The 115,343-nt window shown below is 42.2% G+C and carries 103 protein-coding genes, 4 tRNA genes, 1 rRNA gene, 1 pseudogene and 1 other annotated feature (1 of these 110 running past the window's edge); of the genes and pseudogenes, 95 read left to right on the top strand and 14 right to left on the bottom strand.

The window, feature by feature from the left end:
- The 7 genes from HMPREF9624_RS05610 to flgB form a co-directional block, all read right to left on the bottom strand.
- Positions 1 to 393 carry the 5' end (the start) of an IS256-like element ISOrsp1 family transposase gene (locus tag HMPREF9624_RS05610; protein ID WP_009536911.1) on the bottom strand. The gene continues 729 nt to the left of window position 1, outside the view, so the window shows 393 of its 1,122 coding nt (coding positions 1-393); it begins with the start codon at positions 391 to 393; the stop codon falls past the left edge of the window.
- A 265-nt stretch (positions 394 to 658) separates the two neighbouring features.
- Entirely contained in the window at positions 659 to 1,915 is a 1,257-nt protein-coding gene (locus HMPREF9624_RS05605) for a C39 family peptidase (RefSeq protein ID WP_009536910.1), read from the bottom strand.
- A gap of 9 nt (positions 1,916 to 1,924) precedes the next feature.
- A complete protein-coding gene (locus HMPREF9624_RS05600; protein ID WP_009536909.1) occupies positions 1,925 to 2,518 on the bottom strand; it encodes a CheB methylesterase domain-containing protein in 594 nt (197 codons plus the stop codon).
- Positions 2,519 to 2,605: 87 nt separating this feature from the next.
- A complete protein-coding gene (locus HMPREF9624_RS05595; RefSeq protein ID WP_009427996.1) occupies positions 2,606 to 3,421 on the bottom strand; it encodes a CheR family methyltransferase in 816 nt (271 codons plus the stop codon).
- A gap of 11 nt (positions 3,422 to 3,432) precedes the next feature.
- Entirely contained in the window at positions 3,433 to 3,930 is a 498-nt protein-coding gene (locus tag HMPREF9624_RS05590; protein ID WP_009429141.1) for a chemotaxis protein CheW, read from the bottom strand.
- Positions 3,931 to 3,940: 10 nt separating this feature from the next.
- Positions 3,941 to 6,019: a chemotaxis protein CheA gene (locus HMPREF9624_RS05585; protein WP_009536908.1), complete on the bottom strand. Its 2,079-nt coding sequence runs from the start codon at positions 6,017 to 6,019 to the stop codon at positions 3,941 to 3,943.
- 368 nt (positions 6,020 to 6,387) lie between these two features.
- Positions 6,388 to 6,777 (bottom strand): flagellar basal body rod protein FlgB, encoded by a 390-nt coding sequence (flgB, locus tag HMPREF9624_RS05580; protein WP_009536907.1) that lies wholly within the window; start codon positions 6,775 to 6,777, stop codon positions 6,388 to 6,390.
- A gap of 314 nt (positions 6,778 to 7,091) precedes the next feature.
- Here flgB and HMPREF9624_RS05575 point away from each other — a divergent pair, with 314 nt between their 5' ends.
- Positions 7,092 to 8,549 (top strand): extracellular solute-binding protein, encoded by a 1,458-nt coding sequence (locus tag HMPREF9624_RS05575; RefSeq protein WP_009536906.1) that lies wholly within the window; start codon positions 7,092 to 7,094, stop codon positions 8,547 to 8,549.
- A 15-nt stretch (positions 8,550 to 8,564) separates the two neighbouring features.
- On the top strand, positions 8,565 to 10,460 hold the full coding sequence (locus tag HMPREF9624_RS05570) for a sensor domain-containing diguanylate cyclase (RefSeq protein WP_009536905.1): 1,896 nt from the start codon (positions 8,565 to 8,567) through the stop codon (positions 10,458 to 10,460).
- 15 nt (positions 10,461 to 10,475) lie between these two features.
- Here HMPREF9624_RS05570 and HMPREF9624_RS05565 read toward each other — a convergent pair whose 3' ends face one another.
- Together HMPREF9624_RS05565 and HMPREF9624_RS05560 are read right to left on the bottom strand one after the other, a co-directional pair.
- Positions 10,476 to 10,808 carry a branched-chain amino acid transporter permease gene (locus tag HMPREF9624_RS05565; RefSeq protein ID WP_009536904.1) on the bottom strand — a complete coding sequence of 111 codons (333 nt, stop codon included), beginning with the start codon at positions 10,806 to 10,808 and terminating at the stop codon, positions 10,476 to 10,478.
- A 28-nt stretch (positions 10,809 to 10,836) separates the two neighbouring features.
- Positions 10,837 to 11,529 carry an AzlC family ABC transporter permease gene (locus tag HMPREF9624_RS05560; protein WP_009536903.1) on the bottom strand — a complete coding sequence of 231 codons (693 nt, stop codon included), beginning with the start codon at positions 11,527 to 11,529 and terminating at the stop codon, positions 10,837 to 10,839.
- Between the two features lie 223 nt (positions 11,530 to 11,752).
- Positions 11,753 to 11,974: a binding site (T-box leader), on the top strand.
- A 421-nt stretch (positions 11,975 to 12,395) separates the two neighbouring features.
- On the opposite strand from HMPREF9624_RS05560, the gene pheS reads away from it, so the two are divergent.
- Positions 12,396 to 13,418 carry a phenylalanine--tRNA ligase subunit alpha gene (gene pheS, locus HMPREF9624_RS05555; protein WP_009536902.1) on the top strand — a complete coding sequence of 341 codons (1,023 nt, stop codon included), beginning with the start codon at positions 12,396 to 12,398 and terminating at the stop codon, positions 13,416 to 13,418.
- An 11-nt stretch (positions 13,419 to 13,429) separates the two neighbouring features.
- Entirely contained in the window at positions 13,430 to 15,853 is a 2,424-nt protein-coding gene (gene pheT, locus HMPREF9624_RS05550; RefSeq protein WP_009536901.1) for a phenylalanine--tRNA ligase subunit beta, read from the top strand.
- Between the two features lie 1,110 nt (positions 15,854 to 16,963).
- Here pheT and smpB read toward each other — a convergent pair.
- From smpB to secG, 3 genes are all read right to left on the bottom strand, one after another.
- A complete protein-coding gene (gene smpB / locus HMPREF9624_RS05540; protein ID WP_009429612.1) occupies positions 16,964 to 17,431 on the bottom strand; it encodes an SsrA-binding protein SmpB in 468 nt (155 codons plus the stop codon).
- A gap of 26 nt (positions 17,432 to 17,457) precedes the next feature.
- A complete protein-coding gene (locus HMPREF9624_RS05535; protein WP_009536899.1) occupies positions 17,458 to 19,806 on the bottom strand; it encodes a ribonuclease R family protein in 2,349 nt (782 codons plus the stop codon).
- 151 nt (positions 19,807 to 19,957) lie between these two features.
- Complete coding sequence (gene secG, locus HMPREF9624_RS05530) at positions 19,958 to 20,194, bottom strand: preprotein translocase subunit SecG (protein ID WP_009428141.1); 237 nt, start codon at positions 20,192 to 20,194, stop codon at positions 19,958 to 19,960.
- A gap of 311 nt (positions 20,195 to 20,505) precedes the next feature.
- Between secG and HMPREF9624_RS05525 the strand changes: the two genes are divergently transcribed.
- The 4 genes from HMPREF9624_RS05525 (at position 20,506) to HMPREF9624_RS05510 (ending at position 25,030) form a co-directional block, all read left to right on the top strand.
- The gene (locus tag HMPREF9624_RS05525; protein ID WP_009536898.1) at positions 20,506 to 20,892 is read left to right on the top strand and encodes a (deoxy)nucleoside triphosphate pyrophosphohydrolase; all 387 of its coding nucleotides are present in this window, start codon (positions 20,506 to 20,508) and stop codon (positions 20,890 to 20,892) included.
- A 334-nt stretch (positions 20,893 to 21,226) separates the two neighbouring features.
- Complete coding sequence (locus tag HMPREF9624_RS05520; RefSeq protein WP_009536897.1) at positions 21,227 to 22,684, top strand: alanine/glycine:cation symporter family protein; 1,458 nt, start codon at positions 21,227 to 21,229, stop codon at positions 22,682 to 22,684.
- 142 nt (positions 22,685 to 22,826) lie between these two features.
- Entirely contained in the window at positions 22,827 to 24,806 is a 1,980-nt protein-coding gene (locus tag HMPREF9624_RS05515; protein WP_009536896.1) for a hypothetical protein, read from the top strand.
- A gap of 151 nt (positions 24,807 to 24,957) precedes the next feature.
- Positions 24,958 to 25,030 (top strand) — tRNA-Pro (locus tag HMPREF9624_RS05510).
- A 32-nt stretch (positions 25,031 to 25,062) separates the two neighbouring features.
- Here HMPREF9624_RS05510 and HMPREF9624_RS05505 read toward each other — a convergent pair.
- Positions 25,063 to 25,995 (bottom strand): endo alpha-1,4 polygalactosaminidase, encoded by a 933-nt coding sequence (locus tag HMPREF9624_RS05505; protein ID WP_009536895.1) that lies wholly within the window; start codon positions 25,993 to 25,995, stop codon positions 25,063 to 25,065.
- 298 nt (positions 25,996 to 26,293) lie between these two features.
- Between HMPREF9624_RS05505 and HMPREF9624_RS05500 the strand changes: the two genes are divergently transcribed.
- The 77 genes and pseudogenes from HMPREF9624_RS05500 to HMPREF9624_RS05130 all read left to right on the top strand — a co-directional run bounded on the left by HMPREF9624_RS05500 (position 26,294) and on the right by HMPREF9624_RS05130 (position 102,375).
- The gene (locus HMPREF9624_RS05500; protein ID WP_009536894.1) at positions 26,294 to 27,631 is read left to right on the top strand and encodes a DUF5722 domain-containing protein; all 1,338 of its coding nucleotides are present in this window, start codon (positions 26,294 to 26,296) and stop codon (positions 27,629 to 27,631) included.
- A gap of 326 nt (positions 27,632 to 27,957) precedes the next feature.
- A complete protein-coding gene (locus HMPREF9624_RS11515) occupies positions 27,958 to 28,152 on the top strand; it encodes a winged helix-turn-helix transcriptional regulator (protein ID WP_081465286.1) in 195 nt (64 codons plus the stop codon).
- Positions 28,153 to 28,206: 54 nt separating this feature from the next.
- Positions 28,207 to 29,370 (top strand): iron-containing alcohol dehydrogenase, encoded by a 1,164-nt coding sequence (locus tag HMPREF9624_RS05495; RefSeq protein ID WP_009536893.1) that lies wholly within the window; start codon positions 28,207 to 28,209, stop codon positions 29,368 to 29,370.
- A 315-nt stretch (positions 29,371 to 29,685) separates the two neighbouring features.
- Positions 29,686 to 31,680: an McrB family protein gene (locus tag HMPREF9624_RS05490; RefSeq protein ID WP_009536892.1), complete on the top strand. Its 1,995-nt coding sequence runs from the start codon at positions 29,686 to 29,688 to the stop codon at positions 31,678 to 31,680.
- Positions 31,661 to 32,965, top strand: a complete 1,305-nt coding sequence (locus HMPREF9624_RS05485) for a 5-methylcytosine restriction system specificity protein McrC (RefSeq protein ID WP_009536891.1) — start codon at positions 31,661 to 31,663, stop codon at positions 32,963 to 32,965. The genes HMPREF9624_RS05490 and HMPREF9624_RS05485 overlap by 20 nt, the downstream gene beginning before the upstream one ends.
- Before the next feature lie 72 nt (positions 32,966 to 33,037).
- The gene (gene tnpA, locus HMPREF9624_RS12370) at positions 33,038 to 33,157 is read left to right on the top strand and encodes an IS66 family insertion sequence element accessory protein TnpA (RefSeq protein WP_408637222.1); all 120 of its coding nucleotides are present in this window, start codon (positions 33,038 to 33,040) and stop codon (positions 33,155 to 33,157) included.
- Between the two features lie 354 nt (positions 33,158 to 33,511).
- Positions 33,512 to 34,129: a flavodoxin family protein gene (locus HMPREF9624_RS05480; protein ID WP_009536890.1), complete on the top strand. Its 618-nt coding sequence runs from the start codon at positions 33,512 to 33,514 to the stop codon at positions 34,127 to 34,129.
- 124 nt (positions 34,130 to 34,253) lie between these two features.
- Complete coding sequence (locus HMPREF9624_RS11750) at positions 34,254 to 34,598, top strand: DUF2262 domain-containing protein (RefSeq protein WP_009536889.1); 345 nt, start codon at positions 34,254 to 34,256, stop codon at positions 34,596 to 34,598.
- 36 nt (positions 34,599 to 34,634) lie between these two features.
- Positions 34,635 to 35,396 carry a class I SAM-dependent methyltransferase gene (locus HMPREF9624_RS05470; protein ID WP_009536888.1) on the top strand — a complete coding sequence of 254 codons (762 nt, stop codon included), beginning with the start codon at positions 34,635 to 34,637 and terminating at the stop codon, positions 35,394 to 35,396.
- A gap of 36 nt (positions 35,397 to 35,432) precedes the next feature.
- Positions 35,433 to 36,497 (top strand): ankyrin repeat domain-containing protein, encoded by a 1,065-nt coding sequence (locus tag HMPREF9624_RS05465; protein WP_009536887.1) that lies wholly within the window; start codon positions 35,433 to 35,435, stop codon positions 36,495 to 36,497.
- A 19-nt stretch (positions 36,498 to 36,516) separates the two neighbouring features.
- Positions 36,517 to 37,593: an ankyrin repeat domain-containing protein gene (locus HMPREF9624_RS05460; RefSeq protein WP_009536886.1), complete on the top strand. Its 1,077-nt coding sequence runs from the start codon at positions 36,517 to 36,519 to the stop codon at positions 37,591 to 37,593.
- 111 nt (positions 37,594 to 37,704) lie between these two features.
- Positions 37,705 to 38,037: an SMI1/KNR4 family protein gene (locus HMPREF9624_RS05455; protein ID WP_009536884.1), complete on the top strand. Its 333-nt coding sequence runs from the start codon at positions 37,705 to 37,707 to the stop codon at positions 38,035 to 38,037.
- A gap of 87 nt (positions 38,038 to 38,124) precedes the next feature.
- Entirely contained in the window at positions 38,125 to 39,543 is a 1,419-nt protein-coding gene (locus tag HMPREF9624_RS05450; protein ID WP_009536883.1) for an ATP-binding protein, read from the top strand.
- A gap of 73 nt (positions 39,544 to 39,616) precedes the next feature.
- Positions 39,617 to 39,802, top strand: coding sequence for a hypothetical protein (locus HMPREF9624_RS05445; protein WP_036594858.1), 186 nt, complete (start codon positions 39,617 to 39,619; stop codon positions 39,800 to 39,802).
- Positions 39,803 to 39,824: 22 nt separating this feature from the next.
- Complete coding sequence (locus tag HMPREF9624_RS05440; RefSeq protein WP_009536882.1) at positions 39,825 to 40,676, top strand: DUF2262 domain-containing protein; 852 nt, start codon at positions 39,825 to 39,827, stop codon at positions 40,674 to 40,676.
- A 117-nt stretch (positions 40,677 to 40,793) separates the two neighbouring features.
- Positions 40,794 to 41,330 carry a hypothetical protein gene (locus HMPREF9624_RS05435; protein WP_009536881.1) on the top strand — a complete coding sequence of 179 codons (537 nt, stop codon included), beginning with the start codon at positions 40,794 to 40,796 and terminating at the stop codon, positions 41,328 to 41,330.
- Between the two features lie 229 nt (positions 41,331 to 41,559).
- Complete coding sequence (gene ychF / locus HMPREF9624_RS05430; RefSeq protein WP_009536880.1) at positions 41,560 to 42,654, top strand: redox-regulated ATPase YchF; 1,095 nt, start codon at positions 41,560 to 41,562, stop codon at positions 42,652 to 42,654.
- Positions 42,655 to 42,950: 296 nt separating this feature from the next.
- Complete coding sequence (gene mraZ / locus HMPREF9624_RS05425) at positions 42,951 to 43,376, top strand: division/cell wall cluster transcriptional repressor MraZ (protein WP_009428787.1); 426 nt, start codon at positions 42,951 to 42,953, stop codon at positions 43,374 to 43,376.
- Complete coding sequence (rsmH, locus tag HMPREF9624_RS05420) at positions 43,376 to 44,314, top strand: 16S rRNA (cytosine(1402)-N(4))-methyltransferase RsmH (protein WP_009536879.1); 939 nt, start codon at positions 43,376 to 43,378, stop codon at positions 44,312 to 44,314. Before mraZ ends, rsmH begins: the two co-directional genes overlap by 1 nt.
- Positions 44,315 to 44,530: 216 nt before the next feature.
- A complete protein-coding gene (locus HMPREF9624_RS05415; protein WP_009536878.1) occupies positions 44,531 to 45,094 on the top strand; it encodes an FtsB family cell division protein in 564 nt (187 codons plus the stop codon).
- On the top strand, positions 45,072 to 47,330 hold the full coding sequence (locus tag HMPREF9624_RS05410) for a peptidoglycan D,D-transpeptidase FtsI family protein (protein ID WP_036594855.1): 2,259 nt from the start codon (positions 45,072 to 45,074) through the stop codon (positions 47,328 to 47,330). Before HMPREF9624_RS05415 ends, HMPREF9624_RS05410 begins: the two co-directional genes overlap by 23 nt.
- Positions 47,331 to 47,345: 15 nt before the next feature.
- A complete protein-coding gene (gene mraY / locus HMPREF9624_RS05405) occupies positions 47,346 to 48,311 on the top strand; it encodes a phospho-N-acetylmuramoyl-pentapeptide-transferase (protein WP_009536876.1) in 966 nt (321 codons plus the stop codon).
- Between the two features lie 185 nt (positions 48,312 to 48,496).
- Positions 48,497 to 49,861, top strand: a complete 1,365-nt coding sequence (murD, locus tag HMPREF9624_RS05400) for a UDP-N-acetylmuramoyl-L-alanine--D-glutamate ligase (RefSeq protein WP_009536875.1) — start codon at positions 48,497 to 48,499, stop codon at positions 49,859 to 49,861.
- Between the two features lie 30 nt (positions 49,862 to 49,891).
- Positions 49,892 to 51,034 (top strand): FtsW/RodA/SpoVE family cell cycle protein, encoded by a 1,143-nt coding sequence (locus HMPREF9624_RS05395; protein WP_009536874.1) that lies wholly within the window; start codon positions 49,892 to 49,894, stop codon positions 51,032 to 51,034.
- A gap of 2 nt (positions 51,035 to 51,036) precedes the next feature.
- Positions 51,037 to 51,780 (top strand): cell division protein FtsQ/DivIB, encoded by a 744-nt coding sequence (locus HMPREF9624_RS05390; protein ID WP_009536873.1) that lies wholly within the window; start codon positions 51,037 to 51,039, stop codon positions 51,778 to 51,780.
- Positions 51,781 to 51,904: 124 nt separating this feature from the next.
- Positions 51,905 to 53,127 (top strand): annotated as a pseudogene (gene ftsZ, locus HMPREF9624_RS12275) (cell division protein FtsZ).
- A 226-nt stretch (positions 53,128 to 53,353) separates the two neighbouring features.
- Entirely contained in the window at positions 53,354 to 54,946 is a 1,593-nt protein-coding gene (locus tag HMPREF9624_RS05380) for a peptide chain release factor 3 (protein WP_009536870.1), read from the top strand.
- Between the two features lie 46 nt (positions 54,947 to 54,992).
- Positions 54,993 to 56,375: a Sapep family Mn(2+)-dependent dipeptidase gene (locus HMPREF9624_RS05375; RefSeq protein WP_009536869.1), complete on the top strand. Its 1,383-nt coding sequence runs from the start codon at positions 54,993 to 54,995 to the stop codon at positions 56,373 to 56,375.
- Between the two features lie 42 nt (positions 56,376 to 56,417).
- Positions 56,418 to 57,458 carry a methionine ABC transporter ATP-binding protein gene (locus tag HMPREF9624_RS05370; RefSeq protein WP_009536868.1) on the top strand — a complete coding sequence of 347 codons (1,041 nt, stop codon included), beginning with the start codon at positions 56,418 to 56,420 and terminating at the stop codon, positions 57,456 to 57,458.
- On the top strand, positions 57,459 to 58,124 hold the full coding sequence (locus HMPREF9624_RS05365) for a methionine ABC transporter permease (protein WP_009536867.1): 666 nt from the start codon (positions 57,459 to 57,461) through the stop codon (positions 58,122 to 58,124).
- Positions 58,125 to 58,240: 116 nt separating this feature from the next.
- Positions 58,241 to 59,158: a MetQ/NlpA family ABC transporter substrate-binding protein gene (locus HMPREF9624_RS05360; RefSeq protein WP_009536866.1), complete on the top strand. Its 918-nt coding sequence runs from the start codon at positions 58,241 to 58,243 to the stop codon at positions 59,156 to 59,158.
- A gap of 125 nt (positions 59,159 to 59,283) precedes the next feature.
- Positions 59,284 to 60,504: a DUF975 family protein gene (locus HMPREF9624_RS05355; RefSeq protein WP_009536865.1), complete on the top strand. Its 1,221-nt coding sequence runs from the start codon at positions 59,284 to 59,286 to the stop codon at positions 60,502 to 60,504.
- Entirely contained in the window at positions 60,501 to 60,977 is a 477-nt protein-coding gene (gene nrdR, locus HMPREF9624_RS05350) for a transcriptional regulator NrdR (protein ID WP_009428680.1), read from the top strand. Before HMPREF9624_RS05355 ends, nrdR begins: the two co-directional genes overlap by 4 nt.
- On the top strand, positions 60,974 to 61,522 hold the full coding sequence (locus HMPREF9624_RS05345; protein ID WP_009536864.1) for a YqeG family HAD IIIA-type phosphatase: 549 nt from the start codon (positions 60,974 to 60,976) through the stop codon (positions 61,520 to 61,522). Before nrdR ends, HMPREF9624_RS05345 begins: the two co-directional genes overlap by 4 nt.
- An 89-nt stretch (positions 61,523 to 61,611) precedes the next feature.
- A complete protein-coding gene (gene aroD / locus HMPREF9624_RS05340) occupies positions 61,612 to 62,847 on the top strand; it encodes a type I 3-dehydroquinate dehydratase (RefSeq protein WP_009536863.1) in 1,236 nt (411 codons plus the stop codon).
- A 135-nt stretch (positions 62,848 to 62,982) separates the two neighbouring features.
- On the top strand, positions 62,983 to 63,624 hold the full coding sequence (locus HMPREF9624_RS05335) for a TlpA family protein disulfide reductase (protein WP_009536862.1): 642 nt from the start codon (positions 62,983 to 62,985) through the stop codon (positions 63,622 to 63,624).
- Between the two features lie 57 nt (positions 63,625 to 63,681).
- The gene (locus tag HMPREF9624_RS05330; protein WP_009536861.1) at positions 63,682 to 64,410 is read left to right on the top strand and encodes a B3/B4 domain-containing protein; all 729 of its coding nucleotides are present in this window, start codon (positions 63,682 to 63,684) and stop codon (positions 64,408 to 64,410) included.
- A 137-nt stretch (positions 64,411 to 64,547) separates the two neighbouring features.
- A tRNA-Val gene (locus HMPREF9624_RS05325) sits at positions 64,548 to 64,620 on the top strand.
- An 83-nt stretch (positions 64,621 to 64,703) separates the two neighbouring features.
- A tRNA-Met gene (locus HMPREF9624_RS05320) sits at positions 64,704 to 64,777 on the top strand.
- 175 nt (positions 64,778 to 64,952) lie between these two features.
- Positions 64,953 to 65,723: a phosphatase PAP2 family protein gene (locus tag HMPREF9624_RS05315; protein ID WP_009536860.1), complete on the top strand. Its 771-nt coding sequence runs from the start codon at positions 64,953 to 64,955 to the stop codon at positions 65,721 to 65,723.
- The gene (locus HMPREF9624_RS05310; RefSeq protein WP_009429613.1) at positions 65,720 to 66,289 is read left to right on the top strand and encodes a DUF5662 family protein; all 570 of its coding nucleotides are present in this window, start codon (positions 65,720 to 65,722) and stop codon (positions 66,287 to 66,289) included. Before HMPREF9624_RS05315 ends, HMPREF9624_RS05310 begins: the two co-directional genes overlap by 4 nt.
- 76 nt (positions 66,290 to 66,365) lie before the next feature.
- Positions 66,366 to 68,120, top strand: coding sequence for a 1-deoxy-D-xylulose-5-phosphate synthase (locus tag HMPREF9624_RS05305; protein WP_009536859.1), 1,755 nt, complete (start codon positions 66,366 to 66,368; stop codon positions 68,118 to 68,120).
- Between the two features lie 85 nt (positions 68,121 to 68,205).
- Positions 68,206 to 69,381 (top strand): acetyl-CoA C-acetyltransferase, encoded by a 1,176-nt coding sequence (locus HMPREF9624_RS05300; protein ID WP_009536858.1) that lies wholly within the window; start codon positions 68,206 to 68,208, stop codon positions 69,379 to 69,381.
- 2 nt (positions 69,382 to 69,383) lie between these two features.
- Complete coding sequence (locus HMPREF9624_RS05295) at positions 69,384 to 70,223, top strand: 3-hydroxyacyl-CoA dehydrogenase family protein (RefSeq protein WP_009536857.1); 840 nt, start codon at positions 69,384 to 69,386, stop codon at positions 70,221 to 70,223.
- A 14-nt stretch (positions 70,224 to 70,237) separates the two neighbouring features.
- Complete coding sequence (locus HMPREF9624_RS05290; RefSeq protein ID WP_009536856.1) at positions 70,238 to 70,873, top strand: acetyltransferase; 636 nt, start codon at positions 70,238 to 70,240, stop codon at positions 70,871 to 70,873.
- 65 nt (positions 70,874 to 70,938) lie between these two features.
- Entirely contained in the window at positions 70,939 to 72,222 is a 1,284-nt protein-coding gene (locus HMPREF9624_RS05285; protein WP_009536855.1) for a DegT/DnrJ/EryC1/StrS family aminotransferase, read from the top strand.
- Positions 72,223 to 72,293: 71 nt separating this feature from the next.
- On the top strand, positions 72,294 to 73,040 hold the full coding sequence (locus HMPREF9624_RS05280) for a sugar transferase (protein WP_009536854.1): 747 nt from the start codon (positions 72,294 to 72,296) through the stop codon (positions 73,038 to 73,040).
- Entirely contained in the window at positions 73,033 to 74,115 is a 1,083-nt protein-coding gene (locus HMPREF9624_RS05275; protein WP_009536853.1) for a glycosyltransferase family 4 protein, read from the top strand. The genes HMPREF9624_RS05280 and HMPREF9624_RS05275 overlap by 8 nt, the downstream gene beginning before the upstream one ends.
- 97 nt (positions 74,116 to 74,212) lie before the next feature.
- Positions 74,213 to 75,346 (top strand): glycosyltransferase family 4 protein, encoded by a 1,134-nt coding sequence (locus HMPREF9624_RS05270; RefSeq protein WP_009536852.1) that lies wholly within the window; start codon positions 74,213 to 74,215, stop codon positions 75,344 to 75,346.
- Positions 75,336 to 76,568 (top strand): O-antigen ligase family protein, encoded by a 1,233-nt coding sequence (locus HMPREF9624_RS05265; RefSeq protein ID WP_009536851.1) that lies wholly within the window; start codon positions 75,336 to 75,338, stop codon positions 76,566 to 76,568. Before HMPREF9624_RS05270 ends, HMPREF9624_RS05265 begins: the two co-directional genes overlap by 11 nt.
- Positions 76,569 to 76,635: 67 nt before the next feature.
- Positions 76,636 to 77,529 (top strand): WavE lipopolysaccharide synthesis family protein, encoded by an 894-nt coding sequence (locus HMPREF9624_RS05260; RefSeq protein WP_009536850.1) that lies wholly within the window; start codon positions 76,636 to 76,638, stop codon positions 77,527 to 77,529.
- On the top strand, positions 77,513 to 78,523 hold the full coding sequence (locus tag HMPREF9624_RS05255) for a WavE lipopolysaccharide synthesis family protein (protein WP_009536849.1): 1,011 nt from the start codon (positions 77,513 to 77,515) through the stop codon (positions 78,521 to 78,523). The genes HMPREF9624_RS05260 and HMPREF9624_RS05255 overlap by 17 nt, the downstream gene beginning before the upstream one ends.
- Positions 78,513 to 79,520, top strand: a complete 1,008-nt coding sequence (locus tag HMPREF9624_RS05250; protein WP_009536848.1) for a WavE lipopolysaccharide synthesis family protein — start codon at positions 78,513 to 78,515, stop codon at positions 79,518 to 79,520. Before HMPREF9624_RS05255 ends, HMPREF9624_RS05250 begins: the two co-directional genes overlap by 11 nt.
- Positions 79,521 to 79,524: 4 nt before the next feature.
- Positions 79,525 to 80,160, top strand: coding sequence for a PI-PLC domain-containing protein (locus HMPREF9624_RS05245; protein ID WP_009536847.1), 636 nt, complete (start codon positions 79,525 to 79,527; stop codon positions 80,158 to 80,160).
- Positions 80,144 to 80,773, top strand: a complete 630-nt coding sequence (locus tag HMPREF9624_RS05240) for an HAD family hydrolase (RefSeq protein ID WP_009536846.1) — start codon at positions 80,144 to 80,146, stop codon at positions 80,771 to 80,773. Before HMPREF9624_RS05245 ends, HMPREF9624_RS05240 begins: the two co-directional genes overlap by 17 nt.
- Positions 80,770 to 81,486, top strand: a complete 717-nt coding sequence (locus HMPREF9624_RS05235) for a glycosyltransferase family 2 protein (RefSeq protein ID WP_009536845.1) — start codon at positions 80,770 to 80,772, stop codon at positions 81,484 to 81,486. Before HMPREF9624_RS05240 ends, HMPREF9624_RS05235 begins: the two co-directional genes overlap by 4 nt.
- The gene (locus HMPREF9624_RS05230; protein ID WP_009536844.1) at positions 81,483 to 81,809 is read left to right on the top strand and encodes a hypothetical protein; all 327 of its coding nucleotides are present in this window, start codon (positions 81,483 to 81,485) and stop codon (positions 81,807 to 81,809) included. Before HMPREF9624_RS05235 ends, HMPREF9624_RS05230 begins: the two co-directional genes overlap by 4 nt.
- 2 nt (positions 81,810 to 81,811) lie before the next feature.
- A complete protein-coding gene (locus tag HMPREF9624_RS05225; RefSeq protein WP_009536843.1) occupies positions 81,812 to 82,549 on the top strand; it encodes a glycosyltransferase family 2 protein in 738 nt (245 codons plus the stop codon).
- An 88-nt stretch (positions 82,550 to 82,637) separates the two neighbouring features.
- Positions 82,638 to 83,279, top strand: a complete 642-nt coding sequence (locus tag HMPREF9624_RS05220) for a PIG-L deacetylase family protein (protein ID WP_009536842.1) — start codon at positions 82,638 to 82,640, stop codon at positions 83,277 to 83,279.
- 9 nt (positions 83,280 to 83,288) lie between these two features.
- Positions 83,289 to 83,981, top strand: a complete 693-nt coding sequence (locus HMPREF9624_RS05215; RefSeq protein WP_009536841.1) for a WbqC family protein — start codon at positions 83,289 to 83,291, stop codon at positions 83,979 to 83,981.
- A gap of 9 nt (positions 83,982 to 83,990) precedes the next feature.
- On the top strand, positions 83,991 to 84,689 hold the full coding sequence (locus tag HMPREF9624_RS05210) for a metallophosphoesterase family protein (RefSeq protein ID WP_009536840.1): 699 nt from the start codon (positions 83,991 to 83,993) through the stop codon (positions 84,687 to 84,689).
- Positions 84,686 to 85,657: an ATP-grasp domain-containing protein gene (locus tag HMPREF9624_RS05205; protein ID WP_009536839.1), complete on the top strand. Its 972-nt coding sequence runs from the start codon at positions 84,686 to 84,688 to the stop codon at positions 85,655 to 85,657. The genes HMPREF9624_RS05210 and HMPREF9624_RS05205 overlap by 4 nt, the downstream gene beginning before the upstream one ends.
- Positions 85,635 to 86,408 (top strand): SDR family NAD(P)-dependent oxidoreductase, encoded by a 774-nt coding sequence (locus HMPREF9624_RS05200; RefSeq protein ID WP_195891133.1) that lies wholly within the window; start codon positions 85,635 to 85,637, stop codon positions 86,406 to 86,408. Before HMPREF9624_RS05205 ends, HMPREF9624_RS05200 begins: the two co-directional genes overlap by 23 nt.
- A gap of 21 nt (positions 86,409 to 86,429) precedes the next feature.
- A complete protein-coding gene (gene murJ, locus HMPREF9624_RS05195) occupies positions 86,430 to 87,935 on the top strand; it encodes a murein biosynthesis integral membrane protein MurJ (protein ID WP_009536837.1) in 1,506 nt (501 codons plus the stop codon).
- A 54-nt stretch (positions 87,936 to 87,989) separates the two neighbouring features.
- Complete coding sequence (locus tag HMPREF9624_RS05190) at positions 87,990 to 89,057, top strand: acyltransferase family protein (protein WP_009536836.1); 1,068 nt, start codon at positions 87,990 to 87,992, stop codon at positions 89,055 to 89,057.
- Between the two features lie 37 nt (positions 89,058 to 89,094).
- Complete coding sequence (locus HMPREF9624_RS05185; protein WP_009536835.1) at positions 89,095 to 90,069, top strand: GDP-mannose 4,6-dehydratase; 975 nt, start codon at positions 89,095 to 89,097, stop codon at positions 90,067 to 90,069.
- A gap of 19 nt (positions 90,070 to 90,088) precedes the next feature.
- Positions 90,089 to 91,261 carry a glycosyltransferase family 4 protein gene (locus tag HMPREF9624_RS05180; protein ID WP_009536834.1) on the top strand — a complete coding sequence of 391 codons (1,173 nt, stop codon included), beginning with the start codon at positions 90,089 to 90,091 and terminating at the stop codon, positions 91,259 to 91,261.
- 191 nt (positions 91,262 to 91,452) lie between these two features.
- Positions 91,453 to 92,145: an MBOAT family O-acyltransferase gene (locus HMPREF9624_RS12090; RefSeq protein WP_207635625.1), complete on the top strand. Its 693-nt coding sequence runs from the start codon at positions 91,453 to 91,455 to the stop codon at positions 92,143 to 92,145.
- Positions 92,103 to 92,747 carry an MBOAT family O-acyltransferase gene (locus HMPREF9624_RS12085; RefSeq protein ID WP_207635624.1) on the top strand — a complete coding sequence of 215 codons (645 nt, stop codon included), beginning with the start codon at positions 92,103 to 92,105 and terminating at the stop codon, positions 92,745 to 92,747. Before HMPREF9624_RS12090 ends, HMPREF9624_RS12085 begins: the two co-directional genes overlap by 43 nt.
- Positions 92,748 to 92,946: 199 nt before the next feature.
- Positions 92,947 to 93,687: a hypothetical protein gene (locus tag HMPREF9624_RS05170; RefSeq protein WP_009536831.1), complete on the top strand. Its 741-nt coding sequence runs from the start codon at positions 92,947 to 92,949 to the stop codon at positions 93,685 to 93,687.
- 822 nt (positions 93,688 to 94,509) lie between these two features.
- Positions 94,510 to 96,114, top strand: coding sequence for a hypothetical protein (locus HMPREF9624_RS05160; protein WP_009536830.1), 1,605 nt, complete (start codon positions 94,510 to 94,512; stop codon positions 96,112 to 96,114).
- A gap of 158 nt (positions 96,115 to 96,272) precedes the next feature.
- The gene (locus HMPREF9624_RS05155) at positions 96,273 to 96,479 is read left to right on the top strand and encodes a helix-turn-helix domain-containing protein (protein WP_009536829.1); all 207 of its coding nucleotides are present in this window, start codon (positions 96,273 to 96,275) and stop codon (positions 96,477 to 96,479) included.
- A 47-nt stretch (positions 96,480 to 96,526) separates the two neighbouring features.
- Positions 96,527 to 97,141, top strand: a complete 615-nt coding sequence (locus tag HMPREF9624_RS11405; protein WP_009536828.1) for an ApaLI family restriction endonuclease — start codon at positions 96,527 to 96,529, stop codon at positions 97,139 to 97,141.
- On the top strand, positions 97,128 to 98,360 hold the full coding sequence (locus tag HMPREF9624_RS05145; protein WP_242822626.1) for a DNA-methyltransferase: 1,233 nt from the start codon (positions 97,128 to 97,130) through the stop codon (positions 98,358 to 98,360). Before HMPREF9624_RS11405 ends, HMPREF9624_RS05145 begins: the two co-directional genes overlap by 14 nt.
- A 274-nt stretch (positions 98,361 to 98,634) precedes the next feature.
- Complete coding sequence (locus HMPREF9624_RS05140) at positions 98,635 to 99,921, top strand: AAA family ATPase (RefSeq protein ID WP_009536826.1); 1,287 nt, start codon at positions 98,635 to 98,637, stop codon at positions 99,919 to 99,921.
- On the top strand, positions 99,914 to 100,501 hold the full coding sequence (locus tag HMPREF9624_RS05135; protein ID WP_009536825.1) for a hypothetical protein: 588 nt from the start codon (positions 99,914 to 99,916) through the stop codon (positions 100,499 to 100,501). The genes HMPREF9624_RS05140 and HMPREF9624_RS05135 overlap by 8 nt, the downstream gene beginning before the upstream one ends.
- A gap of 209 nt (positions 100,502 to 100,710) precedes the next feature.
- On the top strand, positions 100,711 to 102,375 hold the full coding sequence (locus tag HMPREF9624_RS05130; protein WP_009536824.1) for a DUF5722 domain-containing protein: 1,665 nt from the start codon (positions 100,711 to 100,713) through the stop codon (positions 102,373 to 102,375).
- Positions 102,376 to 102,865: 490 nt separating this feature from the next.
- Here the strand turns inward: HMPREF9624_RS05130 and HMPREF9624_RS05125 are convergent.
- A tRNA-Arg gene (locus HMPREF9624_RS05125) sits at positions 102,866 to 102,937 on the bottom strand.
- A 205-nt stretch (positions 102,938 to 103,142) separates the two neighbouring features.
- Here HMPREF9624_RS05125 and HMPREF9624_RS05120 point away from each other — a divergent pair.
- The 10 genes from HMPREF9624_RS05120 to HMPREF9624_RS05075 form a co-directional block, all read left to right on the top strand.
- Entirely contained in the window at positions 103,143 to 104,519 is a 1,377-nt protein-coding gene (locus HMPREF9624_RS05120; RefSeq protein WP_009536823.1) for a hypothetical protein, read from the top strand.
- Between the two features lie 16 nt (positions 104,520 to 104,535).
- Positions 104,536 to 105,366 carry a purine-nucleoside phosphorylase gene (locus HMPREF9624_RS05115; protein ID WP_009536822.1) on the top strand — a complete coding sequence of 277 codons (831 nt, stop codon included), beginning with the start codon at positions 104,536 to 104,538 and terminating at the stop codon, positions 105,364 to 105,366.
- 95 nt (positions 105,367 to 105,461) lie between these two features.
- On the top strand, positions 105,462 to 106,568 hold the full coding sequence (gene mtnA / locus HMPREF9624_RS05110; protein WP_036594939.1) for an S-methyl-5-thioribose-1-phosphate isomerase: 1,107 nt from the start codon (positions 105,462 to 105,464) through the stop codon (positions 106,566 to 106,568).
- A 127-nt stretch (positions 106,569 to 106,695) separates the two neighbouring features.
- Positions 106,696 to 107,898 (top strand): BMP family lipoprotein, encoded by a 1,203-nt coding sequence (locus HMPREF9624_RS05105; RefSeq protein WP_009536820.1) that lies wholly within the window; start codon positions 106,696 to 106,698, stop codon positions 107,896 to 107,898.
- Positions 107,899 to 107,971: 73 nt separating this feature from the next.
- Complete coding sequence (locus HMPREF9624_RS05100) at positions 107,972 to 109,507, top strand: ABC transporter ATP-binding protein (RefSeq protein ID WP_009536819.1); 1,536 nt, start codon at positions 107,972 to 107,974, stop codon at positions 109,505 to 109,507.
- Positions 109,497 to 110,663: an ABC transporter permease gene (locus HMPREF9624_RS05095; RefSeq protein WP_009536818.1), complete on the top strand. Its 1,167-nt coding sequence runs from the start codon at positions 109,497 to 109,499 to the stop codon at positions 110,661 to 110,663. Before HMPREF9624_RS05100 ends, HMPREF9624_RS05095 begins: the two co-directional genes overlap by 11 nt.
- Complete coding sequence (locus HMPREF9624_RS05090) at positions 110,663 to 111,622, top strand: ABC transporter permease (RefSeq protein WP_009429347.1); 960 nt, start codon at positions 110,663 to 110,665, stop codon at positions 111,620 to 111,622. Before HMPREF9624_RS05095 ends, HMPREF9624_RS05090 begins: the two co-directional genes overlap by 1 nt.
- Positions 111,623 to 111,710: 88 nt before the next feature.
- On the top strand, positions 111,711 to 112,985 hold the full coding sequence (locus HMPREF9624_RS05085; RefSeq protein WP_009536817.1) for an amidohydrolase family protein: 1,275 nt from the start codon (positions 111,711 to 111,713) through the stop codon (positions 112,983 to 112,985).
- 17 nt (positions 112,986 to 113,002) lie between these two features.
- Positions 113,003 to 114,565 (top strand): cupin domain-containing protein, encoded by a 1,563-nt coding sequence (locus HMPREF9624_RS05080; protein ID WP_009536816.1) that lies wholly within the window; start codon positions 113,003 to 113,005, stop codon positions 114,563 to 114,565.
- Positions 114,566 to 114,959: 394 nt separating this feature from the next.
- Positions 114,960 to 115,343, top strand: a 16S ribosomal RNA gene (locus HMPREF9624_RS05075); the annotation flags it as partial.

Below are 115,343 nucleotides of genomic sequence, written 5' to 3'. Positions count from 1 at the left end.
AGCGATCCATGCACCTGCATGTTCATATCTGCAGAGGTACCATCCAAGCACATTTTTTTCATCACAGCAAATGAGTATACATGCCTTTCGCCCAAGATATATACCATCTAAAAATAAGACATCCCCGGAGATTTCTATCTTAGGAGGCATTGTCCATATATCCCAAAATTTAGCAGTTTTTCTTCTGAAACTCCTTCCTTCTCCAGGCATGGTGGATTGTGCCTCTTTGCCGAATAGCCACTCTAAAAAGCTCTTCAATTCCTTTGAGTTATTATCAATCTTATGCGTGAAAGAACTCTTACATGCTTTGCATAACCACCTTTGAGAGCCGGCATTGGTCTTTCCTGATTTAACACATTTCTTTCCGCAAATAGGGCAATTTATTTGATTCATTTCATCTTCCTCCAAGGAGTATGGTTTCAAGGAAGATTAAACCCTCATAACTCGTTGCTGTACAAGGACTTACAGCATTTTTATCAACACGTTTTGTCCACCCTTAAAGTTGTTTTGAAAAAGATTGAACCGCCCTACAGCCTTTATTTATCTAGCTGTAGAGCGGTTTTCATCAACACGTTTTGTCCTATAAGCCTTTTTTGCTGAAAAAAACCCGCCCTACATCTTTTGCAAAGAGTGTAGAGCGGGAGTTTTCATACAGGCTTTATGCTTTCGGCGCACGAACCGACCAAAGAGGGCCGCCGGCGTCGTAGTTTTTCTTTAATTCTCGCATCAGTTGAGCCGGACTCCACTCTTTATTCGTATTGTTATAGGAGTTCGGGTCGGCGATGCAGACGGTTCCATTCGGATTTTGCTTTGTAATAATAATGAAATGTCCGCCATTTGTTAAAGCTCCCTTTCCCATGAGGGCAACCAGAATATGACCGGAATTTAAGAGCTCTGCGACATGTTCGGGAGTGCGTTCTCCATCCTTTACACTGTCTACGATTAAGTCAAAGGCGGAAAGAACCGCAGGAATGTAATCGTGATAGGATCCGCTCTTAGGAGCAAAATAACCATAGGATGCAGACCAGTTTGCCATTTCCTTCGGTGTGATACTACCGTTTACATTTCCAAAGGCGGAAACAATCATAGCGGCAGTGGTCGGACCGCAGCCGTATTTACTGATTGTATCTTGCCCGCCGTAAAGGTAACTGCCCCAATGGCTGTCGTGTTGATTATAGTAATACATGGGCCCCATGGCTGTATCCAGGTAGACATTATAGTCATTAAAGGTAGAGGTGCCATAGTAGTTTTCAAAAGGATCCGTCTTGACGGGAATCACGGGAGGTTCCTGCGCATCTTCCGCAGTATCTGCAATGGTAGAAGGGTTATTTAAATCTTCTTTGGGAAGCGGGGCGGACTCTGCTTTTTCCGGGGCAGGTGCTGCTTCCGAAGTGGCGGCTGTGTCCGGTTTCGTAGCGACTGTAGCCGGCTTTGTAGCGGTTGTACTCGGATCCTTAGCGGCTTCCGCAGAGCTTGCCGCTAAGGACGGTTCTGCCGTTTCCGCTGTTGTTCCCTCCGTATCTTCGGCAGAATTTGTATCTTCTTCCGATTGGATTGTTTCGTTTTCACTTGTTCTGGAGGAAGAATTCTTTTTCGAATATTCCGAAGCGGTATTTTCGGAAGCACTCGGGGCATTCGAATCAATAGACACAGCCTCTTTTACGGTAGCACCTTCGTTTTGGACGGAGTCGGAGCGGTCGGCAGTATGATTATAAAATACCTGCTGAAAGCGACTTTCTCCGGATACGCTACCTTCCTTTTTGGCATCCATTTGCTTCAAACTTTCTCTATAGCCGTTATATGCAATGGCGGAAAAGCTGGCTGTCATTACAGAAAGGGACGCAACAGCGGCAATGCCGAGTTGTTTGGCACTGCACATAAGAAGCTTTTGCGTGATTGTCTTAAAAATTCCCATTTCTTTCTCCTACTGTATTGCGCTAAGAAGATAATTCGCGATTTCCGATAAGTTTCCCTGCCTGTCTACTGCCCCCAGTTTATAGGCCTCCATGGGCATCCCGTAGACAATAGAGCTTTTTTCATCTTGTCCGAGTGTATAGGCGCCCGCTTCGTGCATGGACAGAAGACCGTTTGCACCGTCCTTTCCCATGCCGGTCAAAATGATTCCTACGGCGTGAGCGCCGATTGCCTTGGCTACGGAGGAAAAGAGATAGTCGATGGAAGGGCAGTGTCCACTTACCTTTTCTCCTTCTTTACACTCTACCCTCATTCCCGAGGTATCTTTTAGAACCTGCATCTGTAAACCGCCCGGAGCAATCAGACAGAGTCCGGGGTAGAGGGGGTCTCCATCCTTTGCTTCCCGTACTTCCATTTTACAAATTCTGTTTAAGCGTTCTGCATACATATTGGTAAAAACCGGTGGCATATGCTGCGTGATGACGATAGGCGGAAGATTTCCGGGAAGCTTCTCCAAGACGGCAAGTAGAGCTTCCGTTCCTCCGGTGGAAGCCCCCATTGCAATCAGCTGAAAATAGTTTTTTGGAAATGAAAAGTCTTTCATCGCCTCTCCTTAAGCCAGTCCTTAAAGGTAATATAGCCTTATCTTGTTTCTTCCAAAACTTTGAAAGCGACAAGATAAGGCGGTAGGCTATGCTTCTTTTTTGTAGATAGCCGGTTTTATGTATTGGTAGGGACAGGTTTGCTTCGTCAGTCCTTCGGAATGCCCGATAAACAGGTGTCCTTCGGGATAGGTTACATCATAAAAGCGTTTTACCAGAGCATCTTTAGTGGCCTGATCAAAATAAATCATGACGTTTCGGCAAAAGATTAAATCGAAGTCCCTCTTAAAATGAATGGGCTCCATCAGGTTAAACGGTCGGAAAATGACATTTTTCCGCAATGCTTCAGTAACCGTGTAAAATCCGTCTCCCAGCGGTACAAAATATTTATTTTTCCATGATTTCGGAAGTTTCTCCAAGCTTTCCTCAGGGTAGCGCGGGTTTGCAGCTTTGGAGAGGACATTGTGAGAAATATCCGTAGCCAAAATTCTGGTATCCCACTTTCCGGGAAGCTTTCCGAAATATTCGAGAAGATACATGGAAATATTGTAGGGCTCTTCTCCGGAAGAGCAGCCGGCACTCCAGATGGAAAGCACCTTGTCTCTTGCGTGCTTCTTTGCAAGCTCCGGGAGAACTACATTTTCCAAGTAATCAAAATGTGATTCCTCTCGCATGAAATAGGTATAGTTTGTAGTCAGTTTGTTTAAAAGGGTAGTCAACATTTCCTGATCTTCCCTTTTCAAAATATCGCTTACATAGCTGTGAAAATCACGATATCCCATTTTCTCCAATATGGAGGACAAACGGCTTACGATTAAAGGTTTCTTTCTACTTAAATCAATGCCGAACTTGTCCTGCATATAGCTGTATAAGCGTTTAAAATCCTCGTCCGACAAATCGTACATGAAAGATCCCCTTATACAGCATCGGATGAAGATTGTACCAATGCTTCTGCATCAAAGGACATTGCGACTTCGCCGCTGTCCAATGTAATCATACCGTTACACAGTTTTTGTCTGTTTCTGAGAGGAATCGGCTGAACCTCGCTCAAATCGATATCGATAACCTGTCTTACACGGTCTACGATGATTCCGATGGAAACGGAATCAATATTCAATACGATGATGCAGGTCTTAGAGGTATACTCCTCAGCTTCCTTGTCCATCAGAAGACGAATATCAATAACCGGGAGGATAGAACCTCTTAAGTTAATGATGCCCTTAACATACTGGGGTACAATGGGAAGTGCAGTGATGCTGTGGTCATTGATGATTTCAATAACATAGCTGGTGCTCATATACATCACCATTCCGCCGGATTCAAAGGTAAGGCAACGTTCTGCGTCAATGCTGTCCGCTTCTTCCACAGACTCCTGTCCCTCCAGCAAATCATCCATTAATTCTTCTTCGCCCATACTTCCCTCCTTAATTATTTTCAATGGCTTGAGAGTACAAGCCTAAGACATCCAAGATGATACAAATGTTACCATCTCCCAAGATGGAACATCCGTTGATTCCGCTATCCTTCAAATTATAGGCATTAAAGTAAGCCGGAAGCGGTTTTACTACAACCTGTTGCTCTCCGATTAAATCATCCACAAAGAGGCAGCAGGACTTGTCGTTGGCTTCTACCCAGATCAGAACACCGTCTGCAAGATCGGTATACTTTCCTTCGATACCGTAGAAGTTGTTGAGACGTACGATAGGATAGAAGACATCCATACGTTTAACCATCTCATTTCCGTTTTCATCGAAAACGACTTCCGCATCGTCAACCTTAAAGGACTGACGGATGTTTACGATTGGAATAGTGAAAATACTGTCGCCTACATTGACCTTCATACCATCCATGATGGCGAGAGTAAGCGGGATTTTCATGGTGAAAGTGGAACCCTTTCCAAGCTCACTGGAAATACTGATGGTTCCGCCAACGGACTCCAGGTTCTTCTTTACTACGTCCATTCCTACACCTCGGCCGGAGAACTCCGTTACGCTCTGGTTTGTAGAGAAACCGGGGAGCATAATGAGTCCCAGTGCCTCTTTTTTGGAATATTCGGAACGCGGCTTATAGAGGAGACCCTTTTCTTCCGCCTTATCGAGAAGCTTTTCGGGATTCATGCCATATCCGTCATCGGCAACGGTGATAATGACTTCGGAAGAGGTGTGGAAGGCGGAGAGGGTTAATTCTCCCTCTGCATCCTTACCTGCAGCAATACGTTCTTCCTTGGTCTCTTCGATACCGTGGTCCATACTGTTTCGAACAATATGCATAAGAGGATCCTGAATGCTGTCGACAATCGTCTTATCTACTTCCGTATCTTCACCGATAATGGTCAGTTTTACTTCCTTACCGAGCTTTTGCTTCATATCACGAACGATACGATTCATCTTCTGGAATACACCGGAGATGGATACCATTCGGAGACTCATGGCAATATCCTGCAAATCGTCAGTCAACTTACGAAGCTGTCTTGCGGACTTCATAAAGTTGTCCAGACTTTCCTGAGGCAACATACGAAGAACGGGAGAGGAGGTAACCATGGATTCCGTGATTACAATTTCTCCCACGAGGTCGTTTAAGCTGTCCAGCTTCTGTAAGTTTACGGAAATCAAGCTCTGCTTAACCGGTGCGGCAGATTTCTGCTGAGCGGCCTGCTGTGCATTTCCGTTATCCTTATCTCCCTGTGCTTTGGGAGTACTTTCCTTAGCATTTCCTGTCTCTTCTTTCTTTGCTTCTTCCTTCTTTCCTTCCACGATTTCGTAGGAAAGAATATGGCTCTGCTCACGGAGTACTTTTTCTCCCTTGTCCAGAGTCTCATCATTATCGAAAGCAAGGAAAAATCCGGAATCAATAATACTCTGAGCGGTTTCGGGATTACTGTCCATATCTTCGGGATAGTAACGGAACTCCAAATCAAACTCCTTGATGGCATTTACGATCATAAATGCACGGAGATTCTCCATTCCGATTCCCTCATCCAAAAAGACATGAATAAACTTTTTGGCAGTGGGGTCATTTGGAAGGACTCTTTCTCCCGAAGCGGAAGCAGTCTGTGTAGAGGCTGCTCCTGCGGCAGAGTTGTCTCCGCCTTTTCCGGAAATCTTAGCCAAAAAGCCGTTGATTTCTCCTGCAAAGGCATCTACGTTATTGTCTAATTCTTCTCCAGCCTTTACTTTCTCCAGACCGCTTCGAAGATAGTCTTCCGAGCGGAACATGAGGTCGAAGAGCTCCCTCTTTTGCTCACCGTTTAAAGAATCGATGCCCTTGTCTCTGATAAAGAAGAACATATCCTCGATATGGTGTGCAATGCTGGAGATGGGGGTGAATTCCATCATGGCACTGGACCCTTTTATGGTGTGCATGATACGGAAGATTTCGTTTACGTCATCTGTGGAAAAGTCCCCGACCTTCTCAGCCGCAATCAGCATCTCATCTAACTTATCCAAGAGAGATTCCGTCTCCAGAAGATAGGTATCCAACATTCCTTCCATTGTACTATCCATAGTTTTACCACCTTTTCGCTATTTTTCATTCTAAACGAGCATCACACACTTGTTCTGCGCTATCTCGTTGGAAACACTTTGATTCAGTAAGTATTTCCAGAGGTATTTACTACCACTATCCAATTTGCAATATTTCTGTCCTGGTAATTTATCGGCGATTCTGCTCAGTCTATAAGCAAAGAATCATAATGCCAAAAAAACACTGCCGGGGCAGTGCTTCCATCCTTTTTCTCTATTCCTGAAGTCGTATAGTAGAATACAGAAAAATAATATATTCGGAGAAAATCGGAAGCATCCCTTCTTACCGAAGTCATCATTTTTCCTCTTCTTGCTATAAGCTCTTCCTATATTATATAGAAGAAAAGGGACTAGAAGCTTTTTACAGCTGCCATAAGTCGTTTTATATCATTGTTTACGGAATTCACCATATACTGGTAGGCATAGGTAGTTTTGACAAGCTCTACCTGTTCCTGATCCATGTCTACATTGTTGCCGTCCAACCTGCTGGACTCATTTCTCGTGCTGTGTATCCGAGCTCTTTGTCCATCAATTGCCCGAGCCACATGAACTTTTTTCTGCCCGCCCTTTTCCGCAGTGGAGATACGGTGAAGAAGCTCATTCTCAAAGGTGAGATACTTTGACTTGTAGTTTGGGGTATCAACATTCGCGATATTGTTTACCGTTAAGTTTTGCCTTCCCCACAAGAGGTCAAGTGTCTTCTCCGTAAGGGCTATTCCATTTCCGTAAAATAATGACATAGCTATCCTTTCTATTCAAACCGGTCTTTCCTCTTTTTATCGGATAAAACCGCTTAGGATATAAGAGAAAAACAGAAAAAATTCTCCTGCTTTCGAATATAGTATCATAAAAAACTTGGACATCAATTTTTTTTTGTTTATAATGATTTTGTTCAGTAAGAGGACGGACGGGGAAAAGCTTTGCAGTCTTCTTATATTCAGTTATGAAACAGTCGATGATATTCACTGATAAGAGAAAGTTTAGTCTGTTAAAAAATTTGTATGACATTCCATTTCATTTTGAGACAGGTAGACAGGAAAAAGGAAAATATAGAATGAAGAGAAAAGACTTACAGCTCCTTTTATTTTTCTTCTTGTGCATGATGTTCCTCTTTTCTTGCAAGAAAAAGGCGAATAGACAGGAAGATAAAGCATATACCTATAAAAGAAGTAAGGAAAATATAGAATTAAATATATGGAGTTATTATTCCGCGTTGCAGCAGGAAGTTTTCCTGAAAACGGTAGATGAGTTTAACTTAACTCGAGGGAAGGATTTAAATATCACGGTCCATGTGATGAGTCCCGGATCGATGAATGATTTGGAAGCGAATCTTTTCGCTCTTACGGATAAGAACTTTGCACAGGGCACTTATCCCGATATGGCTTTTATGTATAGAGACACGGGGAAGGTATTGGATCAGAAGGGATATCTGGTGAATCTTAGCAATTACTTAACTAAGAAAGAAATGGACGATTTTGTGCCCGGGTTTCTGGAAGAAGGCAGACTTGGAAATCAAAGAGAAGGTATAAAAATTCTTCCGGTAGCAAAATCCACGGAGGTTTTCTATTTGAATGCGACAGCATGGAAGAGCTTTTCCGATGCGACCGGAGCTATTCTTTCCGACTTGGACACTCGAGAGGGATTGATTGAAGTGGCCAAGAAGTATTACGAGTATACGGATGCCTTAACCCCGGAAGAGGGTGACGGAAAGGCTTTTTTCGGACAGGAGGATTTCGCGACGTATTTCCTGGTCGGTGCCAAGCAAATGGGAGTGGATCTGGTTTCCGTGGATGCCTCCGGAAAAGTCATCTATAATTTTCCGGAAGATGTCTTACACAAGTTATGGGATTATTTTTATGTGCCTTACATTAAAGGATACTTTGGCAGTTCCGGGAGATACCGTTCCGATGATTTACGAACGGGAGAAATTATTTCCTATGTGAGTACTTCAGCTTCTTACAGTTATTTCCCTGAGGCGGTTATTTTATCCGATCAGGAATATTTTCCCATCGAGTCTACTGTCCTTCCCGCACCGGACTTTGTTAAGGGGCAGAAGATTGCAATTCAGCAGGGAGCCGGCATTGGCGTGTTGAAGGGAGACGAGCAGAAAATTAAAGCTTCTATAGAGTTTTTGCGTTGGCTTACATCCGAATCCGTAAACAGTAATTTTGCTCTTTCTGCAGACTATTTGCCGGTGCGTTCGGACAGTTTAACGGTGCAAACGGTAGATGTTATCAAGGGAAGAGGAACCAACCCTGCAATTGAAGAGGCCCTAAAAACAGTTTCCTCTCATACAATGTATTATATTCCTGCGGCGGACAATATATCGACGCTTAGGGAAATTCTGGAGAACACCTTGAAGGACAAGGCGATTGAGGACAAAAAGGCGATTGAGACGGCTGTAGCATCCGGCCTGTCTAAAGAGGATGCGGTAGGGGAGTATGATACAGAGGAGAATTTTACTCTGTGGTATGAGTCTTTGCTTTCCGAGATAGAAGGGATAAAAGGCTAGATTGCCGGGAAAAGAATGAGAAAACAACCGATTTTTAGGAAAATATTGCTTCCGCTGATGGGCCTGCTCATTTTAGAGATAGGAATTCTTATGGTTTCCATTTATGGACAGGGATTGTTTCAATTGATTCACAACAATTCCAGGGAAATCATTGAGAGTAGGGTAGAAGCCAGAAGAAATTATCTGGAAAGCATCATGGTAAACCAATGGATGAACGTTGGACAGACGGTGCAGAAAATCAATCAGTTGGCAGATGGCTTATATGAGGCGGGAAAGCTGGATATAGAGGCAATTGATGACAGCTCGGAAAATGCAGCCCCGTTCCTGAATGCCGTAACGGATGATTTAATTACCATGATGCGAACCAATCATGTGACCGGTGCATTCCTGATTTTAAATGCGGATGACTTAAAAGATGGGATGGAATCCGGACAGTACCAGGATAAGCCCGGACTGTATTTTCGCGATTTGGATCCGGAGTCTAAGCCCAGTTCTCAGAACTTGGATATTCTGATAGAACGCTCCCCCTTTCTGGTGGTTCGGAACAAACAAATGACTACCGACACGACTTGGAATACCAGTTTCCAATTCGGAAAGGCGAATATCCCCTATTATGATTTCCTTTATCAGCCCACAGAAGCCTGCTTCCACTATGATGAGAAGGTTGGCTGGGAGGATTTGGGATACTGGAGTAGACCCTATACGCTCTTTGGTGAAGACAGACAGGCAATTGCCTATTCGGTGCCTCTTCGTCTTTCCGACGGAAGGGTATATGGTGTCTTGGGAGTAGATGTACTGCTAAGTTATTTGAACAGCAACCTTCCGGAGAAGGAATTGGACAGTAGCGGAACCGCATCTTACTTTATGAGTATTGAAAAAATGGGTTCGGATGTCTTAAGTGACAGCACCTATCAGGAATTGATTCGTTTCGAATCCATGGAAACAACGATAGAGGATAATATTGATTTGGAAACCGACGGAGTAGAGAGAGATACCTATGCCTACAGCATTCCTTTGCGGATTTTCTCGACAAATGGACCCTTTGCGGATTTGGAATGGAGACTTGGCGCCGAGATTCCCTATAGAACGATGAATCGCTTTGCCGATAGAATGTTTTATGTTATGGGCGTGACCGTCATTTTAACGATTTTAATCGGATTGTTGGGTAGTCTATTCATTTCCATTTTCCTGCAGAAGCCGATTAAGGCGTTGGCTTCAGAGGTTAGGAGAAATAAGCCCAATGAAAAATTGCTCTTAAAGAAAACGGGAATCCTGGAGATTGATCAAATGTCGGAGGCGTTGGAAGATCTTTCCGACCGTCTTTTGAAAGAGCAGGAAAATCTGCAGTATGAAAGGGATCATGACTTCCTGACCGACCTGTATAACAGAAGAGCTTTCGGGCGACGGATTCGGGAACTTCTGGACCATCATGGAAGCGGAAATGCTACAGGTGCTTATATCATGATGGACCTTGATAATCTGAAGATGGTCAATGACAGCTTCGGACATGAGTACGGAGATAAGTATATCCGTTGTGCATCGGATGCCATGCGTGAGGCATTGGGTTCGAATGCGTTGTACTCCCGTATTTCCGGAGATGAATTTAATATTTTCATTTTTGATGAGGATGGAAATCGAAGTAAAATTAACAGCCTGATTGAAAAACTGCAGAAAACGATAGATGAAAGCTTTATCGTGCTTCCGGACGGAACGAAGAAGATGCTTCGTCTTTCCGGCGGTGTCAGCTGGTATCCTGATGGCGGAGTAACACCGGATGAGCTGCAGAAGAATGCGGATTATGCGATGTATATTGTAAAGAAGACGACAAAATCTCATTTCCGTGTGTGGAGCCAGGCAACGGATCTTGGAAAAGAAAAAGATGAAGGGGAAAATAAAGAAAAGGGAAGTTAAAACGGAAGAGAAGAACTAAAACGGCAGAACAAGGATTCCCTGTCGGAAAAGCATATAGAGGACGGTGCCGGAGAAAATGGAAAGCAGCATATTCCGTTTCCAACAATGTATGCCTATGGTTGCGGCCAGGGAAAGAAATTCCGGGAGTCCGTGATTTCCGCTAAAAATCGAAACATTTCGAAAACAATACACTAAAAGCAGGGCAAAGCTTGCGGGAGGGAGAACCTTTCCAAGATACTGTACCGCTTTCGGTGTATTTTTTTGAAATAAAATAAAGGGTAAAAAGCGCGTGAGCATTGTCCCCAATATGCAAAGAAGAATCGTGATGATGCGTTGCCATACTGTCATAGAATAAGCCTTTCTCTCTATATCATTTCTATTGCTTTTCCAACTTCGGTCTAACGAGTAGCAAAATAGCGGTTATCCCGAGCATGGCGGGAAGAATGAAATTTTTCTCTTTAAAAACAAGTAGAGAGATGATGGAGACGGAAAGACCAAGGAAGGAAGAAAAATGATTTTTTTCTTTCAAGAACTGGTCCATGAAAATCACGGCAAAGAGGGCGGTCATCACAAAGTCAATTCCTTCCGTGGAAAAAGGAAGAACATTCCCTAGAAGTGTTCCGATACAGGAGCCGATGACCCAATAGCTTTGATTTAGAAGGGTGACAAAAAACATGAACCATTCCGGGTCTGTGTCCTCCGGAATCTCTGCGCTGTAATTGATACTGAAAGTTTCATCACACATCCCGAAGATAAGATAGAAGCGCTTCCAGCCGGCTTTTGGAAATTTGTCCAGCATAGCTATGCCGTAGAACAGGTGACGCAGCTGAATCATTACCGCAAGGAAAAAGGTCTCCAGCGGTGCAAAGGGAGAAATAAGAAAGCTGACCGCCAAAATCTCCAAAGAACCACCAAAAATGAGAGATGCCATAAAGAAAGTGTAGAGCACGGAAAGACCGGCACTGTGCATATAGACCCCGTAAGCAAAACCGAGGAATAAAAAGCCGGTTAATATGGGAATAGTATGAGGGAACGCTGCTTTCAGCGCTTTTTTTTGCTTTTCCGACATAATATAGCCTTCCTTTCCTATATCAATTTCCTATATCAGCTTGATTTGTTTCGTGTAAAATACTCTTAGGCTTGAGGTGTTTTTACTTTCTTGAGGGTATCTCTCCTTGATTAACTCTCGCAAAAAAACAGACAATATTTTATCGGTTTCTTTTTTGCAATGCAAGAGCCGGGAATAAAAACATAGAACTTGACTTTTCCGCTCGTATTCAATATACTTCGGGGGAAATGCGATGAAGGTGCACAGTACAAAAGGAGTCCGCTTAGCATAGAGAGAAGAATCACAGGCTGCAAGTTCTTCCCAAGCGCTTTTTGGAATATTCCCACCAGAGCAGTTTTTTTGAAATTCAAGGAGAGTAGGAAAAACCGTGAGACTGCGTTAAGCATAAAGAGAGCCTGAAAGAAATTCAGGAATCAGGGTGGTACCGCGAACATTCGTCCCTGTCTGCATTTGCAGACGGGGATTTTGTTTTACAGTGCCATAAGTCCCTATCCCCGTTGCAAACCGGTTTGCAAAAGGGGATAGGACTTGATGGCACGCCCCTGCATGAGCACGAAGAGACGATAGTCTCGAGAGTGCGAATGCAGGCAGGAATCGAAGAAGCGCGGAGCGCTGACGATTCCGTAAAGGAAAAAGAAAAGAAAAAAGCCGAGGCGTAGGAATCGAAGAAGCGCGGAGCGCTGACGATTCCGTAAAGGAAAAAGAAAAGAAAAAAGCCGAGGCGTAGGAATCGAAGAAGCGCGGAGCGCTGACGATTCCGTAAAGGAAAAAGAAAAGAAAAAAGCCGAGGCGTAGGAATCGCAAAAGCGCGAAGCGCTGACGATTCCGTAAAGGAAAATTATTAATTTAAGATAAAGGGAGGAAAAATGAACACATTCAATCTCGAGGAAATCGGAAAGGCGGCGGAAGAGCGTTTGCGCTCTGCCATGGATATGAATTCCATCAATGAAATTCGTACCCATTTTTTAGGGAAAAAGGGCGAGCTTGCGGAGGCGAAGAAGGCTTTAAAGGACTTAAGTGCCGAGGAAAGGCCGGCTTTCGGACAGCTGGTAAATGAAGTTTCTCAGAAAATCGAGAAGGAGATTAAGGAGCGTGCGGCAGAGCTGGAACGCGCCTTACAGGATGCCCGCCTTTCTGCGGAAACGATTGATGTGACACTTCCCGGAAAGAAGATTCGTTATGGACATGCGCATCCGAATACCCTTGCTCTGGAAGAGGTGGAGAAAATCTTTATCGGCATGGGCTATGAAGTTGTGGAAGGCCCCGAGGTAGAGTACGACAGTTATAACTTTGAAAAACTGAATATTCCGAAAGGACACCCTGCAAGGGATGAACAGGATACCTTCTATATCAATAGCAATATTCTTTTAAGAACCCAGACCTCCTCCGTGCAGGCCAGATATATGGAAACCCACAAGCCGCCACTTCGCATGATTTGCCCGGGAAGAGTGTTCCGTTCCGACGCAGTGGATGCGACCCATTCCCCTTCCTTCCATCAGGTGGAGGGCTTGGTCATTGATAAAAATATCCATTTTTCAGATTTAAAGGGCACGCTGGACCTCTTTGCCAAGGAGCTCTTCGGACAGGATACGAAGACGAAGCTTCGTCCGCACCACTTCCCCTTTACGGAGCCTTCCGCAGAAGTGGATGTTTCCTGCTTTAAGTGTAAGGGTAAGGGATGCCGTTTCTGTAAGGGAGAAGGCTGGATTGAGATTTTAGGCTGCGGCATGGTGCATCCGAAGGTGCTGGAATCCTGCGGGATCGACCCGAACGAGTACAGCGGTTTCGCCTTCGGTGTAGGTCTTGAGCGTATTGCACTTCTGAAGTATGAAATCGATGATATGCGTTTGCTTTATGAAAATGATCTGCGCTTCTTAGAGCAGTTTTAAGGGGGATTAAGATGAATACATCCATGAATTGGTTAAAAGCATATGTTCCGGGGCTTTCCGCATCGGGAAAAGACTTCGGAGACAGAATGACCCTGGTCGGCAATAAAGTGGAAACCATGGAAGACCTCGGGGAAAATCTGGAGAAGATTGTGACAGGAAAGATTCTTTCCGTGAAGAAGCACGAGGATTCCGACCACCTCTTAATCTGCCAAGTGGATATTGGAAAAGAGACTTTGCAGATTGTAACGGGGGCTCCTAATGTAAAAGAGGGGCAGGTAGTGCCGGTTGTTTTAGACGGCGGTAAGGTAAAGGTTGATCATGAAGGAAAGCGCCCGGAGGGAGGCGTAAGCATTCATAACGGAAAGCTACGCGGTGTGGAATCTTTCGGGATGATGTGCTCTATCGAGGAGCTCGGAAGTGACCGGAACTTCTTCCCGGAAGCACCGGAAAGAGGCATTTACATTTTCCCTGAAGGAACACCTGTGGGAGAAGATGCTCCGGCACTCCTCGGATTTCGGGATATTCTGCACGAGTATGAAATTACCTCGAACCGTGTGGACTGCTTCTCCGTAGTGGGACTGGCAAGAGAAGCGGCAGCAGCCTTCGGACAGGCATTTCATTTTCCGGAAATCAAGAAGGTGGGGAACGAAGAGAAGCTCTCCGACTACCTCACTGTGGAATTAAAGGACAGCGAGCTTTGCAGTCGTTATACTGCACGTCTTATTAAAAATGTGCGTTTTGCGCCGTCTCCCTCCTGGATGCAGATTCGTCTCCGGACTGCAGGCATTCGCCCAATCAATAATTTTGTAGATATCACAAACTATGTGATGCTGGAACTCGGACAGCCCATGCATGCCTTTGACTACGAAGACATCAGCGGACAGAAAATTCGCATAGAACGTGCCGAAGATAAGGAAAAGTTCGTGACCTTGGACGGCGTGGAACATGAGCTCGACTCCTCTATTTTGTGCATCAAGGATGGAGAGAAGACCATTGCCCTCGGCGGCATCATGGGCGGAGAGAATTCCATGATTACCGATAAGGTAAAAAATGTGGTGCTGGAAGCCGCTTGTTTTAACGGCACCAATATCCGTCTTTCCGGAAGAAAGCTGGGACTTCGTACCGATGCTTCCTCTTATTTTGAAAAAGGCTTGGATCCGAATCTTTGCGAAATGGCCATGGACAGAGCCTGCACCTTGATTGAAGAGCTCCACTGCGGAGAAGTGGTAGGCGGCATGGTAGATTGCTATCCGGTGAAGAAGGAAGAGAAGCATTTATCCGTATCCATTTCCGAAATCAACAATTTATTGGGGCTTCATTTAAGCGGAGAGGAAATGAAGGCTTATCTGTTACCTTTGGAGATTCAAACTGAGGTGAAGGGAGACAGTCTGGAGCTTGTGATTCCGACTTTCCGACAGGACCTCGAGAGAATGGCGGATATTGCGGAAGAAGTGGCTCGATACTATGGATATGACAAGATTCCGAGTACTCTTCCTCTATCTAGTACCGTAGGGGGAATGCACCCGAATCTGGCTTTGAATCGCAGTCTTCGCCACTTGGCCGAGGCACTCGGTTATAACGAAAGCTATTTCTATTCCTTTGAGTCGAAGAAGGTCTATGAGAAGTTACTTCTTCCGGAAAATGCTTCCGAGTGGCAGCAGATTATGATTTCCAATCCCTTGGGAGAGGACTTCTCCGTAATGCGTACCAGCTCTGTTCCGGGAATGTTGCAGGCACTGAGCTTAAATAATCGTCATAAAAATAAAGATGTAAAGCTCTTTGAAATGGCAAAGCTCTATATTCCGAAGAGCCTGCCCCTGACTGAGCTTCCGGACGAGCGCATGACTCTGACTCTCGGTTTTATCGGAGAGGGTGATTTCTTTAGCCTGAAAGGAGAAATCGAAGAGCTCCTCACACACTGCGGTCTAAACGGTCGTTTCCGCTACGACGGAAACTGTGAAAAACCCTACTACCATCCGGGCAGAAAGGCCAATATCCTCTATGAAGGAAAAGTACTCGGAACAATGGGAGAGATTCATCCGGATGTCTTAAAGAACTTTGATTTGAAGGAAAGAGCCTATGTGGCGGTACTTGATTTAGAGGAAGTATATCCCTTGGCGGGAGATCACAAAAAGTATACGCCGGTTGCCAAGTTCCCGGCAGTGTCTCATGACTTCTCCCTCCTTGTACCGCTTAATGTGACTGCCGGCGAAGTGGAAGACGCGATTCGGAAAGCGACATCCCCGCTCCTTGAGAAGGTGGAACTCTTCGACATCTACGAAGGCGCGCAGGTTCTTGCCGGCTTTAAGTCCCTCTCCTACAATGTCAGCTTAAGAGCAAAAGACCACACCTTAAGTGAAGAGGAAATCAATAAGGTGAGAGAGGAGTTACTTAATGCACTGGAGAAAATAGGGGTGAAGTTAAGGGATATGTAATTTTATCCCACGGTTCATAGGTATTGCAGCAGGGGCACGCTCTCGCTAACCTCGCCTGACTGAGCATGGGTTTGGTAGCCCATTGCTCACTTTGCTTCGCAAAGCAACTTCCTTCAGAAGTTGGTCTTGTACAGGACAACTTTTCTGATGAAAAGTTTGTCCTTTCGTAGTAGTACTAAGCTTCAAGCTTCGCTTCGACTCGCTTTCAGCAAGTACTAACGGGCTCAGATTGCCCCTTGCTTTAATACCTATGAAACTGTGGGATAATCTTTTTGCCCATATTTTCTGCAAGTGCCGGAGCCTCCAAACGCTTTACTCAAGAACATATCGGAGGAGGTCTATATTTTAGTGAATGGTTATTTTAAATCTGCAATTCTACAACACATAAAGAAAGCCGGAGTTTAAAGCGCCGGTTATTCGTCGTTTTTCTGGAGATTACAGGGGGAGTTATGAGACAGATTTTTTTTATTTGTAAATACTGTTTGTTGATAGCTTTTTTACTTATCACGATGTATCTAGTTAAGATATGTGTGTTCGGCGATTATATTGCAGAAGCCTTAATGGCCAGGGCATTACCTTTATCTGTGGTATTACTATCTATGGCAATTTTATTTTTTGCTCTACAATACAAAAGTAAAGAGTAAAGTTCCAATATCTATTAAATACGAAGTTAGCGAGAGCGTGTTTTGCTTTAATACCTATGAAACTGTGGGATAATCTTTTTGCCCATTTACTTTGTTTTCAGCAAGTGCCGGAGCCTCCAAACGCTTTACTCAAGAACATATCGGAAAAGGTCTATACTTAAGTGAAAGAGATATTTTAGAACTGTACTCCTAAAATACATAGCAAAAAAGCCGTGGATCAAAATGTTCCATGGCTTTTCGTTGAATTTGAGCGTTTATAACATTGCAAGAGGAATATACGGAATGGCATATTCACGATTTTGCAGGCATTGAAGCAAGGGGCAATCTGAGCCCGTTAGTACTTGCTGAAAGCGAGCAGTAGCGATGCTTGAAGCTTAGTACTACTACGTGGCGAGGTTAGCGGGAGCGTGCCCCTGCTTCAATGCCTGCAAAATGTGGAATCATAATATTCTTTTTGCAATCCTTCTTACACGCGAATATTCGCCTTCTTAAATTCCTTCTCGAGCTCCCTTCTTTGTGCCTTCTTCTTCATATCCTCCCGTTTATCGTATATCTTTTTACCGCGGCAAAGCCCCATATCGAGCTTTACGAGGCTACCTTTAAAGTAGAGGCGAAGGGGCATAAGAGTATAGCCCTGCTCCTTGATTTTTCCGAGCAGGCGGTCAATTTCTCTTCTATGGAGGAGAAGCTTTCTATCTCTAAGCGGATCTTTATTGAAAATATTTCCCCGCTCATAGGGGTTAATGTGCATGCCAACAATGAAACACTCCCCATTTCGAATCTGACAGAAGGACTCCTTAATGGAAGCCTGTCCGAGGCGGAGAGATTTGACTTCCGTTCCGAAAAGCTGAATGCCGCATTCCAGACTTTCCTCCACGAAAAAATCATGGAAAGCCTTTTTGTTGTTTGCGATTTGCTTAATGCTGTCTCCCATTTATATTTCCTTTCTGTAATTCGGCTTTATTCTTCCGGTAATTCCGGGGCCGGCACAAAGTCGATAGTCCGGCTCAAGGTATCTACAGCATACACCAGGACGGACATGCTGTCACCGATACGGAAGGTTTTTCCGCTTCGCTCGCCTCTCGTTATCAGTTCTTTCTCTATAAAAACAAAATAGTCGTCATTCAGCATGCGAAGCGGAATCATGCCTTCGATTCCATTTTCCAAAGTGACATAAATGCCGTACTCCGTAAGACCGGAAATGGTCCCGGGAAAACTTTCCCCGAGGAAGTTCTTCATGTACTGGCACTTCTTCAACTTCATGCAATCCCGCTCCGCCTCATCTGCTCGGCGTTCGCGAAGGGAACTCTGCATGGCTACGTCGGGTAAAATACGACCGTAGTGGGCGTAGCGCTTCGCATTTTCCTGAGAAAACAGGTTCTCCTTAATGATTCTGTGAATCTGGAGGTCGGGATAACGCCTGATCGGAGAGGTGAAGTGGGTGTAATATTTACTGGCAAGTCCGAAATGCTCTCCGCATTCCACGCTGTATTTTGCCTGTTTTAAGGAGCGGAGAATGAGATTACTGAGCATCATTTCTTCTTCCTTTCCCTTAATCGTCTCCAAAATCCCCTGTAAAGCCTTCGGACGGATGCTGTCCGGATCTTTCGCGCGTAGGAGAATGGAGAAATTCGAAAGAATCCGTGAAAGCTCCTGCCATTTGTCAAAGTCCGGTCGCTCGTGCACACGGTAGAGGAAGGGAATATCCCTCCAGTAATATTCCTCCGCGACGGTCTCATTTGCTGCAAGCATGAAATCCTCGATAATTTTATGGGATTCTTCGCGGATCACGGAGCGAATTTCGGCAATCTGCCCTTTTTCATTGAAAATAATCTTGGACTCCGGAAAATCAAAGTCCAGCCCGCCACGCTCTACGCGCTTATGACGAAGCAGACGGGAAAGCTCCCTCATATGAAGAAGCAAGTCCTTAAAGGGGAGATAGGAGGAATAGTCCTCTGCAGTTTCTTCGTTTCTCTTTCCCATATCTAAAGAAGCTACGGAAGCGCTATTCTCTGCACCTAAAGAAGCTGTGCCTGACTCTTTTTCCAAAACTGCCGTCACGCCCGTATAGCTCATTCTTTTATCGGAGCAAATGATTCCCGGGCAGATTTCATGGGAGAGCTGTTCCCCTTTTTCGTTATAGTCCATGATACAGGAGAGGGTCAGACGATCCACGCCCTCATGCAGAGAGCAAATGCCGTTGGAAAGTTCTCGCGGAAGCATGGGAATCACTCTGTCCGTTAGATACACGGAGGTTCCGCGCTCTAAGGCCTCCAAATCCAGGGAAGAGCCTTCCTTCACATATTCCGTGACATCCGCGATATGCACATAGAGGCGGTAAAGTTTCTTTTCCGGAAAATATTCCAATGAGATGGCATCGTCCAAGTCTTTGGCATCTTCTCCGTCAATGGTAATAGTAGTGAGCGCACGGAAATCTCTTCTTGCCTTCGAATTCAGGATAGACTCCGGCACTTCCATTGGAATCGCTGCAGCCTCGGCTTTTACCTCCTCCGGAAAGTCCTCGGGAAGAGAAAATGCACGAATGACGGAGAGCACATCTACACCGGGCTCCGTACTTGCACCGAGCACCTCCGTGACACCGCAGACGGGATAGGAGAGGAGGGGACTCCTCTTTCCGCAGGGAATAGGAGAACGTCCCCGGCTTCCCCTTTTTTCCTCCTTTTGCACTCCGCCGTAGGAGAGGATTTTTGCCATGACCTTATCCCCCGGAAGGGCTCCGCCGGCCTTTCCCGGCTGAATATAGAAGGGAGAAGGGAGCTTTGGATTGTCCGGAAAGAGGAAGAGCCCTTCACGCCTTTCCTTCACAAGTCCGAGCACCTCCGTTACGGCACGTTTCATGACTTTTACGATTTTTCCCTCGGCACTGGAATCAACCTGCTTTTCCTTTGTGATAAGGATCTGTACAGTGTCCCCGTCCATGGCATTTCCTTCCGAACCCTTCGGGATATAAATGTCATCGAGCTCCTTTTCCGAGAGGCTCACAAAGCCGAAGCCTTTTTTTGCCTTGGAATAGACACCCTTTAGAGTCCGCTCTTTTTGCATGGAAGCTTTACTATTTCCCCTTTCTTCCGGTTTAGCAGATAAAGAAGAGTGCCGCCCCTCTTTAGCGGAAAAAGAGAGTAGCCCTTCTTCTAGCATTTCTTCTAAAAGAGCGGTGAAGTCTTTTTTTTCTTCTTTGGGAATCCCTAAAAAATGGATCAGCTCTTTCTCCTTCATTTTCGGAAGAGAGCTGTCCTTTTCGATGTCTAAAATGATTTTCTTTAATTTTATCTTTTGCTCTTCGCGCATGCTGCTCCTTACTTCTTAACAAGTGGCGCAGGCGAAGCCTGAGACATCTTGTTCATAACAAGTATCGCTCGCAAAGCGTGCGGTATCTCGTTTTATAGAATAGAAAAAGCCTGCAAAACTTGCAGGCTTAAAAAACGGTGGAAAAACAGACTTACCAAATGATATCCAAAAGTAAAGCAACCGCAAAAAATGCGACGGTTCCGTACTTGGTAAACTTCTCTAAGCTTCCTTCCACGGAACGACCTCTGTTTTTCTGCCAATAGGTATCGGTTGAACCGGATAAAGCTCCTAAACCGTCACTCTTTCCCTCCTGCATAAGGATAATGGCAGATAAGGCAACACCTAAAATTACAAATAAAAGTACTAAAGCGATTTTTGCTATTCTCATGAAAACCATCCTTTTTATGGAAACAAGCCGATAGACAAAGCTACAGACTCTAACCCATCTTTTGTCAATATCTACGGGAGTATAGCATAAGTACATTTATGGTGCAAGAGCGGATTTTTGGAAAATTCAATTTTATTTTTGGAAAATTCAATTGGAAATTCTCCTTTTTCCTTTTAAGAAAAGAGCAACAGCATTATACTGGGAAATGACCATATAAAGAAGAGGCTATCTTTTGAAGATTCTTATTAATCTTTTGAAGATTCTTATTAAAAGCTTTTACAGATACATCATAATAGGATAAGGAGAAAACAATGAAAAACATAGAGGTTGTGGCGGCAATTTTTAGGAAAGCGAATACCATTTTCGCTACAGAAAAAGGATATGGAGAGTTTAAAGGCTATTGGGAGTTTCCCGGGGGAAAGGTGGAGCCGGGCGAAAGCTTGGAGGAAGCCTTAAGGAGGGAAATTCGGGAAGAGCTGCAAGTAGAAATCAATATAGAAGAAAAATGTACGGTGCTGGACTATGACTATCCGAAATTTCACCTTACTATGCACTGCTATTTTTGCTCCGTTTTATCGGGGGAAATCAAATTGGTGGAAGCAACAGACGCTCGTTGGCTTAAGAAGGAAGAGTTGAATACGCTGAAATGGCTTCCTGCGGATATTTCTCTTATTGAGGAGCTGAAAAAACAGCTATAATTCATAACGAGTATCGCTCGCAAAGCGTGCGGTATCTCGTTTGAGGAACAAAAAACAACTATAATTCCTTTACCCGGAAGAAAGTCTAGGTTAATCTTTATTCAGAAGAAACCGAATCGGAGGTGACCGAATAAAAGGAAATAGTGAGAAAAAACTTTACGAATCAGCTTGCCAGACTTTGCTTTGATACGCTATACTCGGAAAAGCACAAGAGTGCTTTTCTTTTTTGAAAAAGAACTTTAGTACATAAAAGCATAGACGCATAAAAGCGTCAAAGTGAAAAAGCGAAAGGCAGAGTTAAGCTATTCGAAATCCAAGGAAATGGGAGGGTGAAATGCACAGCATATTAAATGGAATCATTTTTGTAATCGAATTTATGGCGGGATTTCTCTGGGGGGATTTGCTCAAGATTCCGCTTCCGGGCGGAAGTACCCTGGGGCTTTCTCCCATGGTGCTCTTACTCATTCCTGCCGGGATTTATTATACCCTTCGTACGAAGTTTCTGCCGATTCGCATGTTTCGGGAAATGATATCCGTGCTCATCGAAAAGCCGGATGCAAAGATGCAGGGCGATCTTTCCAAGGGAAAGTTGTCCGGCATTCAGACGCTGATTGTTTCTACGGCAACGAGAGTCGGGATGGGAAATCTTGTGGGCGTTGTTGCGGCAATTTCCGGAGGCGGTGCCGGTGCAGTATTTTGGATGTGGATTACCGCGCTGATCGGTTCCTCCACTGCCTTTGTTGAGGCGACGCTTGCACAGCTCCATAAGAGAAAGGATTCGCTTTACGGCGGGTTCCGCGGCGGCCCTGCCTACTACATTCATGATTTTTTCTTTCATAATAAGCCGGGGGAGAAGCTGGAAGAGGGGGTTCCGAAGAAGAAAAGCATTGTCGCCGCTCTTTTTGCGCTTTCCGGTCTGATTTGCTGGGCGGGAATCAGCCAGGTTATCGGGAATTCCGTGTCTTCCTCCTTTGAAAATGCCTTTTCCGTGAAGCCCCTTATTTCCAGTATTCTTCTGGTACTTATTGCGGCGGTGATTGTCCTTCGGAAAAATGCAACAGCACGTGTCCTGGATGTGATTGTTCCCGTTATGGCAGGCTTATATTTTGCCATGACCGTTTTTGTGATTCTTACGCATTTACCGGCACTTCCGCATGTTTTTGAGCGGATTTTTTCGGAGGCGTTCGGACTCAGACAAATCGTTTCCGGAGGCTTTGCGGCAGTGCTTATGAATGGTGTGAAAAGAGGGCTCTTCTCTAATGAGGCGGGTTCGGGTTCCGCACCTTGCGCGGCAGCGGCAGCCGATACGGATCATCCTGTGAAAATGGGACTTTTTCAGGCAATCGGTGTGTTCATCGATACCATTATCCTCTGCTCCTGTACCGCCTTTATCATGCTGCTTACCCCGGAAGGAATGATTAAGGATCTGCAGGGGATGGATATTTTACAGATGGCAATGAACTACCACTTTGGCGCTTTCGGGAAAATCTTTATTGCCGTAATTTTATGGCTATTCAGTTTTTCGACCTTCCTCGGCATTCTGTTCTATGCGCGTTCCAATGTTTCCTATCTTTTTGGGGACAATTGGGCTTCCCAGACAGCCTACAAGATTTTTGCGCTGCTTATGCTCTTTGTCGGCGGTCTTGCACAGTATACCGTAGTTTGGGATTTAGGAGATGTCGGAATAGGCCTCATGACTATTTTTAATCTTCTTGTGATGTATCCCTTGAGTAAAGAAGCGTTATCGTCTTTGAAGGAGTTTGAAGAGAAAAGAAAAAAGCTTAACGGCTGATTTGATGAAACAAGAAGAAATTTCGTCATTCTTTCCTTGAAACGATTCCTTGGAGTGATGAAAACTTAATCCATTGTAAAAATGACATTAAAATGATATGATTTTTGTGTTAGTTTCATCATTTGAATAGGAGGAAGCTTGAATGGGTGCAGAGGAAAAGAATGAGAATGAAGTTGTGAATACGACTCCGAACGAGGTTGGAGGAGCGGATTCGACAGCTTCCGTGCAGGAAGATACACAAGTAGGGCAGGAAACATCCGCACAGGAAGGCGTACAAGCAGAGCCTGCGACATCTGTGCAGGAGGAAACACAGCCTGAGCCTGTGTTCAGAGTTGAACCGCCGCTTCGGAATACAGAAGAGAAGGCTTCAGAGAGCGCTCAAGAGCAAAGTGCCGCGGAAGCGGTGCAAGCTGTTGCCGGTGAGCTTGAACATACGACGGAGCAGGTAGTGCCTGTTGTGAAAGAGACAGCCGAGAAAGTGGAAGAAGCTGTAACACAAAAGGTAGAGCAGGCAGTGCCTGTTGTGAAAGAGACAGCCGAGAAAGTGGAAGAAGCTGTAACACAAAAGGTAGAGCAGGCAGTGCCTGTTGTGAAAGAGACAGCCGAGAAAGTGGAAGAAGCTGTAACACAAAAGGTAGAGCAGGCGGCACCGGTAGTGCAACAGACTGCGACTGAAGTAAAACAGGCGGTACAACAGGCTGCTGTACAGGCTGAGCAGAAAGTTGAAACAGTTGTGGAGAAGGCGGAAGAGAAAATTTCCGCAGCGGATCGAATCAAAGAAAATGTCAATAAGTATAAGCCGGCAAAGAAGCAAAAGACTGCGATAGAAAATGGCGGAGACGGCAAAAAGAGCCATTCCGCAGTGATTATCGTGATTGTCATTCTGTTCATGCTTTTAGTACTTGGCCTTGGCTATGCCTTTTTCCAAAGACGTGTAAAGGTTGATTTGGATAAGTATATATCTGTCAATTTTTCCGGATATGAGGGATATGGGGAAGCGGAAGTTAAGTTTGATGAAGAAGCCTTCTTGAAGGACTATAAAAAGAAAATCAAAGTCAAGAAAAAGAAGAGTGGTCTGACCGATGAGATTTTGGATGATTACACTGCCGAAGAATTTTTATACGACTATTATATTTCCGGCGCTTGGGAACTGGACGGAGAAAACGGCAAGTATAAAAATGATGACAAGGTTCATTTAACGTGGAATCTGGATAAAGACAATATTGAAGAATTGTTCAAAGTGAAAATTCAGGATTCCGCAAAGGAATTTACGGTAAAAGACCTGGAAAAGGTAGAGAGCTTTGATGCTTTCGAAAACCTCAAAATGGAATTTACGGGAACTGCACCGGACGGTTTTGCGCAATGGGAAGCAAGCGGGATCATGGACGGTTCTAAGGGATTCTATTTTTCTGTGAGTCCGCAGGAAGGCCTTTCCAATGGGGACAAGGTGATAGTCAAGGTGGAGCCTGAGGAATATCTGGATAAGATCATTCAGAAAACCGGTAAAGCACCTAAGGAAACCGAGAAGGTATATACCGTAGAAGGTCTTCTTTCCTATATTCAGTCCGGAGCGCAGGTAGATGATACTCTTCTGAACAGTATGAAGAAGGAAGTGGAAGACCTGATTACGAGTGATATTGCAAGAGAAGGTGAGACGGTAGAGCTTGTCAGTGCGGAATATCAGGGATACTATTTCTTAACGGCAAAGGACTCATTCACGTATAAGCATAATGTTTTCTACCCTGTATATAAAGTGAACATTCGTATCAACCTTCCGGAAAACAATTTCGTACAGGATTACAGCTATTATGTAACAGGCGGATTTGAAAATATTATGGATGAGGGAAACGGTAAGGTAAGTGTGGATGTAAACGATATGAATACCATTTACAACAGCTTTGTGATTGATACCGGTGTAGGTACATGGTTTACCACAAAGTATTACTTGGACGGTTTCGAGACATTGGACAGCTTGAGAACGACGGTAGTTAGCAAGAATCTTTCCAACTACAAGGCGGAAGAGAAGATTTTAAGCAATGAATCCACTACGGAGACAGAGGCCTCCACGGAAACGAGTACCGCGGAAGAAAGTACGGAAGCGGAAACTACGACGAATTCATAAGAATCATTAAAAAGAGTCTGTCGATGCTTTAAAGGACTTGTCGCCGGTTTTACAAACGGCAATCGGCATGAAAGTAAAAGGGGCCTTAAGGGGCCCCTTTTTAAAAAGAACTTGAAAATCTGATTCGAATAAGGTATATTGGAGAATGTTGCGGGATGTAGCGCAGGTGGTAGCGCGCTTGACTGGGGGTCAAGAGGCCGCAGGTTCAAGTCCTGTCATTCCGAGAAAAACTCTTCCTTTATAGGGAGTAGTTTTTTTATGCTTTTCCTTCGGTTAAAAAAATATCCGGTGCATTGTACCATTGAAAATGCTTTTCCTTGCAATAGGATGAGACTTCTTTGCTAAGCTCCTTATCCGCCTTATATTCCAAGATAAAGACGGATAGTCCGGCATTTTTTGCCTTTTCAAGATAGTCCTGATAATAGCGCCGCGTGTCGCTGTCTTGTAAGGAGGAAGAATTCGTATCAAAGTGATAGGCGGTAAAAACATCTTCCTGATTCACGCCCTGAAAGAGGAGATCGGTAGCATTCTCTTCTATGGCTCGACTGACATAAGAATCTCCTCCATTCAAAATAATCGGCATATTGTATTTTTGCAAACCGCTTAAAACAGCATCTAAACCCCGATAAATTTTTTCTTCGGGGAAAAGGTAGTAGACATCGAAATTGTCTAAGAAGAAGCCGTCAAAGCCAAGTTCAGCAATCTCTTTCGCAATCTTTTCCGTAATATAATTTTGCCATTCCTTATCAGAAACATCGACCCAGGACTCATCCTCCCAATTTTCGTATGGGGCAAGGGTGAGTTTTTTGAAACGTAAGTACTCCGGATCATATTCTTCCAGGGCTCCGACATTGATGTAGGCATAGGCCTTGGTACCTGCCCGATGCAGGTACTGCAGGTCTTTTTTAGTGAAACTTCCCGGAGAGAGGATAACAGTCTTATATTTGGCAAGAAATAATAGTTGGTCGGTTTCCTTATCGTCGGAAGTTAACCCCTCCCCTCCGGTATCGGAACTCATGGATATTCCCAGGAAAACACCATAATCTTCCCTCTTTCGGGGGAAAGCATGGAAAAAGAGGAAAAGCAGGAGAACGAGCAGAAAAGGAGCAAAGAAATTGAAGGAAAAGTGCAGGCTCTTAGAAGAGAGAGTATCCTTTTCTTTCCTTTTGTTTATGGAGTATATGTCCATGGAATAGCCTCCTTCCTGTGAACGTACAATGGCTGGTTAAGCTGTAACAGACCATTGTAAAGCTTAAATTTCTCTTAGCATAATATAATCCTTTCTCGAAATAAAGTATTCTTCAAGGCAAATATTTTCAGGACATTTTTTCATGACATCGAATAAAAATATGGGAAAATTAAAAAATAAGTTTCTTTTTTACGGATTATCTGCGATAATAAGCGGGATTGACAAAAGGGACTAGTGGAATTCCCGAAACTTGTCGATAGTATAGGGAACAAAAAAACGAATTCATAAGGAGTGGAGTATGAAGAAAAAATGGTTAACTGCTGTCGTAGTTGCCGGAATGGCTTTGACAATGAGCTTAACAGCCTTTGCAGGATCATGGAAGAAGGATGCAATCGGCTGGTGGTACGACAACGAAAATGGAACTTACCTTCAGAATGGATGGAGCTGGGTAGACGGCAACCGTGACGGTGTTGCTGAGTGCTATTATTTTGAAAATAGCGGCTATATCCTGACCGGCACCACTACACCGGATGGATATCAGGTAAACGGAGATGGCGCATGGACGGAAAATGGAGTTGTGCAGACCAAGCAGGTGGCTGCTGCAGTGAATGAGTCCGTATTTTCCAAATCCGGTTCCAAGAAAGGATTGGCTACCAGAGACACCCTTTTCAATAACACCTCTGTAAGTGATCTTGGTGTAAAACACATCATTTATAACTTTACCAATTTTGAGCAGAACTTCATGGATAACTTCCGTAACACGAAGGCGCACGGTGTTAGCGTAACGGCAATCATGTTGAATACGCCGAGAAACAATCCGGAACCCCAGTCTCTTCCGGCAGGCATTACCGGACAGGAAGCAAACTACTATGGATTTAACGTGACAAGCCAGGCAGGTATCGATGCAACCACCCGTCTTGCAAACCGTTTTGCTTCTTTATACAGGGATTCTGTTGATAACTGGATCATCGGAAACGAAATCAACTACCCGAATGCATGGAATTATACACCGCACAGTAGCATCGAGAATTATGCTGACCAGTATGCTCATGCTTTCCGTATCTGGTACACCGCTATCAAGCAGAACAATCCTTCTGCAAATGTGTACATTCCGTTTGACTACGTGTGGACAGAGCAATCTCCGTCGGGCGGATATTATAAGGCAAAGGACCTTCTTCGCCTCTTAAATGACAGACTTCGTGACCTTGATTACGGTATCGCTTGGCACCCCTATCCACAGGGACTGGCTGATCCGAACTTCGAGGATGATTCGAAGGCAACGAACAGCGAGAATTCTCTGATTATCAACATGAAGAATATCAATGTTTTAACAGACTATTTGCAGAAGCCGGAGTATTTGGCACCAAATGGCAAGGTAAGACACTTGATTCTTTCCGAGCAGGGCTTCAATGCCACGAACGAAGATGTGCAGGCTGACCAGATTGCCAAGGCATACAACATCGCGAAGAACAACCCCTATATCGAAGCTTTCTTCCTGGCAAGAGAGTATGACCAGCCGGGCGAGATGCACAATGTAGGCGGCGCACTGCAGGAAATGCATTTTGGAATCAGAGAAGCTTACGAGAGAGGCGGAAGACCGAGAAAGGCTTACTCCGTATATAAGAGTTTGCAGTAAAAAGAATTTTCAATAAGAAGAGCTTTTCAATAAGAGGAGCTTGCAATAAAAAAAATGCAATAAAAAAGAGCTAGCCGCAAAGAAGGCTAAGGCTTAATAGGGATTTGTAAAATAGTTCGCTGTCCGCAGAGGATGGCGGGCTATTTTTGTATAGCCACTGATGCCGCAATTGGATTTGCAATTAGCTGGGTGCTCAAATATAATTTAAAAGCATATGGTGCTCAAGAAGAACAAAGGAAATCGGAAGATGATATGGAAAGTTTTTATCGGTTCAAGCTGACTCGATAAATGACCCGATAAATGACCCAATAAATGACCCAATAAAATTGGAAGGAAGAGAAAAACAGATTCTTGACATAGTATATGAAAATCCATCAATAACCAGAGTCGAAATGGCTAAGAGGATGGGATGTTCGGATTCAACAGTAAAGAGAACACTTCAAAAATTAATGGACAAAGGAGTAATTAAAAGAATCGGATCTAATAAAAAGGGAGAGTGGATTATGATATATAAAAAATAGTAAATAGAGAGTCTATTCTCTTTATCAGCATGAAAGAAAACAGGAGGTTCAAAAATGCAAAACTTTAATTATTGTACACCGACAAGACTCATTTTCGGAAAAGGCGTGGTTGAAAAACTTCCCGGAGTGATGGAGCAGTTCGGAAAAAGAATTCTGCTTAGCTACGGAAGCGGAAGCATCAAAAAGATTGGCCTTTATGACAAGGTAAAGGAGCTTTTGAAGGACTATGAGATTTATGAGCTTCCCGATATTCAGCCGAATCCGAAGTATGACCCGAGCGTATTGGACGGCGTGAGAATCTGTAAAGAGAAGGACATCGATGTCATCCTTGCTGTCGGAGGCGGAAGTGTCTTGGATTGCACGAAGGCCATTGCCGCAGGGGCGAAATATGAGGGGGATCCCTGGGATTTGATTACCTATAAGGTGAAAGCGAAGGCGGCACTCCCGATTGTGGATATTATTACACTTTCCGCAACAGGAAGTGAATTTGATGCGGGCGGAGTGATTTCGAGAACGGAGACCAATGATAAGACGGCCTATAGTGATCCTCTTCTCTATCCTGCGGTTTCTTTCCTGGATCCGACTTATACCTTCTCAGTATCTAAGAAACAGACTGCAGCAGGCTGTGCGGATGCCATGAATCATATTATGGAGCAGTATTTCTGTGAGGATTCCACCCTCTTAAACGACGGTTTTATGGAGGCTGCCTTAAAGAGCCTGATGATTAACACAAGGAAATGTTTGGAAAATCCGGAAGACTATACGGCAAGGGCAGAAATGATGCTTTGCTGTACCTATGGCTGTAATCGGATTTATTCCCTTGGAAACAGTCAGTCCGGCTGGCCTTGCCACGGCATGGAACATGCACTTTCCGCCTACTATGACATTACCCATGGAGAGGGACTGGCCATTATCACCCCGAGATGGATGAAGCATATCTTAAATGAAAAGACGGTGAAGCGTTTTGTGAAATATGGCGTAAATGTATTCGGAATCGATGAGAAGCAGGATAAGTTTGCGATTGCAGAGCAGGCGATTGATGCAACCTATCGCTTTTTCGAATCCATTAACATTCCTATGCATCTTAAAGATGTGGGAATCGATGAGAAGAGAATCGATGAAATGGCAAAGCATGTTGCTGAAAATGAAGGCCTGGAAGAGGCCTGGGCTCCTCTTTTAGAGAAGGATATTGCAGAGATTTTCAGGGCTTCTCTGTAAAGGTGCGATAGAAATATATAATAGGAGAAACACGAAAAGAAATACACAACAGGAGATATATAACAGGAAATATACAATAGGAGATACACAACAGGAGATACAAAAAAGTATATTGATGGCATATCGATAATATCCTGTTTTCTTGAAAACGCAGGTTGATATGACGATATACATATTTTAAAGAATAAGTTGGGAAAAGCAATTTACGACAGTTTAGCAGAACATTTTATAATTGTTAAAGCCTAGAGAATTCTAGGAAATGGATTTTAACACGTTCTTAGCGAGTGATTAGTTAATGGGAGCACTCTATATGTTTTGGTTGCGGAGGGCAAAAAGTATCCTCCAAAGTATGTAATTGATGTTGCTAATCACATAGCAAATGGTAAAGAAATATCAACTCAAGAATATAATGCGGTAGAAGCAAAATCTTATCTTGAGAGTCGGGGGTGTACGATTAAGATGAAGCAGGAGAAATACGAGATTACGATAACGGCTGATTCGGTGGTATCTACAGATGATAGATTTACCATGGATCATCTTGAGGCAGGAGATAATTATAAGCCGATTGATGCCTATTTCATGAAGAGTGGGGAAGAAATCATTCGCAGAAATAGGATTAAGGGCGAACTAAAAATATCAAATCAAACATTACCAAGGATTGCATGCCAGATTTTTGAAAAGCAATTAGTATCATTATCTGATGAAGACAAAAAGAGTTTTCCTATTTGCCGATATGGCTCGGGTCGAGATGTAATCCGAGGCATTTTTGCTACTGAAGCAGAATTTAAGAAATACAAAAATACCATGGAGTTTTCTGTTTATAAGCGTGAAAATGGACCTCAATTTGTAATCTATTCTTGGAATGTTTTTTCTACTCTTGTGTTTGTAAGAGAATGTTTGAAGCGTTTTGGCGAGCCTGGAGATAAATTTATTTTGATATATAGGGATAAAACGAATCAGGAGCTTAACCAGAATAAAACGGAAAAAGTTGTTGGTGAGGATATTACAAAGACTACAAAAGAGAGCAATAATCCATATTCCAAGCTACTTTTAGAATCAAAGAATATCATCTTTAGAGGTGCGCCGGGAACTGGAAAATCATATTTATCTAAGTCTATTGCTGCTGATATTATTAGTAATGGCTACACTGATAGATATTCGGATCTTACGGATGAGCAGAGACAACAGGTGGAGTTTGTGCAATTTCATCCAAACTACGATTACTCTGATTTTGTTGAAGGATTACGTCCTAAGATGAATGATGATGGAAGCATGGGCTTTGAGCTCCAAGATGGTATTTTTAAGAAATTTGTCGATAGAGCAAGAAAGAACTTTGAAGATTCCCAGAAATCAATGGAATTAAGAGAGCAAGAAGTTTCTGCTAAAGCTGTTATGGAAAATTTCTTTGCGAATATTGCATTTGGAGAAGATAAGTTTAAAACTATCAAGGGCAGTGAATTTACTATTACTAATGTTAATGAGAAATATATTTATATTTCTATTCCGGGTAATGATTCTGTAAACAAGCTGAGTCTTAATATTGATGAGGTTCAGAAGATGCTTGAATCAGGGACTTCATTTCAGAAGGTAAGTGATGTTACAAATTTCTTTGGTAAGCAGTTTGCAACACAGGGCTATTCCTACGATTTTGCTCTTTATAAGGCTATTAAGGAAACAGACAATAGCTTTACCAAAGCATCAATAGAACCGGAAGAATTAAAGAAGTACATCTTTATCATTGATGAAATCAACCGTGGCGAAATATCAAAGATATTAGGCGAACTGTTCTTCTCGATTGATCCAAGTTATAGAGGTAAAGAGGGGATGGTTGCGACGCAGTATTCTAGCATGCACACAAATCCGGATGAGAAGTTTTATATTCCTGAGAACGTTTATATTATTGGAACCATGAATGATATTGATAGATCTGTTGATACATTTGATTTTGCTATGCGAAGAAGATTCCGCTTTATTGAGGTTAAAGCAGAAGATACACAAGAAATGTTGGAGTCTTTGGAAAATGAAGAGCTCAAGAACGAAGCTGTTAAGCGTATGGATGATTTGAATGCAGCAATTCTTAAGGTTGAAGACTTGAATGAGAACTATCAGATAGGTGCATCTTACTTCCTTAAACTTAAGCATCTTGGTAATGAACCATTTGATGTGCTTTGGACAGATTACCTCAAGCCGCTTTTACAGGACTATGTTAGAGGCTTGTATGATGAGTCTGCTATTATGAAGAAGTTTGCAAAAGCATATGGCTATGAAGAGCCGGATAAGGGTAAGGTAGATGAATCTGTTCAAAATTAAGGATAATCAGCTAAAACTTAAAACTGATTTTGCAGATGTTAAAGCGATTACTGATATTATTGCTGACAAAACCTTTGAACAATTGGAGAAGGATGGTATTTTTGTCTTTCCAGAAGTTATAAAGGATGCTGATGACATTTCTAGAAATCAGATGGTATTGCAGAGCTATAACGACAAGTATGTCTCTGGCAATATAATGGGATTTTTGGGTGCTGGCGACCAAAGGCTTGTAATAGAATCACGATTCAGTACGGGCGAGGATTACCTTTTTCAGTACTTATTGAACAAAGTGATGGACTTTCCTAATATAGTGGATCTTGAAGCGGATGCTAACCAGGATAATGCACTTTTTAACTTATTGGTGTTTTTGTTTCCTCATTATCTTCGTAAGGCGGCACGTAAAGGTGCTTTTAAGACTTACATTAGAAGATGGTGCAACGATGGTAATGTTAGAGGAACAATTGATGTAGCACGTCATATACGCATGAATACACCATTTGTAGGGAATATAGCGTATAGTCAGCGTGAATATTCATATGATAACTACCTTATGGAGTTGGTGCGTCATACGATTGAGTATATTAAAACCAAGCCATACGGTCGTAGGCTGTTAAATAGCGCTAAGGATGAAGTAAAACTTGTCATAGACTCAACTACGGATTACACACCGGGTGAAAGAAAAAAGAATATAGAGTACAACAAGAATACGATTCGTCATGCATATTATCATGAGTATCGTGATTTGCAGCGTTTATGTATTTTGATACTGCAAAATAAGAAACAACAGATGGGATATGGTAAACGCAAGGTTTATGGAATCCTGTTTGATGGTGCTTGGTTGTGGGAAGAATATGTTAATTCTTTGGTGGAGGATTATTTCTATCATCCTATGAATAAAGCAGGGAAAGATAAGCAGTGGCTCTTTGCTGGCAATAACGGTCTTATTTATCCGGACTTCATTGGGAAGGACGATAAAAATCGAGTTATTGCAGATGCAAAGTATAAGCCAATGGGAAATATTGGTAATCAGGATTATTTGCAGGTGTTAGCGTATATGTTCAGATTTGATGCAAAGAGGGCTTTCTATTTTTACCCAGAGGCATCAGGCCAGAATGATAAAGAATTATGGCTTAATAAGGGGTCATCTTTTGAGGGTAATGTTTCAGCCAGGGATGATGTATGCCTCATTAAACATGGACTTAGAATACCTCGTGATGCGAGAGATTATCAGGATTTTGAGCAACAAATAGGCATGAGTGAAATATCTTTCTTAAAAATATTATAGGAAACTATTTGCATAGAATCTGGAATCTGGGCAGCCGTTGTTGTACGTGAAAATAAGGAAAGAAGCTAAGGCATTATTAAAGATTGCAAGGAGAGCGGTCTAAAAGTAGATGACTATTGTACACAGCGTGGCCTCTCCAGAAATGCCTACTTATACTGGCTTTTCAAGGTAAAGGAAGCCGTTCTTGCGTAGAGTAGATTTGTGGAAATGCGGCAACAAGTGGAGGTTTCCTCCTACCATTCATCTCCAAAGTTAACAGCGTCTGTAAACGAAATAGTCTCTTAGGGATTGACGAAAACACATTAGATTTACTAGCAAATATTATAAAGTTCTTGAAAAATGCTTAACGATGCTTCCGGATTCAAACACATTTTGTATAGTCTTTTCATTATCAGGAAAATCTGAATAATAGGTGGCTGTATAGTCTCTGATAGTACAATTAGATTTTTAGAGCTTTCTTGTAAAGAGGGTTATAGAAATATATAATAGCTAAAACACGAAAGGAAATTGACAACAGGAGATACAAAAAAGTCAGGAGAACAATTTATGAAGACATTGATTATTAATGGAAGTCCTCGCATCGGGGGCAATACAAGCATTGCCCTGGAGGAGATGGTAAAGGTCTTTGAGCAGGAAAATATAGAAGTAGAAGTGGTACAGATTGGCAACAAAGATATACGAGGCTGTATTTCCTGTGGATATTGTTATAAAAATGGAAAATGTGTCTTCAATGACTCTGTAAATGAGCTGGCAGAGAAGTTTGAAGCCGCAGATGCTTTAGTAGTGGCATCCCCGGTTTATTATGCTTCCGCCAATGCTACTCTGATTGCCTGCTTGGACAGACTATTTTACAGCACGCATTTTGATAAGACCATGAAGGTGGGTGCCAGTGTGGTTGTGGCAAGACGAGGCGGTTTATCCGCAACCTTTGATGAATTAAATAAGTATTTCACAATCGCGGGAATGCCAGTAGCCTCCAGTCAATACTGGAACAGCGTGCACGGATGCGAAAAAGGAGAGGCGAAGGAAGATTTGGAAGGCCTGCAAACCATGAGAACCCTGGCAAGAAATATGGCTTTTTTAATGAAGAGCATTGCCCTTGGAAAAGAAAAATACGGTTTACCGGAGCAAGAAGAGGGGATAGCTACAAATTTTGTCCGATAAGAGGAAGGGAAGATACAGAGGGGTGACGAGTAACTTTGGAGTCAAGCCTTCTGTATCTTCTTTTTAAAAAGTAAGCTTTCCTTTTTTCTCCCAAAATGCCTTAAAGTAATTCATGGAGAAAGCTATGCTATTTCAAATCATCAGAACCGATATTACAAAAATGCAGCTGGATGCCATAGTGAATCCGGCTAATCCTATGCCGGGATATGCTGCGGGAATAGACAGTGCTGTCTATAAAGCTGCCAAAAAGCTTACTAAACTTGCCTGTGAATGGGCAGAATCAGATGAAGAAGCTGCTGAAATTACAGAAGAAAGTTTTGCAAAAAGAATTAGCTTAAGTTTGATTTGGATGACATCGGGAGGTTCATTTTCTGCTTATTTTGATGATGATGACCTTTTCTTCGGACATAGCATAACGGTTTGCGGCAGCCCTAAGAAGGGACTCTTGTCGGCTGATATTGAGGGATGAAATAAATACTGATATTTGTGGTAATGAAAGGAAAAAATGGAAAAACAAGCTCTTATAAATCAATGGTTGCATGAGCAGGAAATAGCTCATATTAAAGGTTGGGATTTCTCACATATTAGAGGAAGATATAAAGAAGAGGATGATCTTTCATGGAATTTTGAAAACATTATAAAATCATATTTGAATGATACCGATTATTTATTGGACATGGAAACAGGAGGCGGCGAATTTCTTTTGTCTTTTATGGCAAACGCTAAACATACTGCTGCGATTGAAGGGTATGAACCAAACATCAAAATATGCGAGGACAGACTTCTTCCGTTAGGAATAGATTTTAAAGCATGTGACGGAGGAGATATTCTTCCTTTTGAAGATAACTACTTTGACATTATTACTAACAGGCATGGTCAATATAACATAAACGAAATTAAAAGAACTCTTAAAATCGGAGGAGTATTTCTTACGCAACAAGTCGGTGCAGAAAATGACAGAGAACTTGTAGAACTTTTGATAGGTGATGTTGAAATTCCTTTTCCGGAAGCATATTTAAGTATTGCAAGACAGAAATTTACTGATAACGGATTTGACATTGTGGAAGCAGATGAAGTCTACAGACCGATAGAGTTTTATGATGTAGGTGCACTGGTTTGGTTTGCCAGAATTATTGATTGGGAATTTCCGGGTTTTGAAGTGGAGAAATATCAGGATAACCTTTTTAAAGCACAGGAAATTCTTGATAAAGAAGGTGTAATTAAGGGGAAAATTCATAGGTATTATTTTGTGGCTAAAAAGAAATAATAAACCCTAATTCAAATAAAACTCAGGAGAAGAGTAATGGCAAAGAAAAGAATTACCCTGCCAAAAGACTTTGATGAATTGCTTAAAGCGGGAGATATTGAAGTACTTAAAGCTGTCTATGATAAATGTGAGCTTACTGCCTATGATGGAAAATTCGGTTTGCACACTGCACTTCATTACAAGGGTGTACCTGACGAGCTTGTTATCTGGCTCGTTAAGCAGGGACTTGATGTAAATATACCTGACTATTATGGCTGCACACCTTTGTATAATCAGGCAACCTTTGGCATGGATACAGTAAAACTGCTTTATGAGCTGGGAGGAGATATACAAAAGTCAAATAGATATGGGGATACGCCGCTTCATATGGCAGCAGAGTATTTCCGCCCTAATACAGTACGCTTTTTGATTGAAAATGGTGCAGATGTCAATGCTAAAAATGAAAGAGGCGAAACTCCGCTATCAGCGGCTCTTACAGCGTGCGGAGGAATAAGGGTAGTGCCTATGGCCCAAATAGCAGAAATGTTAATAAAGGCAGGTGTAGAAATTACGCCTGAGATGGCAGAAAAAGTAGAAATAATCGGTAAGGATTTTGAATTCCATAGGGATAACTTTAGTGAAGCTTCCTGTGAAGAGGTAGATACAGCCCTGTCAAAGCTCTACAATATCTTTGGTGCAAAGCCTGTGGCAAAAAGAATAATACATGACGGCGTTTCTCCTATTCTTGTAAAGGGGAGCACTTGGAAAGAGCAGTATAATGAGCTTTGGGATTTACTAATTCCATCTACAGGAGCCGCAAAAACGGTGCAGGGTGAGGTTATCCGCATAACAGGCAGGGTGGACGATGAAATTAATAGAAATGGTGGAATGAATTGGGATAGACATTATAGAAATATGTTAAACTCACTTCCAAATCATTTTGCAGAAGGAAATGCACTTTCAGATAAAGAGATTGAAGAAACAAAGGAGCTGATTGCAGAAATAAATGGGAAAAGTGTGGTTGAAGGAGCTTTTCTTGAAAGACTAAGCGAGCTTGCAGTTGGCTGGGTAGTCTTAAATCCTAATCCGATTCCGCTAGGGGAAGTAAATTATAACAGATAATAATAACAGGAAATTGTAGATGATTAAAATAAAAGACATTGGAGATTTTGAGTCTGTTCCCGCCATTGTAAATGACATTTTGCAGGGAAATACCGAGGCTTTAGATGAGCATTTGTCAAAGGGTTTTGATATAGAAGAGGATATAAAACTCGGAAAATACACAAGTCTTTCGCCCTTAGACCTTGCCCTGATTATGGAAAGTTTTAACTCTGTAAAATGGCTGGTGGAAAAGGGAGTTAATCTAAATGTTAAGAATAACCCTTCATTTTTGCTTGCGGTCAGGTACTGCGATGAAACTATCATCAGATATCTAGTAGATTCTGGAGCAAAGGTAGACGGTGTCAATAATGTAAAGTCAGAGGCCTTTAGTCAGGCATTAGATGGTGGAAAATACGATAATCTTGCTCTAATCCACGAGTTAGGACATAGTGTTGAAAAATATGGTGGGCAGGCATTTCGTAGTGCAGTTTCAGACAGCAATTATAAGGTGCTTGATTTCTTTATAAAGAATGGAGTTGATATTAACTACAATGCGGCAGATTCAGTATATCCATTTAAGCCTACTCCGCTTTGTGTAGCTGCCAGATATGTGGATCTTAAAATGTGTAAATATCTTGTTGAAAACGGAGCAGATGTGACAATAACCGAAAAAGATGGAATGCGTCCTTACAGCATAGCAGTAGAAAATGGCGATGAGGAAATGGCTGAATATTTTAAGGGGTTAGAGCCTGATAGCTATCACAGTCTGCATAATAAGTTAGATGAATTAAAGCCATTTAAGCTACCTAAGGCAGTTATGGATTTTCTTCAAGGTGAAGAACTGCATTTTGAACTTAAAGACTGCGATTTTAAGTGGATTGAGTTTTTCTCTTTGGTTGATACCGTAACTATGAAAAAAGGAAGGCAGAAGTTCCTTCGTCTGTCAAAGGATACAGGAGATTATGACCACATCTACATTGTATGGAATCCTAAAACGAAGAAGGTGGCCTTTTATGACATGGAGCATGAGGAAATGAAGGATATGTGCGGTTTTGAAGAATTTATTAATGATATGCCATCATTTATGCAAAATATAATTGAGGGAGAATATGATTAAATACAATAAGGGGTTAAACCATGAAGATAGATGATAAATTAAAAAAGATAGTGGACTATGTTTGCGAGAATTTTGAGGATTTGGACTTGGAGGATCCTGTAGAAGAGGGATATGTCCTTTAACCTTATGAGCCTGCAGGCGATGGAGAAGTCAAAGGGATATTTTCAAAACAGGAATGCTCTTTTGACTGAATTTCCTGAGTATTTTACAGATGAAGATATTGAAGAAATGAAAGATGAGAGAATAAAGCCTTACCTTTTCAATAAAAAATGGATTCCTTTTGCAGAGTATTGTGACAGCTGCTTTCTGATGCTTGACTTTGATCCTGCTAAGGAGGGAAAAGAAGGACAGATTATCTGCTACATCCACGATCCTGATGAAGTTATATATGCAGCAGAAAGCCTTACTAAGCTGATTGAAGGGATAATGGAGGAAATTGAGTAATAGAGTTGAAGATTAAAATAAAACATGTTATATTTAGTTCAAATTAATTTTAATAAAACTGATTTGAATTAAAACGAGGATACTAATATGTTTATAGGGAGAGAGAAGGAATTATCTTATTTGGATGAATTTTACCGGAAACCGGGAATAGGTCTTACTGTAATATATGGTCGCAGGCGTATAGGTAAATCTACTTTAATCGCAGAGTTTGTAAAAGACAAAAAAGTAATTTTTTATACTGCAACCAAAGTGGGTAAAGAGAGAAATCTGGAGTTATTTTCAAAGCAGGTAGCCAATATTTTTTTTGAAGGTATTGGGGATATCAGCTTTCGAACAAATGAGGCCGTATTTGACTTTATTGCTAAAAATATGGCAGAGGATAAACTATTATTGGTAATAGATGAATTGCCATACTGGGCGGAAAAAGATGAAGCTCTGCTTTCTGTTTTACAGAAGTATATTGATACTATTTGGAAAGGTAAAAATCTGAAAATAATACTCTGTGGTTCAGCATTAAGTTTTATGGAGAATAAAGTTCTTAGTGAAAAAAGCCCGTTATTTGGCAGAAGAGATTCTCAGATTAAGCTGGAAGCTTTTGATTACTTGGACTCAGCTAAATTTGTACCGGAATATTCTTATGAGGATAAGGCAATATGCTATGGAATTACAGGCGGAGTAGCAAAATATTTATCAATGATTGATCCGACAAAAAATATTGATGACAATATAATTAACTTATTCTTTAGAACAAATGGATATATGTATGACGAAGCCAGAAATCTGTTGACACAGGAATTTTCGGACATAACACTTGTTAATAATATAATCGAGCAGATTGCATCAGGAAGCAATACTATTAATGTAATAGCAAATAAAATAGGTGAGAAAGAGCCTACTATTCTTTATTCCATAGAAAAACTAATTACTGTTGGTTTGGTGGAAAAGAAAAAATGTATTACTGAGGAAAAAAATAAGAAAAAAACACAATATGTTTTGAAAGATTATATGTTTAAGTTTTGGTATAAATTTATCCCCAGGGCTGTTAGTGTAATAGAAATGGGGCAGGGAGAATTGTACTATAGCAAAGTGGTAAAATCTCTTATTCATTCTTTTATGGGACAGGTGTTTGAAGATATGTGTAAATACTATACATTGAAACAGGGAATTAAGGGAGATTTTGATTGCTTTATTACCACAGTTGGCAGTTGGTGGGGGACTGAAACCATTTCAAATGATGATGGAGAAAAAGTGGTACAATCGGCTGATATTGATGTAGTTGCATTGTCAGAAATTGAAAAGAAAGCAGTAATAGGAGAGTGTAAATTTAAGAATGAGAAGGTGGATAAAGGAATATATGACACGTTATTACGGAGAGAAAAATTGATATCTTCAAAATATAAAGTAGTAAAATTAATTTTGTTTTCTTTGTCGGGATTTACAGACCGGTTTGACACTTTAAGTGATGATAGGCTCGAGCTAATAACACTGAAGGACATTTACAAGTAGCAAATCGTAGGAGATTTTAAGAACGGTCAAATGTATCAAAAATAAGAGAAAGCTATAAGGCTGAAAACAAGGATTGGGACGAAATACGGGTGGGTATAGCAAAGAAGATGTAAAAAATAATCTTGGTCAAGCTATCATCGACTATAATCAGGGAACAGTGACCTACTGTGACCAGAGTTTTGATGATTGCCATATCTTTGCGTTTGAATTTTCAAATAATACATTTGAGAAGCTGGAACATTTTTCCATTGACGGATAAATAGCTTTATCGGAGGAAAACAATGAACCTACTGGAGTATATGAGGCGTAGAAATAAAATTACGCTTTCAGAATGGGAAGATTCTTTTGAGAAAAAAGAAAAGGAAATCATTGTCCTAAGGCACGAAGGAGGCGGAGGAAGTCTAAGAAATGGGTTTTGGGAATGGGATGAGTATTTCTTAGCTTATGTGGACTGTGAAACAGGAGAGCTGCACAAAGAAGAAGGGCGTATCGAATTTCCGGTTATAGACAAAGAGGAGCCTCCATTTCAGTTTGAAGAGGAAAGCATTTACAAACTAAGGGTGCGTGAAAAGCTGCCGGAGGAAGTTCCTGAGGGAGCTTTGCCTGCAAAGAACTATTTTTTAGTGGTAAAAGTTCTTGAGAAGAATGCAGTTTGTCCGGAGCTTGAAGAAATGCTTATAGAGTATAGAAAACCCGTGGTTTTGCAGGATGATGTGTTGGGTGAGCTAACTTATGATAAGCTGCTTAAAAGCTTTGAAGGAAACATAGCTTGGCTTCGTGGCAAGATTCATATTTCCTTATATGTAGACAAGGATAATAAGAGTGGTATAACAAAGGCGAAAAAGGCTTTGAAAACAATGGTTTTGGAACAGGAAAAATGGGATGCGGACCTGCGTAATTTTGCTGCCAAAGAGCTTACTAAACTTGCCTGTGAATGGGCAGAATCTGAAGAAGAGGCTGCTTTAATTACGGAAGAAAGCTTTGCAAAAAGAATTAGCCTAAGTTTGATATGGGTGACATCGGGAGCTACATTTTCTGCTTATTTTGATGATGATGAGCTTTTCTTCGGACATAGTATCGTAGTTAGCGGCAGTCCTAAGAAAGGGCTATTGTCGGCTGATATTGAAGGATAAGAGAATACAGAAGATAAGAAGAGACATTTACCTTCTCGCTACATAAATATGATATTGTAGCAAAAGAGGAAAATGCTCATTTTCAAAAAGGAAGGGATACGAAAGACAGGGGAAAATATGAAATTAGATTTTTTACAAGAGGAACCAAAACTTGTCTTGACATATCCTCACAAGTCTAACTTTAATAAGATAGGCTGCTTATCCATGGTAGTATTATCTTTTATTGTTATTTGGATACTGAAGTATCTTACGCGTTATCATACAGAATTTTCAGATAAAATGATTATGGCAATTGTGCTGATTGTCGCTCCGCTCCTTGTATGGTTTATAGGATATTATCTCTTCATAAATGGAGTGAAATTAGAAATTTTTAAAAACGAAGTTGTTCAATACTATACTTATGGAAGTAGAGGACAGAGTGTACTACATTTTAAATTTAAAATTGAAGATATAGAACAAATAAAAATGAAGAATCGTCCGTTTCATTGTCTGAAGATGACCATAAAAATTAGGAATCCTATTTTTTGTGGTTTGCATGAGAAGAAACTACATAAGCTGAAGAAGGTCAGTGTCATCCTAGATAGAGAAAAATCGGATTGTTTTATGCAAGAGATAGAACAATTTCACAGAATGAAAATCAATGAGTCGATTTAGCAAGTACAATGATTAGATGAAAATGTTTCAGTTCGTCTAATGGAATATATAGTAGTTTGAGAAACGGTAAATCAATGATCAAGGTTTAGCAGGAGCTTCATTTTATGCTATAAGTAAGAATAGGAAGTCTATTGAGAGAAGCCCCTTGGAATGGTATAATATCACGAATCTATTTTACGAAAATGAAAAGAGATAGTTCCCTATAGAAGGAAGAATAAGGAGTGTAAATATGAAATTAGGAATCGTAGGTTTGCCAAATGTGGGAAAGTCCACCCTCTTTAATGCCATTACCAAGGCCGGTGCGGAGTCGGCAAACTACCCCTTCTGCACCATTGACCCGAATGTGGGCGTGGTGGCGGTTCCGGATGAGCGTCTGCAGCTTCTTTCCGACCTTTATCATTCCGAGAAGATTACCCCGGCGGTAATCGAGTTTGTGGATATTGCGGGACTTGTGAAGGGCGCTTCCAAGGGAGAAGGCCTCGGAAATCAGTTCCTCGGAAATATTCGGGAGACGGATGCCATCGTGCATGTGGTGCGTTGCTTTGATGATGATAATGTCATTCATGTGGACGGCTCCGTAGACCCGATTCGGGATATTGAGACGATAGAGCTGGAGCTCATTTTCTCCGACCTGGAAGTTCTGGACCGGAGGATGGCAAAGACGAAGAAGCTTGCGAACAACGATAAGGATGCGAAGAAAGAATACACGCTTCTGGAAAAGCTTCATACTCATCTGGAAGAGGGGAAGCTCGCAATCAACTTTGAAGCCGAAGAGGAAGATGCCGCATTTTTGGACAGTTTGGGACTGCTTACCCGAAAGCCGGTAATCTATGCCTGCAATGTAGGGGAGGAGAGTCTTGCCGATGACGGCGCATCGAACCCTTATGTGCAGAAGGTAAGAGAATACGCAAAGAAGAATCATTCCGAGAGTTTTGTTATTTCCGCGCAGATTGAGCAGGAGATTTCCGAGCTTTCCGATGAGGAAAAGGGAGAGTATCTGGAGTCTCTTGGGCTTTCCGAGTCGGGTCTGGACAAGATTGTTCGTGCTTCTTATTCTCTCCTTGGTTTAATGTCATACCTTACCGCCGGAGAGAAGGAAACCAGAGCTTGGACCATTAAGAAGGGCACCAAGGCGCCTCAGGCGGCCGGAAAGATCCACACCGACTTCGAAAGAGGCTTTATCAAGGCGGAAGTGGTAAACTACAAAGACCTTCTGGATAACGGTTCTCTTTCCGCCGCAAGAGAAAAAGGACTTGTGCGCATGGAAGGAAAAGAATATGTGATGCAGGACGGCGATGTCGTACTGTTCCGCTTTAATGTTTAAGATGAATCTCTTTTGATAAAATGAAGCTATAAACAAAAGTAAATGGGGAATAAGATCTTCATACGAAAAGTCGAATAAAGGGAATTTAGTCGGTGAAAACGAGTTGTAGAAATACAGCTCGTTTTTTTATGTACCACGTTTTTCTTAAATTGTACTATTTATAGATTTTGCTATAAGAAAAGGCGTGAAAAATAGCCGGTTTTTGAAGGGGAATTCTAGTATATTGTCTTGACTCTTCCCTAAAAATCATGCATTATAATGGAGAAGTGGGAAAAAGTGGGAGAAAGTGGTAAATTATGTTCACGGGAGAGTATCATCACAATTTAGATACCAAGGGCAGGATGATGATTCCTGCTAAGTTCCGTGAGGACGGATATAACGAATTTACGCTTACCCGTTCCCTCGACGGCTGTCTTTCTCTTTACGCCATTCCGGAATGGAAGGAGTTGGAGGAAAAGCTGCAGGCGCTGCCTATGACCAATAAGCAGGCCAGAACTTTAAAACGATTCCTTTTAGGAAGCGCGATTTCTTGTGAGTGCGATAAGCAGGGAAGAATTTTGATACCCCAGACACTTCGGGAAAAGGCTGCTTTAGAAAAGGATGTAGTTTTACTCGGTGTGGGAGACCATGCGGAAATTTGGGCAGAGAGTTTGTGGAGTGAAAACAATGACTTCTCTGATTACGAACAGCTCGCAACAGATATGGAAGGTTTGGGAATCTAATGGAATTTCAGCACAAAAGCATTTTGCTTAACGAATGCATGGAAGGTCTGTCTATCAAGGCGGACGGAATCTATGTGGACGGTACGCTGGGAGGAGGCGGACATTCTTTTCATATTGCACAGAGACTGAGCGACAAAGGACGGTTAATAGGGATAGATCAAGATGAAGATGCAATAGAAGCGGCAACAAAGAGACTGGCACAGTTTAAACAGCGGGTCACAATCGTGCGTGACAACTATGAACATTTTCAAGAGATCCTTTCTACCCTTTCTATACCTGCGGTAGATGGGATTCTTTTAGACTTAGGCGTCTCCAGTTATCAGTTCGATGAGGCGGACAGGGGTTTTTCGTATCGTTTTGATGCTCCGCTTGATATGCGGATGGACAAACGTCAAGACTTTACCGCAAAAGACTTAATAAACAGTTACAGCGAAGCGGAGCTCTATCACATCATTCGGGATTACGGCGAGGATAAATTTGCCAAAAATATTGCAAAGCACATCGTTCTGGAGAGAGCCAAAAAGCCGATAGAAACTACTTTTGAACTTTCGGAAGTGATTAGCCATGCCATTCCCATGAAAATGAGAGTGCAGGGCGGGCATCCGGCAAAGAAGACCTTCCAGGCCATTCGGATTGCCTTAAATCGGGAACTGGAGGTTTTGGAAGAATCGTTAGACGGCATGATCAAAGCGTTGAAGCCCGGGGGAAGGCTGTGCATCATTACCTTCCATTCCCTGGAGGACCGGATCGTAAAGAGGGCATTTCGAACTGCTGAAGATCCCTGTATCTGTCCAAAGGATTTTCCTATATGTATCTGTGGAAGGAAAAGTCTAGGAAAGGTCATCAGCAAAAAAGCAATTCTTCCGAGTGATTTGGAAAGAGAAGAAAACCCGAGATCCAAGAGTGCGAAGCTGCGGATATTTGAAAGAGGAGAATAAAGCAGGCCGGATAAAGAAAACAGGAGAAAGAAAGTCGGATGGGACCCATCCGGAAGAAGTATGAAAAAGCCGGATGAGACTCGTCCGGAGAAGTATGGAAAAGCGAAAGTAATTTTAGAGTATATAAGGGAAAAAGAGTAGGCAAATGTGAGAGAAGGGATGCGATCACATTGCAGTATAGAAATGTGTTAGGCAGAAGATGAAGAGGGGAACAGTATGGCAAGGAAGCTGATAAAAAGACAGGCAGGGTACATTGCCGGCTCGGTAGTGACGAAAGAGGAACTTGCACCGAGAAAGAAAAACGTTCAAAAAGTTAAGAGAAAAATGGCACCGAAGAAGAATACGGCAAGAAAACCGGTTCATAAAGGCGGTGCTGTTTCCCGCGAAGAAAGAGCAAGAATCCTTCGGGAACGAGAGATGGGACATGTCCTGCAGCAGGAGAGATTGCAGGGAAAGACTTCGGCGAATTTTGCTTTGGTCGCCTCCGTGGCGTTGTTTATGCTGATTATGGGGGGACTTTGCTTTCATTACATCCAGTTGCAGACGGAAGTAAATACACGGATTCACCGTATAGAACAAAAGAAGAAGCAGATTGAAGTCTTAAAACAGAAGAATGATGCTTTACAAAATGCGATTAATGCCTCATTGGATCCGGAAAAAATTTATACGATGGCAACGGAAGAATTGGGAATGGTATATCCGGGAGAAAATCAGGTTATAGAGTATAAGAAACAAGAAAGCGAGTATGTAAGGCAGTATGAGAACATCCCAAAGCACTGAGGAAGAACAAAAAAGAAAAAGGCGGCAGACTAAGATTCTGCCGTTTTATATGCAGGAAAAGCTGATGGTGGGATTTGTTTTTTTAATCCTGCTATTTGCTGTTTTAAGTCTTGTTATTTTTCAAATGATTCGAAAAAACAGTGAAGAGTACAGCCGAATTGTTTTGGGGCAAAGGCAGTCCGGATACGGTTCCCGTTCCATTCAGGCAAGGCGCGGGGATATCTTGGACCGAAACGGTACAATTTTGGCAACGAGTGAAAAGGTCTACAATTTGATTATGGACCCGAGAGCCATTACTTCCCGCACAGATGACCGCTATCTGAAAGCAAGCTTGGACGCCTTAAAAGAGTACTTTAAAGAGGATGAGAGAGTGGCTGTTGCCGAGTCCGTACTGAATGAACAGAAGAATCTTACGGGAAATAAAAAGAGTGCGTATTTTAAATTTAAGGAAGGAATGAGCTTTGAGGAAAAGGAAGCCTTCCAGAAATTTATAGACGAAAAAAACGCGGCGTATCGAAAAAGCGGCAATAAATACGAAATTAAAGGGCTTTGGTTTGAGGATAAGTATCAAAGGAGCTATCCTTATAAGGACCTGGCCTGTAATATCATAGGCTTTTCTTCCGCCGATAACGAGGGGGGAACCGGCGGAGTTGAACAATACTACAATAATTCTCTGATTGGAGTAAACGGAAGAGAGTACGGCTACCTGGATTCGGACACCAAGCTGCAATCCGTGATTCGCGAGGCGACGGACGGAAACAGTATTGTGACAACCATCAACTTTAATATTCAAAGAACGGTAGAGAAGTATTTACAGGAATGGCAGAAGGATGACGTGGGTTCCAAAATGGCGGCGGCGATTGTTATGAATCCGAAAAACGGAGAAATTCTTGCCATGGCAAGCACCAATCGGTTTGACTTGAATCATCCGAGAGACTTGGACAAAACGCTTTATCCCGATAGCCTTTTATTGGAGATGGGGAAAAAAGAGGCTCTTGCAAAATATAAAAGAGAGCATAACAATCAGGAACTTTCCGAGGATAAGCTCTCCACGGTTTACAGTAATGATGAAATTATGTCTTTGGGTTCACAGGTTGCCTGGAATCAGATGTGGAGAAATGTAGCGATTTCCGATACCTATGAACCCGGCTCCACAGTAAAGCCCTTTACTTTGGCCGGCGCTTTGGAGGAAAATGCAATTCAGCAAAATACGATGTTTACCTGTGAAGGCTACATCACCTTAAGTGACGGCGTAAAGACTTGGACTATTCGCTGTCATAAAAGAGACGGGCACGGAACCATTGATGCGGAACAGGCGATTATGCAGTCTTGCAACGTTTACATGATGGATACCGCATTTCAGGAAGGTGCTGAGAATTTTGTAAAGTATCAACATGTTTTCGGCTTCGGTGAAAAAACGGGGATTGATTTGCCCGGAGAAGCGGATACCTCCGCACTGGTTTATAAGGCGGATAATCTGGGAAAGACCTCCCTTGCCACAAATTCTTTCGGACAGAACTTTAACGTTAGCATGATTCAAATGGCGGCGGCATTTTCCAGCGTAGTGAACGGCGGTTCCTACTTCAGACCGCATGTGGTGAAGCAGATCTTAAATGCGAACGGAACCGTGATACAGGAAATGGAACCGGAACTTCTCCGGGTAACCTGCTCGAAAGCAACCAGTGATTTCCTAAAGGAAGCGCTTTATCAGACTGTGGAAAAAGGAACCGGAAGACCGGCGCAGATTCAGGGGTATCATGTGGGAGGAAAGACGGGAACGGCACAAAAGTTACCCCGTTCCGAAAAAAATTACCTGGTATCCTTCTGCGGTTTTGCTCCGGTGGAGGACCCGCAGCTTCTCGTATACGTCATTGTGGATACACCGAATTTGGACGGAGAGGAACAGGCCAGTGCTTCTTTTGCGACAAAGATTGAACAAAAAATCATGAATGATGCCTTACAGTTCTTGAATATCCCTCCACAGGGAGAAACGGACCCGGAGGCTTCCTTAAACAAGGATTTACAAGAAGGGATAAAGGCAAAAGAAGAGACAGGGGAAACTACATCGGAGACGAAAAAAGAGAACTCTGAAGCAAAGGAAGAAAGTTCCTTGGATAGTGACGAAAAACAGGACAATGAGGACAGTGTTCCCGGAGCGCTTCCGGAGAGCAGTGCGGTCAACTCCGCTTCCGCTGAAAAGGAAAATACGGATAACGAGGATGAACAGAGAAATTAAGGGAGAATGGAAATTATGCTGAGTAACACCATTGCATTGGGGATTGCGTTTTGTGTCATGCTGCTGATTTCTCCGAGGGGGATTGCAATTCTGCACCAATTAAAATTCGGACAGGAAGTACGGGATGACGGGCCGCAGGCACATTTGAAGAAACAGGGGACGCCTACGATGGGAGGCATCCTCTTCCTTATCGCAATCAGCGTGGCAATCCTTCCTTTTATCAAAGAAAAGGGTGTTTTACCGGCCTATCTTCTGGGGCTCGGCTTTGGTATTGTGGGATTTATAGATGATTATCTGAAGGTCGTAAAGCATCAGTCGGAGGGATTCAATCCCAAGCAAAAGATGGCGGCGCAGATTATCATTTCCCTTCTCTATATTGCTTACCTCTATTTTTATAGCGGACATACAACGGCGTTTCTTTTTCCGTTTTTGAAAGATACGGAAGTGACTTTTGGAATCCTATTTTTCCCGATTTCCCTCTTTATCATTACGGCAACCGATACCGGTGCCAACTTCACGGACGGGATAGACGGGCTCTGCAGCAGCGTGACGGCCGTTATAGTATTCTTTCTCTTTATGGCGGATCGAGTTTTGCTCGGGAATGCACAGTTGGGGGCGCTACCCGGAGCGGTACTGGGAGGACTTCTCGGATTCCTCTGTTTTAATGCATACCCCGCTAAGGTCTTTATGGGAGATACGGGTTCCCTTGCACTGGGCGGTTTTGTGGTGGCTATGGCAATTCAGACAGAGACGGCCCTGTATATTCCGTTCTTTGCCGTTATCTATTTTATGGAAGTACTTTCCGTGATTTTACAAGTGGGATATTTTAAAATCACACACGGAAAAAGGATTTTCAAAATGGCTCCGATACATCACCATTTTGAACTCTTGGGATGGTCGGAAACGAGGGTGGTTACGATATTTACCACAATTACCATCCTTGCCTGCTTCTTCGTGGCTTTCGTTTTGGAAATCACATAAGGAAGAAATGGGCAGGACATACATCCGGGATAGGTTTAGTGAATAGGGTAAGCTTAGAGAATAAGATAGGTTTAGAGAATAGGATAAGCTTAGAGAATAGGATAGGCTTAGAGAATAGTAAAAAAACAGCCGTGAGCAGCGGGCGTCAAAAAAATAGTGGAAACAAGAAGAACAGAGGGATAAGGATGAACAGGCAGAAAGTTTTGGTATTGGGTACGGGCAGAAGCGGAGTGGCAGCGGCAAAGCAGATTCTTGCTATGGGAGGAGAAGTTGTATTCTTTGATGCGAATGCAAAGCTGGATGAGAAAAAGCTTCTCGCCCAATTTAAGAAAAAAGAAGTGCTGAAAATTGTAAAAGTTATAAAAGGAAAGCTCTTGGAAAGCGATTTGCTTAAGATTGATGCTGCCGTAATCAGTCCCGGCATCCCTGTTGATGAACCTTATGTTCTTTTACTGAATACTGCGAAGATTCCGGTTATTGGAGAAATCGAACTGGCATATCAGTCCTGTAAGGGAAAACTTTGTGCCGTTACGGGGACCAACGGAAAGACGACAACGGTGAGTCTGATCGGAGAGATTTTAAAGAGCCAATATCCGGATACGCATGTGGTGGGAAATATTGGAAATCCGTTTACCGCTGAAGCGCTGGATACGGAGGAACAATCCGTGACCGTATGTGAGGTAAGTTCCTTTCAGCTGGAAAGCATTGTGGATTTCCGACCGAATGTCTCCGCTATTACGAACATCACGCCGGATCATTTGGACCGTCATAAGACGATGAAAAATTATATTGCCATAAAGGAATCTATCGCCGTAAACCAGACGGAAGAAGACAGCATTGTCTTAAACTATATGGATTCCGAGCTTCGAAAGTTCGGAAAGAAGCGGGGACTAAAACCGAATGTACTTTGGTTTTCTTCGGAGGAAGAACCGAAGGAGGGATTTTTCCTGAGGGGAGAAGAGTTTATCTATAAAAATAAAGAAAAAGAAGAGAAACTCTTTAAGACCGGAGATTTGCAGCTTTTGGGAAAACACAATTATGAAAATGTGATGTGTGCCATGGGAGTAGCCTTGAAAATGGGTGTGCCTATGGATAAAATCGTAAAGGTCTGTAAGAAGTTTAAACCGGTAGAACATCGTATTGAATTTGTGCGGGAGAGATCCGGTGTTCGCTATTATAATGATTCCAAGGGAACCAATGTGGATGCGGCTATTCAGGCACTTCGCGCCATGCCGGGACCTGTGCTTCTGATAGGTGGAGGCTATGACAAGCATGTGGATTTTGATGCTTGGGTAAAGGAGTTTAAAGGAAGGGTAAAATATCTTGTTCTTATTGGAGAAACCCGGAATCAGATTGCGGCTTGCGCGAAGAAGCACGGCTTTCACAATCTGATGTTTGCCGAGGATATGGATGAAGCCGTAAAAGATTGTGCGGCCTATGCCGATCCGGGAGACTATGTACTCTTGAGCCCTGCTTGCGCATCCTGGGGGATGTTTAAGGACTATGAAGAAAGAGGCAGAATTTTTAAGGATTGTGTGAAAAACCTGTAGTATAGCGGTAGAAAAGGAAAGGGAAGAATAGTGGCGAAAAAAAAGAAGGTCAAGCATTTTTATGATTTTTCCTTGGTGGTAATGGTCTTTTCCATTACTCTTTTCGGTCTTTTGATGTTGTATTCCGCTTCGGGCTATATGGCGGCTAAAAGTGATTTGGGAGATATGTATTATCTCACCAGACAAGGGAGCTTTGCCATAGCCGGTTTTTTGCTGATGCTCCTTATTTCCCGCTTTTTTGATTACCATTGGTTTTCTAAGTTGAATCTGATTTTGTATGTTCTGGCTTGGGGCGCCTTACTGGCGACTTTTGTAATGGGGGTAGCTTCCCACGGATCACACCGATGGATTCGTCTTTTCGGGATGCAGTTTCAGCCTTCCGAAGCAATGAAACCGGCTGTAATTATCGTTCTGGCAACCTTACTCACCGATAAGGGGTATCGCATCAATTCATTACGGGATATTTTTCGAACCTTACTCTATGCGCTGATTCCGGCAGCAGTAGTGGCGTTTACGAACCTTTCCACGGGAATGATTATTGTCGGAATAGCCGTATTCATGCTTTTCGTGGCGGTAAAATCCTATCGCTATCATGCTGCACTGTTTCTGCTCGGGCTTTTGGCTTATCTTGGCGCCTATCCGTTGGCAATTTTTTTACAAAAGGTAAAGATACTGCATGACTATCAGATTACAAGAATTCTTGCCTGGAAGGATCCGGTATCTTTTCCGGATGATACCTATCAAACCAGACAGGGGCTTTATGCCATTGCTTCCGGAGGGCTTTTCGGAAAGGGGCTGGGAGAAAGCATTCAGAAGTTTCTTATGCCGGAGGCGCAAAATGATATGATTTTCACCATCATCTGTGAGGAACTCGGATTGGTGGGGGCGGTCGGACTGATGCTGGTTTATGCTTTGATTCTGTTCCGACTCTATGAAATCGCGAAAAATGCCAAGGATCTTTTCGGCTCTTTCCTCGTAATCGGGGTAATGGCCCATATTGCTTTGCAGGCAATCTTAAATATTGCGGTAGCCACAAATGCGATTCCCAATACGGGAATTACACTGCCGTTTATCAGCTACGGAGGAACCTCACTGGTCATTCTTCTTGCGGAAATCGGAATTTGCCTGAATGTATCCTGGCAGACTACTCTGGATATGGAAAAAGGAGAGTAGAGATGCGGGACAGAAAAGAGAGTCGGGAAAGAAAAAAGAAGAAGGAACTCAGCCTATACGGAATCTTATTGTTGTTTCTGCTCCTCATTATGTTGTTTTTAAGTACAAGAGTGCATGAAATCAATGTCATAGGAAATGAGCAGTACACCAAGGAAGAGCTGGTCAATATGATTCTGTCGAAGGACCTGGATTACAATAGTCTCTATGCCTTTGTGGAAGACCGAATCAGGCCGCATAAGAGCCTGCCGTTTATAGAAAAATATGAGTTGCACTGGAAGAGTCCTTTTTCTCTGGAAATTATTGTATATGAGAAAAATATGGTAGGCTACGTAGAGTATATGTCCAGCAATCTCTACTTTGACGGAGACGGTGTTGTGGTGGAGTCTACGCAGAAAAAGTTACCCGGCATTCCGAAGATTACGGGACTGAGCTTTTCCAAGGTGAGTTTGTATAAGGCGCTTCCCGTAGAAAATAAAGCCATTTTTCAGGATATATTAAATTTAAGTTCTGCACTGAGGCAGGAAAAAATAGAGTGTGACCATATTGATTACAGCGCTTCCTCCACAGCAACGCTTTACATCGGGGAAATCAAGGTGCTTTTAGGCGACCATGAGGACATGGAACAGAAGCTGATGAGTTTAAAGGATATCCTTCCGGCTTTAGCAGGGAGGAAAGGAACATTGGACCTCAGCAAGTACCGGGGCAGAAAAGAGAAGGAAGCCTATGTCTTTAAGGAAGAGAAGTAGGAGGGGGAGCAAATTTGCACAGTCCCCCTTTACAAATATTCTAAAATTCTTATAATGATATAGTTAGGTTAAATGAAAGAATGGGTCCTTTTAGGAGTGCATCATAGATTTTAAGGAGGAAGACATGATAGAAATCCAGCTTCCCGAGTCTGAAGCAGCGGCAAAAATTATCGTTGTCGGTGTTGGCGGCGCAGGAAATAACGCAGTAAACCGAATGGTGGACGAGGGCATTGTCGGCGTTGAGTTCATTGGGGTGAATACAGATAAACAGGCCTTGCAGTCCAGTAAGGCTGCCAGTTCCATGCCCATTGGAGAGAAGCTGACAAAGGGCTTGGGCTGCGGCGGAAAGCCGGAGATCGGCACCAAGGCGGCGGAAGAGAGCGCGGAAGAGATTACAGCTGCTCTGCAGGGAGCCGACATGGTTTTCGTAACCTGCGGTATGGGTGGAGGGACCGGAACCGGTGCCGCACCTGTTATTGCCAAGATTGCGAAGGATATGGGGATTCTTACCGTAGGCGTGGTGACGAAGCCTTTCCGTTTTGAAGCAAAGCAGAGAATGAAGAACGCCCTTTCCGGAATTGATGCTTTAAAGGAACCGTGGTAGACACTTTAATTGTGATTCCGAACGACAGATTGCTTGAAATTGTAGAGAAGAAAACTTCTCTTCCTGATGCTTTGAAGAAGGCGGACGAAGTTCTGCAACAGTCCGTTCAGGGAATTACGGATTTGATTAACGTGCCCGGATTGATTAACCTGGACTTTGCGGATGTTTCCGCGGTCATGAAGGACAAGGGTGTTGCCCATGTGGGTATCGGTAGAGCAAAGGGTGATGACAAGGCTATTGAAGCTGTGAAGACTGCCATTTCTTCTCCGCTTTTGGAGAGTACCATCGAAGGTGCTACGGATGTTATCATCAATATCTCCGGAGACATTAGCCTGATTGAAGCAAATGATGCAGCTTCCTATGTGGAAGAGCTGGTAGGAGAGAATGCCAACATCATCTTCGGCGCCATGTACAATGAAGATGCGCAGGATGAGGTTTCCATTACCGTAATTGCAACCGGCATCAAAGAGAAGAAGAGTGCGGAAGCTGTGAAGGCAGCTCCCGAGTTTAAGCCGCAAGCGGGATTGCACAGCAATGTAAGTCCTGTACAGCCGGGCTTTACCACTCCGAGTTTTTTGAATAATCCGCGTCTTTCCACTCCGACTTTGGGAGAAAGACCGGAGGTTCCGATGGAGAATCCGTCTTTAAGAACAGCGGAAACAGTGGAACCGCAGGTACAGAGTAAGCCCAGAATAGGAAGAGAAGCGGGCCTTGAAATTCCTGATTTTTTACGTAGAAAATAAAAGTAAACGAGATATCGCACGCTTCGCGCACGATACTCGTTATGAATACTAGGCTATGTCCTAAGGGCATAGCCTTTTCTTAAGACGGGGAAAGTTCGCTTTGCGTATTTTTCTCGTTTCCTTGATTATAGGATGATTTTTAACGACTTGAATGATTTACTTTAAGATTTAATTAAGAAGAATACAAAGTCGCATAAGAAGAATACAAAGAAGTTTTAGGAGGCACATGGCAAACTTAAGAGAAGAAATAGAAAAGAGAAGGACCTTTGCGATTATTTCTCACCCCGACGCGGGAAAGACAACCTTGACGGAGAAATTTCTTCTCTATGGAGGGGCAATTAATCTTGCAGGAACTGTAAAGGGAAGAAAATCGGCAAAACACGCGGTTTCCGACTGGATGGAAATCGAGAAGGAGAGAGGTATTTCCGTTACCTCTTCCGTTTTGCAGTTTAACTATGACGGAAGATGTATCAATATTCTGGATACGCCGGGACACCAGGATTTCTCGGAGGATACCTACAGAACCTTGATGGCGGCAGACAGCGCAGTCATGGTCATTGACGGAGCAAAGGGTGTGGAGCCGCAGACTATTAAGCTTTTTAAGGTTTGCGTGATGCGCCATATCCCCATTTTCACCTTCATCAATAAGTTTGACCGTGAAGCAAGAGACCCATATGAACTCTTGGACGAGATTGAGGAGGTACTGGGCATCCGTACCTGCCCGATTAACTGGCCTATCGGTTGCGGGCACAACTTTAAGGGCGTTTTTGACCGGGAAAAAGAAGAAGTGGATCTATTCCATGCAGCCGGCGGCGGAAAGAAAGAAGTGGAAAAGGAAGTCTATTCCAAAGATGATCCTAAATTAGAAGAAGTAATCGGAAAAGAATACTTTGATAAGCTACAGGACGACTTGGAGCTCTTGGAAGGCGCTGCGGAAGGCTTTGATGAAGAGAAGGTGGATGCCGGACTTCTGACTCCCGTTTTCTTCGGATCGGCTCTTACCAACTTCGGTGTAGAAACCTTCTTACAGCATTTCCTGAAAATGACGAAGTCCCCGCTTCCGAGAATGTCCGACCAGGGATTCATCGATCCGGTGGAGGAAGCATTTTCCGCCTTTGTCTTTAAGATTCAAGCCAATATGGATCCGAAGCACAGAGACAGAGTGGCTTTCATGCGGATCTGCTCCGGTGAGTTTGATGCCGGAATGGAAGTGAACCATATCCAGGGCAACAGAAAGGTGAAGCTTTCTCAGCCTACCCAGATGATGGCGGATGAAAGAAAAATTGTGGAAAAGGCTTATGCGGGAGACATTATCGGCATTTTTGATCCGGGCATTTTCTCTATCGGAGATACGCTGGAGCTCTCCGGAAAGAAATTTGTCTATGAAGGCATTCCGACCTTTGCACCGGAGCATTTTGCAAGAGTAAGGCAGATTGACACCATGAAGAGAAAGCAATTCTTAAAGGGAGTATCCCAGATTGCGCAGGAGGGTGCCATTCAGATTTTCCAGGAATACAATACCGGTATGGAGGAAATTATTGTAGGTGTAGTAGGAAGCCTCCAATTCGAAGTCTTGACCTATAGACTGAAAAATGAATACAATGTAGAAGTTCGACTGGATATGCTTCCTTATGAGCATATTCGTTGGATTGAAAATTATACGGAAATTGCAGTGAACGAAATTTCCGGTACTTCCGATATGAAGCTAGTAAAGGATTTAAAGGACAGACCTCTGCTTCTTTTCGCCCATCCCTGGTCCATAGGTATGGTGCTGGATCGGAATAAGGACTTACATTTAACGGAATTTTCCAAGAACTAAGATTGGAATGGTTCATACGAACCATTTCGGAAAGAAAGGCAAAGCTATGGAAAAGACGATTAAAAACTGGCTCCTCGAGCATGAAGAAGAGTTTGTACAGGATTTATCCGCACTGGTACGGATTAATTCCGTAAGAGGAGAGACGAGAGGTGACCTTCCCTTCGGAGAGGGACCGAAGGACGCTTTGGACGCGGGTTTAAAAATTTGTGACCGCTACGGTTTCCATACCAAGAACTGGGACAATTATGTCGGAACGGCCGACTTTTCTCCGGAACTGCCCCATAGCTTGGATATTCTCGGACATCTCGACGTCGTGCCTGCAGGAGAGGGCTGGGAGGTGACCGGACCTTTTGAGCCGCTTGTAAAGGACGGCATCATTTACGGAAGGGGAGTCAGTGATGATAAGGGACCGGTACTTGCGGCGCTGTATGCTATGCGTGCCGTAAAGGAGCTGGGGTATTCTCTGAAGAAGGGCGTTCGGCTTATCATGGGAACCAATGAGGAAACCGGATCTGCCGACCTCGAGTATTACTATAAGAGAGAGAAGGCGGGAGAGATGAGCTTCACGCCGGATGCGGAATTCCCGATTATCAATATTGAAAAAGGCGCCATGCACGGTACTTTAAGAAAGAATAGAACAGTAGAGGGTTCTTTACTTTCCATGAAAGCCGGTGTTGCGGTAAATGCCGTTCCCCAGAAGGCGGTAATGGAATTTAAGAATTTGTCGGATGAAGAATTTAATGCGGCAAAACTTGCAGTTGAAAAGGAATGCAGTGTACAGATTCAAAGATCCGGAAATACCGTGACCGTAATCGGTGTAGGCGCGCATGCGTCCACGCCGCATCTCGGAAAGAATGCGGGGCTTGCGGCTTTATCCTTTGCAGTGAAGCTTCCTTCCCTCGGTGCGGAAGACAGAAAAGCCTTTGAAGCGGTACTCGCCCTTTTCCCTTACGGGGTAACGGACGGTTCCGGAATCGGCACCAAGCTGCAGGATGAAGAAAGCGGAGAGCTTACCTGTACCTTGGATATCTTCGAGGTAGGGGAAAAGGAAATGCACTTTATTTACGACAGCCGTATTCCTATCTGCGGAACAAAGGAAAATTGTGAAGACATGGCGAGAAAAACCGTAGAAGAAAAGGGCTTTATCTTTGAGACGGAGGGAATGGTTCCGCCACACCATGTTCCGAAGGATTCCGACTTTATCAAGGCTCTCCTTTCCTGCTATGAAAAGGTGACGGGAGAAAAAGGGGAGTGCCTTGCTATCGGAGGCGGTACCTATGTACATCATGTGGAGAACGGAGTCGCTTTTGGTGCCATTCTTCCGGGAGTGGATACCCATATGCATGGCGCGGATGAGTGGATTAAGGTAAAGGACCTGCTTCTTGCGGCTGAGATTTATGCGGAGTCTATTCTCGCACTTTGTCAGTAAAATAGAAAAATGAAGGATTCGGATTTTATCCGAAGGAGTAGAATGGAAGAAAATATTATCTCTATAAGAGGCCTGGGAAAAGTATTTCGGACCGCTTCCGGAGACTTTACCGCTCTGGAAGACATTCATTTAGATATTAAAAAAGGGCAGATTCACGGAATCATAGGGCTTTCCGGTGCAGGAAAGTCCACTTTGGTGCGCTGCATCAATTTTCTGGAAAGACCGAGTAGCGGACAGATTCTGTTTAAAGGGAAGAGCTTAAGCACGATGAAGGAGAAGGAAATTCTCGCCATGCGGCAAAACATGGGGATGATTTTCCAGCAGTTTAATCTCCTCGAGCAGAGGAATCTTCTCGAGAACGTTTGCTTTCCCCTGGAAATTGCGGAAAAGGGCAGTATTTTCCAAAAAATATTGCAGGGCGGTGCACGAAAAAAGAAGAGAATTGCAAGAGCCGAGGAGCTTTTGAAACTTGTCGGTCTGGAGGGAAGAGAAAAGAGTTACCCTTCCCAGCTTTCCGGAGGACAGAAGCAAAGAGTTGCGATTGCGAGAGCCCTGGCCACGAATCCGGAGGTACTGCTCTGCGATGAAGCAACTTCCGCACTCGATCCGAAAACCACGGAGCAGATTCTCGAACTTCTGAAACAAATCAATGAGGAGATGGGGGTTACCATCATTATCATCACGCACCAGATGAGCGTGATTGAGTCGATTTGCGATGAGGTGGCCATCATTGATCACAGTAAAATAGCCGAGCACGGGCCGGTAAAGGAGATTTTCCGTTCGCCGAAGACGGAAATCGGAAAGCGACTTATCCTGGGAGAAGGAGAAAGAGAAGCCTTCTTCGGAAGCGGAAAGCGTTTTCGTATCGTATTTGACGGAAAAAATGCACATGATCCGATTCTTTCGGAGCTGATTCTTGCTTTGCATACTCCGGTGAATATCCTCTTTGCCAATACCAAAGAAGTGGACGGTATGGCAGTAGGACAGATGGTAATTGAACTTCCGGAAAATCTGGAGGATATCCTGCATGTTACGGAATTTATGAAGGAAAGAGGAATCCCCTTTGAGGAGGTGCATGGATAGATGAGTATAAAAGAATTAATTCCCATGTTTCAAACGGAAACGATGGCAACGCTTTATATGGTGGGAGTTTCTACCTTGATTTCCTATCTTATCGGCATTCCCTTGGGCGTCATCTTGATTGTCACGGAAGACGGCGGGCTTTATCCGATAAAGCCGGTACACGCTGTTCTGGGATTTCTCACCAATATCTTTCGAACGATTCCCTTCCTGATTCTTCTGGTCATGGTGTTGCCGATTACAAAGTTTCTTGTGCATACCACACTCGGACCGAATGCAATCATTCCGCCACTCGTTTTTGCAGCTGCACCTTATATTGCCAGAATGGTGGAATCTTCTTTAAAGGAAGTGGATGCGGGAGTGATTGAGGCGGCACGCTCGATGGGAGCCAGCAGACTGCAGATCATCTGGAAAGTCTATCTTCCTGAAGCAAAGCCGAGTCTTTATATCGGAGCGGCAATCTGCATCACGTCGATTTTGTCCTATTCCGCCATGGCGGGATTTGTAGGCGGAGGCGGGCTTGGTGCCATTGCTTTAAACTACGGCTATTACCGTTACAAGACGGACATCATGATTATTGCGGTTTTAGTACTCATTATCATCGTGCAGATTATCCAGGAGTTTTGGATGCGTCTTGCAAAATACAGCGATAAGAGAAGAAGGGTATAAAGCTTTTCTCTCTTTAGCATAGAAACCTGCCACGGGAATGCTTCCCGCGGTGCGACAAGCTTGGAAAATTTTCATAAGAGAGTAGGGAGAGTTTTCAAAGTAGAAAAGGAGAAATTATGAGAAAAAGAATAGCAGCGTTATTACTTGGTTTGGCTGTTGTTTCCTTAGCGGCTTGCGGGGGACAGAAGGCGGATACAAAGACCGAGACCAAGAAAGAGACGGAAGCCGGAAGTGAGAAGGCAACGGAGAACGAAAAGGCGGCTGAGAGCGAGAAGGCCACAGAAGCGGCTGCAGCGTCCGGAGAGACCGTAAAGATTAAGATCGGTGCGACGCCGAGTCCCCATGCGGAGATCTTGGAAGCGGCAAAGGACGCTTTAAAGAAGAAGGGCGTGGAGATTGAAATCGTAACCTATAACGATTACGTTCAGCCGAACATTGCTACGGATGAAGGACAGATTGATGCAAACTATTTCCAGCATCAGCCGTATCTGGATGATTTCAATAAGGAAAACAACACCCATGTTGTTTCTGTAGGAAAGATTCACTATGAGCCTTTCGGAATCTATGCAGGAAAGTCCAAGGATCTGAAAAATATTCAGGACGGCGCAAAGATTGCAGTTCCGAACGATACCACCAATGAGGCAAGAGCGCTTCTCCTTTTGGAGGCAAACGGCATCATTAAGCTGAAGGACGGCGCAGGTCTTACGGCAACCAAGCAGGATATTGTAGAGAACCCGCACAATGTGGAAATCTACGAGGTTGAGGCTGCGCAGATTCCCCGTTCCTTGGATTCTGTGGATTTTGCCTGCATGAACGGAAACTTTGCTATCCAGGCGAACTATAAGCCGAGTGAAGCATTGGCAGCCGAGAAGTCCGACTCCGAAGCGGCACAGACTTATGCCAACATCATTGCCGTTGCCGAGAAGAATAAGGATGCGGCATGGGCAAAGACCTTGGTGGAAGTTTTGACCTCCAAGGAAATCCAGGATTTTATCAATAAAAAGTATGAGGGCGGAGTGGTTCCCTTAAGCTAATCCGAGAGCAGGAGTTGCGACAAAAGAAAGGGTATCCTATCCTTATTGTATGGGGTAGGATACTTCCTTTCATTTCGTGGCTCCTCTTCTGTATGCAATCGTGTTTTATAAGGAAGGGATAAGAAATGATGAAAAACAAAGACTTGAGAAGATTTGCCAGAGAGAGATGGAGAAAGTTTTGGCCTACTGTTTTGGCTGCTTTTGTGCTTCTTTTTTCCGTCTATATCGCCTTGGCAATGGGCTTTTCTTTTGTCCTTAGTCCTTTTTTACTGACCAGCTTTTTGCCCGGTATAGAAGAGTTAAGGAGAGGAATCAGTCTGAGTATTTCGGGAATATTGCTTGCCCTTCTGGGATTTGTGCTGGTGATGTATCTGATTATCACCTCCTTTTCCATCCTGTATATGGCTTTAAAAAGCATACGGGGGCAGAAACTGAGTCCATTCGATATCTTTTATACCCTGCGTCCGGAAAATTATCCGATGCAAATTCGCATTTTGGCCTATAGTTTACTCTATACCGCAATCCCCTGGCTCTTTTCTCTTTTGACGTTTTTCCTTTTCGGAAGTTCTGCCAATAACTCGATTCTCAGTATGCTGGAGGAAGTCTTTTTCAATGTAGTGATTGGCGTCTTTTTAATGTTCTTTTTATGCACACCCTTTCTTCTTCTGGAAACAAAGTCAATGGGACTCATTGATGCGATGAAGAAAAGTGCGGAATGGATGAAGCCGGAGCGTGCTCGTTTCTTTCGGCATGTTTTGTACTTTCTGGGCTTGAGGCTGATAGCCAATGTTCTTGCCGAAATGTGGGGCTATATCTTGGAAAATTCCATCCTGCCCGGCTTTTTTCTGATGTTTTTTTTCCTGCTCTTCTTAAGTCCCTACTATATTCTGGTACAGGCTGCCTTCTACCAAGATATTCTCTCCAAGAAAAAGATGGAACAGGAGAGAAGCGAAGTGCAACCCGAAGCACAGGAAGAGCGCGAAGAAGAGCCCGGATTGATAGCTGAGGAAGAACGGAAGGCGGGAGCGCCGGAATCCGAAGCGGAGCCGAAGCCCGAAGCGGAGGTAGAGCCCCAGGTGGCAGTTGCAGAGGAAATTGAAGAAGAACCGAAGACGGCAGTTGAGGAAGAATCCAAAGAAGTAGTTCAAGCGGTAGTTGAGGCAGAGGATAAAGCAGTACCGGAAGAGACATCGCAAGAGGCATCCAAAGAGATAGCGGAGACAGAACCTCGAGAAGTCCCAAAGGAAGAACCGAAGAAAGAATCCGAAGAAGAACCGAAGGAAGAATTGAGCTTTGAAGAGGCCAGAAAACGGTATACAGACTATAAGGAGGAAGAGGAATCATGAAGTGTCCCTTTTGTAATGCGGAAGATACCCGCGTAATCGATTCCAGACCTGCGGATGAAAATACGGCAATCAGGAGGCGCAGACAATGTGAAATCTGCGGAAAACGTTTTACAACTTTTGAAAAGACGGAGACGCTTCCCTTTATGGTGGTAAAGAAAGACCAGAGTCGTGTGCCGTATGACCGCGCAAAGCTGGAGGGCGGCATCTTACGCTCCTGCCACAAAAGACCGATTTCTCCGCAGCAGATTTCCGAACTCGTGGATGATATTGAGAACAATATTTTCAAACATGACAGCAAAGAGGTCAGTACGGAGGAAATTGGGGAGATGGTGATGGAGCGCTTAAGAAATCTGGACCAGGTTGCTTATGTGCGTTTTGCCTCCGTATACCGAGAGTTTAAGGATATCAATACCTTTATGGAGGAAATCGGAAAGCTCCTGACCAGTCGCAGTAAGGGAGACGAGAAACTATGAAAGAAGCGGTAGAGAAAACGGAGGAGCGGAAGAACGCCTTTTTCCCGACGTACTCCGTGCGCTCCGTCTACACCCTGGACTTTGAAAGGCTCTATGAGGAAGGATATCGCGCTCTTTTCTTTGACATTGATAACACCCTGGTCTACCATGACGAGCCTGCTCTTCCGGAAACCGTGGAACTGTTTGCAAGACTTAAGAAAATCGGTTTTAAAACGGCCATTCTCTCCAACAACGGAAAAGAAAGGGTGAAGCGCTTTGCGGAAGCAATCGGCGCGGATTATTATCAGGAAAAGGCGGGAAAACCCGGTGTGAAAGCCTATCTTAATGCCGTACGGGAATTTTCCTTACAAAAAGAGCGCTGTCTTTTTTTCGGAGATCAGATTTTCACCGATATCCTGGGAGGGAATAAGGCAGGGGTTCCCACAGTCCTTGTGTATCCGATGGGGAAGGAAAAATATTTTCACATCGTACTGAAGAGAATGCTGGAGAAGCCTTTTTTGTATTTTTACAGCCGAAAACATGCGCTCTGGAGAAATGAGCCCTAAGGCAGGAAAGTAAGGGGGAAAATCATAAAAAAGGAATCCGACGGAAGGAAAAGCCATAGAAACAAGAAGAACTAAGAGGAGAACAGGAAATGGGCATGATTGTACCGATTCAGGGAAAAACGGAAGAAGAGTGTTTGGAAACTTTACAGGCCCTGAAAGAAAATCCGTATTTTCCCCATATCTATGCGGTGGAGCTTCGCTACGATCTTCTGGAGAGGCACGTAGAGCCGCTTTCGGATTTTCTGCGGAAGAGCAGGGAAATCATCGGAAAGAAAAAACTTATTTTTACGATACGGACAAATCGACAGGGTGGTGCATTCCCCTTTGGAAAGAGCTATTTTCAGGCGAACATTTTAGCCATGGAAAGTCGTGTTCCGGACTATATCGATCTCGAGGTGGAAACCGGAGAGGAGGGAAGAGGCTCTTGGAAGGAATGTATCGCCATGGTACAGGGGCTGGGAGGGAAGGTGATTGCCTCCTACCACGACTTTGAGAAAACTCCCGGACTGAGGGAATGCGAGGAAATTCTGAATCAGCTTTCTTCCTATTCTACGGATATTGTGAAAATCGCCTTAATGCCGCGCTCCAAGGAAGACGTATTGAATCTTATGCTCGCCGGGAGGAGATGGAAGGATAGAAATCCGAAAAGGGAACTCATTTCCATGTCGATGGGAGAGCTCGGGAAGGCTAGCCGAGTCCTCCATGATTTATCCGGTTCCTCACACAGCTTTGTACAGGTTTTCTCCGCTTCCGCACCGGGACAATGGGGGATAGAAGACTACATGGAAGTCAGTAAGAAACTATCCGGGAAAAAAGGCCTTGCGTTACTGGGATTTATGGGGAGCGGAAAATCCACCTTGGCGCCCAAAATAGCGGAGCGCTGCGGCTGGCAGGCTTATGAGATGGATCAACTTCTGGAAGAAAAATTCGCTATGCGAATTGAAGAGTTTTTTCGGAAGTTTGGAGAAGAACGTTTTCGGAGAGAAGAAGCCAAACTTCTTCGTTCTTTATCCGGGAAAGAGCACGTTCTTTCACCCGGCGGAGGCGTCGTCTTAAGAGAGGAAAACAGAAAGGTTTTAAAGGAGCATTTCTTCAGCATTTATATCAAGGTAAGTCCGGAGACAGTCTTAAAGCGCCTTGCAGAGGGGAAGAACGTCCGTCCTCTGTTACAGGGAAAGATGAATGTCAACGAAATTGGGGAAATGATGCGGAAGCGTAGCGCCTACTATGAAGAGGTTGCGGACTATATTTTGGAAGGAGACGGAAAGAGTGTATCCGCTTGTGTAGAGGAGATCTACTCCGCTCTTCTGGAAAATGGATTATAGAATCTTTAGTCTTGTTTTCTGAATTTTAATACAAAAGTTCTTGTTAAAAGAGGATTTAAAACTTATCTTAGTAGGAGCTAATCCGGAGAAAAAACTGTTCTCCAATGAAAAATGCAGAAAAGAAAGGGAATAAGAATGTTGGTTTTTAGAAAATGGATGCTTCCGGCAGCACTTGCTGCCTTAACCCTGCTTTCCGCTTGTGGAAACTCCGCCGGTGCCGGGAAGGAAACTAAAGAAACGAAGACGGAGGGAACAAGCGCTGTGGCAGGAGAAGCTGCTACCGAGAAGGAAGGCGCGAAGACAGAAAATACAGCGGATGACAGTAAATTTGCGGTTTCCGATGACAGTTTAACTTTTACTGCAAAGAATCTGGATAAAGAGGACATTGACAGTTCCATCTTTGCGGATAAGGATCTGACCGTTTTAAATGTCTGGGGAACCTTCTGCGGACCCTGTATTAATGAGATGCCCGAGCTCGCCGCGTGGGCGAAGGAAATGCCCGAAAACGTGCAAATCGTCGGATTGGTAGCGGATATTTCCGGAGAATCGGATGATGAGCATATTGCCTTAGCAAAGAAGATTATGGAGCAGTCCTCCGGGGAGTTTACGAACATCATTCCCGGTGTAGACTTTGTTCCCCTTCTTTCCAATGTAGTAGGAGTTCCGACAACCTATTTCATCAATAAAGAAGGAAAAATAGTGGGAAGACCGATTGTGGGCGCACAGGTTCCGAAGTATAAGGCTTTTGTGGAAGAGTATCTGAAGAGTTTAGAATAAGAAGCTTTTAGGGATAGAACTTTTAGTTTGGAGCATGGATTTTAGAAAGGAGAGTAGATGAAGAAGTTTATTGTAGAAGATGACTTTTGGCGTATTTTCCCGGAGGCCAGTATTGCCGTGCTAACTGTAAAGAATGTACAGGAAGCGGCCGTATTGGATGAAATCACTGCCGGAGAAATCAAGACTCTCCTAGAGGATGCCAATGAGGGCGCCAAGCGCTTTTTGACGAATGAAACCATTTCCGAAAATGAGGTGGTGAAAGCCTGGAGAGAGGCCTATTCCAAATTCCCTACAAAGAAGGGAGCACGGTGCTCATTAGAGGCTCTATTAAAGAGAGTTTTAAAGGGAAATCCGGTAGGAAGTATTGCTCCCACAGTGGATATTACGAATGCCATTTCCTTGAAACACGCCTTTCCCATTGGTGCTGAAAATATGGATGCTTTTTGTGGAGACCTGCGTTTAGGACTAATGCAGGGTGGAGAGGATTTTTGGCCAATCGGCTCGGATAAGCCGGAGCCTCCACTCCCCGGAGAGATTGCCTATTACGATGATGAGGGTGTAATCTGCCGCTGTTGGAACTGGCGTGACGGAAAACGTACCGAAGTAAACGATGACACGACGAAAGAGTTTATTGCCATGGAGTGTGTTGAACCCGGACGTGTCGGAGAATTAAAAGAGGCTTTAGAGGAACTTGCCAAACTGCTCTCTAAATATGTAGGCGCAGAAGTCATCAATAAGCAGATTGTAAATCGAGATAATCGGGAAGCTGTTTTGGAAGAAGAATAAAGAGAAGTAAAGTTGAGACTTAATTCAAGAAAATTTAGGTCTAAAAATACTATTTTTAAAGGAATAAAAAATAAAATTTTTATTGACAAAGTCTTTCCGTTTTAGTATCATTTACTGGTCGCGATTCACGCGACTACGGGGTCTTAGCTCAGCTGGGAGAGCATCTGCCTTACAAGCAGAGGGTCACAGGTTCGAGCCCTGTAGGCCCCATTCTTCGGTCCGGTCTGCGTTTTATACGCAGCCTGGGTCGGATTTTTTTAAGACAGTAGCCAAGACTATGGCATTCTGTTTAAGGCGAGATAGCTCAGCTGGCTAGAGCACACGGTTCATACCCGTGGTGTCGAGGGTTCAAGTCCCCCTCTCGCTAGAGTGAAGGAGTTGAAACTTTGTTTCAACTCCTTTTTGCAATTCATAACGAGATATCGCTCGCAAAGCGTGTGATATCTTGTTCAAAACGAAAACTGTCATAAAGCACATAGTTCCTCTCTGCTTTAAATTGTGGAAGAGAGGATAACAATAGGCGTTTCTTGGGAAGTGAGAGCATGGAAAGATTCTGGGAAAATCTATATCGGAAATATCGGAACAGTAAGTGGCCCGGGATTGTAGAAAAGCATCCGAAGCTGCATCGCTTGCTGTCCCTTTTTTACCGTTACCGCTACGCAAATGTGCTCTGGATCGGAATCATTTATCCCATTTGGTTTGCCTCGCTTGAGAGCCGAGTTACGGTCAGCACGGGTTACCATATCATGCATACCTATCTGGATGATCGGATTCCTTTCTGCGAAATCTTTATCGTTCCGTATTTCCTTTGGTTTATCTACATTTTTGCGGGGCTTGTTTATTTTATGTTTGTCAATAAAGAGGACTTTTATAAGGTCAGTCTCTTTCTTTTTATTGGCATGATTGCAAGCCTCATCATCTGTGAAATTTATCCGAACGGAACCGATTTAAGACCGGCTTACCTGAGCGACAAGAACATTTTCCTCCTCATGGTGAAAAGCCTTTATCGGGTAGATACGCCGACCAATGTGTTTCCCAGTATACATGCCTACAATTCTCTTTGTATGCATATTGCGTTAATGAAAAGTAAAGATTTACGAAGAGCCAAATATGGCAGGGCGGTTCGCCGGTTTTCCGGCTTCCTCTGCATTTTCATCTGTATTGCTACACTGGTTTTAAAACAGCATTCCGTACTGGATGTCGGCGGAGCACTGCTCCTTTCCTTCATTACCTACGGCTTTGTTTACGGTTATCCGAGCTTTACCTTGGGAGAATATTGGGAAGAGAAGAGTAGAAACAGGGAAAGAGTATGAAACAAAATTACTTAAAAAATGCCATAGGGCATTTCAAAACCATTACGAAGCATAAGCTTCTTGTCATGCGTTATTGCTTTTCGATAGGCTTGTATAAGCAGGGACTTCTGCACGACCTGTCCAAATACAGCTTCACGGAGTTTCGTACCGGAATACTCTACTATAGAGGCTATAAGAGTCCGAACGGTGTGGAAAGAATCGAGACGGGAACGTCCGAGGCGTGGTTACACCACAAGGGAAGAAACAAGCACCACTTCGAGTATTGGTGCGACTATGACCTTGAAAATGTCCATAGGATGATTGGTTGCAGAATGCCTTACCGCTATGTGGCGGAGATGTTCTGTGACCGGATTGCGGCATCCAAAAATTATTTGGGTGAGGAATATACGGACGACAGACCCTATCTCTATTATGAGAAAATGATAGGAACGCCGCTCATTCATGAGAAGACGCGGGAGGAACTGGAATTTCTGCTTCGTCTTCTGAAGGATAAGGGGCAGGAAGAGGCTTTTTCTTACCTTCGAAAAGAAATTAAGAGGAGAAGGAAGGAAAAGGAGTTTTTTTAGGGGAAAGATGGTATGATAGTGCGATAGGGCAGATAAGATAAGGCACCCAAAGCTTAAAGAGTGGAAAGGAGTCGTTATGGTACTGGAAAGAATCAACGGGCCGGAGGATTTAAAGGGCTTAACGAAGGAAGAAAGAGATACACTGGCACGGGAAATGCGGGAAAATCTCATTCAGCGTGCCAGTTTACACATGGGGCACGTAGGACCGGATCTCGGTTTTGTGGAGGCGACCATTGCCTTACACACGGTATTTGATGCCCCGAATGATCATTTGATTTTCGATGTTTCACACCAGACCTATCCGCATAAGATGCTCACCGGCAGAAGAGAGGCCTATATGGATCCCGAGCATTATGATGATGTAGGTCCCTATACCGATCCGAAGGAAAGTCCCTATGACCTTTACTCCATCGGGCATACTTCGACTTCCGTTGACCTTGCCATCGGCATGGCGAAAGCAAGAGATATCTTGGGCGGAAAAGAGCATGTTGTAGGCATCATCGGAGACGGGTCTCTTTCCGGCGGTATGGCACTCGAAGGCTTGAATGTTGCTGGAGAAATGGACAGCCCTCTCATCCTTGTTTTAAATGATAACGACCAGTCCATTGCGGAAAATCACGGCGGAATGTATAAGAAGCTCGCAGAACTTCGGGAGACAAAAGGCGAAGCAAAGGACAATATTTTTCGCGGTATGGGTTTGGAATATCTCTATGAGGGAAACGGCAATGATGTAGAAAGCCTCGTGCGGATTTTCGAAAAGGCGAAGAGTTTTAAGCGACCTGTGTTGGTGCATATTTTCACCAGAAAAGGGATGGGACTTCCCTATGCGGAAGAGCATAAGGAGGAGTGGCACTGGCACATGCCGTTCTACAGAGAGACGGGAAAGACCAGAGAGGAATGGGAATTTGGCGAGGACTTGAGTGACAGGACTGCGGATTTTCTGCTTCGGAAAATGAAGAAGGATCCGTCTATTCTCGTTATTACCGCCGGCGTACCGGGAGGCATGGGCTTCACCGCGGAAAAGCGAAGAGAAGCGGGAGAGCGTTTTATTGATACCGGGATTGCCGAGCAGAGCGGTGTGACACTGGCCTGTGGCGCGGCGAAGCGCGGAGCAAAGGCGCTGTTCTTCACCTCTGCCACCTTCTTACAGAGAGCATATGACCAGATTTCCCATGACGCGGGAATCAATTCTCTCCCGATTACAATCGTGGTGAACAGCGCCTCCCTCTTCGGGATGAGTGACAAGACACACCTCGGCCTTTATCTTTCTTCGATGGCGAACTCTATTCCGAATCTCTTTGTTCTGGCACCGGCTTTTAAAGAGGAGTATTTTGCCATGTTGGACTACAGTATGGAGCAGAGGGAAAGGCCGATGCTGATTTTGGCTCCGTCCGACGTGGTGGAAGATGAACTTCCGGTAGAAAAAGACTTTGGAAAGCCTGCTTTCCGGACGGTAAAGGCAGGGAAAGATGTGGCAATCTTCGCTCCCGGTTCAATCTACGGAGAGGGGAAGGCTGCAGTAGAACTTTTGCAGGAAAAATACGGAATCACGGCAACACTGATCGAGCCGACTATTCTTTCTCATCTCGATGAAGAGTGCCTTCAGACTTTAAAGAAAGAGCATAAGCTTGTTGTAGTGCTGGAGGACGGGATCTTAGACGGCGGTTTGGGTGAAAAAATTGCCCGTTACTACGGCATGGATGAGATGAAGGTGCTTTGCTTGGGCCTTAATAAGGAATTCTACGACGAATATGACGTTACGGAACTTCTGAAAGAGCAAAAAATGGACAGAGAGAGCATCGCGGAAGCCGTGGTGAAGGGATTACAGTAAAGTTTATTATATGTAAGGGGAAAATTCGAGAGAATAGCAGCGAATACGCTTTATCACGTTTCTTTTATCAGAAAGGATAACAAATATGAGAAGAGTATATTTACTGGGAGCTTGCAGAACGGCCATAGGAAAAATGGGAGGTGGCTTATGTTCTCTTTCGGCAGTGTCTTTAGCATCTACCGTTATTAAGGAGTCCATTAAAAGGGCTGGACTGAAAGAAGAAGATATAGAACATGTGATAATGGGCTGTGTGATTCAGGCTGGGCTGGGGCAGAATATGGCACGACAGGCTATGCTGAAAGCGGGGCTTCCGATAGAAACCACTGCAGAAACAATCAATATTGTTTGTGGATCGGGACTGGAGAGCGTAAATCAGGCAGCACGTATGATTCAGACCGGTGATGCAGACATCGTTTTAGCAGGAGGGGCGGAAAGCATGTCCAATGCTCCTTATTTATTAAAACAAGCCAGATTCGGCTATCGAATGGGTAATGGCGAATTGGTGGATACTATGATAAATGATGCTCTATGGGATGCAACGAATCAGTATCACATGGGGATTACTGCTGAAAATATATGTGAAAAATGGAATCTTTCGAGAGAGGAACTGGATGCATTTTCAGTAAGGAGCCAACAAAAAGCGGTAGCTGCCATAGAAAATGGAAAATTCAAGGATGAGATTGTACCCATAGCAGTAAAAGTAAAAAAAGACACAGTACTGATAGATACTGATGAAAGTCCGCGCCCTGATGTTACGGTAGAATCACTTGGAAAACTGAGAGCGGTATTTAAGGATGGAGGCAAGGTGACTGCGGGGAATTCTTCAGGAATTAGTGATGGAGCTTCAGCGGTCATTCTTGTGAGCGGAGAAAAGCTCCAAGAACTTGGCTTAAACCCTATGGCGGAATGGCTCGGTGGTTCTCTTGGTGGCGTTGACCCTGCTATTATGGGAATTGGACCGGTGGAATCTACCAAGAAACTTTTAAAAAAATTAAATATGAAGTTGGAAGATATCGATTTGATTGAAGCAAACGAAGCATTTGCGGCACAATCTATTGCAGTACAAAGGGAATTAGGAATTTCCAATGATAAGTTGAATATTAATGGAGGAGCTATTGCTTTGGGACATCCTGTCGGTGCTACAGGATGTAGAATTCTAGTTAGTCTTCTTTATGAATTAGTGAAAGAAAATAAGTCAACCGGTTTAGCAACTTTATGTATTGGAGGCGGAATGGGATGTTCCACTATTGTTAGGAGGTAAGAATGAAAGTTGGCATTGTAGGAACCGGTTCCCTTGGTCCGGGGATAGCTCAAGTATTTGCACAGTGTGATGAAGTGGAAAAGGTCATTCTTTGTAAGGGAAAAAAAGAATCTAAGAGAAATGGGAAGGACCAGCTGGAAAAGAATTTATCGAGACTGGTAGAAAAAGAAAAAATCAGCAAAGAGTCAATGGATTTTATTCTCAATAAAATTATTACCGGTAATATGGAAGACTTGAGAGATGTTGATTTAGTAGAAGAAGCAGTTTCTGAAGATCTGGAGATTAAAAAGACTGTGTTTAAACGCTTGGATGAGATTTGCAAACCTGAGTGTTTCTTTGTTACCAATACATCCTCCTTGCCAATTAGAATGATAGGGGAAGGGCTTAAGAGACCTCTTGCCGGAATGCACTTTTTTAATCCTGCACCGGTCATGAACTTGGTTGAGATTATCAGTTGTGAAAATACTCCTAAGGAAATATTGGATTTTCTTATGGATATTGCTCGTAAAATTGATAAAACTCCCGTGGAAGTAAAGGAAGCACCGGGATTTATTGTAAATCGAATTTTGATTCCTATGATAAATGAGGCTATCGGTATATATGCTGAGGGTGTAGCGACGGCAGAAAGCATTGATACGGCTATGCGTTTAGGGGCAAATCATCCAATGGGGCCTTTGGCTTTAGGGGATTTAATTGGTTTAGATATCGTTCTCGCCATTTTAAATGAAATGTTAAAAGAGACCGGAGACATTAAGTATCGTCCCGAGGCTTTACTAAAAAGAATGGTTAGAGAAAGAAAGTTGGGAAGAAAGACCGGAGAGGGATTCTATCAGTATTCATGAGGATATGTTGAAGTATGATGAAAGATTTATATATTATAGGGGCAGGTGGATTTGGAAGAGAAGTTGCATGGCTTGTGGAAAGAATTAATGCAATTAGCCCAAGCTGGAATCTGAAAGGCTTTATAGATGATAATGCCCTGCTTTTAGGAAAACGCGAAAATGAGTATAAAGTTCTGGGAGACTGTGATTATCTTACAAGTCTTGGTGAAGTTTATGCAGTCTGTGCCATCGGAACAGCAAAGGTAAGAAAAAAAGTAATAGATAAATTTAAAAATAGTCAAGTTATCTTTGCGAGCCTAATCGATCCGTCTGTTATTATCTCGGAAAAAGTTACTATAGGAATGGGAACGATTATTTGTGCAGGAAGTATTGTGACTGTAAATATAAAAATCGGTAATCATGCTATAGTGAATCTGGATTGTACAATCGGTCATGATACTGAGATAGAGGATTTTGTGACAATTTATCCAAGTGTCAATGTTTCAGGAAATTGTCGAATAGGGCAGTGCACTGAACTTGGAACGGGAATGCAGATAATACAAGGCAAACGGATCAGTGAAAACTGTATTGTAGGGGCAGGTTCTGTTGTAGTAAAAGACCTTTTAGAGAGTGGAACCTATGTGGGGTGCCCTGCAAAGAAAATAAAGTAATCAGGGACTGTATAATTAAGATTACTTTAGGGAATGGAACATAAAAGATAAAGGAGTTTCAAGGAATGAAGTCATTGGATGGTATAAAGCCTTTTGAAAAAAGAGTTTGGCTCAGTTCCCCTACCATGCATGGGGAGGAACTGCAGTTTATGCAGGAGGCCTTTGAGAGCAATTGGATGTCTACAGTAGGGCAGAATATCAACGAGTTGGAAAGACTTGTTGCGGAAAAAATAGGTTGCCAATATGCTGTTGCGCTTTCTGCAGGTACAGCGGCCTTACACCTTGCGACAAAGCTTGCAGGGGAAAAGCTCTATGGGCAGGCGAAACCGCATGAAGGAACTCTTAGGGGGAAAAAGGCATTCTGCTCGGATTTGACTTTTGATGCTTCGGTTAATCCCGTCGCCTATGAGGATGGGGAAGCTGTATTTATTGATACGGAAGGGGATACTTGGAATATGGATCCCTTGGCTCTGGAGAAGGCTTTTGTTCTTTATCCTGATGTAAAGTTGATTGTCTTGGCGCATCTCTACGGAACGCCCGGTAAACTTTCGGAAATCAAGGAAATTGCCAAGAAACATGATGCTCTTATCATTGAAGATGCGGCTGAATCTTTTGGCGCAAAATATAAAGGGATGGAAACAGGGAACTTTGGGGATTATAACGCCATTAGTTTTAACGGCAATAAAATCATCACCGGTTCTTCAGGCGGAATGTTTTTGACAAACTCAAGGGAGGATGCGGACAAGGTAAGAAAATGGAGTACCCAGTCCAGAGAAGATGCACCTTGGTATGAGCATGAGGAGATTGGATACAATTATAGAATGTCCAATGTTATTGCCGGAGTAGTACGAGGACAGTTACCCTATCTTAATGAGCACATCGAAAGAAAGAAAGAGATTTATCATAGATATAGAGAAGGACTTAGAGATTTACCACTTAGTATGAACCCCTATGATAAAAATAACACTGAACCGAATTTCTGGCTAAGTTGCATTTTGATTCAGGAAGAAGCAATGTCTCCTATTGTGCGCGGAGAAAGAGAATATTTATATCAGTCTCAGAAGGGAAAAAGCAATCCGCAAGAAATCATGGAGATGCTCACGCGAGTCAATGCGGAAAGCCGTCCCATCTGGAAACCTATGCATATGCAGCCGATTTATAGGATGAATTCCTTTGTGACACGGGAGGGTAATGGACGAGGTCGGACAAATGCATATATTGATGAAGGAGAGATTATGGATATCGGGGCGGATATCTTCCAAAGAGGACTCTGCCTGCCCTCCGACAATAAGATGACGGAAGAAGAGCAGGAAAAAATCATGGAAGTGATTAAAAGAGCCTTTGCTTAGTTGGCTATTTAAGGACGAACTTGAATATCAAATGATAAAAATTAGATTTTTATGATAGGAGTGGTTCTGCAATGAAGTTTATAGTGAAAATCATAAAGGGAATCCTATTTATCTCAATATGTGCTGCCGGAATAGCCTTTGTTCTTGATATGTTGGAAGAGAGAAAAAAGAAAAACAAGAGGATGTACGAAAACTTTGTGAAAAGACCGCTGGATTGTTTTTTAGCGGTGGCTGCTTCTCTTGTTTTTTCGCCCCTTATTTTTCTACTTTGCGTTTTGGTTCGTCTCTTTTTGGGAACACCGGTTTTTTTTGAACAAGATAGACCCGGAAAAAATGGGAAAATTTTCAAACTATACAAGTTTAGGACAATGACAGAACAAAGAGATGAGAATGGAAATTTATTGCCGGATGAAAGGAGACTAACTCCTTTTGGGAAAATGCTTCGATCCACTTCACTTGATGAATTACCGGAACTTTTTAATATTATTAAAGGAGAAATGTCGTTAATTGGTCCAAGGCCCCTTCTGGTTAAATACTTGCCTCTATATAATGCGGAGCAAGCCAGAAGGCATGAAGTAAGACCGGGCCTAACCGGACTTGCGCAAATAAGGGGAAGAAATTCACTGAGTTGGGAAGAAAAATTTCAATATGATACGGAATATGTGGACAATATCACATTTTGCGGAGATTTGAAAATAATAGGAGAAACCATTTTCCGTGTTTTAAAAAGAGATGGAATTGCAGATGCATCCGGTGTAACCATGACGGAGTTTCGCGGAACAAAACCGGAGCAAGAGAAAGAGTCAAGCAATGGATAAAATACTGATTTTAGCCAATTCCGATGTTGGACTGTATCTGTTTAGGAAAGAGTTGATTATTGAGTTGATAAAGCATCGGGAAGTGCATATTGCACTTCCTGAAGGCGAGTATATTTCTGCTTTGAAAAGTTTGGGATGTAAAATTCATCATGTTCCGGTTGATCGAAGAGGAATCAACCCTTTTTCCGACTTGAAACTTATTTTAAAGTATGCAGCCCTTATCAAAAAAATAAAACCAAACAAAATCATCACTTATACAATTAAACCCAATATATATAGTGGAATTGTTGCAGCTTGGGGGAATTTACCCTATGCCGTTAATGTAACAGGTTTGGGAACCGCTTTTGAAAAAGGGAAATTATTACGGAAGTTTGTGTCTTTTTTATATAAACTTGCGCTAAGAAAAGCGGACGTGGTTTTTTTTGAAAATAAGGCCAACAGAAATATTTTTCTGAAAGAAAGAATAATAAGAAAGACGCAAGCATGTGTCCTTCACGGCGCCGGTGTTAACTTGGATACCTTTTCTGTACTTCCTTATCCTGAAAACGCTATAGGATTTTCCTTTTTATTTATGGGAAGAGTAATGAAGGAGAAAGGCATAGATGAATTGCTTTTTGCAATGAAAAGACTAAGGGATGAAAACTATGATTGTGTTTTAGATATTGTAGGGGGATTGGAAGAAGATTACCAAGATGAAATTCGACAGTATGAGAAGGAAGGCTGGATTCACTACCATGGATTCCAATCCAATGTAAAGCCATTTATTGAGAATTGCCAGTGTGCAATCCTTCCTTCTTGGCATGAAGGGATGTCGAATACGAATCTGGAGTGTGCAGCAAGTGGAAGACCAATCATTACCTCTGCTATACCGGGATGCAAGGAAGCGGTTACGGATGGAATAAGCGGCTATTTAAGTGAAGCCGGAAATGCTGATTCTTTGTATGTATGCATGAAAAAGATGATGCAATTAAGTGAGAGAGAAAGAGAACTGATGGGAAAAGCCGGACGTGAGAGAATGGTAAAGTATTTTGATAGAAAAGCGGTGATTCAAAAAACATTGCAAAAATTATTGTAGTTAACATCTCAGTAATAGATTTTACTTCAAGAAAATCAGATAATACTACATTGGGGAATGATGCTGTCTAGGTAGATTTAGGGAGGTTAAGCTGTCGATGGAAGAAGTGATACTGGTAAATTATACGGGGAGAAAAGGCGGGGGGCCGATTGATGCACTCGAGATGGCAAAGGCTTTTTCTCTAAACGGTTATAAAGTTATAGCTATTTTATCTAAAGACATCAGTAATAAAGCGGATTGGGAAGACTTTTCTTTTGAAAAACTGATTTGGATTGATTCTTCAGCCAATATATTCACCTTATTCCTGCAACTCTTTTTCTTTCGCCTTACAGTCGGAAAGAAAATCAAAAAATCACTTCAAGAATATGGAATTCGTTTCATTTATTGTCCAATGGTATCGATACTGACAAGTAGAATTAACCGTTTATTTCCCAAGGAGAAAATAGCTGTTGTGAATCATGACCCCATTCCTCATTCCGGTGACAGAACCAAAATCTTGGCTAAGATCGCTGAGCTACAAGATATATACGATAAAGCGGATTGTATTGTCGTACATAGTGAAAACTCAAAAATGATCGTAGAAGAACAGTACCATGGAAACAAACCGGTTTGTTATGTTCCGCTCGGACCGCAGAATGTAAGGGGAACGGGAGTTTCTAAACTCGCCACTCCTTCTGATTACGTTAATTTTTTGTTTTTTGGAAGAATTGAGAAATATAAGGGAATAGAAGTTTTACTGAAGGCATATCAAAAAGTAAAACAGAATTTTGCAAAGTGTAGTTTATCTATAGTGGGGAATGGTGACTTTTCTCCCTATTTGGAATTAAGCAGGGATTTATCAGATTGCACAATTGTAAATCAGTGGATAGCAGATGAAGAGGTAGGAGATTATTTTCTGGGGAATAATCTTGTATTGGTTTTACCCTATTTGGACGCAACACAGTCCGGCCCTGTTTTGATTGGGTATCAGTTTGGAATTCCTGCCATTGTCTCAAATACAGGAGGACTTAAGGAACAAGTTAACGAGAAAACAGGGCTTTTGGTAGAAGCCGGAGATGTAGAATCTTTGGCAACAGCAATGGAAAGAGTTTGTCAAAATCCGGACTGGATTCATTCTACGAAAGATGCAATACAGGAATATATGGAGGAAATAAGCTGGAGAAATTCAGCAAGGAGTATTGTTGATTTCATGGATACAGCGGGTAGAAGTGGAGATAAAAATGATGTCTAAGCATAGAAGGATTTTTGAAATTCTTCTTATTTTATTAGCGTTTTCTTTACAGTTTGAAGCCGGAGCAGTTCGAATTGACAGGATCTGGGCTATCGGAATACCAATAGCGTTAATTCTGATTATTTTGTTTAATATGAATATGGGAAGGTTTGCTATACCTAAAATCGTAGTATTATTTCTTGTGATTCTGGTTTATTTAACGATTCTAGCTATTTGTTGGACTCCGTTTTATATAGGTAGTCCTTTGAGACTAAAGAGAGTTGCATATGAATTTGCGTGTTATTTGAGCCTATTTTTATTTTTTTACTGTGCCTATTTAACTGAAAAAAATAGACTGGGAGATTATTTATTAAAGTGGATTGCAAGGTCTACAGCGCTTGTAGCAAGTCTTTCTTTTTTTACAGAAGCTTTTGGGCTGATGCCAATACGAAAATATCTTTATCTTTTAGGGAATATTAGATTTGGCGGTTTCTTGCAGAATCCCAATGATTTTGGACTTATGGGTCTTGTGAGTATTGTGTATTGGGTAAACTCGGATGAAGAGCCCATATATTATAGGATGCCAGCTTTACTTTCAATAGTGTTTAGTTTTTTTGCAGGAAGAAGCAAGGGACCATTTGCTTTCTTAATGCTTTATTTTCTTGTCTATATTTGGAATTACTTTTCTCGAAAATCGAGTTTTTTTGCAAAAAAGAATGCACTGTATGCGCTTTTTTTTGTGACAGCGATGGGAGCTATGACAATCTTACTTTTTCTATTATTCAAGGAGGAAATTCGAAGTATTCCAATTTTCAATCAAAATCGAATTTTAAATATGATTATAGCGCCGGGAAATGCTTTAAATGCTAATGGATCGGATAGAATGATTGCTTGGCAAGGAGCTTTAATTCAAATAATGAAATCCCCTTTAATAGGAGTGGGTATAGGGGGGAGCAAGGCAATTCTTACTTATTTGGAATATCCATATCCTTATGTTACGCCTCATAGTATGTACTTGGAACTTTTTGCACAATGCGGTTTATTTCTTGGAATAAGTGTTATTTGCGCATTATTCTTTTTTGCTATAAAATTATCGAAAAGAAAAGAAAATAATAGCTTTATCTTGCAGCAGGCTTTTGTCTTACTTTTATGGAACGGATTATTTTTTGGTGTGACTTGGTATTCCGTATTCTGGATATTATTTGGAATTTTATATTATAGGGGGCGAGAGAAAGAGATTTAAAGTTTATTGGTAGGGTGGTAACCATTGGATAGACTTATTTCTCACTTTAGAAATATAGGAGTGAACATTGATTAGTAGCGAAAAGATTACGGTAGTAGTACAGGGGGCGATAGTCCCGGATGAGGGGAGAGGGACCAAGGAAGTGTGCGAGAGCATTCGCGCATTGCTTCCCGGTGCGGAAATCATCCTTTCCACATGGGAAAACAGCAATTACCAAGGGATTCCTTATGATAAAGTCCTGGAAAACAAAGACCCCGGAGCCTTGGATTCTCAGTATGAGGGAAGAGAGAAGAGTGCTGTAAGAAATAATTTTAATCGCCAGCTCATTTCGACCCTGCAGGGGATAAGAGAGGCGGGAAGAGAATATGTGATGAAGCTTCGTTCCGATTCCTTATTACGGGATCTATCTTTTTTACGTTTCTATGAGAAGTATGGGAGGGAGCAGAATATAGCCTGCTTTGAACCCAGAAATCCATGGGGGGAATTTCTGAATCAACTCAGTCTTTGTGATTTTTGGTTTTTTGCACCAAAAGAAAAGATGCTTAAGCTTTGGGATATTCCCTTATATGAGAACGGTATGTTAAAAGAAAGAGATATTCTGGGAGAAGAATATTTGCTGGGACAGTTTATCAGAAAAAAAGAAAATCTCGAGCTTCCTGTCTTTTTTTCCGATGCGGCATCGTATCGAGATACAATCTACAAAAGCACACTTCGAGATGATTTTTTGATTATACCCAACAGAAAGTCCGGAATTTTCTGTACGAAATATCCCGGACTGAATGACTTTTATACGGTTTGCATCAAGCACTATGTCATCAGCTTTTCCGATTGGATCAGTTTTCAGGAGCCGGGGAAACAAGTGAAGCAATTTCTTGCTTTTCACTTTTTACAAGGATTAAGCGGAACGATATTTGGACGCATCAAGAAGATAAAAAGAGGATCACATGGAGCAAAGAAATAATCTGAAAGATGATATCCGGACAGAAGAAATCAGTTTCGTTATCCAGGGACCTATTTTTCCGGAGTATACCGAGGCAGTGTGCAAGAGCATCAGAAAATTCGCTCCGGGAAGTGAAATTATCCTCTCTACCTGGGAAGGAGCGAACACGGAAGGCTTGGACTATGACAAGTTGATAGAAAGTGCCGATCCGGGAAATTTTATTTTTCGACTTCCTGAAAAAATGGATAACGGTTCAGACCGCTATCCCATGAACATTAATCGTCAGATTGTTTCCACGAAAAACGGGATTCAGCTTGCTACAAGAAAGTATGTCTGTAAGCTAAGAAGTGACTTGAAGCTGGAAGGTCTGGGATTTTTGTCCTATTACTGTAAATATAACGCGGAAATCCGAGAGCCCTATAGTCGAGCCTTACGACATAGAATTGTGACGCTCTGTTCCGCGAATCCTAAGAGATTACTCCCTTTTCCGTATTATCTTTGTGATTGGTTTTTCTTTGGTCTTAAGGAGGATGTACTTAATCTTTGGGATATCCCGCTTATCGAAGAAAAAGACCTTAGAAACAGGCAGGAAGACGGCACTTATCCTATGGTGGACAATTTTGGGAATGAACAGTATCTGTGGATTTCCTTCTTGAAAAAATTTCGGGAAGTGGAGATAGAAAACGGCTATGCCTTAACGGAAGAAAATCTGGAAGATTCCGAAAGAAGCTATGCGAATTGCTGTATTTTTGTAACGGCGAAACACGCCAATGTCTATTCGATGAAGGTGAAAAATACAGGATATGGGGCCTATACGGCTTTTTCCAATGCCGGTCTTTATACGGAAAATGACTGGCTTTGTTTTTATAACCGTCATTGTTACGGAAATGAAAAGGAGAAATCCGATCTTTTTGAAAATTTGCTTTTCAAACTAAGCGTGCTTTTACGCAGTTTGAAAAAGACGAAGTTTAGAAAGCTTTATGAAGTGCTGAAGAGGATAGGGAATGGAAAATAAGATTTCTGACAGGGATTTAAGCTTTGTGGTACAGGGAAATATTGCTATAGATAAGGATTCGGGAGAAAATTTCACTCGAAAGGCCTGCGAAAGCATCAGGCGTTATTTTCCCCACGCAGAAATCATCTTGTCCACTTGGGAAGGGCAGGATATTCAAGATATTCCTCATGATCTGGTCTGCTTTTCCTCTCCGATTGAAACCTACTCCATTATTCGTCCGGATGGAAAGAGTTATTTTCATACCGTAAATCATGAGATTATCACGAGTCGGAAAGGCCTTGCGCTTTGCCAAAGGAAATATGCCGTGAAGCTTCGCTCCGATATGGTTTTTTATGGGGAGGATATTCTTAAGTATTTTAATCGTTATGAAGACCATGCTACGGAGAATTATTGCTTCTTTCAAGAGAGGGTCTTGGTTTTACCCTGTTACAACTATCGTAGAACCAAGTTGGCCTATCCCTACAATATCTGTGATTGGATTTACGCCGGTTTGCAAACAGACCTCTTGGATCTTTTCTCTATTCCCCTGGAGGATTATAGTAGCTTGCGTATCCGAGACGGAGAGAAAATTCCAAGAGTAGAGGATAACATGGGGGCGGAGCAGTACATCTGGGTGGCGTATCTTAGAAAGAAGGGGCACCTTCAGCACTTTTACAACAGGGAAAGATTCAGTTCGGAAGAATGGCTGGATTTTGAAAAAACGATTGCGGAGAACTTTGTTTTTCTCTCTGCCGACACGATGCAGGTCAATATCTTAAAATCGCCTTTTGCTTCCTACGCATCCAGACCAATCTTGAGTCAAGGGCTCTATACAAATATGGAATGGAAAAGATTATATAATTCTTATGGTGGTGGAAGGATAAAAATAGTGTATAATCCCTTAGAAGATGTTCTGTATTGGGTTTTCTATCATTTACGCCATTCATTATCTTCTCGCTGTCCTAAAATACATCGTTTATGTACATCCGCTTTTAGGAAGCTAAGAAAAAGGAGGTAGCAGCATGGAGATCATAGCGCATAGAGGGTATTGGAAAGAAAAAGAGGAAAAAAATTCTTTAGAGAGCTTTCGGAGAGCCAAGGCTTGCAATTTCGGTACGGAAACGGACTTTAGAGATTATGGAAGAAAATTAAAGATTTCCCATGATATGCCGGGTGAAGAGAGCTTGAATGCGGAGGAATTTTTTAGTCTCTATCAGGATACGGAGCTGACATTGGCAATCAATATCAAAGCAGATGGACTGCAGAGCTTAATCAAGGATTTTGTGGAAAAATATCGGATCAAACATTATTTCTGTTTTGACATGTCCGTTCCGGATACCCTACTTTATACGCAAGAGGGAATCCGCTTCTTTGCAAGAGAAAGTGAATATGAGAAAAATTTATCTTTCTATGAAGAAGCACAGGGGGTATGGATGGATGGATTTCATTCCGATGATTGGATTACAGAGGAAAGAATACAAGATCATCTTGCACATCATAAGAAGGTGTGTATCGTTTCTCCGGAGCTTCATTCCCGAGAGTATAAGAAAACCTGGGAACGCTACAAGAAAATGAATATTTTGGACAGAAACGATATCATACTTTGCACAGATTATCCGGAGGAGGCATTAGAGTATTTCTATGGGGAAAACAATTAAAGCGGTCTTGTTTGATATGGATGGAGTTTTGATTGACGCGAAAGACTGGCACTATGAAGCCTTAAACAAAGCATTGGGCCTGTTTGGAATGGAAATCAGTCGATACGACCACTTAAGTACTTTCGACGGATTACCGACGAAGGTGAAGCTGGAAATGCTGAGCAAACGTTATTATCTTCCACAGGAATTACATTCCTTTATCAATGAAATGAAGCAGGAGTTTACCATTGACATTATTCATGAAAAGTGTCATCCGCTTTTTCATCATGAGTATGCTTTATCCAAGCTTCATAAGGACGGTTATAAGATAGCGGTTTGCTCCAACTCTGTAAGAAAGACCATTGAACTCATGATGCAAAAGGCCGGATTGATGCCATACCTGGATTTAATCGTTTCCAACGAGGATGTAAAAAGAGCTAAACCGGATCCGGAGATGTATTTAACGGCGATGGAAAAATTCGGACTGGATCCAAAGGAGTGTGTAATAGTAGAAGATAACCCAAACGGTATTCAGGCAGCCAAGGCCAGCGGTGGAAATGTTTTAGAGGTAGCTACGGTTTTGGATGTGAATTTTACGAACATTTACAACAAGATAAAGGAGTGCGAGAGATGATAAATATTTTGTTGCCATCCATGGGAGGAAGCAGTTTTTTTAAAGACAGCTACTTTCCCAAGATGATGTACGAGATTTGCGGAAAAACAATGCTGGAACTTGTTGTGGATAATTTCAAAGAATTGGATCCGAAAAAATATATCTTTGTTTTTTCTAAACAGGAGTGCATGCAGTTCCATTTGGATCAGTCTGCAGAGATGCTTTCGGACAAAACAAAGGTCATACAGCTGGAAAATGATACTGCCGGTGCCTTATGCACCTGTCTTATGGCAGTAGAGTGTATTGATAAGGATGAACCACTAATTATCGCTAACAGTGATCAGATTATTGAAGTGGATTATCAGAAAATTGTGGCTTATTTTCAAGAGAAAGACGCGGATGCGGGCTTGATTACCTTCCCCAATATTCACCCAAGATGGAGCTACGTGGCTAAACAGGGAGATGAGGTTATAGAAGTTGCGGAGAAGCGTCCTTTATCCAAGGATGCCATAGCCGGCTTTTATTATTTTAAAAAGGGAAAGGATTTTATCGAGGCGGCAAAGAGAGCCTTACTGAAGAAAAACAGCCTTGAAGGGAAGTTTTATATATCCGCATCCATCAATGAGCTGATTCTACTTGGGAAAAAAGTTCTTTATTATGATATCCCGGCTGAAAAGTACAAGTCTTTCTACTCGCCGGCAAAAATCAAGGAATATGAGGAGGGAAAACATTGAAAGTAGGAAATTTATCTTCCATGACCGGAGGCTGGTTCATAGGAAACTTTGAACCCTCCTTATTTAAGACTAATGATTGCGAAGTGGCGGTAAAAAGCTATAAAAAAGGGGATAAAGAGGGGAAGCATTACCATAAGGTGGCTACGGAGTACACGGCTATTATTCAGGGGAAGGTGAGAATGTTCGATCAAATCTTTTCCGCCGGAGACATCATTGTGGTGGAGCCCGGTGACGTGACAAGCTTTGAAGCCTTGGAGGATAGCGTAAATGTTGTGGTAAAGATGCCCGGACAGAATAATGATAAATACTTAGTGGAGGAATAGAAATGTTAAATATAGTTATCCCGATGGCCGGACGTGGAAGCAGATTTGCCGAGGCAGGCTATACCATGCCAAAGCCTTTAATCGATGTTCACGGACGCTATATGATTGAATATGTCATTGAAAATCTGAAACCGAACAGAGAACACCGTTTTATCTTTATCTGCCAGGAAGAGCACCTGCAAAAATACGGTTTAAAGGAGAAGTTGGAAGAGCTGTCTCCGAGCTGTGAAGTAATCTCCATCGACCATATTACCGAAGGAGCGGCGTGTACCGTATTACTGGCAGAGAAATTCATTGACAATGAGGACGAACTCATGATTGCCAACAGTGACCAGTATGTTGATACGGATATCAACAGCTATTTAGATGCGATGAAGGGCTATGACGGACTGATTATGACTATGCCTGCTGATGATCCGAAGTGGAGCTTTATCAAGTACGATCGGAACGGCTTTGTAACAGAGGTCAGAGAAAAGGAAGTTATCTCCAATGAGGCGACGGTCGGGATTTACAATTATAAAAGGGGAAAAGACTTTGTTTTCTATGCCAAGCAGATGATTGCTAAAAATGCGAGGGTAAATAATGAGTTTTATGTGGCTCCGGCTTACAATGAAATGATTTCCGACGGGTTTAAGATTGTATATCATGACGTGGGAGAAAAAATGCATGGCCTGGGGATTCCGGCGGATTTGGAGGCGTTTTTGTCTTCAGAAGTTTCAAGGAGAGTTTTTGAAAATTAAATGTTCTCTTCTGTTTAAGGGACAAGAGCTTTATATGATCAAATTTCGTAAGGAATTAAGTTTTTGAAGCGCTAAGAAAGGATGGAAAATGAAAATCTTAGCAATTGGTGCGCATTTAGATGATATAGAATTGGCCTGTGGAGGAACTTTGGCACTTGCCTTGCAAAAGGGACATGAGGTGAAAATGATTGTCATGAGTAAGTCCGGCTATAAAAATTATGACGGGAAGGTCATGAGAACGGATGAGAAGGCAGTTTTGGAGGGAAAGGCTGCGGCAGAAGTTTTGGGGGTGGATGACTTTGAGATTCTGAACTTTGAGAACAAAGATGTGCCCTACCATTCTACTGTAGTAGAGGAGCTGGAAAAAAGAATCAATGCCTTCAAACCGGATATGATCTTTACGCACTGGCCCTTTGATACACACCAGGCTCATGTAGGAACTTCCAAGTCTACTATTACTGCGGCAAGACGTTATAATACAATCTATTTATATGAGCCTATAGCTCCCTCAGGAAGATCCTATGTTGCCTTCAGACCTCAGCTTTATGTGGACATCAGTTCTGTTATAGAACGGAAGATTGAAGCTTTAAAGATGCATGAGACCGAATATAAAAAATTTGGAGAGGGATGGATTGAGGGAGTGAAGGCTAGGGCGGCTTTTCGTGGCTATGAAATGGGAGCGACTTATGGAGAGGCCTTTGAAGTGTTGCGAGAAGAATTAGTATTATAGGAGGAGCCGATGAAGCTGGCAATACATCAACCGGAGCATCTCCCTTGGCTGGGTTTTTTCAATAAGATGGCACAGGTGGATACCTATGTCATCCTGGACGATGTACAGTATGTAAAGGGAAATTATCAGAATCGAAATAAGATTTTAGGGACTAACGGAGAACAGTGGATTTCCGTCCCCGTACAGGGAAAGGGTAGGCTGGATTCGACTATTCTCGATATGCAGATTGCGGAAGAGCGTAATCCAAAGTGGAGAAGGAAATATTTAAATACCCTCTATTTAAGCTATCGAAATCATCCCTATTTTTCTCTTCACTTTCCTTTCTTTGAAAAGCTACTGGAAAAGAATATTATGAGTCTTCGAGACTTGAATATAGAAATAATCTACTATTTTGCGGACTTCTTGGATATTCACCCTCGATTTTTGAAAGCTTCCGAGCTGGAAACGGAGGGGAATAAGAGTGACTTGGTTTTATCGATTTGCAAAACACTGGGGGCGGATACCTACCTTTCTGGGGCAGGGGGAATGCATTATATGAAGATGGAGGACTTTGAAAGAGAAAAGATTGAAGTTTGTTTTCAGAACTTTACACATCCTGTTTATCCGCAGCTTCACACGGAAGAGTTTATTCCTTATCTTTCCACTTTGGATTTACTTTTTAATTGTAATCAGGCCGATGCAAAAAAATATATATTATCGTAGGATGGTTTTATGAAGGTATTAATCTTTGGTGATATACACGGGAATAGATATGCGATGGATGCATTACTTTGTCAAGCTGAGAGTCTTCAGCCTGACAAAGTGATTTTTTTAGGAGATATTATAGGGTACTTTTACAATCCTCAAGAAGTTATTAAGTCAATGCACAAAATACCGAACCTGACCTATATTCGTGGAAACCATGACCAAATGTTTTTAGAGAGTCATGAAGATAGAAAAAAAAGAGAAGTACTTGCAAAGAAATATGGCAGTTCCTATTTGCTGGACTTTAGTAAAGAAGAAATAGAATTTTTATCATCATCTATACCTTTTTTGGAAATGAATCTTGAAGGAAGAGATCTATATTTCTGCCACGGAACGCCTGATGACATTTATAATGGGAGGTATTATCCGGATTCAAAAGAGGGTTTGTTTATTTTGAAACCTTATGATGCTGTTTTTTTGGCGAATACCCATTATAGACTTTTTAGAAAACAGGGAAATAGCCTGATTATTAATCCCGGTTCTTCGGGATTGCCAAGAGATGGAAAGGGCTTTTCTTTTATCCTTTTGGATACTGATTCAATGAAATGGACTTATAATAATCTTGATTTTGATGTTCATGCTTTACATAAGGAAGTGGAAAATTATGAGGACTTTTCTGAAAATAACAAAGCATATCTTTTAAGGAGATTAGGAGAATACCTATGAAAAAAATTGTAATATCCAGTATAGGAGCAAACGTATCCGCTGCTATTGCCCGTTCTCTAAAAGTGCATAATAAGGATATCTGGATAGCCGGATTTGACTTAAATCCCTTTTCATATGGGAAAATGTATATAGATGAATTCTTTATTTCACCACCATACAAAGAGAAGGATAAATATGTGAACTTTGTTCTTGAGCTTTGTGTAAAAGTAAATGCGGATGTATTTATTCCCGTAACAGAAAATGAAATACAGATATTTATGTGCTATAGGCAGGATTTTCGTCATTGCAAATTACTACTTTTGGATGACAAAGTTTTAGATATTTGCCTAAGTAAACTTAAGACACAACTTTTTTTACATGAGCATGGAATTTATGATATTCCCACAGGGAGATTTCCTGAGACTTATCCCAGCTCCTTTCCTGTAATAATTAAAAAGGATAGAGGAAATGGTTCTCATGATATGTTTTTTGCATATTCCAAAAAAGAATTGGAGAGTTTGCAGGGAAAATTAGATGAGAGTTATATTTGGCAAGCAATGATAGGAACAGATGAAGAGGAGATTACAATGCCCATTTTTGCTTCGAAAAATGGAGAAATTCGTTGCTTTCCGATGAAGAGAAGGCTCGGATTGGAAGGGATGAGTATCCGAGTAGAGCCAGTACATGATCTTTTATTGGAGAAAATAGGGGAGCAAATTGCCCGAGAGATTGGACTACAGGGATGCTTGGATGTGCAGCTGAGAAAAGATAATGGATTGTACTATATCTTTGAAATTAATCCGAGGATTTCAAGTTCTATTGGTTTTCGAAGCTTAATGGGATTCCAAGATGCTTATTGGTGGATACAGGACGTCTTGGGAGAAAAACCTGATGATTACAGAATGGAAGAGAAAAAACTCGTTGGTATTAAAACATTAAATGAAATAATTTTCGATGCAGAAGGGAATGTTTTATATGGCGGAAACTAGGGCTTGTATTTTAAGCGGAGCAAGCGGTGGTTTAGGTAGAGAGATTGCTACACAAATTTTAGAGGATGCAGTTTTTGATGCCTATGTTTTTCTCTTTCGTGCGATTGAAAAATCATCCTTTTTAGAAGAATATAGGGGTGAAAAGTACTGTATTCCGTTTTCTTTGGAAGAGGGAAAGCCGGATTTAACTGAAGTCAGACTGGAGAGATTTCAAGAAATAATACTAGTGTTAACGGCATTCTCTATAGAACCAATTCAGAGCCTGAAACTAATAAGCAAGGAGGTAGTTGAGAATTATTTTAAAACGAATGTCCTTGGGCAGATAGACTTGGTACAGGAAGTGCTGCATTTAGTAAGTTCTGATTGTAAAATCAGAATTGTGAGTTTAGACTCCGGCGCTGTTAATCAAGTCTTTGAAGGTTGGGGATTGTATTCCTGTGGAAAGTCGTTTTTCAATCGGTATTTGGAACAGCTTAGTATAGAAGAAAATATACCCACCGTTTTATATTCTCCGGGAGTTATGGATACCGGCATGCAGACTTGTATTCGTGAAAAGACCGATAAAAATAGTTCAGTTGCAGCTTTCTTTACAGAAAAATATAAAAAGGGAGATTTAAGAAATCCTAAGTATGTTGCTAAAGATATTGTAGAGCGCTATTTGAAAGAGTGGACAGCAAAAGAACTGCGGGAAAAAGTTTCTTCTACAGAGATGAGGGATATTTACTTAAGCCAAATACAATACAAAGCTTAAGAAACGAAGGTACACTAAAATATGAATATCAAAAAAAGTGCATTTTGGATTAGTTTTATCGCTATGGCAGGAAAGTGCCTTGGATTTTTTAGAGAAGTTGCTTTATCCCATTTTTATGGCGCAAGTGATATTGCAGATGCCTATATTATGGCGGGAAATATCGTTGGAGTCCTCTTCGGATGGATTGGAACGGTTTACTTATGCTATACCCCGGTTTACTTGGAGGTAGTACATCACAAAGGAAAAAAGCAGGCTAATCGATTCACGGGAAGTGTTATTACCGGACTTTTTTTATTGAGCTTATTTTGCATTATATTGACTTATCTTTCTCCTCGTTTTTTTGTTTCTCTGATAGCACCGGGTTTTGCAGAGAATACAACTAAAATTTCAGTTGAATTTTTAAGGATTGCGGTTTTGATTTTACTTGTTGAACCGCTTATTTTTCCATTAAAGGCGTATCTGGAATGCAATAAACAATTCATTATTTCATCTGCTTCAGACTTTTTTCTATCTTTCACACAATTAGGTCTGATTTTTTTTAGCGGATTGTATAATTACCGAGTTTTGCCTTATGCCATGTTTGTGCCATATGTAATTCAGGCAGTAATAGTCTACGTAGGAAGCAGAAAGAACGGTTTTGCTTTGAAACCGTACTTTAGCTATAGCGAAGATATAAAAACTATGCTTCTTCTCATCGTGCCTTATTTTTTAAGCAGCCTAGTGATTGAAATCAATAGTTTGGTCGACCGCTATTTTGCATCTACTTTGCAGAGCGGTACCGTTTCTTCCATAAACTATGCTTCTATTTTGAATTCTTTTTTTGTCAACGTATTTAGCATTGCGATTGTAACGATTTTGTATCCTCGTCTTGCTGCTGCAGCAGTTTCTCGAAAAGAAGAGCAATATGCAAATGATTTGAGTACCGGCATAAAGCTCGTTTCGTTTCTTTTCATCCCGATTACCGTCGGTGCTTGTCTTTTGTCAAAAAATATCATAAGCTGTGTTTTTGGGCATGGAAAATTTGGAGCGGAAGATATAGAACGTACAAGTTCTATTTTCACCATGTATATCATTTCTATATTTTTTGTGGCTCTTCGAGAGTTGCTTTTCAGGTCATTATATTCCAAGAAGAATATGAAGCTTCCGCTACTTATGGGGGTTTTATCTACTGTAATCAATATTATTTTAAATATGATTTTGGTACGGAAAATGGGGGCAAGCGGGCTTGCTTTATCAACGTCTCTTTCGACCCTTTGTGTTACCCCGATTTTATTTTTCTCCATACTTAGAAAAAATAACGCAATCGATTCTGCTGATTTATTTCTCTTTTTGGGGAAAATAGGATTGATGGCTTCTGTTATGGGGATTGCGGTATTTCTCTTAAAGCGATATTGCAGTATTTCGATAAGCGGTTATGTAGGACAGTGGATTAATTTGCTTCTTTATACAATTACAGGGATAACGGTATATTTTTCCTTGGCATTTTTGTGGAAGCCGAAGTTTACACAGTCTATTCAAGTGAAATAAAGATTTTCTTTGGACTTGTAAATGAAATAGATAGTAGGATGGGAGAAAAAGCGAATGAATAGCAGAAATATAGGAGTAGATTTACTTAGAGGCCTTGCTGCTTTTATGGTTGTAATACTGCATTGCTTATCTTTTACGGGATGTTTGGATTTAAAAACTTCTTACATTAATTTTCATGTATACTATCTTGTCAATTGCTTTGCTTTTTGTGCGGTGAATATATTTGGTTTAATATCAGGGTATATCGGTTACACTTCGGAAAAGAAAGAAGAGTATCATCTTTCCAGAATTTTACATCTATATATAACAGTACTAAGCTATTCTCTCGGTATCTTAGCTCTTTACTGCATCAAAAATAATGTTTTCATTTTTTCCAGAGGACACATTAAGTATTTTACCCCTTTTTTATCCGAGACATGGTGGTACCTTACGGACTATGTTGCTGTTTTCTTCTTCATGCCATATATCAATGCCTTACTAAATACCTTAGGGAAAGAAATGGCAAAGCGGATGCTTTATCTCATTGTGATACTTTTTAGCATTTGCTCTATAATAGCAAGATTCCTTGGGAATGAAAGTTTCTTTGGGGTAAAAGGCGGTTATAGTATGGTGTGGCTGTTATCTCTGTATTACTATGGAGCATATTTTAAGAAATATGGATTTCCTAAACTAATAGAGAGATATCCGATAAGGATTTACTGTGCGGTATCAATATTCTCCTGGCTCGGATATGAATTTATACGATTTATGTTAGAAAAATGGGGGGTAGATGTAACCGGAAGGCTATATCTTTTATATTATGTATCCATTCCTGTTCTACTACAGGGAGTAACGCTGCTTTGCTTCTTCAGCAGAGAGAGGGAGGCATTCAGAACAGAAGGGGTTATAGGGGATATATCGAAGCTTATGGCAATGACCAGTTTTGGCGTGTTTATCGCCCATACTCATCCTCTTGCTAAGGGCATCTTGTTCAAAAGATTTTTTCCTCAGGATTATGCTACTTCCAGCTTGGGCATTGTGAAAGTTTTAGGTTATGCAATTGTTTTATATCTTCTCTGTTTTTGTGTAGAATATGGAAGAAACAGGATATATAGGAAAGTCTTATTACGTAGAAAGAAATAGAAAGTATAAATATATAAAAAGATTAGTGGAGAAAAATATGAAAGTTTTAGTTACAGGTGCGGGTGGTATGGTCGGATCTCATATGGTAGAGAAGTTATATGAGAGAGGAGACGAAGTTTACGGAATTTGGCATAAAAACAAAGTGAATATTGAAGAGGTGAAGCTACCCATTCACTTTATACAGTGTGACTTAAGGTATGGAGACGGAATTGATCAAGTCATTATGGATCAGTTACCGGAGGAGATTTATCATTTGGCGGCACAAAGCTACCCGACTGTTTCATGGGTAAGTCCAAGTGAAACTATCGATGTAAATGTAAATGGTACAGTAGCCGTGTTTGAAGCAATAAAAAAGGCACGAAAGTATGTAGACGCTTCTTATAATCCTATGGTTGTGGTAGCTTGTTCGAGTGCAGAATATGGAGAAAGCCTCAATCTCCTGGAAGGACAGGGAGAAGTGTATGTTAAGGAAAATACAGAACTCCTCCCCTTACATCCCTATGGTGTCAGCAAGGTGGCTCAGGATTTGCTGGCGTTTCAGTATTACAAGAATGATCAAATTCGAGTAATTCGTGCAAGAATTTTTAATTCTACCGGTACGAGAAAAGTGAAGGATGTATGTGCAGACTTTACTTATCGAGCTGTTCTGGCTGAACAAAGCGGGGACTATACTCTTAGAGTGGGAAATTTATCCACTAAAAGAGCCATTATGGATCAGAGAGACTTGATTCACGCTCTCCTTCTTTTGGCAAAAAAAGGAAGAGCGGGAGAGGTATACAATATTTCTTCAGAAGCGATTTACGAAATGCGAGAAATTATTGACTATATTGAAGAGGTCATGGGAAAGACTTTCCAGATAGAGGTAGATAAGGCACTTCTGCGCCCAACAGATGAAAAAATTATAGTGGGCGATATAACAAAATTACAGAAAGATACGGGATGGAAACAGAGAATTCCCATGAAACAGACTATTCAAGATATGCTCTCCTATTGGAGAAACAAACTGAGATAAAGAAGCCGGGAGCAACATTATGGAAAGACGACTTGTTGTAATAGGGGATGGAAAAATTTTTGAAAACAGAGGCGAATACTATGTTCAGGGGCCGGCAAATCTAAGTATTTTTAATGTTTTTCAAGGGATTAATGAAATTGTCTTGTGGTCCAGAATTTATACCATTTCTGATGAAGAGGTAGAAAAGTATAGTAAATATGATTTTTCTGTGGTAAAAGTCCCCATTCGTGTTATGGGGATATACAATCAAAAATCGGGACTAAAAGGATATTTGCTTACACTGTGGAAAAGGAAGAAAAGTCTCGATCAGCTTTTCAATGCTCCTTGTCTTGTATATTCAGCAATGGGATCTGTGACACAGTGGATGATGTTTCTCTTATACAGTAAAAAAGAAATCCTTTTTATATCTCGAACCATAGGAGACCATGAGTTTATCTCCCAAGCTAAATACTGGTATGCAAAAATCGGTGCAAAAGTAGCAGTGAATCTTTCCAATGCATACTATAAGAAGTGTATCTTGCAAACATGGGTTTCTAAAATTCTGGAAAAAAAATATGCTGTGGCAAGCATTCCTTCGGTTGTCTTTCATGACTGTCAGATTTCAAAAAAGGATGTTAAAGCTTCTCCAAAGATTAGGGAAGGGAAAGAATTTAATATCATCTTTGTGGGGAGACTAAGCCCCGAAAAGGGGATTTTGGATTTGCTGGAGGCTATAAAGCAATTGAACAGAGCGGAGATTAAGCTACGGATTGTTGGGGAAGGAAGAGAAAGAGAAAAAATTGAAAAATGGATTAAAGACAAACATATGGAGCAAAGCATTAGCTTAAGAGGATTAAAAGCTTGGGGAAAAGAACTCTTTGCTGAGATAGAATGGGCACATTGTTTGGCTATTCCCTCTTACAATGAGGGACTTGGGATGGTTTGTGCGGAAGCTATGTCCTGTGGAATTCCGGTTATCGGGTCCCATGTCGGCGGAATTCCGGAGATTGTGAAAGATGATTATAACGGAATACTTTTTGAGGCCGGAAATATCAAGCAGCTGGAAGAAGGAATCCTTACACTGTTTGATAAAGATGACTATAGGTTGGAACTTTCTCATAATGCGTTAAAGACAGCGATGGAGAATACCTATGAAGGGCAAAACGAAAAATTCAGGGAAGCCTATATGAAGTATGTATATCCCCAATTATAAGGAGATTTTATGCTTTTCAATTCTGCTAAATTTTTACTTTTTTTCCTATCGTTGTACTGGGATACTTCGTTCTGCCTAAAAGAATAAAAAATTTATATTTGCTACTCGCAAGTTATTTTTTCTATATGTGCTGGAGTGCCAGATATGCACTTCTATTATTAGCTTCTACATTTATTACGTATGCAGGAGGATTGATATTAGAAAAAATAAAAAAAGTCGATCCGCTTCGTAAATCATTCTATTATAGAATCACATTGATTTTTGCAGTAGGACTTAACTTATTCATCATATTTTATTTTAAATATAGTAATTTTATCCTTGGATTAATGCGAGCAGTAGCATTTCGACTTCATATAGATCTACATATTCCGGTAATAGATGTGATTCTGCCGGTCGGAATTTCTTTTTATATTTTTCAGGCATTGGGATATTTAATTGATGTTTATCGGAGGGATATTTATGCGGAAAAGAATTTTTTGCAATATGCTCTCTTTGTTTCCTTTTTCCCACAACTTGTAGCAGGCCCTATCGAGAGATCAAAGAATCTACTAAAACAGTTAGCCGATACAAAAAAGTTTAACTATGAAAATGTAAGACAAGGTCTTCTGATTATGCTTTGGGGCTATTTCTTAAAGATGGTTATTGCGGATCGGAGCGCCGTTCTGGTTAATGCGGTGTATGCTAAATATCTGGAGTATAAAGGCTTTCAACTTATTACTGCGAATATTCTTTTTGCTATACAAATATATTGTGATTTCATGGGATATTCCACGATTGCAAAAGGTGCGGCAAAGGTATTGGGTTTTGACTTGATGGAGAATTTCCATGAGCCTTATTTTGCTTGTTCCTTAAAGACTTTTGGAGAAGATGGCATATTTCTCTGAGCACCTGGTTTAGAGACTACCTTTATATCCCTCTGAGAGGGAGTAGATGTTCTACGTGGAAAAAATATAGGAACATTATGATTACCTTTGTGGTAAGCGGACTATGGCACGGAGCTAGTTTAACCTTTGTCTTTTGGGGATTTATTCACGGAGCATACCAGTTGTTGGAAGATTTTATTGCCCCTTATGTGGAACGGATAATAACTAAACTTAAGATTAATACGACGGTATTCTCTTGGAAGCTATTACGAATTTTAAAGACTTTTATTCTTGTGGACATTGCATGGATATTTTTTAGAGCGGATAGAATTTCTTCGGCCTTCTATATTCTGAAAAAATCTTTAGATTTGGACAATATAGGCCTCATATTAAACGATGGACTGTATCAAATGGGCCTGGACACAAAAAATATGAATATTCTTCTTTTTTCTATTCTGATATTAGCGTTGGTAAGCTATATGAAGGAAAAAGGAAAAAATCTCTATTCATGGTTATCTTCACAGAATTTGGCTTTCCGCTATGCAGTGTACTGGGGAGCGGTTGTTTTGATTCTTTTTTCATTAGACATTACGGGACAAGAGTTTATTTATTTTCAATTTTAAGGAGAATGGGATAAGGAAAATCACAAAACTTCTATATAAGTGTGGAGCAGTTATATTTCCATTGTTCTTAGTGATTTTTTACACAAAATTTAATCTTATGGCATTCACCGTAGAGGAGGCACCATACTATCTATGGAATAAAGATTTTTGCAAAAAAAAATAGGAGAACAGGATTGATACGATTATTCTAGGAGATTCCGTGGCCGGTGCAGCTTATATGCCGGAGGTATTGTCAAGCCCGACTGTTAATTTGTCATTAAGCGGTTCATCTCCGATGGAAAATTACTATATTCTGGAGGATTATCTAAATCATAATCAGGCACCTAAGCATGCATTTATTAGCTTCATGGATTTTCACTTCACTATGGCGGACTGTTATTGGACAAGAGCATTGTATTCGCATAGATTTTCACCTAAACAGAATTGGGAGATGCTTCAGCAAGCTAAAAAATTTAAAGAACTATCGATTATAGATGACAATCCGGAACTGAGACTTTTATCCTATCAACTATATTTACCCAATAAGTATATTACGTCTTTAACTAATGCGAGTTTAAATCAGCGTTTAGAAGGGAATATAGCAGCTTGTAATTTTGACAATCTGCATAGAGGGAGACATGTTGCAGTTGGAAACTATGAAGGAAGTTTTGAGGGGGTTCATTATACGGAGTTTAATGTAAAACCTCTTTTTGACATGTATTATAGGAAAATCATTGAATTATGTATTGAGAAAGGGATAGAAGTTTATCTCATTAAAGTGCCACTTCCGTCGGCGTCAAGCTTTGATGAGAGTTATAAATCACAATTCAATGAATATTATCGTAAGCTTCAAGAAGACTATCCATCTATTACGGTAGATTGGTTTAGAGATGGATATGATAATTTTTGTTTTAGCGATATTCATCATATGAATACTCATGGGGCGCTTCGATTCAGTTAAAGGATCAATATTCCGACATATTTAGTAATGAAATGGATGAATTACAATTAGACTGTTTGCATCAGGATATAAAAGATGAAAATAGGTTTGACGATTTATTCTTATGGATTAAGAATTCACCAAGTACTTTGATACTTTACGATTATGATGGGGATTTTGAATCATACTATGAAAACAATTTCAAGAAAAATACTTTGCATATGGAGAAATATTTCATAGATATATTAGAAAATTCAAACATATATATTCTCCAATTCTGAAAAAGAAATGGAAGGCTTCATCCTAGAAAAGACCGTAGAGGGTTTTGCGGTATATTCCTCTAGTTCAAAGGATGAAAGTTTGAAATATTCATGGAATATAAGTAATACTAACGGACTGGATGTTCTTATCATCAATAACACGGATGGAAAGATAGTGACCGAAAAATAATTTGATTATGCTAACGAGCCATCCTATAGTTTAAAGTAGTCCGGGGGGACCTATAAAGACATTGTTATAAACTCAGATGGTACTGTAGTTAAAAAAGAATTTAACCATGAGGAGAAATCAGAATTTACGTTACAAAGGCAAAGAACAAAAAAGAGGAGAATTATTAGTTTTCTCTTAATATTTATCTTAAGAACTTCGTAATAATTCGTTTACGCTTTGTAATAGACATATAAAGTAACTTACGCTATATTGAGAAAGTCACGAGGATAAACCCTTAAAAACAGGAGATTTTTATCTTTTGTTTATAAAAAACTTGAATCGATTAAGAAAAGGGGTTATAATCGTCACGCAACTTGGATTATTCCATGATTTTAAAAGGAGAGTGCATTAATTATGAGAAAGCAAACAAAATTGGTTGCAGCTTTATCTGCAACAGCTTTACTGGCTATCGGCGCATCAGCTGTAAGCTTCGCTGCTGGCTGGAACAACACAACAGGAAACTGGCAGTATCTGGATAACGATGGCAACCCAATTGCTGATGAATGGAGAAAGTCCGGAGATTACTGGTTCTACCTTGGATCCGACGGAAACATGGTTACAAACGAAGTTGTTCAGAAGAATGAAGACTTCTACTATGTTAATCAGGACGGTGCTATGGTTACCAATCAGTGGGTAGCATTTGATGCTGTTTCTGATGATAGCAATGCTGATCACAGATGGATGTACTTCGGTGCTGATGGTAAGGCTTACAGAGATAGAAAAGATGGCATCACAATTTCTGATATTAAGACTATCAATGGTAAGAAGTATGTCTTCGATCAGGAAGGCTATATGCTCTATGGATGGCTTCAGAAGGATTCTTCAACACTGCAGCCCACTGATGATGCTTGGTCTACAGCAAACTACTACTATGGTGGATATGATGATGGATCTGCTCAGCACGGTTGGGTTCAGCTTAATGTAAATGTTAATGGCGAGGATACCACAGCATGGTTCTACCTTGACGATAATGGTAAGATTACAAAGAATACTAAGAAGAATATCAACGGTATGACTTACTACTTCCGTCAAGATGGACGTATGATTGAGGATTACTCCAATGCTGGTAAGGTTCAGGTGGCTTCTGACAATGTATTTTTACCGGCTAAAGCTGTAACTTCCAGTAGTACTGTTTATGTAAACGGTGATGGCGGAGCGAGAAAGAATCAGTGGATTTGGGCTGTTCCGAGCGAAGAATACCTTGAGAAGGACTACGAGAATGATCGTGCTTCCTGGTGGTGGGCAGATGGTAGCGGAAAACTCGCTAAGAATACTATCAAGAAGATCAAGGGTAAGGTTTACGCTTTTGATGAGAATGGAAGAATGATTTCGGGATTGCAGGTTTCTGCAACTGCTAATAACGGAAGAAAAGATTTCTCTGATGATGCAGGCAATGATAATAGTTATCAGGATTTGACAGGTGAGCAGTTTGCTAATCTTTCCTTAACCGGTTACGATATTTTCTTCTTCTCTGATGACTATGCTAAGGACGGATCCAGAAAGACTGGTTACCAGAATGTAGGTTTTGATGATGATGCTTATCAGATGTACTTCAATAATAATGGTAAGGCCGCTAAGGACTATGTAAAGAAGATTAAGAAGTATGCTCAGAATGGTATTGTTCTCAAGGCTAACAACGATGATTCCAACTATGCTGTAGTTCCGGTTTCAGGTGCTTCTGGAGCAGCTACTGAGACTATTGCGCCTGTAAATAGCAAGGCTGTTCTTTACTATGGAGATCCTGATTTCAATATTAGTTCCTATAATTTAGTATTAATCAATACTGCTGGAACAGTACAGAAGAAGAAGTTCAATCTTAAGGATAGCAATGATATCTACTATGTAACAAATAATGATGGTGTAGTTATCTATGCAAGTGCGAAGAAGCTTTATACATCTAATGCTGGTGATCACACTACTGCTGTTACTGTAGGTGGAACAACATATTACGTAGAGTAATTCCATTTAGGATTTTAGAAAGGGCTCCCGAGAAATCGGGGGTTCTTTTTTTGTAAAATTTAGAATCAGAAAGTTTCAACCAAATACAAATTGTGTTACTCATAGACTGTTGACTTATAAGTATCAATATAGACAATAGTAAATGAGGGGGTATAACAGTGATTTTAGAAAAAGTTGGAAAAAGAATAAAAACACTTCGGAATGAGAAAAAATTAAGTCAAGAAAAGCTGGCATTCAAAGCTGATATAGATAGAACCTATTTAGCGGGTGCTGAGCAAGGGAAAAGAAATATTTCGCTTAAAAGTTTGGAAAAGATAGTAACTGCACTTGATTGTTCATTTGAGGAATTTTTTGAAGGAATATAATTGTTGACTATAAGTAACAAAGATATTATTATTAAGGGAGTAAAAAAATGGATAACAAAGATAAATTTTTTGAAATTATTTTACGTTATCGTGTGGGACTGCAGAAAAAAATAAAAGAACGTGAAGTTGAGATGCAGTCAGATAATAATGACCATTATATTTTATATAATGTACTTGGTTTTACGAATGAAGCAGGATACCGGATTGATTACCAGCAGAATGTTGGACGGTATTTGTACAAGTATGCTGGTTCGTTGATGGAAGAACTAGCTACTGAATGCTTTAAAATTGCATATCCAAATGCACAAGGGAAATTTTTTCTTCCCAATACTATTGATCAGAGTCCGAAGATGATTGAAATAGATTATCTTATTGATAACAGAGCGATTGAACTTAAATGGAGGGATGCAACAACAGATGGAGATCATATTAAAAAGGAGAAGAAGCGGATTAAGATCATTAAAGATGCTGGGTATACACCTATAAGGATTATGTTTTTTGAACCAAATAGAGAACAGTCAATTCGAATTCAAACCGGTTTAAAAGAGCTATATCATTCAGTAGGTGGTGAGTATTATTCCGGAAAGGAAGCTTGGGAATACTTGAAAAATGATACTGGGATAGATTTGAGAAATATACTAGAGAGGAATGGAAAGTGGTAAGATGGAGTCAAATATGGTATATTGCGGGGATTGCTTAGAAAAGATGAAAGAGCTGGCAGATAAGTCTGTAGACTTGGTTTATGTGGATCCTCCGTTTTATACGCAGACCATTCAGAAGCTATTAGATAAGACTGGACAGGAATATTCATTTACAGACTCATGGAAGGATATAGGTTATTATATTAATTATATCGAAGCCAGACTAAGAGAATGTCAGCGAGTACTGAAAGAAACAGGCAGCATTTTTGTTCATTGTGATAGAAATGCATCACATTACATAAGAATTTTACTAGACAGAGTTTTTGGAGAAGATCATTTTCAGAGTGAGATTATTTGGTCATATAAAAGATGGTCTAATGCAAAGAAAGGATTGTTAAATAATCATCAGACTATTTTTTTCTACAGTAAAACGGATGATTTTAAATTCAATACGATATATACAGATTATTCTGAAACAACGAATGTGGATCAGATCCTACAAGAAAGATCCCGTGATAAGAATGGCAAATCACAGTATAAAAGAGATACAAATGGTGATGTTGTAATGGGGCAAGCAAAAAAAGGAGTACCACTTTCTGATGTTTGGGAAATACCATATTTGAATCCTAAGGCAAAAGAAAGAGTTGGGTATCCGACACAAAAACCAATCATTCTCTTGGAACAGATAATAAAATTGGTTACAAATGAAAATGATTTAGTGTTGGATCCGTTCATGGGTTCCGGAACAACGTTAGTTGCTTCAAAGCTTCTAAATAGAAGATATATTGGTTTTGATATCTCGGAAGAAGCTTTTAAACTTACAGAAGACAGGCTAAAGTCTGTAATAAAAACAGAGTCATTTCTTTTGAAAAGAGGAAAGAAAGCATACCGGAATCTTGATGAGCAAAGTATGTTAATCATTAAGAGTTTAGATGGTATTCCTGTTCAGCGAAATAGTGGAATTGATGGTTTTTTGAAGGAACATATTGACGATGGAACGGTTGCTATCAGAGTTCAAAGAGAATATGAAAATCTGGATGAAACAGTAGAAAAGCTTCAAAAAGCGTGTAGTTCAAAGGGGTGCTCTTACATGATTGTGATTCGTACACATAGGGATTGCATTGATACTTTTGACTATACAAATGTGCTTAAGAACTTGATAATCCTTGATCAATACGATCTTCAAATAAGTGATGCGGTTCGTGAATTAAAGAAAAAAATGACCTTAAAAAAGGCATAATTATTCAAAAATATAGTGTAAGAAAGGTGGCATGAATTCTCTGTGATGAGATGAGATGGCCACCTTTTTTTGTCTGTTCTGAATGAGTGAGGATTTCGCCAGGTTTTCTTTGTGATATGGCACCAAAGAGAAAACAGTAAACGAAATAATTTATTTCGTATTAAAAGATAATATAATAATAAATCTGAATAATTTGTATAAAATGAAAAAAATTATTGCGTTTCATAAAAAACTGGAATAATATATTAATACGTTGTAGGAAAGGATGATCTATATGAAAATGCAAGCAGTTGTCATTGACGGATTTAAGAATTTATCAAATGTAAAAATTAGATTTGACAATATTACAGCTCTTGTTGCACTTAATAATTTTGGAAAATCTAATGTTCTATCTGCAATTGATTTTGGTATTGCCTTTATTAAGGCGGGATTGGAAGAAAAACAAAGTATGATGGCAAATTCCAATCTTATTCCATTGAATAAATTAATGTTGGGGCGTAATTATAAATATGAGATGGAAGTTTCTACTGAGATACAGTCCCAAGAATTTATTGTCAAATATGGATTTGAGTTTAATTGGAGAGATAGTGCGCAGAAAGAGCCTCAAATAGTTGCTGAGTATTTAAAGGTTAAAGAAAATGATAATGGGAAGAAATTCACGCAATTAATCAATCGTTTGGACTCTCGTGCTTTTTATAAAAGTTCTGAAACAGGAAGATGCTCATCCAGAATTAATGTTGAGCCTGCGGAGCTTGTGGTTAATAAATTGAGAGCTTTTGATGGAATATATTACTACGAAATTATAAAAAAACTAAATAATATGAAGATTTATATGGAGGATAATCTTGACCCGAGGTCATTCTATCTGCCGGATCCCATCATAAGAAAAGGCCTGGAGAGTGAAATGATTAATGCGGATAATCTTCCACGTATTATTTTTTTTCTAAAAACTCAATATTCAAGCAAGTTTGAATTATTAAAAGAAGTTTTTCTTCAGTTATTTCCATATATTGAAGATGTGATTGTTGAGCAATTTTCTCTTAATGGAACAGCAGGTGATCAAATTCCCGATGATGCTCCGTTTGCGTTTTCAAAGTATATTTATGTTTTGCTGGTTAAGGATTGTAACTTATCTAACACTATTAATTTTGAATATATGTCCGATGGCGCAAAAAGAGTATTTATGATTCTTACCAAAATAATTGTTTCGGGCATAAGTAATGTCTCTTTAATTGCTATTGAGGAGCCTGAGAATTCGGTACATCCCGGACTTTTCCAGGCGTATATTAGAATTATTAACCAGTTATTGGACGATTGTAAAGTTATCATAACGAGCCATTCACCCTATATTGTTAGTTACCTAGACCCTGCATGGATTCATGTCGGTTTGCAAAAAAATCCCGGCGTAGCGGAATTTTATTCCTTCAAGAAATCAGGTCAGAAGCAACTGCAAAGTGATGCAGCCCAATTTAATATGGGTATGGGGGATTATTTATTCTCGCTCCTTTCGGATTCGGATGATAGCTTGAACACCTATTTGGAGTGTGATTCCAATGAGTAAATGCCTTGTATTGTTTGTTGAGGGAGAGACAGAAGTTGAATTTTACAAAGCTGTAATTAACTTTGCTCGGGAAAAGCGAAAAGACAAAAAGTTTGATACCAAGATAGAGTGTAAAAATGTATATGGAATCGGTGGATTTAAGAATATTGTCTGCAGAAAATTTATAAAAGAGATAAAACCGAAGTATGATGGGTATGAATTCACGATTGTACTCTGTAGCGATACAGATGTATTCGAATTGGAGCAAAAACCACCGGTGAATTGGACTGATGTTAAGAATAATCTGATTTCAGCCGGTGCGAGTAATGTTGTTTTGGTAAGAGCGAAGAAATCTATCGAAGATTGGTTTTTGTATGACTTAGATAATATTTTGTCTTTCTTAAGATTAAAAAAAGGTACGAAGATATCGGGAAGGAATGGTTATGATAAGATAAAACGTTTATACAAGTTGGCAAATAAGATGTACATTAAAGGGATGAAGAGCAATGGAATGGTTGCAAAGCTTGATATTGAAAAGATATCACTTGCAATAAAAGATCAACTATCTCCATTGTACAAATCTCTTGGAGTGAAACTATGAAAATATCTTTAAAAGAAATATTATGTAGCAATTGTCCCGTCCCTATTCCGTAAGAACTTGTAAGAGAAATCCGCTAGCAATTATTCCTTAAAAATCGTAGGATGGAGAAGCTTTGATTCATAATAAGTGGCGCAGGCGAAGCCTGGGACATCTTGTTTAAGAGAACAAAGGGACTTTGTTCCGAAGAAAGGATTTTTGAGGAAAGAGAAATGAGAGTTTTTGGGAAGAAAAGTATCGGCTTTTTGTCTGCGTTAGCGATGTCGGCATTATTTTCCTTTGCCGCCTTTGCGCATTCCGTCACGGGGAAAATACATGATGTAAACATTACCTCGGATAAGGAAAGCATTTCGCTTACCGTGGACAGTAGCGGAGACAGTACGGGAACCGACGGTTCCATTTATATTTTTGAAATTAAGCCTTACCAGAATGACTTGACGGGAAGAAGGGATTTCCTGGCAAAGGGAAATATTGGGCAGGATCAGAAGTTCACCTTTACTTTGCACGCGGGTCCGGGAGAGCTTCGACTTTACAGCGCTTTCGTACCGGCAGTCAAGGTAAATGGGCATTATGAGATGATTTCCGACAGACGCTATATTGAAAACCCGGAGATTGTTGCGGAAAATCAGGATCCGGCATTGAATCCCGGAAAGAAGGGGCTTCGTGTAGACCCGAATATTCTGGACGATGCTTTGAGTTTAAATATTAAGCATGCCGGCGTGGATATTCCGACACAGCGCTTCTTTGGAAATGGCATTTCTTATACCTATGAAAATAAGACCTATAAGATTAATAAAGAACTGATTGACCAGTTGGACGCGGAAGTGAAGAGACTGAGCGATTCCGGAGTTGCGGTTACCGCCATTTTGCTTAATGCCTGGAATGAAACTGTTCCGGAGTTGAATCCGAAGGGCGTTACGGAACTCCCCAAGGAGCAGGCGGTTTACTACGGCTTTAATGTGGAGTCCGAGGGAGGGTTCCGTGGAGTAAAGGCGATGGCTTCTTTCCTCGCCAAGCGTTACAACGGGAAGAACGGTCACGGAAAGATTACGAACTGGGTTGTCGGAAATGAAATCAACAACCAGTATTGGAACTATATGGGAGACTACGATGTGTCTGCCTATACGGTACGGTTTCAGAGAGCCTTCCGCGTGTTCTATACCGCGATGAAGTCCGTTTCGGCGAATGATAACATTATGTTCTCCATCGACCACTATTGGAATATGTTCCCGGAGGCGGCTCCCGTTGGAAAATACAAGGGAAAGGATATCATGCTGGCCTTCCATAATTATGAGGTTGCGGAGGGATACATGGATTACGGTCTTGCGCTTCACCCTTATCCTTATCCGATGACTTCACCAAATTTCTGGGACGATGATAAGACCGGTAAGGTCAATGACACCATCGATTCTCCGGTCGTCAACTTTAAGAACCTGCATGTGATTACGGACTTTATGCAATTACCCGCTATGCGAAACCGTAAGGGCGAGGTGCGTAAGATATTCCTCACGGAGGAAGGCTTCACAAGTACACAGGGGAAGAAAGATAAAACGACGGAGCAGGCTGCCGCAGTAGCCTATTCCTACTTTATCGCAGACAACAACCCGTACATTTCAGCTTACCTCATGAGTCGTCAGGAAGACAATGAAGACGAAACGAAGCACGGACTTGCTTTCGGTCTTTCCAGCATCGTGAACCATAAGCTGGTACCGAAGCCTGCACACGAAGTCTTTAAGTGGATTGACAATTCTAGTGCAACGGAAGGCATCGCCGACTTTGCAAGAGCAGTCATTGGCATTGACCGCTGGGATCAGCTCATCCCCGGCTTCCACTTCCCCGGAAGAGAGGCCGAAAAGCCGGATGTCATTAACTACTAACAAGTTGGATAATAATTTGCCGATAGAGCATAGCGTCCATTTGCTAGGATCTTTTCAATAAAATATCCCGGATGATAGGACTATGAAGTTCCATTTAGAAAAGAATTTTCTAAAAAAAGAAATATCCCGAAAACGGGACAGTGAGAGTTCGATTGGAAGAAGATTCTGATTTATATATTTGAATAATTAATATACCGGAGTTTAAAAGCCCATTGTATTCTTTGAGAAAGCCGTTCGGAGGCCTCGGTACTTGCAGAAAACGAGCAAAGCGAAGTTTGATGCTTAGTACCGTTAGGCCGGAGCCGAGCGAGAGCGTGCTTTCGAAAAGAATACAATGGGCTTTAAACGTTATATTTTTGGGAAATAGACGATAAAATCTTCTTCCGAACGGACTCGAACCGCCGTTAGGCCGGAGCCGAGCGAGAGCGTGCTTCCGAAAAGAATGCAGTGGGCTTTTAACGTTGTGTTTTTGAAAAATAGGCAACAAAAATGCTTCCGAACGGACTCGAACCGCCACTACCGGCGTCGGAGGCCGGGGCTCTATCCCTTAAGCTACGGAAGCATAGAAAAAAGTATAAAACAAAACTCTGGCATTTGCAATAGAACGAAGAATTTAAGCGTTATCAAAGTATAAAGTATGTAGAAAAATACAAAAAAAATATCTTACAAGGTTCTTGATTAAAACTTACCAGTTCGGGTACTATAGAGTCATATGTTTTAATATGGAAAGTCCGATGCGTTGTAGGAAGAACAAAGTGGAGGGAAAGATGAAGAAAAGTCTTGTAGGTTCTACGGTGTTATCAATTGCAGTGGCAGTGACGCTCGCTTCTTGCGGAAGCGGGGGAGGAAAGCAGACAGGAGAGACGACTGCAAAAGTGACGGAGTCCGCGAAAGAAGAAGCGGAGACGACGGCACAGGCGGAAAGTAAAGCGGCGGAAGAAAAGCCTCTCGACGAGAATGCGGCAAAGCGCAAGGGAGAAGAGGAATTTAAGGATACACCGGAGAAGACAGACGCGTATCTAAAGACTTACTTTGCTGTAAGTCTTCCGGAAGAAGCGGACGCAAAGGCATTTTCCGAAGCTTTAAAGGCTATTTCGGAAAAGGATGCGGACTTGGGAACGGAGCTTAGCTGGGATAATGCGGTATCTGCGGCAGTTCAGGCTGCGGGATATGAGGAACTTGCTTTAACCTACAATGCGGAGAAGGCGAAAGAGAGACTGAAACAGTACGGGATAGAAGGGGAAGGAGAGAATCTTTCTCCTGTTGCTTGCGCTTTGGACGTGGATTTAATTACACCGGAGGAAGCGGTACAGTGCATCAAGAAGGAAAAACCGGATAAGGCGGCGCTGGATGCTCTTTTAATGAAGGTTGCGGATGCGTTGGGAAAAGGCAGAAATTATTTGGGCCTTGCGAGTGATCCGGATATATTCGGAAAGCTCGAGAAGGAATGGAGCGCTTTCCAACTCTTCGATGACCCGACTCTTTCCGAAGTTGGAAAAGAGGCGGTAGAACAGAAGATTACGACGGGGTACGGGTTGAAATCCGCAGCGTATGATGCGCGATTTTTACCGGAGTTGACTTTACAGTACGGTCATTCCGATATCCTTCATGCCCAGCAGCTTATCGGCCTTTTGGATAGTGAAAATATCAATGCACGGGTTCAGCTGGAGCCGAAAATCAGCATTTATCAGTATTTATTGGACTGGGGCCCCGTTCCGGATCCGACACCGACCTATGAAGTAAAGAAATTCAGTGACGAGCTGTATCTGGTTTATGCAGTGGAATATGATTTAAAACTGGAATTTGCGGATAAAGAAGACCTTATGGCATTTGACAAGGTGATTAAGGAATTTGCCAAGAAGAATTCGGAAAATGCGGATATGAAGGGCTTAATCTACGGTTCCTGGTGGCAACCACTCTACAGCACGGTCAGAGAAGATATGCCGAAAGAGGATTATCATGAGATTTATGACTGTGTTGTGACAAATGGAGAATATTCCATCCATCCCTTTACGACGGTGGAGGCAAAGGATGAAGTTGTGAAGAAGCTTAGTGCTCTTCATGAAGGGCTTTCCGTAAATCCGGAGAAGCGTTATGTGAATACGGCCTTCTTCAATTATCTGACGGGAGAAGATTACCAATAGAGAAAGCGGGGAAGAGATGACAAAGGTTTACGAGAGATTGCAGCGTTGTTATAAAAGTATTGAGGATAAGATTCCTTTTCGCCCGCGTCTGGCGCTGGTACTCGGTTCGGGGCTGGGAGATTATGCGGAAAGAATCGAAATCGAGGCAAGCATCGATTATCATGAGATTACGGATTTTCCGGTATCGACGGTAAGCGGACACAAGGGAAGATTTGTTTTTGGCCATATCGGCATCGTGCCGGTAGTCATTATGCAGGGAAGAGTACACTTTTATGAGGGGTATTCCATAGAAGAGGTGGTTCTTCCGGAACGTCTGATGCACCTTATGGGAGCGGAAATCCTCTTCCTGACCAACGCCTGCGGCTCTGCGAACCCTGCCTATCAGGCGGGAGACTTCATGCTTCTTACGGACCATATTCTCTACTCTGTTCCGAATCCTTTGATTGGAGCCAATGCGGAGGAACTGGGTGTTCGTTTCCCGGATATGTCGGAGGTTTATGACGAGGCACTTCGGAAGGAAATTTTTGCCTGTGCAAAGGACCTCGGGATTTCCCTTAGAGAGGGTGTATATATGCAGTTTAGCGGTCCCAGCTTTGAGACACCGGCTGAAGTCAGGATGGCGCATATTCTCGGAGCCGATGCGGTGGGAATGAGTACAGCCTGTGAGGCGGTTGCGGGAAGACACTGCGGTATGCGGATTTGCGGGATTTCTTGTATTTCCAACCTGGGCGCAGGGCTTTCCGAAGAACCCTTGAGCGACGAGGATGTGAAGGTGGTTGCAAACCGTGTGGCACCTCTCTTCAAAAAGCTTGTTACTGAGGCGATTCTCAGGATAGGTAGGGAGTAATTGCGGCTGTGATGGAGCATGACCGGGAAGAAACGGCTTATAGCGACCTGTTTGGTCTTAAGTATAGGAATAGAAGAAGGGAGACGGAAGAAGAAATGGATCAGGGAAGGCTTAAGGAAGAAGAAATTGCGGAATTACTTTCCGGCATCGAGAATGTTCGTTTGAACGAAGAGGAGACGGCTGTCATCATTGTGGATCAGACACAGCTTCCCGGAAAGAAGGAGTTTCTTGAACTCGGAGATGCGAAGGCTCTTTATGATGCTATTTTTGAATTGAAGGTACGCGGAGCTCCCGCTATCGGGATTTGTGCAGCTTACGGCATCTACGTTTTGGCACGGAAGATTAAGGCGGATTCGGGAGAGGCTTTTTATAAGAAGTTTAAAGAAGATGCGGAATATTTGAATTCCTCCCGTCCGACAGCCGTAAATTTAAGCTGGGCATTAAAGAGGATGGAGTCTGTGGTTGAAGCGCATATTTCTTCCTTGCCGAAGGAAATTCTGGCTCTTTTAAGAGAGGAATGCAAGTTGATTCAGGCGGAGGATGCCGCTATGTGTAAGGCAATTTCCGAGTACGGCCTTTCCCTGTTAAAGGATGGAGACGGGATTCTCACCCATTGTAATGCCGGCCCCCTTGCGACTTCCAAGTATGGAACAGCACTGGGTCCTCTTTTCCTCGGAAAGGAAAGAGGCGTGAACTTCCATGTCTTTTCCGATGAGACACGGCCTCTTCTGCAAGGGGCAAGACTGACTTCTTATGAGCTGGACCAAGGCGGAATCGATGTGACCTTAATCTGTGATAACATGGCAAGTATTGTCATGAAGAGCGGAAAGGTACAGGCCTGCCTCGTGGGCTGCGACCGCATTGCTGCTAACGGAGACGCGGCAAATAAAATCGGAACCAGCGGAGTGGCGATTCTGGCGAAGTATTACGGAATTCCTTTCTATGTTTTAGGCCCGAGTTCCACCATTGACTTCAGCTGTAAAACAGGAGAAGATATTGTCATTGAAGAGCGAAATCCGGAGGAAATTAAATGTAAGTTCTACGAGAAACCGATGGCTCTTCCTTCGGTAAAATGCTATAATCCGGCCTTTGATGTGACAGATCACAGTCTGATTACCGCAATTATTACGGAAAGAGGAATTTTACGGGCGCCTTTTACGGAATCTCTGAAGGCGGCTTTCCCGGAAAGAGCGGAGGGCTAACAGGGAACGGAAGTATCGTTCGAAATTCGGAGATAGCGCAGGAAGGCAGGGACTTTCCTGCGATACTCAATATAAAAACTTGCACAAAAAACGTGCGAAACTTGTTTTATAAGGAGAGGAATGCATTATGAAGAAAACATGGAACGTGATTACAGGCGTTGTGCTTGCCGCTTCCCTTTTGGCAGGCTGCGGTGCTTCCGGCGCTGCAAAGTCCACGACTGCTGCTGCCGGTGAGAGTGCTACAACAGCTGCGGCGGAAGAAAAGGCGGATGCAGGCAAGACGGATGAAGCGAAAAAAGGCTTAAAAATTGCCATCGTTTCCAGTCCTTCCGGAGTCGATGACGGAAGCTTCAACCAGGATAACTACAACGGTATCTTAAGCTTCATTGAGAAGCATCCGGATGCTACGGTTACTCCCGTTCGTGAAGAAACCGGGGATACTGCGGCTGTTATGCAGGCGGTAAACGACATCGTTGCGGATTATGATGTTTTGGTATGCTGCGGTTTCCAGTTCGCCGGAATCGGAACCGTTGCGAAGGATAATCCCAATACGAAGTTTATCTTAGTGGATTCATATCCTGTAGATGCGGACGGGAAGGAAGTTTCTCTGGACAATGTTTACGCTATGCAGTTTAAGGAGCAGGAGAGCGGATTCTTTGCCGGTATCGCTGCGGCACTTGAGACAAAGAGCGGAAAGGTTGCCGTAGTAAACGGTATCGCTTATCCCTCGAACGTAAACTACCAGTACGGCTTTATGTCCGGTGTAAACTATGCGAAGGCAAAGTATGATGCGAAGGCTGAGTATGTGGAGATTCCTTCTTATGCAGGAACCGATGTAACCAATGCAAATGTTGGCGGAAACTATATCGGAAACTTCTCCGATGAGGCTACCGGAAAGGTTGTAGGAAAGGCACTTCTCGATAAGGGCGTTGATATCATGCTTGTAGCGGCCGGCGGTTCCGGAAACGGTGTATTTACCGCGGTGAAGGAAGCGGGGAATGCACAGGTTATCGGTTGCGACGTTGACCAGTACGATGACGGAGCAAACGGAGACAAGAACATTATCCTGACCTCTGTTCTGAAGGTAATGCATTCCAACGTGGAGAAGCAGCTGGAAAAGGTTCTGGACGGAAGCTTCAAGGGCGAAAATGCGCTTCTCGGTGCAGATACCGATTCTACCGGCTATGTAAGTGCTGACGGAAGACAGCAGCTTTCCGCAGAGACACTGGAGAAACTTGCTGATGTGTATAAGAAGGTGCAGAGCGGGGAGATTGTTCCTGCTGCGAACTTTAACAACATGACACCGGATAATTTTACAGGCTTAAAGTAAACAGAATACAGTAGTTTTGTGGCTGTCCGGCGGGAAAATTCTGCCGGACAGTTCTGCTTAGAGAGGAAACAGCATGTCCGAATATATTGTTGAGATGAAACATATCACCAAGCGCTTTCCCGGAATTGTGGCAAACGATGATGTGTCTTTAAGCATTAAAAAGGGAGAAATATTTGCCCTTCTGGGAGAAAACGGTGCCGGAAAATCCACCCTTATGAGTATGCTCTTCGGGATGTATGAGCCGGATGAAGGGGAGATTTGGATTCGGGGGAAAAAGGAAGAGATCAGTTCTCCGAGCTATGCAACCAAGCTGAATATCGGTATGGTGCATCAGCATTTTAAACTGGTGGAGAATTACAGTATTACGGAGAATATCATCCTGGGCTTGCCTTCAAGGGATAAGAGGCTCGGGTTTCTTCCGTATGTAGATGTGAAGAAGGCGGAGCAGAAGGTTGCTCAGCTTTCCGAAAGATACGGACTGGAAGTCAATCCCAAGGATATCATTGAAAATGTGGGCATTTCCGTGCAACAACGTGTAGAGATTTTGAAAATGCTTTATCGTGAGGCGGAAATCCTGATTTTTGATGAGCCGACCGCGGTACTCACACCGCAGGAAATCAGCTTCCTTTTGGAGATTATTCGGGGGCTTAGGGATAAGGGGAAAACAATTATCCTGATTACCCATAAGCTGGAAGAAATTAAGCAGGTTGCAGACCGCTGTGCTATTTTAAACAGAGGAAAACTCATCGATGTTTTGGATGTTGCCGAAACCAGCACAAAGACAATGGCAAACCTCATGGTAGGTCGTGAGGTGAATTTTACCGTGGAGAAAGCGGAGCCGAAGTTTGGCAATACAGTTTTGGAAGTACAGAATCTTACGGTGAAGAATCGGGACGGCTTCTCCGTGGTGAAAAATGTCAGCTTTTCGGTACGTGGCGGAGAAGTTTTTGCGATAGCCGGAGTTGCCGGAAACGGGCAGGTTGAAATTGCGGATGCGATTGCAGGCCTTATGAAGATTGCCGACGGAAAGGTCATTTTAAACGGAAAAGACATATCCGGTGAAAGTATCCGAAAGAGATGTTTGGACGGAATTTCCTATATTCCGGAAAATCGACAGGATGTAGGGCTTGTTATGGACTTTTCCCTGGAAAACAACCTGGTTTTAAAAACCTATAACAATGCCCGTTTTTCCCGGAAGGGGATTTTACGGGCTAAGGAGATTCGCGCAAACGGAGAAGAGCTGATTAAAAAGTACGATATTCGTTCCGGGCAGGGCTGTCAGACTATCGTACGTTCCATGAGCGGAGGAAACCAGCAGAAGGCCATTATCGGAAGAGAAATTGAATTGAATTCCGCTTTGATGATTTTCGTTCAGCCGACAAGAGGACTCGATATCGGAGCGATTGAAAATATTCATAAGCAAATTATTGCGGAGAGAGATGCGGGTAAGGCCATTCTCCTGATTTCCCTGGAACTCGATGAAATTATGAACTGTGCAGATACCATCGGGGTTATTTATAACGGGGAAATCCAGAAGATTGCGGATGCGAAGGAGCTTAGCACAAATCAGGTAGGTGAATTTATGATGGGGGTTAAACATGAGAAATAATAAAGCAAAGAGTAAACACCTCTTAGTTACGCTCCTCGGGCAGGAAAAAACACAGAATGTCACGATTCCCGTTTTTGCCATTGTGCTGAGTCTGATTGCCGGAGCGCTCATCATTCTTTTGCAGGGGAAAAATCCGCTGGTTGCCTATATGAATCTTTTACAGGGCTCGGGCATTTTACCGAAGGAGAGCTATGCGGGATACAAGAATATTCTTACGGATTTTTGCAGCTTCCTGAATGCCTGGACCCCGATGATTTTTGCCTCCCTGGCGGTTGCCGTTGCCTTACGTGCGGGACTTTTCAATATCGGTGTGGCAGGACAAATGCTTACGGCGGGTTTTGTCAGCTCCGTATTTGTCGGCTACAGTAACCTTCCGTCCGTAGTGGCCAAGCCTTTGGTCATCTTAATCGGGATTCTGGTCGGCTTGGCACTCGGCGCCTTTGTGGGGATACTCAAGTACCGTTTTAATATCAATGAGGTAGTGTCGACCATTATGGTGAATTACATCTCCCAATATGTTATTGCTTTTTTTATCAATACCTATTTTGTCAATCCTACTTCCAGACAGTCGAGACCGGTCTCAGCGGCATCCAGGCTTACGCTCATGGACACCTTGGTGGGAAATCTCAAAATCGATATTCCGCTGGCCATTGTTTTAGCTCTTCTTGTAGCCTTTTTGATTCAATTCATGCTGGACAGAACCTGTTTCGGCTTTGAAATCAAGAGCGTGGGATTCAGCAGAAAGGCTTCCCGCTATGCGGGAATTCCGGTAGGAAAGAATCTGGTTCTGACGATGGCGCTTTCCGGTGCATTGGCGGGTCTTGCCGGGGTTAGCTACTATCTGGGATACTTCGGCTCCATTCAACCCAGAGTCCTGCCGAGTATGGGCTTTGATTCCGTAGCGGTAGCCCTTCTTGGAAACAGCAATCCTATCGGCATCATTTTCTTCTCCTTCTTCATTACTATCTTAAGTAAGGGAAGCACCTATATGAATTCCGCCTCCGGACTGGAATCGGAAATTGCTTCGGTTATTACGGGAATCATTCTTCTTTTCTCGGCATGCAATGCGTATATTAAGTATCTTGTGAATAAAGAGAAGCTGGAAATGCAGGAAAAAAACAGGCCTGAAGAAGTGCAGGAAGGAGGAAAACAATAATGGAAAGAATCATTATCGACGGACTGTCCTTTTCCTTGCCTCTGTTCATCATGGCTGTAGGAGGAATTTACAGTGAAAAAAGCGGCATCACCAACCTGGCCTTGGAGGGCTTCCAGGGTATGGGGGCTTTTACCGGAGCGCTTGCGGTAGTGCTGATGATGAATCTCGGAATCGGCAATTCATCCTCTCAATTTTATGCGGCAATCTTTTTTGCCATCCTCGGTGGGGCTTTGTATTCCCTGCTTCATGCCCTGCTTTGTATCCGGATGAAGGCAAACCAGGTCATCAGCGGTGTGGTTTTAAATATTCTGGCAATGTCTCTCACGGCCTATTTAACAAAGGCCTTAAACAAGGGCTTGTTTCATGCGGCATCCGATAAGTTTGTATTGGGCGTGTCCGATAAATTTACGGTTCCGGGACTTTCCTCTATTCCGGTTTTAGGGGCTTTTTTCAAGGATATTTATCCTTTTGAAGTCTTGATTATTTTGATTGCTTTCGTCTGTTGGTATATCTTGTACCAAACGCGCTACGGCATGAACCTCCGTGCCTGCGGAGACAATCCGCATGCGGTGGATGCGGCCGGAGAAAGTGTTTCCAAGATCAGGACGATTGCCGTCATGTTCTCCGGTGCACTGTCCGGACTTGCCGGCATCTGTTTTGCCTATTCCATTTCCGGAAGCTTTTCTTTCAGTATTTTTGTAGGTTACGGATATTTATCCATTGCGGCCATGATTTTCGGAAACTGGACGATTCTACCGACCCTGGCTTCCTGTCTGCTGTTCGGCTTCGCTCGTTCTGGAGGTTATTATCTGGTACAGAAGATGCAGATGCCGAGCAGCTATTCGGATCTTGCGATGACACTGCCGTATATTTTAACCTTATTGCTTTTGATTTTCTTCTCCAAGTTCAACAGGGCTCCGAGAGCTTTGGGGGAGACTTACGATAAGGGAAAGAGGTAAGAGAAAAAAGGAAAGAGAAAAGAGCGAAACGGAAAGAGCGAAACGGCGAAAAACATAGAAAAGAGGGAGAAACAAGAAAGGTGCGGCGATGAGTATTCGTTTTTACAATGCTAGAATCCTGCCTATGCGGGAGAATATGGATATCATGGAAGGGGAGTTGTGGACGGATCGGGAGAGAATCAGCTATATCGGACCGGAAAGAAAGGAGAGTGCCGTTCCTTTTGAACGGGAAGTGGATTTGCATGGAAATCTGATTCTTCCGGGCTTTAAGAATGCCCACACGCATTCCGCAATGACTTTCTTGCGTTCTTATGCGGATGACCTGCCACTCCTTGACTGGCTGCAGAAACAGGTTTTTCCGATGGAAGCGAAGCTCACGGGAGAAGACATTTATCTCTTTTCAAAGCTCGCGATTCTGGAGTATTTAAGTTCCGGGATAACATCCTGCTTTGATATGTATTTTCATCCGGAAGTGATGGCGCGCCTTGCGGTGGATACCGGGTTTCGAACGGTTTTACTTTCCGGTTTAAGCAATTTTAACTTTTCTCTGGAAGAAATGCGGGAAGCTTATCAGAAGTTCAATGCCTATCATCCGCTGGTTTCCTATCAGCTTGGCTTCCATGCAGAATATACGACTTCGAAGGAACTCCTCGAAGGAATCGCCCGGATGGCACAGGAATTTAAGGCGCCCGTATTTACTCATAATTCGGAAACGAAGGGAGAGGTAGACGGCTGCATGGAGCGATACGGTATGACCCCGACGGCCCTGATGGATTCTCTTGGAATGCTGGACTATGGCGGAGGAGGGTACCACTGTGTCTATATGAGTGATGCGGATTTGGATATTTTTAAAAAACGCGGAATGACTGTGGTAACGAATCCGGGCTCCAATACCAAGCTTGCCAGCGGAGTGCCCCGTACAGCGGAGATTTTAAAGAAAGGCATTCCGATGGCCATCGGGACGGATGGAGCGGCAAGCAACAATTGCCTGGATATGTTTAGGGAAATGTTTCTTGTTACCGGCCTTGCGAAGCTTCGAGAGGAAGATGCGAGCGTGGTTTCCGCGGAAGAGGTTTTAAAGATGGCTTGCGTGAATGGTGCACGATGTATGGGGCTGAAGGATGCAGACTGTCTTTCCGAAGGGAAGCTGGCGGACCTTTTCGTATTGGATCTTCATCAGCCCAATATGCAGCCCGTTAATTCTATTGTAAAGAATATTGTTTACAGCGGAAGCAAGCAAAATGTGGCGCTGACGATGGTGAATGGAAAGATTCTTTATGAGCGAGGCAAATATTTTATAGGGGAAAGTCCGGAAGAAATCTATGAGAAAGCAAATCGTCGTATGCAGGAACTGAAAAAGTAAAGCGATTGGGAGATAAAATGAGAGTAGGAATTATAGGAACGGGATTTATCGCGGAGGTGCATGCCGGAGCTTTAAAGGCGTGCGGGCATGAAATTGTTGCAGCCTGTGGCAATATACCGGAAGCCTTGGAGGCGTTTGCAAAGAAATGGGGGATTCCGAGGGAGTATCAAGACTATCGGGATATTCCTTTGGATAGTCTTGATGCGGTACATATCTGTACACCGCCGAACACACACTATGCGATAGTAAAGTATTTTCTGGAAAAGAATCGGAAAACGGAAACCGGGAAGCTTGCCGTCATTTGTGAGAAACCGCTCTGCCTTGATTTGAAAGAGGGGGAAGAGCTTGTAAAGCTTGTTGCAGAATCAAAGACGCCCTTCGGAGTTTGTTTCCATAACCGATTTTATCCCGCGGTACAAAAGATGCGCGAAATCATACAAGGGGGAAGCCTGGGGAACGTTCTGTTGGTCCACGGCAGTTATGAGCAGGAATTCCATATCCCGCCACTGCCTTATTCCTGGCGTTTCGATGCGGAAGGAGGGAATCATCTTCGTGCCGTATCGGAAATCGGTTCCCATATCTTTGATCTCTTGCAGTTTATTATAAAGGATTCGGTGACTGAGGTGGATGCTGTTTTTCGAAACAGAAAAGAGGAACTTTATCGGGATAAGTCCGGGATGCTGTGGGAGGAAAAGGGAGAAGGACGTCTTCCCGTTCCGATGCAAAATGAGGATACCGCAATTCTTCGTTTGGAAATGCAGGGCGGAACGCAGGCTTCCATCAGTCTGTCCGAGGTGAGTTTCGGAAAGCTGAATCACATGGATTTGCATTTTATTTGTGAAAAGGGAAGGCTCGGCTGGGATAATGACAGGGCGGACAAGTTATGGATTTCTACGGAAAAAGGAAGTACTAGAGAGTTAAATCTCGGCATGCAGCCCGGCTATTCCGACTGCTTCAGAGAGATGTTCGCCGATTTTTATAAGGCTTTGTCAGAGGGAAATGTTTCTGCTATGGCGAAGGTTTCCGAAGCATATGAAAATGAAAAAGTCTGCGAGATGTGTTATTTAAGTGCCTTGCGGACAGAGAAACGAAAACGAAAGGAATTTTTGATTCGTCACTATGCGATGAAGCTTCTCGAGGGAGAACATACCTTCTATTCCGAATGCTATCATTCACCGAATCGCAATGCGGATGGGAAAATGCCGGTTTCCACCATGTACGGACTATATTGTAAAGAACCGAGGAGCTATTCCGATTTTCATATACTTAGCCACGAAGAAATTTGGCACTTTTTGGAAGGGGACCCTTTCACCTTATATTTATTGTATGAAGACGGCTCAATTGAGACAGTAACACTTGGTCCGGACCTTGCTTCCGGACAAGTTTTGCAATACACGGTGCCTGTAAATGTTATTCAGGGAGCCTGCCTCTGCCCCGGAGGAGAATATGCCTTATACGGCTGTACCGTAGTGCCTGCTTTTACTGAGGATTGCTTTAAAACGGTTGGAAAAGAGGAACTTCAGGCGAGATATGGGGAGAAAAAGGAGCTTGCGGAGTTCTTTAGATGGATAAAGGAATGAAAATATTCTTAAAACTGAAAGAGAATTCCTTATAACTAAGATTAGTAAATTTTTAAAATAATTAGGGAAAAATAAAAAAATCTGCTTGACAGTGCATTTTCCTAATGCTAGAATACACAAGCTGTCGCAAAAAGTAAGACAGTAAAAAGCAAAAAGAAACTGAGGAAAATCAAGGCTTTAGCCAAGATGAACCGGCAAACTTTTTGCAAAACAGTACCTTGAAAATCAAAGATCGAATAATACACAGACCCTGAAGATTCTAAAGAATTTTCAGTAATGTTTCAAACGAAACTTACACGAACGGTTTAATAAACCAGAAGTAAAAGAAGGAAAAAACAAAAGCTAAGCTAAGTTTTGACCGGAGAAAGAACTTAAAGAGAGTAATCTCTTAACTTATTATGAGAGTTCGATCCTGGCTCAGGATGAACGCTGGCGGCGTGCCTAACACATGCAAGTCGAACGAGATGCGTATCGGAAAGCTTCGGCCGGAAGATGCGTTATCTAGTGGCGGACGGGTGAGTAACACGTGGGTAACCTGCCTTATGGAGGGGGATAACAGAGAGAAATCACTGCTAATACCGCATAAGCACACATTGCCGCATGGCAGAGTGTGAAAAGATTTATCGCCATAAGATGGACCCGCGTCTGATTAGCCAGTTGGCAGGGTAAAAGCCTACCAAAGCAACGATCAGTAGCCGATCTGAGAGGATGACCGGCCACATTGGGACTGAGACACGGCCCAAACTCCTACGGGAGGCAGCAGTGGGGAATATTGCAC

Source organism: Oribacterium asaccharolyticum ACB7, assembly GCF_000238075.1.
In the GTDB taxonomy this organism is placed as follows: domain Bacteria; phylum Bacillota; class Clostridia; order Lachnospirales; family Lachnospiraceae; genus Oribacterium; species Oribacterium asaccharolyticum.
The sequence above is the reverse complement of the archived record's forward strand: the minus strand, read 5'-3'. Positions and strand labels throughout refer to the sequence as shown.

Excerpts from the sequence above, each read along its gene's own strand:
- HMPREF9624_RS05605 (WP_009536910.1), bottom strand. The coding sequence starts at position 1,915 with ATGGGAATTTTTAAGACAATCACGCAAAAGCTTCTTATGTGCAGTGCC.
- HMPREF9624_RS05600 (WP_009536909.1), bottom strand. The coding sequence starts at position 2,518 with ATGAAAGACTTTTCATTTCCAAAAAACTATTTTCAGCTGATTGCAATG.
- HMPREF9624_RS05595 (WP_009427996.1), bottom strand. The coding sequence starts at position 3,421 with ATGTACGATTTGTCGGACGAGGATTTTAAACGCTTATACAGCTATATG.
- HMPREF9624_RS05590 (WP_009429141.1), bottom strand. The coding sequence starts at position 3,930 with ATGGGCGAAGAAGAATTAATGGATGATTTGCTGGAGGGACAGGAGTCT.
- HMPREF9624_RS05585 (WP_009536908.1), bottom strand. The coding sequence starts at position 6,019 with ATGGATAGTACAATGGAAGGAATGTTGGATACCTATCTTCTGGAGACG.
- flgB (WP_009536907.1), bottom strand. The coding sequence starts at position 6,777 with ATGTCATTATTTTACGGAAATGGAATAGCCCTTACGGAGAAGACACTT.
- HMPREF9624_RS05575 (WP_009536906.1), top strand. The coding sequence starts at position 7,092 with ATGAAGAGAAAAGACTTACAGCTCCTTTTATTTTTCTTCTTGTGCATG.
- HMPREF9624_RS05570 (WP_009536905.1), top strand. The coding sequence starts at position 8,565 with ATGAGAAAACAACCGATTTTTAGGAAAATATTGCTTCCGCTGATGGGC.
- HMPREF9624_RS05565 (WP_009536904.1), bottom strand. The coding sequence starts at position 10,808 with ATGACAGTATGGCAACGCATCATCACGATTCTTCTTTGCATATTGGGG.
- HMPREF9624_RS05560 (WP_009536903.1), bottom strand. The coding sequence starts at position 11,529 with ATGTCGGAAAAGCAAAAAAAAGCGCTGAAAGCAGCGTTCCCTCATACT.
- pheS (WP_009536902.1), top strand. The coding sequence starts at position 12,396 with ATGAACACATTCAATCTCGAGGAAATCGGAAAGGCGGCGGAAGAGCGT.
- pheT (WP_009536901.1), top strand. The coding sequence starts at position 13,430 with ATGAATACATCCATGAATTGGTTAAAAGCATATGTTCCGGGGCTTTCC.
- smpB (WP_009429612.1), bottom strand. The coding sequence starts at position 17,431 with ATGGGAGACAGCATTAAGCAAATCGCAAACAACAAAAAGGCTTTCCAT.
- HMPREF9624_RS05535 (WP_009536899.1), bottom strand. The coding sequence starts at position 19,806 with ATGCGCGAAGAGCAAAAGATAAAATTAAAGAAAATCATTTTAGACATC.
- secG (WP_009428141.1), bottom strand. The coding sequence starts at position 20,194 with ATGAGAATAGCAAAAATCGCTTTAGTACTTTTATTTGTAATTTTAGGT.
- HMPREF9624_RS05525 (WP_009536898.1), top strand. The coding sequence starts at position 20,506 with ATGAAAAACATAGAGGTTGTGGCGGCAATTTTTAGGAAAGCGAATACC.
- HMPREF9624_RS05520 (WP_009536897.1), top strand. The coding sequence starts at position 21,227 with ATGCACAGCATATTAAATGGAATCATTTTTGTAATCGAATTTATGGCG.
- HMPREF9624_RS05515 (WP_009536896.1), top strand. The coding sequence starts at position 22,827 with ATGGGTGCAGAGGAAAAGAATGAGAATGAAGTTGTGAATACGACTCCG.
- HMPREF9624_RS05505 (WP_009536895.1), bottom strand. The coding sequence starts at position 25,995 with ATGGACATATACTCCATAAACAAAAGGAAAGAAAAGGATACTCTCTCT.
- HMPREF9624_RS05500 (WP_009536894.1), top strand. The coding sequence starts at position 26,294 with ATGAAGAAAAAATGGTTAACTGCTGTCGTAGTTGCCGGAATGGCTTTG.
- HMPREF9624_RS05495 (WP_009536893.1), top strand. The coding sequence starts at position 28,207 with ATGCAAAACTTTAATTATTGTACACCGACAAGACTCATTTTCGGAAAA.
- HMPREF9624_RS05485 (WP_009536891.1), top strand. The coding sequence starts at position 31,661 with ATGAATCTGTTCAAAATTAAGGATAATCAGCTAAAACTTAAAACTGAT.
- HMPREF9624_RS05480 (WP_009536890.1), top strand. The coding sequence starts at position 33,512 with ATGAAGACATTGATTATTAATGGAAGTCCTCGCATCGGGGGCAATACA.
- HMPREF9624_RS11750 (WP_009536889.1), top strand. The coding sequence starts at position 34,254 with ATGCTATTTCAAATCATCAGAACCGATATTACAAAAATGCAGCTGGAT.
- HMPREF9624_RS05470 (WP_009536888.1), top strand. The coding sequence starts at position 34,635 with ATGGAAAAACAAGCTCTTATAAATCAATGGTTGCATGAGCAGGAAATA.
- HMPREF9624_RS05465 (WP_009536887.1), top strand. The coding sequence starts at position 35,433 with ATGGCAAAGAAAAGAATTACCCTGCCAAAAGACTTTGATGAATTGCTT.
- HMPREF9624_RS05460 (WP_009536886.1), top strand. The coding sequence starts at position 36,517 with ATGATTAAAATAAAAGACATTGGAGATTTTGAGTCTGTTCCCGCCATT.
- HMPREF9624_RS05455 (WP_009536884.1), top strand. The coding sequence starts at position 37,705 with ATGTCCTTTAACCTTATGAGCCTGCAGGCGATGGAGAAGTCAAAGGGA.
- HMPREF9624_RS05450 (WP_009536883.1), top strand. The coding sequence starts at position 38,125 with ATGTTTATAGGGAGAGAGAAGGAATTATCTTATTTGGATGAATTTTAC.
- HMPREF9624_RS05440 (WP_009536882.1), top strand. The coding sequence starts at position 39,825 with ATGAACCTACTGGAGTATATGAGGCGTAGAAATAAAATTACGCTTTCA.
- HMPREF9624_RS05435 (WP_009536881.1), top strand. The coding sequence starts at position 40,794 with ATGAAATTAGATTTTTTACAAGAGGAACCAAAACTTGTCTTGACATAT.
- ychF (WP_009536880.1), top strand. The coding sequence starts at position 41,560 with ATGAAATTAGGAATCGTAGGTTTGCCAAATGTGGGAAAGTCCACCCTC.
- mraZ (WP_009428787.1), top strand. The coding sequence starts at position 42,951 with ATGTTCACGGGAGAGTATCATCACAATTTAGATACCAAGGGCAGGATG.
- rsmH (WP_009536879.1), top strand. The coding sequence starts at position 43,376 with ATGGAATTTCAGCACAAAAGCATTTTGCTTAACGAATGCATGGAAGGT.
- HMPREF9624_RS05415 (WP_009536878.1), top strand. The coding sequence starts at position 44,531 with ATGGCAAGGAAGCTGATAAAAAGACAGGCAGGGTACATTGCCGGCTCG.
- HMPREF9624_RS05410 (WP_036594855.1), top strand. The coding sequence starts at position 45,072 with ATGAGAACATCCCAAAGCACTGAGGAAGAACAAAAAAGAAAAAGGCGG.
- mraY (WP_009536876.1), top strand. The coding sequence starts at position 47,346 with ATGCTGAGTAACACCATTGCATTGGGGATTGCGTTTTGTGTCATGCTG.
- murD (WP_009536875.1), top strand. The coding sequence starts at position 48,497 with ATGAACAGGCAGAAAGTTTTGGTATTGGGTACGGGCAGAAGCGGAGTG.
- HMPREF9624_RS05390 (WP_009536873.1), top strand. The coding sequence starts at position 51,037 with ATGCGGGACAGAAAAGAGAGTCGGGAAAGAAAAAAGAAGAAGGAACTC.
- HMPREF9624_RS05380 (WP_009536870.1), top strand. The coding sequence starts at position 53,354 with ATGGCAAACTTAAGAGAAGAAATAGAAAAGAGAAGGACCTTTGCGATT.
- HMPREF9624_RS05375 (WP_009536869.1), top strand. The coding sequence starts at position 54,993 with ATGGAAAAGACGATTAAAAACTGGCTCCTCGAGCATGAAGAAGAGTTT.
- HMPREF9624_RS05370 (WP_009536868.1), top strand. The coding sequence starts at position 56,418 with ATGGAAGAAAATATTATCTCTATAAGAGGCCTGGGAAAAGTATTTCGG.
- HMPREF9624_RS05365 (WP_009536867.1), top strand. The coding sequence starts at position 57,459 with ATGAGTATAAAAGAATTAATTCCCATGTTTCAAACGGAAACGATGGCA.
- HMPREF9624_RS05360 (WP_009536866.1), top strand. The coding sequence starts at position 58,241 with ATGAGAAAAAGAATAGCAGCGTTATTACTTGGTTTGGCTGTTGTTTCC.
- HMPREF9624_RS05355 (WP_009536865.1), top strand. The coding sequence starts at position 59,284 with ATGATGAAAAACAAAGACTTGAGAAGATTTGCCAGAGAGAGATGGAGA.
- nrdR (WP_009428680.1), top strand. The coding sequence starts at position 60,501 with ATGAAGTGTCCCTTTTGTAATGCGGAAGATACCCGCGTAATCGATTCC.
- HMPREF9624_RS05345 (WP_009536864.1), top strand. The coding sequence starts at position 60,974 with ATGAAAGAAGCGGTAGAGAAAACGGAGGAGCGGAAGAACGCCTTTTTC.
- aroD (WP_009536863.1), top strand. The coding sequence starts at position 61,612 with ATGGGCATGATTGTACCGATTCAGGGAAAAACGGAAGAAGAGTGTTTG.
- HMPREF9624_RS05335 (WP_009536862.1), top strand. The coding sequence starts at position 62,983 with ATGTTGGTTTTTAGAAAATGGATGCTTCCGGCAGCACTTGCTGCCTTA.
- HMPREF9624_RS05330 (WP_009536861.1), top strand. The coding sequence starts at position 63,682 with ATGAAGAAGTTTATTGTAGAAGATGACTTTTGGCGTATTTTCCCGGAG.
- HMPREF9624_RS05315 (WP_009536860.1), top strand. The coding sequence starts at position 64,953 with ATGGAAAGATTCTGGGAAAATCTATATCGGAAATATCGGAACAGTAAG.
- HMPREF9624_RS05310 (WP_009429613.1), top strand. The coding sequence starts at position 65,720 with ATGAAACAAAATTACTTAAAAAATGCCATAGGGCATTTCAAAACCATT.
- HMPREF9624_RS05305 (WP_009536859.1), top strand. The coding sequence starts at position 66,366 with ATGGTACTGGAAAGAATCAACGGGCCGGAGGATTTAAAGGGCTTAACG.
- HMPREF9624_RS05300 (WP_009536858.1), top strand. The coding sequence starts at position 68,206 with ATGAGAAGAGTATATTTACTGGGAGCTTGCAGAACGGCCATAGGAAAA.
- HMPREF9624_RS05295 (WP_009536857.1), top strand. The coding sequence starts at position 69,384 with ATGAAAGTTGGCATTGTAGGAACCGGTTCCCTTGGTCCGGGGATAGCT.
- HMPREF9624_RS05290 (WP_009536856.1), top strand. The coding sequence starts at position 70,238 with ATGATGAAAGATTTATATATTATAGGGGCAGGTGGATTTGGAAGAGAA.
- HMPREF9624_RS05285 (WP_009536855.1), top strand. The coding sequence starts at position 70,939 with ATGAAGTCATTGGATGGTATAAAGCCTTTTGAAAAAAGAGTTTGGCTC.
- HMPREF9624_RS05280 (WP_009536854.1), top strand. The coding sequence starts at position 72,294 with ATGAAGTTTATAGTGAAAATCATAAAGGGAATCCTATTTATCTCAATA.
- HMPREF9624_RS05275 (WP_009536853.1), top strand. The coding sequence starts at position 73,033 with ATGGATAAAATACTGATTTTAGCCAATTCCGATGTTGGACTGTATCTG.
- HMPREF9624_RS05270 (WP_009536852.1), top strand. The coding sequence starts at position 74,213 with ATGGAAGAAGTGATACTGGTAAATTATACGGGGAGAAAAGGCGGGGGG.
- HMPREF9624_RS05265 (WP_009536851.1), top strand. The coding sequence starts at position 75,336 with ATGATGTCTAAGCATAGAAGGATTTTTGAAATTCTTCTTATTTTATTA.
- HMPREF9624_RS05255 (WP_009536849.1), top strand. The coding sequence starts at position 77,513 with ATGGAGCAAAGAAATAATCTGAAAGATGATATCCGGACAGAAGAAATC.
- HMPREF9624_RS05250 (WP_009536848.1), top strand. The coding sequence starts at position 78,513 with ATGGAAAATAAGATTTCTGACAGGGATTTAAGCTTTGTGGTACAGGGA.
- HMPREF9624_RS05245 (WP_009536847.1), top strand. The coding sequence starts at position 79,525 with ATGGAGATCATAGCGCATAGAGGGTATTGGAAAGAAAAAGAGGAAAAA.
- HMPREF9624_RS05240 (WP_009536846.1), top strand. The coding sequence starts at position 80,144 with ATGGGGAAAACAATTAAAGCGGTCTTGTTTGATATGGATGGAGTTTTG.
- HMPREF9624_RS05235 (WP_009536845.1), top strand. The coding sequence starts at position 80,770 with ATGATAAATATTTTGTTGCCATCCATGGGAGGAAGCAGTTTTTTTAAA.
- HMPREF9624_RS05225 (WP_009536843.1), top strand. The coding sequence starts at position 81,812 with ATGTTAAATATAGTTATCCCGATGGCCGGACGTGGAAGCAGATTTGCC.
- HMPREF9624_RS05220 (WP_009536842.1), top strand. The coding sequence starts at position 82,638 with ATGAAAATCTTAGCAATTGGTGCGCATTTAGATGATATAGAATTGGCC.
- HMPREF9624_RS05215 (WP_009536841.1), top strand. The coding sequence starts at position 83,289 with ATGAAGCTGGCAATACATCAACCGGAGCATCTCCCTTGGCTGGGTTTT.
- HMPREF9624_RS05210 (WP_009536840.1), top strand. The coding sequence starts at position 83,991 with ATGAAGGTATTAATCTTTGGTGATATACACGGGAATAGATATGCGATG.
- HMPREF9624_RS05205 (WP_009536839.1), top strand. The coding sequence starts at position 84,686 with ATGAAAAAAATTGTAATATCCAGTATAGGAGCAAACGTATCCGCTGCT.
- HMPREF9624_RS05200 (WP_195891133.1), top strand. The coding sequence starts at position 85,635 with ATGTTTTATATGGCGGAAACTAGGGCTTGTATTTTAAGCGGAGCAAGC.
- murJ (WP_009536837.1), top strand. The coding sequence starts at position 86,430 with ATGAATATCAAAAAAAGTGCATTTTGGATTAGTTTTATCGCTATGGCA.
- HMPREF9624_RS05190 (WP_009536836.1), top strand. The coding sequence starts at position 87,990 with ATGAATAGCAGAAATATAGGAGTAGATTTACTTAGAGGCCTTGCTGCT.
- HMPREF9624_RS05185 (WP_009536835.1), top strand. The coding sequence starts at position 89,095 with ATGAAAGTTTTAGTTACAGGTGCGGGTGGTATGGTCGGATCTCATATG.
- HMPREF9624_RS05180 (WP_009536834.1), top strand. The coding sequence starts at position 90,089 with ATGGAAAGACGACTTGTTGTAATAGGGGATGGAAAAATTTTTGAAAAC.
- HMPREF9624_RS05160 (WP_009536830.1), top strand. The coding sequence starts at position 94,510 with ATGAGAAAGCAAACAAAATTGGTTGCAGCTTTATCTGCAACAGCTTTA.
- HMPREF9624_RS11405 (WP_009536828.1), top strand. The coding sequence starts at position 96,527 with ATGGATAACAAAGATAAATTTTTTGAAATTATTTTACGTTATCGTGTG.
- HMPREF9624_RS05145 (WP_242822626.1), top strand. The coding sequence starts at position 97,128 with ATGGAAAGTGGTAAGATGGAGTCAAATATGGTATATTGCGGGGATTGC.
- HMPREF9624_RS05140 (WP_009536826.1), top strand. The coding sequence starts at position 98,635 with ATGAAAATGCAAGCAGTTGTCATTGACGGATTTAAGAATTTATCAAAT.
- HMPREF9624_RS05135 (WP_009536825.1), top strand. The coding sequence starts at position 99,914 with ATGAGTAAATGCCTTGTATTGTTTGTTGAGGGAGAGACAGAAGTTGAA.
- HMPREF9624_RS05130 (WP_009536824.1), top strand. The coding sequence starts at position 100,711 with ATGAGAGTTTTTGGGAAGAAAAGTATCGGCTTTTTGTCTGCGTTAGCG.
- HMPREF9624_RS05120 (WP_009536823.1), top strand. The coding sequence starts at position 103,143 with ATGAAGAAAAGTCTTGTAGGTTCTACGGTGTTATCAATTGCAGTGGCA.
- HMPREF9624_RS05115 (WP_009536822.1), top strand. The coding sequence starts at position 104,536 with ATGACAAAGGTTTACGAGAGATTGCAGCGTTGTTATAAAAGTATTGAG.
- mtnA (WP_036594939.1), top strand. The coding sequence starts at position 105,462 with ATGGATCAGGGAAGGCTTAAGGAAGAAGAAATTGCGGAATTACTTTCC.
- HMPREF9624_RS05105 (WP_009536820.1), top strand. The coding sequence starts at position 106,696 with ATGAAGAAAACATGGAACGTGATTACAGGCGTTGTGCTTGCCGCTTCC.
- HMPREF9624_RS05100 (WP_009536819.1), top strand. The coding sequence starts at position 107,972 with ATGTCCGAATATATTGTTGAGATGAAACATATCACCAAGCGCTTTCCC.
- HMPREF9624_RS05095 (WP_009536818.1), top strand. The coding sequence starts at position 109,497 with ATGAGAAATAATAAAGCAAAGAGTAAACACCTCTTAGTTACGCTCCTC.
- HMPREF9624_RS05090 (WP_009429347.1), top strand. The coding sequence starts at position 110,663 with ATGGAAAGAATCATTATCGACGGACTGTCCTTTTCCTTGCCTCTGTTC.
- HMPREF9624_RS05085 (WP_009536817.1), top strand. The coding sequence starts at position 111,711 with ATGAGTATTCGTTTTTACAATGCTAGAATCCTGCCTATGCGGGAGAAT.
- HMPREF9624_RS05080 (WP_009536816.1), top strand. The coding sequence starts at position 113,003 with ATGAGAGTAGGAATTATAGGAACGGGATTTATCGCGGAGGTGCATGCC.